The organism is Streptomyces sp. NPDC006458, assembly GCF_040612135.1.
Lineage (GTDB): Bacteria > Actinomycetota > Actinomycetes > Streptomycetales > Streptomycetaceae > Streptomyces.
The window spans coordinates 225,597-339,500 of record NZ_JBEXPR010000005.1 but is presented as its reverse complement, the minus strand read 5'-3'; the positions used below and the strand labels follow the sequence as shown (position 1 = coordinate 339,500).

The following is a 113,904-nucleotide window of genomic DNA, read 5'->3' as shown; positions in this document are numbered from 1 at the left end:
CCGAACCGGTGAAGGGGCTCAACGCTCCCGGGCCGGCGGTGATTTGGGGGCCGGACCCGGCGACGCCGACACGATCGGAGCAGCGGGCCTCAGGCGGTCTCGACCTCGGCGGCGAGCTTGGCGAGGACCGCTTCGTAGATGCGGCCGAGACCCTTGGGGGCGAAGGTCTTCTCGAAGAAGCCGCCGATGCCGCCGGCGCCGTTCCAGGTGGTGGTGACGACCACGCGGGACTTGCCCTCGCCGGCCGGGGTGACGCGCCAGACGGTGACCATGGAGGAGTTGCGGTCCTTCTCGACCAGCTCGCCGTCGGTGGGCTCGGTGACCTCCAGCAGGCAGTCGCGCACCCGCTTGCTGGTGGCCTGGAGCTTCCAGTGGACGAGGGTGCCCTCGCCGTCGCCGCCCTCGCGCACCTCGTACTCGCTGAAGTGCTCGGGCAGGAGCTTCGCGCGGCTGCCGCTGTAGTCGGCGATGGTGTCGAACACCTTCTCCGGGTCCGCCGCGACGACCCGTGCCGTAGTGGCCTCGACCTGCGCCATTGCTTCCTCCATGACCTGATTGCTCGGGGTTGGGGCAAGCCAACCACCCCGCCGCCCGGCCGCCCAAATCGAGGTCGCACGATCATGGGAACATGTGTTCTATTCTTGGGGTCAGTGCAGGGTCAGTGCTACCGAGGAGGCCTCATGCGCTGGGAGAACCTCACCGAGTCCGCCGAACACAGCCGGGCCGACGCCACCCTGTTCGGCGCCGACGCGGTGGTCAGCCGGACCTTCGACACGCCGGAGTTCCGCGGCATCACCTTCCACGAGATCCGGGCTCGATCGATCCTCAACCGGGTCCCGGGCGCCTCCCGCATGCCCTTCGAGTGGACCGTGAACCCGTACCGGGGTTGTTCGCACGCTTGCGTCTACTGCTTCGCCAGGAAGACGCACAGCTATCTCGACCTCGACACGGGCATCGGCTTCGACACCCAGATCGTGGTGAAGGTGAACGCGCCCGAACTGCTGCGCCGCCAGCTCGGCTCCCGGCGCTGGCAGGGCGAGCACGTGGCGATGGGCACCAACGTCGACTGCTACCAGCGCGCCGAGGGCCGCTACCGGCTGATGCCGGGCATCATCGCCGCGCTGCGCGACCACGCGAACCCGTTCTCCGTCCTGACCAAGGGCACCCTGATCCTGCGCGACCTCGATCTGCTGAAGCAGGCGGCCGAGGTCACCGACGTCGGCATCTCGGTCTCGGTCGGCTTCACCGACCACGAGCTGTGGCGCACGGTCGAGCCGGGCACCCCGCCGCCCGAGCGCCGGCTGGACGTGGTGCGCACCCTCACCGAGCACGGCATCGGCTGCGGGGTGCTGATGGCCCCGGTGATCCCGTTCCTCGGCGACCATCCGGCCCAACTGCGCTCCACCGTAAGGGCGATCGCCGCCTCCGGCGCCACCTCGGTGACCCCGCTGGTGCTGCATCTGCGCCCCGGCGCCCGCGAGTGGTTCATGAGCTGGCTCGGCCGGCACCACCCCCACCTGGTGCGCCGCTACGAGCGGCTGTACGCCGAGGGCGCCTACGCGCCCAAGTGGTACCAGCGCCGGATCACCGGCCAGGTGCACGAACTGGCCCGGGAGTACGGCATCGGACCCGCGCGCCCCGGCATGCCGCGCCGCACGCGTGAGCCCGAGCCGGTCCCCGGGCCGCAGCCGGGAGCGACCCAGCTCACGCTGATGTGAGAGGCAACCGAGCGCACCTGACGACCCAATCGGGTCAAGTACGTCCAGAACACGTTCTTCCGGGCATGGATTCCGGGACGATGCCGCGAGGACCGTGACCCCGCGGTCCGGCTCCGCTCCGCCCTGGAAGGACTCCATGAAGAAACGCGCAGCCGTGCTGTGCGGTGCCGCCGCCGTCCTGGCCGGGTCGTTCACCGCCGTGCCCGCCGAGGCCACCGGTCCGGGTGCCGCCGCCCCGGAACTCGCCTGGAAGAAGTGCGGCACCTCCGACTACCCGAGGCTCCAGTGCGCGTCCCTGGACGTGCCCCTGGACCACGCGAACCCGCAGGGGCGGCAGATCACGCTCGCGCTGACCCGCGTCCCGCACACCGCGCAGGAGTCCCAGGGACCCCTGCTGGTCAACCCCGGCGGCCCCGGCGGCAGCGGGCGCACCCTCGCCGGGTTCGTCGCGGCCTCGCTGCCCCGGTCGGTGGCCTCCCAGTACGACGTGATCGGCTTCGACCCGCGCGGCGTCGGCAAGAGCAAGCCCGCGCTGAACTGCCTGTCCGGCCACTTCAACGCCCCGCGCCCCGACTCGTTGCCCGCCGACACCGCGACCGAGGACGCCAACCTGGCCCGCGCCAAGGCCTTCGCCGACGCCTGCGCCGAGAAGCACGCGGACGTGCTGCCGTACATCAACACGACCGCCGTCGTGGAGGACATGGACCTCATCCGGCAGGCGCTGGGCGCGGAGCGGCTGAACTACTTCGGCTACTCGTACGGCACCTACCTCGGCGCGGTCTACGGCAAGCTCCACCCGGACCGGGTGCGCCGCTTCGTGCTGGACTCCGTCGTCGACCCCACCGGCGTCTGGTACGAGGCCAACCTCGCGCAGGACCTCGCCTTCAACGACCGCCACCGCGCGTTCCTGGCCTGGGTGGCCCGGCACGACAGCGCCTACGGGCTGGGCACCGACCCGGCCGAGGTCGAGTCGCGCTGGTACGCGATGCGCGCCGCGCTGGTGCGGGAGCCCGCGGGGGAGAAGGTGGGCCCGGCCGAGCTGGAGGACACCTTCATGCCCGGTGGCTACTACGACGGCTACTGGCCGTACCTCGCCGAGGCGTTCGCCGCGTACGTCAACGACAAGGACCCCGTCGCGCTGGTCGAGGCGTACGACACCTTCGCCGCGCTCGACGCGTCCGGCGAGAACGGCTACAGCGTCTACACCGCGGTGCAGTGCCGGGACGCCTCCTGGCCGCGCGGCTGGCCGGCCTGGCGCGCGGACAACTGGGCGGTGTACGACAAGGCGCCGTTCATGACCTGGAACAACGCCTGGTACAACGCGCCGTGCGCGTTCTGGCCGGTCCCGCCGATGCGGCCCGAGGACGTCGCCAACAGCGGGCTGCCGCCGGTGCTGCTGTTCCAGGCGACCGACGACGCCGCCACCCCGTACCGGGGCGGGGCCATGATGCACACCCTGCTGCGCGGCTCCAGCCTGGTGGTCGAGGACGGCGGCGGGAACCACGGCGTCACCCTGAGCGGCAACTCCTGCCTGGACAAGCACCTGGCCGCCTATCTCGCGGACGGCACGGTGCCGCGCGGCGACGCGGGCGGTGAGGCGGACGCGGTGTGCGCGGCCCAGCCCGAGCCCAAGCCGCTGGGCGCCAAGTCCGGCTCCTCGCGGGGCTCGACGCTGCACGGGCTGCTGGGCTTCCGCGGCTGACCCGTTATCCGGGGGCGGGTGACCTCCCACCTGTGATCCCATGGCCGCATGAGTGAGCCGATCACCAGGATCCCCGCCCCCGACGGCGTCGCCCCCGCCGCCGCGTACACGCATGTGGTGACGGGCACCGGGCGTTTCGTGGCCGTGTCCGGCCAGCTGCCGCTCGACGAGAACGGCACGCTGGTCGGCCCGGACGACCCCGAGGCCCAGGCGCGGCAGGTCTTCGAGAACATCCGGCGCTGCCTCGCCGCCGCCGGGGCCACCTTCGAGGACGTCGTCAAACTCACCTTCTTCGTCACGGACATGGCGTACCTGCCGGCGATCCGCGCGGCCCGCGCCGCGCACATCGCGGACGACCGGCTGCCGGCCGCCTCCGCGGTGCAGGTCGCCGCGCTGGTGGGCCCGGAGTACCTGATGGAGATCGAGGCCTACGCGGTGGTGGCCCGGTGACGCCGCGGGTGCGGGAGATGACGCTCGCCGACTGCGACCGGGTCGCCGAGATCCGCGTCGGCGGCTGGCGGTCCGCCTATCGCGGCCTCATGCCCCAGCCTTACCTGGACTCGCTCAGCGTCGCCGCGGACGCCGACCGCCACCGCGCCCGGTTCGTGGCCGCCGACAGCGTCGCGGTGAACCTGGTCGCCGAGCGGGAGCCGGGCGGCGAGATCGTCGGCTGGGCCTGTCACGGCCCGTACCGGGACGGCGAAGTGCGCACCACGGACGCCGAGTTGTACGCGATCTACGTGGCCCCGGAGCACTACGGCGACGGGGTCGGCCGCGCTCTGCTGGCGGAGTCCGTACGGCGCTGCACCGCCGCCGGCCACGCGCGGATGCTGCTGTGGGTGCTGAGGGAGAACATCCGCGCGCGGCGGTTCTACGAGCGGGCGGGGTTCGCGGCGGACGGCGCCGAGGAGCCCTTCGAGGCGGGCGGGGCGCTGGTGCCGGAGGTGCGGTACGCCAGGGACCTCATCTCTGCCGGGGGATCCGCGCCAGGGCGTGTACCGCGGCCTCCGCGAGGGTGGGATGGGCGAGGGCCTCGTTGAGGACGGTCCTGGCCCTCGGGTCGCCGAGTGTGCCGAGCCCCTCGACACAGGCGAGGGCCACGCGCCGGTAGGGGTCGTGCGGGCGCAGCCGCCGTTCGAGGGTGGCGATCAGCGCGGGCACCGCCTCCGGGGCCCGCAGCTCGACCAGCAGTCGCACCGGGTGCAGGGCGTAGGCGACGCGCAGTTCGTTGGTGGCCAGGGCGGCGGCCGCGCGGGCGGTGCGCGGGTCGCCGAGGCGGGCCAGGGCGTGGGCGGCGGAGGCGCAGCGCTGCGGGTCGCGGTGGTTGAGCAGCAGGACGAGGGACTCGAAGGCCCGCCGGTCGCCGGCCAGGCCCAGCCGGAACGCGGCCAGTTCACGGGCCCACAGGGGCTGTCCGGGGGCGGTGAGCACCTGCGCCAGCTCGGCCTCGTCGCTCGCCGCGAGGTGCTCGAAGGCGGGCGTGGCCCCCGACTCCTGCCGTAAGCGCTCCGTGAGCGATCGCGACTCTTCGTCCATGAGGTGGAGCGTAGGGGGGATCGGCGAGCAGGGGGACGTACATCACAAAGTCCGGGGGCTGGCGTGCTCGTTACCCGCCGGTTAAGCTCAGACGAGCGAGTTACCCACTCGCTTCAACGCTCGTGGCGGTTTGGTGACGCAGCCGCCATGAGAGCAGTCGGTTCGGTGCTTCAGGCACCGCAGTGCGACCCGGCCAAGGGACAGGGCCGGTCGGATTCCGCCGTACGGCGGGCGTGTGCGCGCCCCTCGAAGCGGCGCCGGGCGTGTGCGCTCGCAGCCCGGTCCTCACACCCGCATCTCTCACGCACCCGGTGCGCCCTTCGGCGCACCGGGTCGCGCTCCCAGTCGTCACCCTCAATTCTGGAGTCCCGCGATGGCCACTCCCCTGTCCGACACCCCTCTGTCCCCGTTCAAGACCATTGCCGTGGTCGGCCTCGGCACGATGGGCACCGGCATCGCCGAGGTGCTCACCCGGGCCGGCCGCGAGGTCATCGGCATCGACATCAACGAGGCGCAGGCCGCGAGGTGCGTCGCCGCCCTGGACGCCGCCACCGCCCGTGCCGTGGCGCGTGAGCGCCTCACGGAGCAGGAGCGCGCGGACGTCCTCGCCCGGCTGCGCACCTTCACGGACCTCGGCGCCGCGGCCGAGGCCGACCTGGTCATCGAGGTGGCCCCGGAGTCCTACGAGATCAAGCAGCAGATCTTCCGTGAGCTGGACCGGATCGTGCGCCCGGGGACGATCCTCGCGACCGGCACCAACGCGCTGTCGGTGACCCGGCTGGCCGCGGAGTCCGAGCACCCCGAGCGGGTGCTGGGCCTGCACTTCTTCAACCCGGCGCAGCAGATGCGGCTGGTGGAGATCGTCTCCTCGGTGCTCACCGCCCCGCAGGCGGTCGCCGCGGTCACCGACCTGGCGATCGAGCTGGGCAAGGAGCCCGTGGCGGTCGGCGACCGGCCCGGTTTCGTCGCCGACGGCCTGCTGTTCGGCTACCTGAACCAGGCGGCCGCGATGTACGAGTCGAAGTACGCCTCCCGCGAGGACATCGACGCTGCGATGCGGCTGGGCTGCGGTCTGCCCATGGGCCCGCTGGCCCTGCTCGACCTGATCGGCATCGACTGCGCGAGCCGGGTCCTGGAGGCCATGTACGCCGAGTCGCACGACCGGCTGCACGCCCCGGCGCCGATCCTGAAGCAGCTCAGCGAGGCCGGGCTGACGGGCCGTAAGGCGGGCCGCGGCTTCTACACCTACGAGGCTCCGGGCAGCGCCACCGTGGTGCGCGACCCGCTCACCCCGCTGGAGGGCGGCGCGCTCTCCGGCGGCCGGACGGTCTCCTCGGTCGGTGTCGCGGGCTCGGGCACCATGGCGTCCGGCATCGCGGAGGTGTTCGCCAAGGCGGGCTTCGACGTGGTCCTGGCGGCCCGCAGCGCGGAGAAGGCCGAGGCGGCCAAGGCCCGGATCGGCAAGTCGCTGAACCGCTCGGTCGACAAGGGCCGGATGACGGCCGAGGCGGCCGCCGAGACCCTGGGGCGGATCACCCCGGCCGGCTCCTACGACGCGTTCGCCGAGGTCGATCTGGCCGTCGAGGCGGTCGCGGAGGACCTGGAGATCAAGCAGCAGCTGTTCGCGACGCTGGACAAGGTCTGCAAGCCGGGCGCGATCCTGGCCACCACCACGTCCTCGCTGCCCGTCGTGGCCTGCGCCCGCGCCACCACGCGCCCGCAGGACGTGATCGGCATGCACTTCTTCAACCCGGCGCCGGCCATGAAGCTGGTCGAGGTGGTCCGCACGGTGCTGACCGCCGACGACGTCCACGCGACGGTCCGCGAGGTCTGCGCGAAGATCCGCAAGCACGCGGTGGACTGCGGCGACCGGGCGGGATTCATCGTGAACGCGCTGCTGTTCCCGTACCTGAACAACGCCATCAAGATGGTCCAGGACCACTATGCGACGCTGGACGACATCGACGCCGCGATGAAGCTGGGCGGCGGCTACCCGATGGGCCCGTTCGAGCTGCTGGACGTCGTCGGACTCGATGTCTCCCTGGCCATCGAGCAGGTGCTGCACCGCGAGTTCCGCGACCCCGGCCTCGCCCCCGCGCCGCTCCTGGAACACCTGGTGGCAGCGGGCTGCCTCGGCCGTAAGACGGGCCGGGGTTTCCGCGAATATGCCCGGCGCTGACCGGGTCGGCGACTGGTTCCGGACCGGGGAGGACTGGGGCGGGCTGCTCGAACCGGCTGGCGCCGGGCGGCCCGCCCGCGGACCCGCTCCCCCGCCCCCCGAGGGTGGGGGAACCCCCGTGCGTGCGCACCGAGCTGCGCACATGCAGTACGTTCGGGGCATGTCCCAGCCCGCCAAGTCCTCACGTACTCCTGCCACACCCGACGCGCCGGAAAGTGCCGCGGGGTCCCGCGCGGCGGCCCAGCGGCTCAAGATGCGTCGTGAACTGGCGGCCGCGGCGATGGAGCTGTTCGCGACCAAGGGGTACGAGGCGACCACCGTCGACGAGATCGCGGCCGCGGCCGGGGTCGCGCGCCGCACCTTCTTCCGCCATTTCCGGTCCAAGGAAGAGGCGATCTTCCCGGACCACGACGACACCCTGATCCGCGCCGAGGCGGTGCTCAACGCCGCCCCCGCCCATGAGCACCCCCTCGACACCGTGTGCCGGGGCATCAAGGAAGTCATGCGGATGTACGCGGCCCGGCCGGAGATCTCGGTCGCCCGCTACAAGCTCACGCGCGAGGTGCCCACCCTGCGCGAGGCGGAGATCGCGTCGGTGGCCCGCTACGAGCGCCTCTTCACCCGCTATCTGCTCGGCCACTTCGACGAGCACGCGCACGACGACGACGCCAACGACGACCCGCTGCTGGCCGAGGTCGCCGCCTCCGCCGTGGTCACCGCCCACAACCACGTGCTGCGCCGCTGGCTCAGGGCCGGCGGCCAGGGGGACGTGGAGGCGCAGCTCGACCACGCCTTCGCCATCGTGCGCAAGACGTTCGGCAACGGCATCGGCGCGGGCCGTACGAGCGCCGACGCGGCCCGTTCCGGGCCGGCGGCCACGGTCTCCGGGACGGGCGAGGTACTGGTGACGGTGGCGCGCACGGACGCCCCGCTGGACGAGGTCATGCGAGCCATCGAAGAGGCACTGAAGGAGCGCTGAGTCACCTCGTCCCTGTGATGACGGCCACCCCTCGGGGTGGCCGTTTTGGCACGTCAGGGGCCCTTTTCCACCGAGTCTCCAGCGATATTCGATCGATCATCGCTCATTTGTTACGTAAAGATTTCACCTGAGCCCAATTCCTGGCACTCAGTGCCTTGCCAGGTGACACGGTGTGCCATACGTTGATGTTGTCCGGGTGGTCGGCGCGCAGTGGTCCTTCGCGCGTCGGCTGTCCCCGCAACCTCTGGTTCGCCGCCCGGACGCCTGCGTCACAGGCAACCTCCCGCGCCACAAAGCGCTGCCGTTTCAGCACCACTCGCCGAACCGACGGCACCCGGAAACCACCCTCAGCATCGCCGTAGCCCTCAAGCGCCCCTCCCTCAGGGCGCTCCCACAGCACCCCTCCCTCAGGGTGCGCATCGCCGGAGGCAACACCGTGACCACGAAGGACATCCTGGACGCGATCCAGTCGCCGGACGCGACGTCCGCCGACATCGCCGCTCTGCCGCTGCCCGAGTCGTACCGCGCGATCACCGTGCACAAGGACGAGACCGAGATGTTCGCGGGGCTCGCGACCCGCGACAAGGACCCGCGCAAGTCGATCCACCTCGACGAGGTCGCCCTGCCCGAGCTGGGCCCGGGCGAGGCCCTGGTGGCCGTGATGGCCTCCTCGGTCAACTACAACTCGGTGTGGACCTCGATCTTCGAGCCGCTGTCGACCTTCGGCTTCCTGGAGCGCTACGGCAGGCTCTCCGAGCTCACCAAGCGGCACGACCTGCCGTACCACATCATCGGCTCCGACCTCGCGGGCGTCGTCCTGCGCACCGGCCCCGGCGTCAACGCCTGGAAGCCCGGTGACGAGGTGGTCGCGCACTGTCTGTCCGTCGAGCTGGAGTCCTCCGACGGCCACAACGACACCATGCTCGACCCCGAGCAGCGCATCTGGGGCTTCGAGACCAACTTCGGCGGCCTCGCCGAGATCGCCCTGGTCAAGTCCAACCAGCTGATGCCCAAGCCGGGCCACCTCAGCTGGGAGGAGGCCGCCGCGCCGGGCCTGGTGAACTCCACCGCCTACCGCCAACTGGTCTCCCGCAACGGCGCCGGCATGAAGCAGGGCGACAACGTCCTGATCTGGGGCGCGAGCGGCGGTCTCGGCAGCTACGCCACCCAGTTCGCGCTGGCCGGTGGCGCCAACCCGATCTGTGTCGTCTCCAGCGACCAGAAGGCGGACATCTGCCGCTCGATGGGCGCCGAGGCGATCATCGACCGCAACGCCGAGGGCTACAAGTTCTGGAAGGACGAGACCACCCAGGACCCGAAGGAGTGGAAGCGCTTCGGCAAGCGCATCCGTGAGCTCACCGGCGGCGAGGACATCGACATCGTCTTCGAGCACCCGGGCCGCGAGACCTTCGGCGCCTCGGTCTTCGTCACCCGCAAGGGCGGCACCATCACCACCTGCGCCTCGACCTCGGGCTACATGCACGAGTACGACAACCGCTACCTGTGGATGTCGCTGAAGCGGATCATCGGCTCGCACTTCGCGAACTACCGCGAGGCCTGGGAGGCCAACCGCCTCATCGCCAAGGGCAAGATCCACCCGACCCTGTCGAAGGTCTACTCCCTGGAGGAGACCGGCCAGGCCGCCTACGACGTGCACCGCAACCTCCACCAGGGCAAGGTCGGCGTGCTCTGCCTGGCCCCCGAGGAGGGCCTGGGCGTGCGCGACGAGGAGATGCGCGCCAAGCACATCGACGCCATCAACCGCTTCCGCAACATCTGAGACACCCGGGGTCATAGATGACTGAGCGTCAGAACGCCGAAGGGTGGCGGCGGAAGGACCGGCCGTGGCTCATGCGCACGTACGCCGGACACTCCACGGCCGAGGCGTCCAACGAGCTGTACCGGCGCAACCTCGCCAAGGGCCAGACGGGACTGTCGGTCGCCTTCGACCTGCCGACCCAGACCGGCTACGACTCCGATCACATCCTCGCCCGCGGCGAGGTCGGCCGGGTCGGGGTTCCGGTCGCGCACCTCGGTGACATGCGCCGGGTGTTCCAGGACATCCCCCTGGAGCAGATGAACACCTCGATGACGATCAACGCCACCGCCATGTGGCTGCTGGCGCTCTACCAGGTCGTCGCCGAGGAGCAGGGCGCGGACATCACCAGGCTCCAGGGCACGACCCAGAACGACATCGTGAAGGAGTACCTCTCCCGCGGGACGCACGTCTTCCCGCCGGGGCCCTCGCTCCGCCTCACGACGGACATGATCGCGTACACGGTCTCCCACATCCCGAAGTGGAACCCGATCAACATCTGCAGCTACCACCTGCAGGAGGCGGGCGCCACGCCGGTCCAGGAGATCGCGTACGCGATGTCCACCGCGATCGCGGTGCTCGACGCCGTGCGCGACTCGGGGCAGGTTCCCGCCGAGAAGTTCGGGGACGTCGTGGCCCGCATCTCCTTCTTCGTGAACGCGGGAGTCCGCTTCGTCGAGGAGATGTGCAAGATGCGGGCGTTCGGACGGATCTGGGACGAGATCACGCGCGAGCGGTACGGCATCGAGAACCCCAAGCAGCGCCGGTTCCGCTACGGCGTCCAGGTCAACTCCCTTGGCCTGACCGAGGCGCAGCCGGAGAACAACGTCCAGCGGATCGTCCTGGAGATGCTGGCCGTGACGCTGTCGAAGGACGCACGCGCGCGTGCCGTCCAGCTCCCGGCCTGGAACGAGGCCCTCGGCCTGCCGCGGCCCTGGGACCAGCAGTGGAGCCTGCGCATCCAGCAGGTCCTGGCCCACGAGAGCGACCTGCTGGAGTACGAGGACATCTTCGCGGGCTCGACGGTGATCGAGACCAAGGTCGCCCAGCTCGTCGAGGACTCCCTCGCGGAGATCGACCGGATCCAGGAGATGGGCGGCGCCATGGCCGCCGTCGAGTCCGGCTACCTCAAGTCGCAGCTGGTCTCCTCGCACGCCGAGCGCCGGGCGCGCATCGAGTCCGGCCAGGAGAAGATCGTCGGCGTCAACATCTTCGAGACGACCGAGACGAACCCGCTCACCTCCGACCTGGACACGGCGATCCAGACCGTCGACCCGGCGGTCGAGGCGAAGGTCATCGCCTCCCTCCAGCACTGGCGGGACACGCGCTACCAGCCGCCCTTCAACCACCCTCGCCCCTGCAAGGCGCTGGAGCGCCTGAAGGAGGCCGCGAAGGGCACCGCCAACCTCATGGAGGCCACCCTGGAGTGCGCCCGCGCCGGTGTCACCACCGGCGAGTGGGCCGGGGCCCTGCGCGAGGTGTTCGGCGAGTTCCGCGCCCCGACGGGCGTCTCCTCCGCGCCGGTCGCCGTGCCGGCCGAGGCGGGCTCCGCGCTCAGCGAGGTCCGCCGCAAGGTGGAGGACACGGCCCGCGAGCTGGGCTCGGGCAAGCTGCGCTTCCTGGTCGGCAAGCCGGGCCTGGACGGGCACTCCAACGGCGCCGAGCAGATCGCCGTCCGTGCGCGCGACGCCGGCTTCGAGGTGGTCTACCAGGGCATCCGGCTCACCCCGGAGCAGATCGTGGACGCGGCCCTCGCCGAGGACGTGCACGCGGTCGGCCTGTCGATCCTGTCCGGCTCGCACGCCCAGCTGGTGCCGGACGTCCTGGAGCGGCTGCGTGTGGCCGGTGCCACAGATATCCCGGTGATCGCCGGTGGCATCATCCCGAATGGTGACGCCGAACAGCTGCGGGCCGCCGGAGTGGCCGCGGTGTTCACCCCGAAGGACTTCGACATCACCGGAATCATCGGCCGCATCGTCGACGAGATCCGGAAAGCGAACAAGCTCGACCCCCTGGAGGTCCCCGCATGACGACCGCCCACCCCGCCCCCGCAACGAGCGGCTCCGCCGCGCAGCCCTTCAACCGCCTTCGCCCCCGGCGCTCCTGCCTGGCCGTGCCGGGCTCGAACCCGCGCTTCCTGGAGAAGGCCCAGGGCCTGCCCGCCGACCAGGTCTTCCTCGACCTGGAGGACGCGTGCGCGCCGCTCGCCAAGCCCGAGGCGCGGCACACCATCGTCAAGTTCCTCAACGAGGGCGACTGGACGGGCAAGACCCGCGTCGTGCGCGTCAACGACTGGACGACCGAGTGGACGTACCGGGACGTCGTGACCGTCGTCGAGGGCGCCGGGCAGAACCTCGACTGCATCATGCTGCCGAAGGTGCAGACCGCCGAGCAGGTCGTCGCGCTGGACCTGCTGCTGACGCAGATCGAGAAGACGATGGGCTTCGAGGTCGGCAAGATCGGCATCGAGGCGCAGATCGAGAACGCGCAGGGCCTGAACAACGTCAACGCCATCGCGCAGGCCTCCCCGCGCGTGGAGACGATCATCTTCGGCCCGGCCGACTTCATGGCGTCGATCAACATGAAGTCGCTGGTCGTGGGCGAGCAGCCGCCCGGCTACCCGGCGGACGCCTACCACTACATCCTGATGAAGATCCTGATGGCCGCCCGCGCCAACAACCTCCAGGCGATCGATGGCCCCTACCTGCAGATCCGCAACATCGACGGCTACCGCGCGGTCGCGCAGCGCGCCGCCGCGCTCGGCTTCGACGGCAAGTGGGTGCTGCACCCGGGCCAGGTCGAGGCGTCCAACGAGATCTTCTCGCCGTCGCAGGAGGACTACGACCACGCCGAGCTGATCCTGGACACGTACGACTACTACACGTCCGAGGCGGGCGGCAAGAAGGGCTCCGCGATGCTCGGCGACGAGATGATCGACGAGGCCAGCCGCAAGATGGCCCTGGTCATCTCCGGCAAGGGCCGGGCCGCCGGTATGCGACGCACCAGCAAGTTCGAGATCCCGGAGGCGTGACGATGCAGTTCGGACGCACCTACGAGGAGTTCGAGGTCGGCGCGACGTACAAGCACTGGCCGGGCAAGACGGTCACGGAGTACGACGACCACCTGTTCTGTCTCCTCACCATGAACCACCACCCGCTCCACATGGACTCGAACTATGCGGAGAAGACGACGGACTTCAGCAAGAACGTCGTCGTGGGGAACTACATCTACTCCCTGCTGCTCGGCATGAGCGTGCCGGACATCTCCGGCAAGGCCATCGCCAACCTGGAGATCGAGTCGCTCAAGCACGTCGCGCCGACCTTCCACGGCGACACGATCTACGGCCAGACGACCGTGCTCGACAAGTGGCCGTCGAAGTCGAAGAACGACCGCGGCATCGTCTACGTCGAGACCAAGGGCTACAAGCAGGACGGCACCCTGGTGTGCCTCTTCCGCCGCAAGGTGATGGTGCCCACCGAGACGTACATCAAGGAGCGCGGCGGCGAGCAGCCCGGCCGCCCGGAGCTGACCGCGCCCGCGGAAGAGAACACGGAGAAGTAAGCCATGGCCCGTCTCGCCCAGACCGCCGGTCTGACCGACGTCCAGCAGGAGATCCTCGCCACGGTCCGCGACTTCGTGGACAAGGAGATCATCCCGGTCGCCACCGGGCTGGAGCACCGCGACGAGTACCCGCAGCAGATCGTGGACGGCCTGAAGGAACTCGGCCTTTTCGGTCTGATGATCCCGGAGGAGTACGGGGGTCTGGGCGAGTCGCTGCTCACCTACGCGCTGTGCGTGGAGGAGATCGCCCGCGGCTGGATGTCGGTGTCCGGCATCATCAACACGCACTTCATCGTGGCGTACATGCTCAAGCAGCACGGCACGCAGGAGCAGAAGGACCACTTCCTGCCGCGCATGGCGGCCGGCGACATCCGTGGCGCCTTCTCGATGTCGGAGCCGGGTCTGGGCTCCGACGTGTCGGCCATCACGTCCAAGGCGGTCAGGGACGGCGACGAGTACGTTCTCAACGGCCAGAAGATGTGGCTGACGAACGGCGGCACGTCGTCCCTGGTGGCCGTACTCGTCCGGAGTGACGAAGGACTCACCCCCGAAGAGGCGGCGGCCAAGCCCCACAGGTCGATGACGACCTTCCTCGTGGAGAAGGAGCCCGGCTTCGGAGAGGTCCGCCCCGGCCTCACCATCCCGGGCAAGATCGACAAGATGGGCTACAAGGGTGTCGACACCACCGAGCTGATCATGGATGGCCTGCGGATTCCGGCCGATCGCGTGCTCGGCGGGGTCACCGGGCGAGGTTTTTACCAAATGATGGACGGGGTCGAGGTCGGCCGCGTCAATGTCGCCGCGCGTGGCTGCGGTGTCGCTCACCGCGCCTTCGAGCTCGGCGTCCAGTACGCCCAGCAGCGTCACACTTTCGGCAAGCCGATCGCCCAGCACCAGGCGATCCAGTTCAAGCTGGCCGAGATGGCTACCAAGGTCGAGGCCGCGCATGCCATGATGGTGAACGCGGCACGCAAAAAGGACTCCGGGGAGCGAAACGACCTCGAAGCAGGGATGGCGAAGTACCTCGCCTCCGAGTACTGCAAGGAGGTCGTCGAGGACGCCTTCCGGATCCACGGCGGCTACGGCTTCTCCAAGGAGTACGAGATCGAGCGCCTCTACCGCGAGGCTCCGATGCTGCTGATCGGTGAAGGTACCGCCGAGATCCAGAAAATGATCATCGGACGCAGGCTGCTCGAAGAGTATCGATACCAGGGCTGATTGCCCGGGAACGGGGTGTTTTCTTCGAGAAGAAGATCACAACCCGTAGGCACTCCTCGGCCGCCGACTCGGCTTCCTGGCTTACCCAGTTGCGGCTCTTAACCGCTACGATCGCCGGAAAGCCGCCGTCCCCCCTCAAGCGCGGCATCATCCGCTACGAAGGTCATCCATGCCCCACAGCCAAACCTCTGCACCACGCGACAGCCGGGCCGGCGTACGCCTCGCGCGCGGAGCATCGCCGTGGCTTCTCCCGACCGTCGCCACCGCAGCACTCAGCCTGGCCAGGGCCCGCCGCTCCGGCGTCGCCAAGGCCGTCGCCGTACCCGCCACCGCTCTCGCGGCGGGCATGCTGTGGTTCTTCCGCGACCCCGAGCGCGAGATCGCGAAGGGCCGGGTCATCTCCCCCGCCGACGGTGTGGTGCAGAGCATCATGCCGTGGAAGGACGGACGGACCCGGGTCGCGATCTTCATGAGCCCGCTCAACGTCCACGTCAACCGCGCCCCCCTCGCGGGCACGGTGACGTCGGTCGAGCACGTCCCGGGCGGCTTCGTTCCCGCTTTCAACAAGGAGAGCGAGAACAACGAGCGGGTCGTCTGGCACTTCGACACCGAGCTCGGCGACATCGAGATGATCCAGATCGCCGGCGCGGTGGCCCGCCGCATCGTCCCCTACGTGCCGCAGGGCACCAAGGTCGAGCAGGGCGACCGCATCGGTCTGATCCGCTTCGGCTCGCGCGTCGACATCTACCTCCCGGAGGGCGTCGAGATCGCGGTCGAGGTCGGTCAGAAGACCGTGGCTGGGGTGACTCGCATTGACCGTGATTGACCCGGAGACCCAGACCGAGTGGGTGCCGGAGGCCGATGAGACGGACGAGGAGGAGATGCCGCTCTCGCTGCGCCTGTCGATAGCGGACACCCTCACCCTCGGCAACGCCACGTGCGGCTTCATGGCGGTGTACTTCACCACCACCGGCATCCTGATCCCGCACCTCACCGGCAGCCAGGAGTCCGGCATGGCCCGCCACAGCGCGGCCACGGCGGTCATCCTGATGCTCTGTGCGGCGGTCTTCGACCTCTTCGACGGCCTGGTGGCGCGCAAGCTGCGCTCCTCGCCGATGGGCGCCGAGCTGGACAACCTCTCGGACCTGATCAGCTTCGGCCTCGCGCCGGCGTACTTCGTCCTGGTCTACGGCATGGTCGCGGACGACGCCCACCAGCGCGTGGCGGCGGTGGGCGCGATCGTGGTCCTGCTCGCGGTGGTCCTGCGCCTGGCCCGGTTCTCCTGTGTGACGCCGCGGAACGGCATGTTCCAGGGCATGCCCTCCCCCTTCGGCGCGCTGACGGTGGTCTCGATCGTCCTGCTGGAGCTGCCCTTCGTGGCGACCCTGCTGGCGATCATCGGCACCGCCTGGCTGATGGTCAGCCGGGTCGAGTACCCCAAGCCGCGGGGCCGCCTCGCGGTGGCGATGCTCTCCTGGATCGTCCTCAGCATGGGCCTGCTCACCGCCTGGGCCTTCGACGCCCCGAGCGGCGAGGTCCTCCTGCAGACCGGCTGCGCCCTGCAGCTGGTCACGGGCGCGGTGATCCCCCTGTTCGCCACCGCCCGCCGGGTGAACAACTTCCGCGACAACCGCCGCGAGGCGCGGGCGGCACAGCTGCCGTAACGCCTCAACACGAAGGGGCCCGAGCTCGAAACGAGCTCGGGCTCTTTCGTCGTACAGCACCTTCCCAGCGCCCCGCCGCCGGAGTGGGCGGGCAAAGCCCCATTAATCCGGCAAAGGGCCCGGGTTCGAAGGGGCGGAGGCTCCTGGAGCCCTTGGCGGCGCCGAAAGGCGAAGCCCCCTGTGGGGTCCAAGGGGCACAGCGCCTCGCGGGGTCCAAGGGGCGGAGCCCCTGGCGGGATCGAAGGGGCGGAGCCCCCACGGGGCGAAGGGGCAGAGCCCCTGGCGGCGTCCAAGTAGCGGCGGCCCCCCACGGGACCGAAGGGCACAGCCCCCAAGGGGCACAGCCCCCCACAGGGCCCGAAGGGGCGGAGCCCCTCGCGCGTCTAAGGGGCGCAGCCCCCCACTATGCCGAAGGGGCAGACCCCCTGGCGGGGTCCAAGGGGCGGCGGCCCCCCACGGGGCCGAAGGGCACAGGCCCCACGAGGCAGCCCAAGGGGCACAGCCCCTCACAGGGCCGAACGGGCGGAGCCCCTCGCGGGATCGAAGGGGCGGAGCCCCCCCCCACTATGCCCCTGGCCGGGCCGAAGGGGGGCAGAGCCCCTAACGGGGTCCAAGGGGCGCAGCCCCTCGCGGGGTCCAAGGGGCGGAGCCCCTGGGGGATGGGACGGGTAGGGGCGGCGGGGGCGAGAAAACCCGGCCTCAGGTGAGGAAGTCCCGGGCGACGGACTCGGCCACCCGCTCCAGAATCGGCCCCGCATCCGCGATGCACCTGGCCACGTCGGGCTCGACCTCCGTGAGCGGGTAGGCCCGGCGGATCCCGGCGCGGCCCAGCGCCTCCGGGGGCAGCGCGAGCCGCCCGCACACCGCGACGACCTCCTTGTCGGCGGCCCGCGCGGCGGCCGCGACCCCCGCGGGGGCCTTGCCGTGCAGGGTCTGCTCGTCCAGCGAGCCCTCACCCGTGATCACCAGCGACGCCCGCTCCAGCGCCGGGGCGAAGCCCAGCACGTCCAGCATGACCTCGATACCGGGGCGGAACCCGGCCCCGACCAGCAGGGCTCCGTAGCCGACGCCCCCCGCCGCACCGGCGCCCGGCGACGCCGCGAACTCGGCGGCACGCGCCCCGACAGCGTCCTCCAGCACCTTCGCGAAGTGGCCCAGCGCCTCGTCCAGCGCCCGCACGTCCTCCGGCGAGGCACCCTTCTGCGGCCCGTACACCGCGGGCGCCCCCTTGGGCCCGGTCAGCGGATTGTCGACATCGCTGGCCAGCACCAGCTCCACCTCGGAGAGCCGGGGGTCGAGCCCCGACAGATCGGCCGAGGCCAGCGCGGCGAGCCCGCCGCCGCCCGGCGGCACCGGCTCCCCGGACGCGTCCAGGAACCGCGCGCCCAGCGCGGCCAGCATCCCGGCCCCGCCGTCCGTGGTCGCACTTCCGCCGACGCCGAACACGATCGTGCCGGCCCCCGCGTCCAGCGCGGCCCGCAGCAGTTCCCCGGAGCCGTACGTGGACGCCGTGAGGGGCGCGAAGACACCCTCCGGCAGCCGCTGGAGCCCGCTCGCCTCGGCCATCTCCACCACGGCCGTGCCCGCGCGCAGCGCGAACGCGGCGGTCACCTGCTCGCCGAGCGGTCCCGAGACCCGTACCTCACGCCGTTCGAACCCGGCCGCGACCGCCGCGTCGACGGTCCCGTCACCGCCGTCGGCCACCGGCAGCGCCTCGACCTCGATCTCCGGCACGACCCGGCGCAGTCCCGCGATCACCCGCTCGGCGACCTGCACCGCCGTCAGCGACCCCTTGAACTTGTCCGCGGCAACGAGCACCCTGTGGGTGCCTTCCAGCGCAGCGTCAGCCACCTTGCAATCCCCTTGCTCTTCGAGCCTTGCGCATGTCAAGGCAGTCGCGCCGCTGCGACCATAACGTCAGCACACCACGCCCGTCATGCCCCCGCCCACAGCGTGGAACCCGCGCCACCGGTCCCGGAACGGGGTAGACCTTCCTCCATGACCTCTGTGGGCACCGACCCGACCACGCTCGCCGACCGCGTGCACGGCGGCTGGCTGGGCCGGATCGCGGGCAACATGCTCGGCAAGCCGGTCGAGCAGGGCGAGGTGTGGACGCCCGCCCGTATCGACCGCTATCTGCGCAACGCCGGCGCGCTTCCGCTCACCGACTACCTCCCCGAGCCCGCGACCGCCGCCGACGAGGCCGCGCTGCGCCCCGAGTGGCGCCAGTGCGTACGCGGCCGCGTCCACGGCAGCTGCCGCGACGACGACATCGACTACGCCGTCCTCGGGCTGCACCTGCTGGAGCGGCACGGCTTCGGGTTCAGCACCGAGCAGGTCGGGGACCTGTGGCTCATGTGCCTGCCGTATCTGCAGACCTTCACGGCGGAGCGCGTGGCGTACCGCAATCTCGCGAACGGGCTGCGGCCGCCGCTGACGGCGACGTACGACAACCCCTACCAGGACTGGATCGGTGCCCTGATCCGCGCCGACATCCACGGCTGGACCTGCCCCGGCAAGCCGCGCCGGGCCGCCGCGCTGGCCCGCCGGGACGCGGTGCTGTCGCACACCGGCAACGGCGTCTACGGCGCGATGTGGGCGGCCGCGCTGATCGCGGCGGCGTTCACCGCGGGGACCGTCAGGAAGGCGCTGGAGGAGGCCCTCGCGGTGATCCCCGGCGGCAGCCGGCTGGCCAGGACCGTGCGCCGGGTGACCTCGCTGCACGAGAGCGGTCTGAGCTGGGAGGAGACGCTGGCCACGGTCACCGAGGAGACCGCGGGCCTGGGCTGGATCCACGTCGTGCCGAACGCGGCGGTGATCACCGCCGGCCTGCTCTACGGCGACGGCGACTTCACCCGGACGATCGCGCTGACCGTCCGCGGCGGCCTGGACACCGACTCCAACGGCGCCACGGCCGGCTCGGTGGCCGGCGTGCTGACGGGCGCCCGGGGCATCCCGGCGCACTGGACGGACCCGCTGGAGGACACCGTCCGCACGGCGGTGTTCGGCTTCGACGGCGTACGCATCAGTGAGCTGGCGGAACGCACCCTGCGCCTGGCCGGGTCCGGCGACTGAGAGCCGGCCGCGGACGGCCGTCGCCGCGCCCCCGTGCGCCCCCGCGAGAAGGTTCGCGCTCGGTACTCTGCCCGGGTGACCACTGCTGACTTCGCCGCGTACATCGCGAGCCTGCCCCGTGTCCTCGTCGGCGCCGCCGCCCTGTTCCGGGACGCCGAGGGGCGCGTCCTGCTCGTCGAGCCGAACTACCGAGAGGGCTGGGGCCTGCCGGGCGGCACCGTCGAGTCGGACGACGGGGAGAGCCCGCGCCAGGGCGCGCGACGGGAGACGGCCGAGGAGATCGGTCTGGACCGCGAGATCGGACGGCTGCTCGCGGTGGACTGGTCCTCCGGCCCCGGCCGGCCGCCGCTGGTGGCGTACCTCTACGACGGCGGGGTCCTCGGCGAGGACGACCTCAAGGCGATCCGGCTCCAGGAGGACGAGCTGCTGTCCTGGCGGATGGTGGCCCGCGCGGACCTTCCCGAGCTGCTGCTGGGCAACCTCGGCCGACGGGTCCTCGCCGCGCTGGACGTGATCGAGTCCGGCGCGGGCACGGTCGAGCTGGAGAACGGCCTCCCGGTCGGCTGACCCGGCGCGGGCGTCAGCCCTCGACCTCACGGGGCGGGGCGTTGCGGTCGTGCAGCGCCTCGTCCTGCTCCAGGACCCTGGCCTCGGTGCGGTGCCCGCGCTGGATGTAGTCCCGCACCACGAGCTCGACGGCGTCCTGAGGGTTGCCGACGCCGGAGAGCACCATGGCTTCCACGACGATCTCGGCGTCCAGGGAAATGCTGACCTTGGCCATGCCCCGGACGCTAGCAGCCGCCGCCCCCGCGCGGCAGGGATATCCCCTCGCCGCCCCGGGACAGCCCGCCTACCCTCGGATCCATGACCAAGCCCCTCGTGGCGATCCTGAGCGGCGCCGGAATCAGCACCGACTCCGGGATCCCCGACTACCGCGGCCCCAACGGGCTGTGGCGCAAGGATCCCGAGGCCGAGAAGCTCGTGACGTACGAGTACTACATGAGCGACCCGGACATCCGGCGGCGCTCCTGGCAGCTGCGCCGCCGCAACCGCGCGCTCCAGGCCGAGCCGAACGCCGCGCACCGGGCGGTCGCGGAGCTGGAGCGGTCCGGGGTGCCGGTGCGAGTGATCACGCAGAACGTGGACGGCCTGCACCAGCTGGCCGGGATGCCCGCCCGCAAGGTCCTCGAACTCCACGGCACCGCAAGGCAGTTCGTCTGTACGCAGTGCGGGGTGCGCGGGCCGATGGAGGACGCCCTCGCCCGCGTCGAGGCCGGCGAGGCCGACCCGGCCTGTCTGGCCTGCGGCGGCATCCTGAAGTCCGCCACCGTCATGTTCGGTGAGCGCCTCGACCCCGAGGTCCTCGGTGAGGCCCTCGCCGTCACCAAGGCCTGCCACGTCTTCATCGCCGTCGGCACCAGCCTCCAGGTCCAGCCCGCCGCCGCCCTGGCCGGCCTCGCCGGCGATCACGGCGCCCGCCTGATCATCGTCAACGCGGAGCCCACGCCGTACGACGAGATCGCCGACGAGGTCGTACGGGAACCGATCGGCACGGCGCTGCCGCACCTGCTGAGCACGCTCGGCACGGGCGGTGACCAGGTCTCCTGACCCGAGGCCTCTCGGGCCGGCCGGCTAGGCGCGGATTCCGTCGCAGGCGATGGACAGGCGGCGGGGGCCGCGCAGTACGGCGTTCTGGCGGTAGGGGGGCGGGTCCTCCACGAGGCGGGGGTTCTCCAGTCTGCGGGCCAGTTCCGACAGGGCGAGCTGGGTCTCCAGACGGGCGAGGGGGGCGCCGAAGCAGCTGTGGATGCCGCTGCCCATGCCGAGGTGCTGGATGTCCGGGCGGTCCGGGTCGAAACGGTCGGGGTCCGCGAAGCGCTGGGGGTCGCGGTTGCCCGAGGCCAGGACCAGCCAGAGGGCCGAGCCCTTGGGGATGGTGACGCCGCGGACCTCGATGTCGGCGAGTGTGGTGCGCTGCGGCACCAGTTGCACCGGCGGCTCGAAGCGCAGCAGTTCCTCGACGAGGGGCACGGCCAGGCGCGGCTCGGTGCGCAGCCGCTGGAGGACGTCGGGGTGGCGCAGCAGGGTCAGCATGCCGTTGGTGATGAGGTTGACCGTGGTCTCGTGCCCCGCGATCAGCAGCAGCGCCGCGGTGCTGAGCAGCTCCATCGTGGTCATCGGGCCGTCCTCGCCCTTGGCCGTGGCCAGTTGGGAGAGCATGTCCTCGCCCGGGTTCCTGCGGCGCTCCTCGATCAGGCCCGCCAGGTACATGCCCAGCTCCATCCGGGCGTCGTGCGCGCCCTTGCCCCGCTCGGCGGGATCGGCGTCCGGGTCGGGGTCCAGGCTCGCGGCGAGGGTGTCCGCCCAGACGTGGAAGCGCGCCTCGTCCTCGCGCGGCACCCCGAGCAGCCGGCAGATCACCGTCACCGGGAACGGGTACGAGAACTGCTCGACCAGGTCGATCCGGCCCGGGTCGCCGATGCCGTCGATCAGTGCGGTGACGATCTCCTGGAGCTCCGGGCGCATCCCGTCCACTCGGCGGGGCGAGTGCGGCGGGCCGAAGGGCCGGTTCGTCATCCGGCGCAGCCGGTCGTGCTCCGGCGGGTCGAGCTTGAGGAAGCCCGGCGGCAGCGCGCCCTCCTCCTGGGAGGCCTCGGGCAGCGGGTCGCCCGTGTGCGAGGCCAGGTTGCGGGCGTCGGAGCTGATCCGGGGATCGTGCAGCAGGCTGCGGATCTCGTAGTACGTGCTGACCACGTACGGCCCGTCCTCCTCGTGGTGGACCGGCGACTTCCGCAGCTCCTCATAGATCGGGTACGGGTCGGCCCGGTTGGCGTAGTCCAGGATCTGGTGCAGCAGGGTTCGCGTCATGGCAGGTCCTTGTGGCCGTGCGGGTCAGTGCGCGGGGGTGAACGTCATCCGGCGGTCGGCCGGCGCGTATCCGCTGAGGGACACGGTGGGGCCGTGGGTGGGGATCGAGGGGTCGGGGAAGTCCGCGTCGAGCGGCCGCTGTCCCTCCGGACGCCGGTCGACCGTGGCGAACGGCGGCGGGAACGGCGCGGTGGACTCGATCAGCTCCTGGTAGAACGGCAGCCACCGGGCCTGGTCGAAGGCGACGGCGCCGATGACACGCCCCTGATAGCCGTAGACGCCGATGAACCGGCGGTCCGCGAGCGAGCCCTGCGCGATGAGGATCTCCGTCGCCAGCGACGGCACTCCGACCGACTTGATGTTGATCCCGAACTGTGAGGACCAGAAGGCCGGCACCTCCATGTGCGGCACGCGTTCGGGGCTCTCGCTGAGCATGTTGTGCGCCGCGATCCCGGCCTGGGTGACGGCGTTGCCCCAGTGCTCCAGGGACAGGAACTGGTAGCCGAACAGGGGGTGCGGGCAGCGGGCGACGTCGCCCGCCGCGTAGATGTCGTCGGTGACGATCCCGCGGATGTCGAAGGCACGGCAGCCCGCGTCGCAGGCGATGCCCCGGGGGCCGGCCCCGAGTCCGGACCCGGCGAGCCATTCGGTGTTGCGCAGGGCACCGAGCGAGACGATCACCACGTCGCTCTCCACGGTGGAGCCGTCGGACAGATGCGCGGCGCGCACCCGTCCCGCGGCGTCGCCCTCCAGGGCGGTCACCATGACCCCGCACCGCAGGTCCACCCCGTGTTCCCGGTGGAGCTCGGCGGCGACCGCGCCGACCACCCCGCCGAGCGCGCCGACCAGAGGCGCGGCGCCGCGCTCGGCGACGGTGACGGGCAGGCCCCGTTCACGGCAGGCGGAGGCGATCTCCGAACCGGTGAATCCGGCCCCGATGACGAGGACCCGTCGGGGTTCCGCGTCCAGCCGCCTGGCCAGCGCGGCGGCGTCGTCGCGGGTCCGCAGCACGAAGACCCCGTCCAGTTCCGCCTCGGCCTCCTGCGGCCACGGCCGCGCCCGGACCCCGGTGGCGATCAGCAGCCGGTCGTAGGGCACCTCGTCGCCGTCGGCCAGCCGCACGCGCCGGGCCGTCATGTCCAGGCCGCTGGCCGCGACCCCGAGCCGCCAGGTCGCGTCGACGGACCGGAGCCGCGGCAGTGCGGTGCGCTCGGCGTTCGCGCTGCCCAGCAGCACCTGCTTGGACAGCGGCGGGCGGTCGTACGGCTCGTACGGCTCGTCGCCGATCATGGTCAGTGAGCCCGCGAAGCCCTTGGCCCGCAGGGTCTCGGCGGCGCGCAGACCGGCCAGCGAGGCGCCGACGACGACGATGCGGCCCTCACGCCTGAGGTGTTCCAGGGATACGTCACCGGGCATCGGGCACCGCCTCGGCCGGTACGTCCACGGCGTCGACCAGGATCGCCTGGACGGGGCAGGCCGCGGCGGCCCGGGCGAGCTTGTCGCGCTGGGCCTCGTCGGCGTCCGGGTCGTACAGCAGCGCCTCGTCGCCGTGCATGACGAAGACGTCGGGGGCGAGGAACGCGCACTGCGCATACCCCTGACAGCGGTTCAGATCGACGGCAATCCTTACCACGGGATCGGTCCTCTCCAAGGGCCCGGTCATTCCTCCTGACCACTCTCGGTGGCCTCGCGGGACACGGCGACGAGGGGGAGACCGTTCGAGTGACGGCGGGGCCGGGTCAGGCCGGGGCGGCGGGGCGTGCCGACGCGGGACGCCGGCCCCACAGGATGTTCAGGCTGAGCACGAGCGCCCAGACCGGGAAGATCAGTTCGGACCAGGGCACGTTCGCTCCCATCACCAGCAGCGCCAGGCCCGACAGATAGCCGAGGACCACGAGCGGGCGAGGGAGCACGCCGAGTCTGCGGCCGATGGTCGAGGTCGTGATGATGAACACCGCCGCCATTCGCATGGCGTACGTGGTCAGCAGGGTGTAGGTCAGACGACGGCCGAAGTCGGAGCTCTGCGGGCTCTCCCCGAGCACGCTCCCGGCCGCCGCGGCGGCGGCGAACAGGGTGGCGACGAAGATCAGGCCGCTGCCCAGGAACACGGTGGAGACGAAGCGGTCCTCGCCCTCGCCGGCCTGCTCGCGCAGGGCGCCCATGAACCACAGGAACGCGATCCCGGCGAACGGCAGCAGCGCCAGCGCCGTCCGCACGGCGCTGCGCTGTCCGGAGTCGGTGGTGACGTCCCCGCCGTCGGCACCGCCGGGCAGGGCGACCCGGACCAGGACGATCACCGCCGCCATCAGCAGCGCGAACACCACCCCGGCCACTCCGGCGGCCCAGGCGGTCGCGAGGCGCTCGTGCTTGCGCACCATGGTCTCCCTGACGATGAGCTGCCGGGGCACGGAGCCGCGCCGCGCTGTCGCGCACGCGGAGGACCGTGGGCGGCCGGTGGACATCCCGGCGTCGGGCCGGGAAGGCGGAGGCGTCCCGGTCTCGGCCGGGGACGGGGGCTGTGGTCGATCCGGCTTCCGCCGAGGACGCGGGGGCTGTGGTTGATCCTTCCGGCTTCCGCCGAGGACGCGGGGGCTGTGGTCGGTCGTCCCGGGCTCGGCGCAGGACGCGGGGGCTGTGGTCGATCCGGCTTCCGCCAAGGACGCGAGGGCTGTGGTCGGTCGTCCCGGGCTCGGCCCAGGACGCGAGGGCTGTGGTCGATCGTCCCGGCTTCCGCCGAGGACGCGAGGGCTGTGGTCGGTCGTCCCGGGCTCGGCCCAGGACGCGGGGGCTGTTGTGGTCCCAGTCCTGGTCGGGGACACGGGGTCTGTGGTCGTCGGTACAGGAGACAGAGGGTCTGTTTCGAGCCGCCACCGGCCGAGGGTGCGGGGCCCGTGGTCCTCGGCTTCCGCCGAGGACACGGCGCTCGCGGCCGTTCCGGCGTGAGCCGAGACGGCGGGGCACTGGGCCGGTCGGCCTCGGCCAAGGACACGGGGGCCTGTTGCCGCCCCGGCCTCGCCACGAAGGCCGCGAAGGCCGCGAAGGCGAGCCGCGGCCTCGGCCTACGGGGCGGCGCGTTCGGGCCTTCCGGGCCTCGGCCAGGGTCACGGGACCCGCGGCCGCCCCGGCGTCAGCCGGGAAACGCACGTGCTTGCGGCGGTCCCGGTCTCAGCCAGTGCGGCGGGGCGACGAGCCCGAGCCGCCCCGGCCTCCGGCGCGCATGCGGCACCCGCGGCCGAGGCCCACTTCGGTACGGGCCGCGGCCCGTGCGGCCGTCCCGGCGTCAGCCGAGAATGCGGCGCTTCTGCTCCGCGAACTCCTCTTCGCTCAGCAGGCCCTGCGCCTTCAGCTCGCCCAGCTCCTTGATCTGGTCGAGCTTGCTCGACATGTCGTCCGGCTGGGCGGCCGGGGCCGCGGGCGTCGGTTCGGCGGCTTGCTGCTGGTAGTCCTGCTGCGCCCAGCGGCCGGCCTGGCGCCGCGAGACGCGGTTGGACACCGCCGTGGCGGTGCCGGCGACGACTGCGGTGCGCGCGACACCGCGAAGCAGTCCGGGCATGTCCCCTCATCTCCCACGGGTGTGCGTCGGTCAGGCGGCGGACGGGCCGGCCCCGGGCGGTGACGCCTCGGCGGCTTCCAGCGAGGCCAGCAGCGCCTGGACCGGGATACGGCCGCTGGCCACCAGCTGCGCACCGCCACGCCGCAGCGCGCGGGCCAGGGGCGCGGCCCACAGGTTCTCGTAGACCAGGAGCGCCGCGGAGTTGCCCGGGGCGAGCACGGCTCCCGCCTCGTCGAGGTCGTCCTGGCCCATGAGGCCGGAGGAGGCTCCCTCGAAGACGGACAGGTCCACCTCGCCGCCCAGGTCGGTCAGCTCCACGACGGCGACCGTGCCGTCCTCGTCCTTGCGGACGAAGAGGAGGTCGAGGACGCGGATGATGCCGCGATCGACCAGGTCGACAAGGAGCGGCAGCCCCTCGCCGGTCATGCGGTTGCCGGGGAACTCGACGACCAGGTAGTCGACGGGGCCCATCTCCTCCACGTCGTCACTCATGGCCACTCCTCACAGGCGGACGGCACGGGGGTGCCGCCATCGGCGCCCGGCCTCATTCCATCACCGTGGCGCGGGAGGCGCATTTTGTGCGGGGCGGGTCCTAGAACAGCCCGGCGCCCCGCTCGAAGTCCAGCAGCCGCCGCTTGCGGGCGAGGCCGCCGCCGTAGCCGGTGAGGCTGCCGTCGGCGCCCACGACCCGGTGGCAGGGGACGATGATGCTGAGCGGGTTCTTGCCGTTGGCGAGGCCGACCGCGCGGGAGGCGTTGGCGTTGCCGAGGGCGTCGGCGAGCTGGCCGTAGGTGCGGGTCTCGCCGTAGGGGATGCGTACCAGCTGCTCCCAGACGGTGCGCTGGAACGGGGTCCCGTGGAGGCGGACTTCGAGGGTGAACTCCTTCAACTCCCCTGCGAAGTACGCCTGGAGCTGTTCCTCGGCCTCCGCGAAGAGGGTGTCGTCGAAGGAGCCGAACGTCTCCTCGGCGGGGCGGTGGCGCTGGTCGGTCATGTAGAGGCCGCACAGGACACCGTCGTCGGCGACGAGGGTGAGCAGGCCGTAGGGGCTGTCGATGACGGAGTGCTGCTTCATGGTGAACGTCCTCAGACGGGCAGGAAGTTGATCGGGTGGCTGTCGGTCGCCCACAGGTACTGGACGGCGTAGGCCCGCCAGGGGCGCCAGGCCGCCGCGCCGGCGGTGAGGGCGGCCGGGGTGGAGGGCAGGCCCAGTTCCTGGGCGGCGCGGCGGATGCCGAGGTCGGTGGGCAGGAAGGCGTCCGGGTCGCCGAGGGCGCGCATGGCGATGACGTCGACGGTCCAGGGGCCGAAGCCGGGCAGTTCGAGGAGCCGGGCGCGGACCTCGGCCCAGTCGCTCTCCACGCCCAGGTGGAGCGAACCGTCGGCGAGCCGCCCGACCAGCGTGGTGAACGTGGTGCGGCGGGTGCGCGGCATCGCCAGAGTCCCGGGGTCGACCGAGGCCAGCGCCTGCGGTGTGGGGAACAGGTGGCTCAGGCCGCCCTCGGGGTCCTCGACCGGGTCGCCGTGGGCGGTGACCAGGCGGGCGGCGTGGGTGCGGGCGGCGGCCGTCGAGACCTGCTGGCCGAGGACCGCGCGGACGGCGAACTCGGCCTCGTCCACGGTGCGCGGCACCCGGCGGCCGGGCGCCTTGTCCACCAGAGGCCGGAGCACCGGGTCGGTGCGCAACTGGCCGTCCACGGCGGCCGGGTCGGCGTCCAGGTCGAGCATGCGGCGGCAGCGGCTGATGGCGACGGGCAGGTCGCGCAGGTCACTGAGGGCCAGCCGGCAGCCGATGTGGTCCGGCTTCGGGGTGAGCGCCACGATGCCGTGTCCGTACGGCAGGCGCAGGGTGCGGCGGTAGGCGCCGTCGCGCCACTCCTCGACGCCGGGTACGGCCGTGGCGGCGAGGTGGCCGAAGAGGTTGTCGGGGTTGAGCGGGGCGCGGAACGGCAGGCGCAGGGTGAGCGCGCCGTTCTGGGCGCTCGTGCGGGGCGCTCGGGCGCGCAGCAGGCTCGGGGTGAGGGCGTAGACCTCGCGGACGGTGTCGTTGAAGGTGCGGATCGAGGCGAACCCCGCGGCGAACGCGACCTCCGCCATGGGCAGTTCGGTGGTCTCGATCAGCAGGCGGGCGGTCTGGGCGCGCTGGGCGCGGGCCAGGGCCAGCGGGCCCGCGCCCAGCTCGGCCAGGAGCTGGCGTTCGATCTGCCGGGCGCTGTAGCCGAGCCGGGCGGCCAGGCCGGGCACGCCCTCGCGGTCGACCGTGCCGTCCGCGATGAGCCGCATGGCGCGGGCCACCAGGTCGGCCCGCCGGTTCCACTCCGGGGAGCCGGGGCTGGTGTCCGGGCGGCAGCGCTTGCAGGCCCGGAAGCCGGACTGCTGGCAGGCGGCCGCGCTCGGGTAGAACACCATGTTCTCCGCCTTGGGCGGTACCACCGGGCAGCTGGGCCGGCAGTAGATCCCGGTGGTGCGGACCGCGGTGTAGAACCATCCGTCGAACCGCGCGTCCTTGCCCTGGACCGCGCGCACGCAACTCTCCCGGTCGGTGTGCATCGCCTTCTGCATGCGTCCAGCATCCCGGACGCGTGCCTGCCGGGCTGGCGAGAATCCGACATCAACCTCGTCTGTGCTGGGCCCACCCGGATCGCCAGGCCGACTCACGCAGCAGCCGCAGCCCAGCCGTTCAGGCCGACCAGTCCCGTCGGTCCCTCGTGTCCGGCGACGCCGAGCGGCAGCCGCAGGCGGCCGGCCAGGTCCCACACCACGGGGACGGTGATGAAGGTGCCCGCGATCACCCGGTTCCGCGCCACCGGCGGGCGGGCCGCGCGGGAGAGCCGTACGACGGCGGCCACGGCGGTCAGCCCGTCGCGCACGAGCACCGCGGCCGCCGCCTCGGTGAGCGCGGGCGGTACCACGTCGCGGTGGTCCTGCGCGGAGATCGTTCCGGACGCCTGGAAGCCGACGACCCCGTCCGGCATCCGTCGAGCCTGCTGATCTCGGCTGCTCAGCCCGCGTGTTCCATACGGCTGACCAGCGCCCAGATGATGAACACGTCGATCGCCATCATGATCATGGACCAGATCGGCGCGTACGGCAGGAACAGGAACTGGGCGACCAGGCTGAGCGCGGCGAGGAAGACGCCCGCGGGCCGGGCCCAGACGGATTCCTTCAGCAGACCGGCGCCGGTGACGGCGACCAGTACGCCCAGGACGATGTGGATCCAGCCCCAGCCGGTGAGATCCAGCTCGTACACGTAGGAGCCGATCCGGCCGTACACGTCGTCGCCGGCGACGGCCGCGATGCCCTGGAGGACGGCGAGGACGCCGTTGCAGAGCAGCAGGACGCCCGCGAAGAGGACCCCGCCGGACACCCACGGGTCGGGCTGTCCGGGGCCTGCGGACCGCTGTCCGCGCTTCGGCGCGGTCCAGGCGGTGCCGATGTCGCCCTCCGGCTTGCCGCCGGGCTGTGCCGACTGCCCGCTCATGGTGCGAGCCCTTCCTTGGCACCGTCGGCCGGGCCGCCGGCCGGGCCCGGTCCGCCCTCGTCACCCGACGCGCCCGGACCGCCCCCGTCGCCCGCGGCTCCCGGGCCCGCGCCCTCCTCCTCGACCAGGAAGTCGACGACGGTGAGCGCGAACAGCAGCGCCAGCGCCAGGCCGACGATGACCCAGCCCGTCGGGTACGACCACAGGACGAAGGCGAGCACGGCGGCCCCGACGAGGATCCAGGTGATCCACGTACGGAAGCGGTGCACGAACGGGCCCACGGGGCCGGTGCGCATGCCCAGCCGGTCTGCGCTGGAGCGGGCCGCGCCGATCCCGGAGTGCCACATCTGGCGCAGTCCGGTCGCCCAGCGGCCCGGCCCGGACAGCCAGGCGGCGATCGCGACCACCACGCCCAGCGTCACCACCATCCGCACCCCGGCCCGCAGATAGCGGATCAGCGTGTCGTACACCGATCCGGCGGCCGGCTGGTTCACCCCGGAGGGCAGGGCGTCGAGGTACACGTCCCGGAAGACGGTAAGGACGATGCCGAGCACCAGCGCCGCGAAGGCGAAGCACAGGGCCGCGGCGACCAGGACCTTGCGGCGGTGGGCGGAGAGGTACACACCGGCCGCGACCAGCAGTACCGAGATGACGGGCAGCCAGAAGCCGAGCAGCTGGAGCAGCCGGAAGTACGTCTTGACCTTGCCGATGTCGTCGGACTTCACGACGGTGATGCTGGTGTGGATCTCGGGGATGTTCGCGGCGACCGTGAGGCCGGAGTCGACCAGCCGCTTCTTGACCTGCTCCACGACGGGTCCGAGGTCCACGGTGACCGTGTCGTCGGTCAGCTGGATGGTGCCCTCGCCGCTGCCGGTCAGCGCCTCGTCCACGGCACTGTGGATGCGGCGGTTGGCCTCGGTCCAGATCCGCTCGAAGGTGTCGGAGGCGACCACCGCCTCCGCCTTGTCGTGCACGAAGCTCTTGACCGCGCTCTCCAGCGAGTCGCCCACCTTGCCGAGGGCCTTGTCGACGAGCGGCCGGTCCGGCGGGGCCACGCCCGACAGCAGATCGGGCAGGTCCAGGTGCTGCATCACCGCGTCGGTGACCCGGTTCGCGACCGCGTTCTGCACGTCCTTGTCGGAGGCGAGCGGGGCGACGGTGTCCACGTAGCGGCTGGTGTCGCCGACGATGCTGGAGGTCCAGGCCGCGACCAGGCTCAGCGGGGCGAGGACACAGCCGAGGAAGATCAGCACCGCGGAGAAGAAGGCCCGCACACGGTGGTGCCTCGGGGGGAGCCGCTCGGCCTCCAGCGCCGCGATACGGGCGCGCAGATGCTCCAGCTCGCTGTCGCCGCGGCCCGACGGGGCCTCGCCGTCCGCCATGGGGGTTCCCTCCTGTGCGCCGGAATGATCCGACTCAAGAAGGACAACCCGCCGAAGGGGCGGCGGCGAGCGCTGCGGGGCCGTTCGGGTGAGCGGCCCCGCCCCGTCTCACATGTTGATCATGTGCCCCGCGAGGCCGTGGACGGCCTCCTTGACGGCCTCGCCCAGGGTCGGGTGGGCGTGCACGTTGCGGGCGACCTCGTGGACGGTGAGATCCCACTGCTGGGCCAGGGTCAGCTCCGGCAGCAGCTCGGTGACGTCGGGGCCGATGAGGTGGCCGCCGATCAGCTCGCCGTACTTCGCGTCGCTGATCAGCTTGACGAAGCCGACGGTGTCGCCGAGGCCGTGCGCCTTGCCGTTCGCGGTGAAGGGGAACTTGGCGACCTTGACGTCGTAGCCGAGCTCGCGGGCCTGGGCCTCGGTGTAGCCGAAGCTGGCGATCTGGGGCTGGCAGTAGGTGGCGCGCGGGATCATCGCGTAGTCGAGTTCCATCGTCTCGGCGTCCGCGAGGGTCTCGGCGGCGATCACGCCCATGGCCTCGGCGGTGTGCGCGAGCATCAGCTTGGCCGTCACGTCACCGATGGCGTAGATGTGCGGCACGGACGTACGGCAGCGGCCGTCGATGTCGATCGCGCCGCGCTCGGTCAGCCGTACGCCGGTCTTGTCCAGGCCGTAGCCCTCCACGTTCGGCGCGAAGCCGATCGCCTGGAGCACCTTGTCGGCCTCCAGCACCTGCTGTGCGCCGTCCTTGCCGGTCACGGTGACGCGCACCTTGGGGCCGGACTCGTCGATGGCGTCCACGCGGGTGGAGGTCAGCACGTCGATGCCCAGCTTGCGGTACTGCTTGGCCAGTTCGGCGGAGACCTCGGCGTCCTCCAGCGGGGCCATGCGGTCCAGGAACTCGACGACCGTGACCTTCACGCCGTAGTTGTGCAGCACGTAGGCGAACTCGATGCCGATCGCGCCCGCGCCCGCGACCACGATCGACTCCGGCAGGTCGTCGGCGAGGATCTGCTCCTCGTACGTCACCACGCGCGCGCTGCGCTTGGTGCCCGGCAGCAGCTTCGGGGTGGCACCGGTGGCGATGATGCAGTCCGTGAAGCCGATGGTGCGGGTGTCGCCGTCGTAGCCCGCCACCTGGAGGGTGTTCGCGTCGAGGAACGTGCCCCGGCCGTCGAACTCCGTGATCTTGTTCTTCTTCATCAGGTAGTGGACGCCCTTGACCCGGCCGTCGGCGACCTTGCGGCTGCGGCGGTATGCCTCGCCGTAGTCGAACGAGACCTGGCCGTCCACCTTGATGCCGAAGGTCTTCGCCTGGTGGGTGAAGATGTGCGCCAGCTCGGCGTTGCGCAGCAGGGCCTTGGTGGGGATGCAGCCGACGTTCAGACAGACGCCGCCCCAGTACTTCTCCTCCACGACGGCGACCGTCTTCCCGAGCTGGGCGGCGCGCACGGCGGCGACGTACCCGCCGGGGCCCGCTCCGAGTACGACGACGTCGAAGTGCTCGTCCTGCTCGTCCATGGTGGTCCTCTTCGGTGACGTGGGAGCGGGTGGACCGCTTGGTGCGCCTCAGATTGTTTCGCCGCTCGGCCCCCACCGCCACACCGCCTCACCAAAGGTGATCACCCTCTCACCACCGCCTCTCGCCTCTTTTCGCCGCCGCCGCCCGTCGCGTACGGGGTCCGGGCCGGCGCCCGTCAGTGGTTGGGGCCGGCCCGGCTGATGTCCGCCAGGGCGGAGTGCGGGTCGTCGGACGTGGCCAGGTCGCCGAGGGTCACCATCCCGACCGGGCAGCCGCCGTGCTCGACGACGGGCAGCCGGCGGACGGCGTGCAGTCGCATCAGCTCGGCCGCGCGGTCGGTCGTGTCGTCGGGCGACAGCGTCACCACGGGCGGCCGGGTGCACACCGTGCCGACGCTGGTGGCCTCCGGGTCACGGCCCGCGGCGACCACCCGGACCGTGATGTCCCGGTCCGTCAGCACGCCGAACAAATCGCAGTCGTAGGCCACCAGGACATCCCCGATGTCCTGCTCACTCATCAGCCGCGCGGCCCGCGCCACCGTGGTCATCGGCTCGACGGCGGCGGCACCGGGCGACATCACGTCACGTATCTGCCGGGACATGGGCACCTCCCGAGTGGAAGGGGATCGTCGACCCCTACCAGGCCATTGTCCCGCCGGGAGCCGGGCGGGGCAGGGCCGCGCGGCATTCCGTACAGTGGCGGCGGGCCGTGACGGGCGCGCCGGAGTGGGACACCTCCGGGGAGCGGTCCGGCCGTCGTGGGCCCGAGCAGTGCGCGCGGGCGAGTCACGTCGAGCAACTGGAGCACTTGGTGACCAGCGCGTCTTCTCCGGCCGTCCCCCCTCTCCTGGCGGACGTCGTCCGCTCCGCCGGCCGGCTCCGCGCGGCGGCCGCCGGGCTCGACGGGGAACGGCTGCGTGGCCCGTCCGCGCTGCCGGGCTGGACACGGGCGCACGTCCTCGCGCATGTGGCCCGCGCCGCGGACGCGTACGTCCGCCTGCTGGACGCGGCGGCGACGGGCGGAGGTGCCGGAAGGGCGGACGCCACCGCTCTGGCGGAGGCGGTGGAGAAGGCGGCCGCGCTCCCGGCCGGGGAGCTGCGGGCCGATCTGGGTGGGAGCCTGGACCGGTTCGCCGTCAGGGCCCGGACGCTGTCCGAAGCCGCCTGGGACGTCCTGGTCACCGCGCTCGCGGGCTGGCGGCACCCGGCCTGGTTCACCCTGCGCCGCTGTCTGCGGGAGCTGGAGACGCACCACGTCGATCTCGACGTCGGTTACGCCACGTCCGACTGGCCCGTCTCCTACGTCGACTGGGCCCTCGACGACACCCTCGGCGCCCTGACCGCCTACGGCTTCGGCCTCTCGACCGTCGCGGCGGTCGATCTGGGCCGCACCTGGACGGTCTCACCCGAGGGCCCGCTCCTCACCGCTCCGGGACACGTCCTGCTGGGCTGGCTGAGCGGCCGTACCCCGGCGAGGGACCTGACCCCGGCACCGCTGCCGGAGCCACCGAGGTGGCCGCTGCCGCCCGTGCCTGGCTGGTGACGGTGCCGGTTTCCTGGGGCTGCGGCTCGGGTGCCGCCCTGTCACACTCCTGTCACCGGCGGCAACTCTCCGTTGACGTACGGGCCGCACACTGCCGAGACTCGGCGCATGCGCAGAGTGGAGCTGTCCCAGGCTGTCGAGAGCGTGCGCGAGCAGTTGTCCGCGCTCAACCGTGACGTGGCCGGGAAGGATCTCGTCTTCGACGTGGGACCGGTGGAGCTTGAGTTCACCGTGGAGGTGTCCTTCGCGGGTGAGACGGGCACCGCGGTGAAGCTGTGGGTGGTGGAGGCCGGGGCCAAGGGGAGTGTGTCGGACAGCTTCACCCAGACCGTGCGAGTCACGCTGGAGCCGAGGGTGCGGTCGACCGGGCGACGTCCCGAGGTCGCGGACCCGCAGGGGGACTTGCTGCCCAGACCGGCCCAGCCCTGAGTCGGGCACCGGGGCCGGTCAGCGGGCCGTCCCCGGATCGGTGCCGACCGGGCCCGCTGTTCGTTCTCGCAGCGCCGCCAGTTGCGCCCGCACGCCGTCCAGAACCGCCCCGTAACGCGCGGGGTCCGTCACGGCGAGCGGGCCGATGACGGTGACGGCCAGCGCCGCGCAGCGCTCCGCGTCGCCGTACCTCGTCCGCTTCTCCAGCTCGAACGACACGTCGCTCAACGCCACACCGAGAGCGGCCTTTTCGTCCCCCTCCTGCGGAATCCCATAAGCCCGGCCCAGCCGGACGAGAGCCGTGGCCCAGGCCGTACGACGGCGCCAGTCGCCACTCGGCAGTACGTCCCGCAGATAGAACTCGGCGATCAGGGGCCCGACCATCCTGCGATACGACTCAGGGGCGTCGTCGAGGAGGGGCAGCAGCTCGGTCAGGGCGTCCAGGGACGCGGCCGTGCGATCCGGGTCCTCAGGGAGCCGCAGCCGGGCCAGGGTCAACACCCCGTGCACAAAGGCGGCATCCTCGTGGCGACCGAGCGCCACGGCACGGCCCTCGGCGAGCAGACGGGCCGTGATCATGGCTCCCGCCCATGCGTTGGCGTCATCCTCCTCGTTGCTCAGGTCCATCACCAAGGTCACGAGTTCGCGCGCCATCGGACTGTCGAAGTCAGACGACCGGGACAGCGCGTCGAAGGCCGCCACCGCCCGCTCGTGGAAGCCCGAACGCCCCGGCACCGCTTGGCCGTCCGTCGCGAGCCGCATCAGCATCCGTACGATCGGGACGAGTTCCCCGGCGGCTGTCCCGCGACCGCTGTTCCCGGTCAGCACCTCGAGTGCGGCGCCGATCCGCTCGTGCCTCACGGTCTCCCTGTCCGCGGAGGGGTCGAAGTGCGCCCTGGCGCAGGCGGCCAGGATCGTCTGGGGCACGAAGGCCGCGAAGAGACGCAGGCCGTCACGCGGATCCTGCCGGGCGTAGTCGGCCGTGGCGCGGAAGAGCGCCTCGCCTTCGGCTGCGAGCTCCTCGATCCCGGACAGTGGATCGGCGGAGACCTGCTCGGGGTCGCCACGCCGCAGCGCCAGCGCCCAGACCAGTTCCGCGGAGGACTCACCGGGGCGCAGCCTCGCGCGGGCGAGGCTCTCCGCTGCGGCGCAGTGCTCCCTCGCCGCCACGACCTCGTGGAGCTGCAACCGCAGATGTGCGAGCGTCAGCAGCAGACTCAGCCGCCGGCCCCGCCGCTCCTCCTCCGCCTCGTCGTCGGTGTCCGCGAGCCGACGGAGCACACGCAGCGCGAGGTCGCGTCCCGCCGCCGCTTCCTCGGGCTCGGGCCCGCAGCGCAGCAGGCACTCAAGGGCACCGACCGCCAGATCCGGTCGTACGAGCCGCTGTTCCTCGGTGTCCCAGGCCAGGTTCGCGCCCTCCAGGAAGAAGGCGACGGCCTGCCGTGGGCTTCGGGTGCGCAGGTGCTCGCCGAGGGTGACCAGGGTGAGCGCGAGCCCGGCCCGGAGCCGGTCGGCCTCCACCGGCTCGGGCCGGCCGGCCGGCGCCGTACGCGGTGTGCCGATCAGTTCGCGCAGCACCTCGGCCGTCTCGGGTGCCAGCGCGGCCGCGCGCTGCAACGGGCCGGTCCGAATGCGCAGTGCCAGCAGTCTGACCAGTGTCTCGCCCAACTCCGCCAGCACGTCGGCGCGGCCGCGGAAGCGGACGGTCTCGCTCTCGGCGCGTAACAGGCACCCCGGTGACACCGCGGCCGGTGCGTCGTGGCGGTCCAGCAGCGGGGCGAACTCCACAGATTCGGCGGGCGGAGGCTGCCCGAGGTGCATGGCGAGGACACCGCGGAAGTCCTCGTCGCGGAGCAGTTCCGCGAGGGGTACGACCTCCAGGGCGTCGGAGTCGTACTCCACCGGGTCGTCCCGCACGATGCCGAGGAGCAGGCCGCCCTGTTCGTCGAGCACCGGGCCACCCGAGAGCCCCTGCCAGGGCGACCGACCGTCCGGCACGCCGCGACGCGGGATCGCGTCCGTGATCGTCATGCGGTGTCGGCCGGCGATGCGCTGGGTGCCGGGGTTGATGGTTCCGCCGAGTTCGACGACGTCCCGCAAGTCGCGTGCCACGCCGGCCGGGAAACCCCAGGCGGCACAGCGATGATGTCCGGTGGCACCGGTGAAACGTCCTGGTCTCGGTGGTACGCAGGCCTGGGCGGGCTCGGTGCTCAGTTCGATGAGGGCGGCGTCCACCCGGCTGTCCTGGCGCTGCCAGACCACTCTGCCGTCGAAGACGCGGTCACCGCCGAGGAAGCGCACCTGTGCCGCGGTGCCGCCCCTGGGTCCGCACACATGCCCCGAGCCGAGCACGAGGCGCGGGGCCAGCCGCACCCCGGATCCGTATCCGACCGCCTTGATCTCGGCGAGCTGACGCGGGTCCAACGGCATGGCCCGAGTGCATCACACGCGCGGCTGCCCGCACCAGCCCCTGTCGGTTCGCCGACTCTCAACCGGTCTGCGCCGCGAAGGCGTTGTACGCGTCCTCGTCGAAGAGCACGAAGCGCACCTCCTCCACGGCGGTGTCCGTCGCGCGGACCGTTTCCACCGCGATGCGGGCCGCGTCGTCCATCGGCCAGCCGTAGACGCCGGCCGAGACGGCGGGGAAGGCGACGGTGCGGGCGCCGAGTTCGTCGGCGACGCGGAGTGATTCGCGGTAACAGGACGCCAGGAGGGCCGAGCGGTCCTCCTGCCGGCTGAACACGGGGCCGACGGTGTGGATGACCCAGCGGGCGTCCAGGTCGCCCGCGGTCGTCGACACGGCCTGGCCGGTGGCGAGGCCCTTGCCGTAGTGGCCCGCGCGCAGGCGGCGGCAGTCCTCCAGGATGGCGGGGCCGCCGCGGCGGTGGATGGCGCCGTCGACGCCTCCGCCGCCGAGGAGGGAGGAGTTGGCGGCGTTGACGATCGCGTCGGCCCTCTGGTGGGTGATGTCGCCCTGGACGAGCTCGATGGTGGTCATGGTGACCTCCTCTTCCCCCTTCTTCCTCGCGTCGGCTTCCGTCAGGTCTGTCGGAGCCGTCTCCATACCGCCTTGGCCGCGTTGTGCCCGGACATGCCGTGTACGCCGGGGCCCGGCGGGGTGGCGGAGGAGCAGATGAAGACGGCCGGGTGCGGGGTGTTGTACGGCGACAGGGAGAGGCGGGGGCGCAGCAGCGTCTGGAGGCCGGTGAACGCGCCGGTGGCGATGTCGCCGCCGACGTAGTTGGCGTTGCGGGCGGCGAGTTCGGGCGGGCCGGCGACGGCACGGGCGAGGACGCGGTCGCGGAAGCCCGGGGCGAAGCGCTCCAGTTGACGCTCGATGGCGTCGGTGAGGTCGCCCGTCCAGCCGTTGGGGACATGGGCGTAGGCCCAGAAGACGTGCTTGCCGGCCGGGGCGCGGGTCGGGTCGACGACGCCGGGCTGCACGGTGATCAGGAACGGCACCTCGGGTGCGCGGCCCTCGCGGGAGGCCGCGTGCAGGGCGGTGCCGATCTCGGTGGCGCTCGCGCCGACCTGGACGGTGGTGGCGGCCCGGGCCTCTGGCGCGGTCCACGGCACCGGGCCGTCCAGGGCGTAGTCGATCTTGAAGACGGCGGCGCCGTAGCGGTAGCGGTCGTAGCGGTCGCCGAGGCCCGCGATACGGGCGAGGGCGGTGGGCGAGGTGTCGAAGACGTAGGCGCGCGCGGGCGGCAGGTCGTCGAGCCGCTTGACCTCGTAGTCCGTGTGGATCGTGCCGCCGTGGGCCCGCAGCAGGGAGGCCAGCGCGTCGGAGATCGACTGCGAGCCGCCCTCGGCGACGGGCCAGCCACGGGCGTGCGCGGCGAGCGCGAAGACCAGGCCGATCGCGCCGGTCGCGAAGCCGTTCAGCGGGGCGATGACATGGGCGACCAGCCCCGCGATCAGGGCCTTGGCGCGCTCGTCCTGGAAGCGGCGGGTCAGCCAGGTGGAGGGTGGCAGGCCCAGCAGTCCGAAGCGGGCGAGGGTGACCGGGTCGCGGGGCAGCGCGGTCAGCGGCAGGGACATGAAATCGCGGACCAGGGTGTCCCAGCGCGGCAGGAACGGCTGGACCAGCCGGCGATAGGCACCCGCGTCACGTGGCCCGAACGAGGCGGCCGTCTCCGCGACGGACCGGGCCAGGACCGCGGCGCTGCCGTCGGGGAAGGGGTGCGCCATGGGCAGGTCGGCGTGCAGCCAGCGCAGGCCGTGCTCCTCCAGCGGGAGGGCGCGGAACGCCGGTGAGCTGATGCCGAGCGGGTGTGCGGCCGAGCACGGGTCGTGACGGAAGCCGGGCAGGGTCAGTTCCTCGGTGCGGGCGCCCCCGCCGACGGTGTCGCGTGCCTCGAACAGGGCCACGGAGAATCCGCGGCGGGCCAGCTCGACGGCGGCCGTGAGCCCGTTCGGCCCCGCACCCACCACGACGGCATCGAACATGGACGGCACTTTCGGACCCCTTCGTCAGCCGACGGCCTCTGAGGATCAGGATATGCCGCCCGACCGACAACGCCCGTGCCCAAGGCCTGTCGTACATGCCCTGTTGATCGCGACGGCCTCGCGGAACCGGATGTTCCGCTCCCCCGAGCGGTCCCGGCCCGGTCCTCGACGACCGACGGCCGATCCGGTCGCCGAGGGCCGACGGCCGGCCCGCCCGTTGACACCCGACACCCGATCCGGCCGCCGACGGCCGACAACCAGCCCGCCCGTTCACACCCGACGCCCCTTTCCGGCCGCCGACGGCCGGCCCTCCTCGACACCCGACACCCGGTCGGGCGCCTCACGCGCGAGTCCGGGTCCCCTCGTCAGGCCGTGCCCGACAGCAGGCCCCGCACGGTGCGGGCCGTCGCGGCGTCCCGGGCGGCCGTGAAGGGCAGGCTGTTGCCGCCGGTGATGCGGAACGGCTCGTCGGTCAGCGTGAGGTGGGCGCCGCCCGCCTCCTCGACCAGCAGCAGCCCCGCCGCGTGATCCCAAGCCAGTTCCCAGCTGAAGGCCGTGGCGTCCGACTCGCCCCGCGCGACGGCGAGATACTCCAGGCCGGCCGAACCGCACGCGCGCGGGGCGGTGCCGTCGGCCCACAGCCCGAGCAGGGCGCGCTTCTGCTCGTCCGTCGTGTAGTCCGGGTGCGAGGTGGCTATGCGCAGGGGGCTGCCCGCGGCGGGCGCTCCGGCGAACAGCCGCTCGCCGTCCAGGTAGGCGCCCTGGCCCCGTACGGCGGTGGCGAGTTGGTCGCGGGCGGGCGCGTACGTCCACGAGGCGTACACGACGCCGTGCCGGGCGAGGGCGATCAGGGTGCAGAAGCCGTCCTGGCCGTGCACGAACTGCCGTGTGCCGTCGACCGGGTCGACGATCCAGACGGGCGCGTCGCCGCGTATCGCCTCGTACGTCGTGGGGTCGGCGTGCACCGCCTCCTCGCCGACCACGACGGAGCCGGGCAGCAGGCGGGTGAGGACTTCGGTGAGATGGCGCTCGGCCTCGCGGTCGGCGTCCGTCACCAGGTCGTGCGGGCCGCTCTTCTGGTCGATCTCATGGGCGCCGAGCTGCCGGAAGCGGGGCATGATCTCGGCCGCGGCGGCCTTGCGGACCGCCTCCTCCACGTCGGCCGAGCGGCGCGCGAGAAACTCGTCGATGGTTTCCGTGTCTTCGATCATGTCTCCCATAAGAGCACGGACCACTGACAATCCCTGCCCGTTTCGTGAACTACCGGCAGAATTGGGATGAACACCGAGTGAGGCGGCTCACCCCTCGCTCCACGCCCGACCGCGCACGCCGCAGACCCGCTCAACGCCCGCCCGCCCGCGCACGCCGCAGACCCTGCTCAACACCCGACCGCGCCCGCCGCAGACCCGGCTCAACACCCCGACCGCGTACCCCTGTGTACCTCGCGGGTTCGCCGCTGCGGCTCGGGCGTGAGGACCCGGTCGGCCATGCCTGCTTCGCCGAGCGGGCGGTAGCGGGTGGCCCAGCGCTGGGCGGTGGCGGGCGAGACCTGGAAGCTTTCGGCGGCCCGGCGCAGCGGCCAGCCGTCCTCGACCACGCAACGGGCCAGACGCAGCCGTCCGGTCTCGGTCAGGGGTGCGTCACGGGTGGGACACGAGGGTCGTCGCGGCCAGGCCGGGGATGGTGCCGGAGGGTCGTGCGACGCCGTGGATCGCGTGTCGGGCGCCGCCGGTGTTTACGCGAACATAGCCCCGACGGACCCGCACTCAACCGGTGCGTCGCCTCTCGGCGGACGCACGGAATCGCCCGACCTCGGCAAACGACACACAACGCCGTCGTGAGTGCGAGTACCGGCCGCAGCGCTGCCAGCCCCCGCAGGGCCGAAAGGGCCGGCCGACCCCGCGCGAAGCCTGATTCGACGTCTTCCGCCGGCTGACCCGACACAACACCCGGCGTCGCCACTCCAGCCTCGGACAGCGGTGTCCGATCGCCTTCGAGAACACCCACCAACGGGCATCAAGCAGCCTGGCCCCAGCCGCACAGACGTGTTCGACATCGGGGGTCAAGGCCCATCCCGAAGGCGCCCCGGAGAGTGGGACGCGCGGTGAACACGGGCGGCCTCCCCCGCGATGCGGGGGCGGAACGCGTGATCATAAGCGCGCGCCGTTGACCGGCGGCGGGAGCCGAGTCGGTCCGCTCCCGCACCCGAGGGGACATAACCGGACACTCTACCCGCCGGTAACTCGCCCCCGTCACCGGCCGCGCACGGAGCGAGTTGGCACTTCCGCACCACTGCCAGTCGTGTGACACTGGCGTCCCCCGTCCGCAGTGCGGACTCCTTCCGCACCGTCCCCCACGAAAAGTGCGCCGTGCGTTCTCTTCCTCTGCCGCTCGCCCTCACCGCACGTCTGACCCCTGTCGCGGTTCTCGCCTGCGCCGGCTGGGTCCTCACGTCCGGCCCCGAGACCTCGTCGGCCGCCAAGAACACGCCCGGTCAGCAGACGGGCACACAGTCGGAGTCGGCGTCGACGGCGTCGGCCGCGCCCCGGACGTACGCCGCCTCGCCCGCGCCCTGCACGAGCCTGGCCAAGAAGACGATCACCTCGCTGGTGCCCGGCGCGAAGACTGCGGGCAAGGAGATACCGTCCACCGACTCCAAGGTGCGCCGCACCTGTTCGTGGAACGCGCTCGACGGCTACGACTACCGCTGGCTCGACGTGTCCTTCGAGGTGATGGACTCGGACGCGGAGGCGGAGAAGTCGTACCAGGGGCGCGTGGAGAAGGCGAAGGGCGGCGGTGAGGTCCCCGGTCTCGGTGACGCGGGCTACTCCGTCGTGAACCTCACCACCGAGGACGACCAGAAGAGCCGCGAGGGCACGGTGCTGGCCCGTTCGCACAACGCGCTGGTGATCGTCACGTACACCGGCAGCGACTTCGAGTCGAAGGACGCGCCCAGCACGGACGAGATCAACAAGGGCGCCATCAAGGCGGCCAAGGAGGCGGCGGCCGCGCTGGAGAACGGCAGGTCCTGAACCGTTCTCCAGCGAACTCACCTCAGACGGCGGTGTGTTGCCGTCCCGTCGTCAGCATCAGCAGCAGGTACAGCGCCATCGACGTGCCGAGTCCGACGGCCCAGCCGTAGTCGGCGAGCGGCTCCAGCGCGGGGATGGGCCGGCCGTCGATCAGCGGTTTGAAGGTGGCGCCGCCGATCGCCAGGACGCCGCCGGTCAGGAAGGCGGCGACGGCCCGCCAGTTCCAGCCGCCCTCGTACCAGTAGCGGCCGCCCTCGCGGTACAGGTCGACGAGGTCGAGGCGGGAGCGGCGCAGGATCCAGTAGTCGGCGATGAGGATGCCCGCGACCGTGCCGAGCAGTCCGCCGACCAGGCCGAGCCAGGTGAAGATGTAGCCCTGCGGGTCGGAGTACAGCTTCCACGGGAAGATCAGTACGCCGATGACGCAGGTGGCGAGCGCCCCGGCCCGGAAACTGATCTTCCTGGGCGCGATGTTGGAGAAGTCGAAGGCCGGGGAGACCAGGTTGGCGGCCACGTTGACGGACAGCGTCGCGACCAGCACGGTCACCAGGGCGAACAGCAGGCCCACCGTGTTGTCGGTCCGCGCCGCCAACTGCACCGGGTTCCAGATGGGTTCGCCGTAGACGGCCTGCGAGCCGGAGGTGACGAGCACCGAGAGGAACGCGAACAACGTCATCGTCGTGGGCAGACCCAGTGCCTGCCCCCAGGTCTGCGCCTTCTGGCTCCTGCCGTAGCGGGTGAAGTCCGGGATGTTCAGCGACAGCGTGGACCAGAAGCCGATCATGCCCATCAGGGCGGGCCAGAACAGCTTCCAGAAGTCGCCGCCCCAGCCGAGCTTGGAGGGCTGGTCGAACAGCGGGCCGAGTCCGCCGGCCTTGCTGCTCATCCACCACAGCATCACGAGCGCGCCGACCAGCACGAAGGGCGCCGCCCAGTTCTCGAACCGGCGGATGGTCTCCATGCCCCGGTAGATGATCGCGACCTGGATCGCCCAGAAGATGGCGAAGGACAGCCACATCGTCCAGGCGTAGCCGCCGACCTTCGCGGCGTCCGTCCAGCCCGCACCGATCAGCTTCCCGGCCAGGAAGTAGATCGCCTCGCCGCCGATCCAGGTCTGGATGCCGAACCAGCCGCACGCCACCAACGCCCTTACGACAGCGGGCAGGTTGGCGCCGCGGATACCGAAGGACGCCCGCGCGAACACCGGGAAGGGGATGCCGTACTTGGGGCCCGCGTGCCCGGTGAGCAGCATCGGGACCAGCACGATCACATTGGCGAGGGCGATGGTGAACACCGCCTGCTTCCAGTCCATGCCGACGGCGATCAGACCGGAGGCGAGCGTCCAGGAGGCGGTGTTGTGGGCCATGCCGACCCACAGCGCGGAGAAGTTGTACGTCGTCCAGGTGCGCCGCGCCACGGGGACCGGGAGCAGGTCCTCGTTGGCGAAGCGGCCGCCCGGCGGCGGGGAGTCGGGGGCGATCTCCACGCGCCCGTCGGCGAGGGTGACTTGGGTGGTCGGCGGTATGGCCGTGGGAGCGGTGTCGGTCATGGGCAGGCCAATCGAACGAGGTGGGACGGGAAAGGCCGTGCGGGTGGCGCCGAGGGGGGTGCGCGGGGGCGCGCGCCGGGGACCGCGGACGTCTGGCGGACCCGGGAGCGCGGATGCGCCCTGACCCCCTCCCCGGGACGGCGGGGAGGGGGAGTTCGGGGGGAGGGGGACGGATCAGCCGTTGAGGGCCGGGATCACCTGGGAGCCGTACGCGTCGATCACGGCCTCCTGCGCGTCGTGCATGTCGTAGACGGCGAACTGGTCGACACCCAGCTCGCGCAGCGCGTTCAGCTTCTCGATGTGCTTCTCGACGGGCCCGATGACGCAGAACCGGTCGACGATCTCGTCGGGCACGAACTGGGTGTCGGGGTTGTCGCTGCGCCCGTGGTGCGAGTAGTCGTAGCCCTCACGGGCCTTGATGTACTCGGTGAGTTCGTCGGGGACCTGCGCCGAGTGCTCGCCGTACTTGGCGACCAGGTCGGCGACGTGGTTGCCGACCATGCCACCGAACCAGCGGCACTGCTCACGCGCGTGGGCGAGCGCCTCGGGCGAGTCGTCGGCGGTGACGTAGGCGGGCGCGGCGACGCAGACGGTGACCGAGGCCGGGTCGCGTCCGGCGTCCGCGGCGGCCTGCCTCACCGCCTTGACCATGTACTCGGTGAGGTAGAGGTCGGAGAGCTGGAGGATGAACCCGTCGGCCTCCTCGCCGGTCATCTTCAGCGCCTTGGGGCCGTACGCGGCCATCCACACGGGCAGTTCGGCACCCGGCTTGATCCAGGGGAAACGGACGACCGTGCCGCCGAGGTCGGCCTCCTCGCCGCTGCCGAGCGCGCGGATGACCTTCATGGCGGCGCTGATGCGGGCGAGGGTGTTGGGCTTGCGGCCGGCCACCCGCATGGCGGAGTCGCCGCGGCCGATGCCGCACACGGTGCGGTTGCCGAACATGTCGTTGAGGGTGGCGAAGGTGGAGGCGGTGACCTCCCAGGTGCGGGTGCCGGGGTTGGTCACCATCGGTCCGACCTTCAGCCGGGTCGTGTTCGCGAGGATCTGGCTGTAGATCACGAACGGCTCCTGCCAGAGCACGGCGGAGTCGAAGGTCCAGCCGTACGAGAAGCCGTTGCGCTCGGCGCGCTTCATCAGGCTGACGACCCGCGAGGCCGGTGGGTCGGTCTGCAGAACGAGTCCGAAGTCCATCTGCGCCACTCCTAGTTGAGGTACTGACAGGTGGAGCGGGGGATGTAGGCGCCGTGCCCGGCACGGCCCGTGTACTCCCGCTCGGTGATGACGGGCACTCCGCGCGAGAGCACGGTGTCGACCCGGCCGCCGACCCGCCTGCCCTCGTACGCCGAGTAGTCGACGTTCATGTGGTGCGTCTCGGCGGAGAGCACCTGCTCGGCGTGCGGGTCGTAGATGACGACATCGGCGTCGGCGCCCGGCGCGATGGTGCCCTTCTTCGGGTACATGCCGAACATCCGGGCCGGGGTCGCACAGGCGATCTCGATCCAGCGGCGGCGCGAGATGTGCCCGTCGAGCACGGCCTGGTGGAGCAGGTCCATGCGGTTCTCCACGCCCGGCAGACCGTTGGGGATCTTGGAGAAGTCGCCCCGGCCGAGTTCCTTCTGGCCGACGAAGCAGAACGGGCAGTGGTCGGTGGAGACGACCTGGAGGTCGTTGGTGCGCAGGCCCCGCCAGAGCACGGACTGGTGCTCCCTGGGCCGCAGCGGGGTCGAGCACACGTACTTCGCGCCCTCGAAGTCCGGCTCGGCGAGGTTGTCGGTGGACAGGAACAGATACTGCGGGCAGGTCTCGCCGAAGACGTTGAGGCCTTCGTCGCGTGCCTTCGCCAACTCCGCGACCGCCTCCATCGCGGAGACGTGCACGACGTACAGGGGGGCGCCCGCGACCTGGGCGAGTCTGATCGCCCGGTGGGTGGCCTCGGCCTCCAGCAGGGCCTTGCGGACCTCGCCGTGATAGCGCGGGTCGGTCTCGCCGCGGGCCAGGGCCTGTTCGACGAGGACGTCGATGGCGATGCCGTTCTCCGCGTGCATCATGATCAGTCCGCCGTTCTCGGCGGAGCGCTGCATGGCGCGCAGGATCTGGCCGTCGTCACTGTAGAAGACGCCCGGGTAGGCCATGAACTGCTTGAAGGAGGTGACGCCTTCCTCGACGAGGAGGTCCATCTCCTTGAGCGTCTCCTGGTTCACATCGGAGACGATCATGTGGAAGCCGTAGTCGATCGCGCAGTGGCCCTCCGCCTTGGCGTGCCAGGAGTCCAGGCCCTCGCGCAGGATGTGGCCGACGCTCTGCACGGCGAAGTCGACGATCGTGGTCGTGCCGCCGTGTGCTGCCGCGCGCGTGCCGGTCTCGAAGGTGTCGGAGGCGAAGGTGCCGCCGAAGGGCAGCTCCATGTGGGTGTGGACGTCGACGCCGCCGGGGATGACGTACTTTCCCGTGGCGTCGAACGTCGTGTCCGCGGTGAAGGATTCCGCGGCGGGGGTGCCGGTGGCCGCGAGGGCGGCGATGCGGCCGTCCTCGATCAGGACGTCGGCGTGGAGTTCGTCGGCGGCCGTGATGACTAGGCCGCCCCGGATCACTGTACGGCTCATTGGTCGCTCCTCACGGATTGCGTCTGCCGGTTGTCTGTGGCTGGTCGCGCAGTTCCCCGCGCCCCCTCAGGGCGCTGTCAGCGGGCCGTACGCCCCCGGCGCCCGGTCCCGGTAGAACTGCCAGCGGTCCCTGACCTCTCGCAGCTTGCTCATGTCCAGTTCCCTGACGACCAGTTCGGGTTCCTTGTCGCTGGCGACCTCGCCGACGAACTGGGCCTCCGGGTCCACGAAGTACGACGTGCCGTAGAAGTCGTTGTCGCCGTACTCCTCCACGCCGACCCGGTTGATCGCGCCGACGAAGTACTCGTTGGCCACGGCCGCGGCGGGCTGTTCCAGCTGCCAGAGGTAGCCGGACAGGCCGCGTGAGGTGGCAGAGGGGTTGAAGACGAGCTCGGCGCCCGCGAGGCCCAGGGCCCGCCAGCCCTCCGGGAAGTGGCGGTCGTAGCAGATGTAGACGCCGACCTTGCCGACGGCGGTGTCGAAGACCGGCCAGCCGCTGTTGCCGGGGCGGAAGTAGAACTTCTCCCAGAAACCGCGCACCTGCGGGATGTGCGTCTTGCGGTACTTGCCGAGGTAGGAGCCGTCCGCGTCGATCACGGCGGCGGTGTTGTAGAGGACGCCCGGCTGCTCCTCCTCGTACATGGGCAGCACCAGGACGAGGCCCAGCTCCTTCGCGAGGGCCTGGAAGCGCCGCACGATCGGGCCCTCGGGGATCTGCTCGGCGTACTCGTAGAACGCCGGGTCCTGCACCTGGCAGAAGTACGGTCCGTAGAACAGCTCCTGGAAACACAGGACCTGGGCGCCCTGGGCGGCGGCGTCGCGGGCCGCCTGCTCGTGCACCCGGATCATCGACTCCTTGTCGCCGGTCCAGGCCGTCTGGAAGACGGCGGCGCGGATCACTCGGCTCATCGGGACCTCCGGTAGCTCGGTGTCCGGTGAGCCTAGAAAGTCCGGGCGCCCGCTTTGAGTTGCACCGTGTCACGTCTGCGGGGGTGCGGCGTGGCACCGTGTCACCCTTGACCGACCCCATGTTTCCTCACCGTTCTCCCAGGTCGTCGCATGTTTCACCCCTGTTGCGCGTCATGCGCGAGGAGCGCGATGTGTACCGAGGCCGCCTGCTCGAAGTCGTCGAGGTCGACGCCGAGCCGGGCCTGTATCGCCTCCAGACGGCGGTAGAGGGCGGGCCGGGAGACGTGATGGAGCTGCGCGGTGAGGGACTTGTTGCGGCCGGTGGCCAGATAGGTGCGCAGCACGGCGAGCAGGTCGTCCTCCGCCGCCCGCAGCAGCCCGGCCAACTCCCTTTCGGCGAAGGACTGCACGTGCGGGTCGTCGCGCAGCAGCCGGATCAGGCCGCGCAGATGGACGTCCTTCAGGCGGACGACCGGCGGCGGTTCGAGGGCGCTGGAGGAGTCGGCGACCGCGTCCGCGACGTGCCGGGCCTCACGCAGTCCCGCGGGGACGTCGTCCCAGTCGGGGCGGGGCGCGGCGGCGGCCACGACGGCTGCCGGGCCCTCCTGCCGCAGCCGGGCCGCGAAGTGCCCGGTGAGCGTCTCGGCGTCCTGGTCTCGGGCGAGGCTCAGCAGAACGGCCGTGGTGCCGTCGGCGAGTTCGGCGGCCAGCCCGGGCAGCCCGATCAGCCGCAGCACCCGGTCCAGCCGTTCGGGCCGTGGCCCGCGCACCACGAGCGGCACGAACGTGCGGAGGTTGACCGGCAGTCCGGCGGCCCGTGCCCGCGGCAGCAGCTGCCGTGCCGGTACGACGCCGGAGACCAGGTCGGTGAGCAGGCTCTGCGCGGACTGCTCCTCCCAGGAGGCGGCGGTGCCGCCGAGCATGCGGTGCAGGACGAGGGCCTCGGCGGCGCGGTCGGCGAGGAGGCGTCCGGCGGCGGTGTCCCCGCGGAAGCCGCACAGCACGATGCGGCCCCAGCGCTCGCCTCGTCCGCCCAGTTCGGCGCGGATCCAGCCGTCGCCCTCGCGGCCGCCGGCCTGCCGGGCGATGCGCTCCCAGTCGCGAAGGACGTCGTCGACGGCCGGCCGCTCGCCGCCGGTGGCCAGCACGCGGTGGGCGAGGTTGGTGACGACGACGGGGCAGCCGCTGTGCTGGGCGACCTCGTCCAGCAGCCGTTGCAGGGGGGCGCCGGCCGTGATGAGGCCGGTGAGCGCGGTGCGGACGGACTCGGAGAGGCTGACCGCGGCGAACTTCCGCCGTACCAGCCGGGACTGGACCTCCTCGGTCAGCTCCGCGAAGGGAAAGGGCCGGTGCAGGACGACCAGGGGCAGTCCGCAGCGTTCGGCGGCCCGGCGCATCACGTCCGGCGGGGTGGGGAAGGCGCGGCCGAGTCCGAGGACCACGGCCGCGGCCTCCGCGCGGTGCAGGGAGCGGATGTACTCGGCCTGCTTGTGCTCGTCACCGGCGAGCAGCACTCCGGTGGTGAGGACCATCTCGCCACCGGACAGCATCACCCCGACGTCGGCGGCCTCGGCGACATGCACCCAGCGCACCGGCCGGTCGAGATGACCGGCCCCGGCCACCACCTCGGGCTCCCCGGCGAGCACCCTTTCCAGGCCGAGCACCTGACGGACCGACAGGGCCGGTTCCAGGGTCTCCAGGGCGGTGGTCATGGCGGCGCTCCCTCAACTCACATGGTGCTACTGGATGCTTCTCAGAGCGCGTTCGAGGATCGCGGCGCCCTCCTCGGCCTCCGCGACGGTCAGGGAGAGCGGCGGGGCGATGCGCAGGGCGCTGGTGTTGTGGCCGCCGCCCTTGCCGAGGAGCAGTCCGCCCTCGCGGGCCGCCTCCAGGACGGCGGACGCGGCCTGCGGGTCGGCCTCGTCGGTGCCGGGGCGGGTCAGCTCGATGCCGATCATCAGGCCGCGCCCGCGGACCTCCCGTACGGCCGGGACCTGGGCGCCGACGGCCCGCAGCCGCTCGATGAGCAGTCCGCCGACCCGGCGGGCGTTGCCCTGGAGGTCGTGCTCCAGCAGGTAGTTGAGGTTGGCGAGGCCGGCCGCCATGGTGATCTGGGTGCCGCCGAAAGTGGAGATGCTGTTGGCGTCCAGGCAGTTCATGATCTCGGAGCGGGCGATGACGCCGCCGATGGACATGCCGTTGCCGATGCCCTTGGCGAAGGTGACGATGTCCGGCGGCCCGGCCTGGCCGTGCGCCTGCCAGCCCCAGAAGTGTTCGCCGGTGCGGCCCCAGCCGGTCTGCACCTCGTCGGCGATCCACAGAATGCCGCGCTGGGCCAGGATCTCCCGGAACGCGGCGTAGAGGCCGTCGGGCGGTGAGGTGAACCCCCCGACGCCCTGGATCGGCTCGGCGATCAGCGCGGCGGGCGCCCGGGTGTGGCCGAGCAGGTCCTGGAGGTCCTCGACGCAGGCGGCGATGAAGTCCGGGTCGCTCAGCGCCGCGTAGGGGCCGCGGCCGCGCACACCGCCGTGGACGTAGAGCGTCTGCAGCGGGGACAGCGAGGTCGGGGACCAGCCGCGGTTGCCGGTGATGCCGACGGCGCTGAAGGAGCGGCCGTGGTAGCTGTTGCGCATCGCCAGGACGGTGTTGCTGCGCCGGAACGTCGTGGCGAGCAGCAGGGCGGTGTCGTTGGCCTCGGTGCCCGAGGTGGTGAAGAACACCCGCGGGTCCGGGATGCCGCTCAGCTTGGCGATGCGCTCGGCGAGTTCGACCATCGGCCGGTTGAGGTAGAGCGTGGAGGAGTGGATGATCCGCCCGGCCTGCTCTCCGACCGCCTTGGTGATCTCGGGCAGGGCGTGGGCGGTCATGGTGGTGAGGATGCCGCCGAAGAAGTCCAGGTAGCGGTTGCCGTCGGCGTCCCAGACGTGCCGGCCCTCGCCGTGGGTGATCTCCAGCGGGTCCTCGTAGTAGAGCGCGAGCCAGTCCGGGAGCACGGTGCGGTGTCGGCCCAGGAGGTCGTTGGTCACGGCTGTACCAGTCCTTCGTAGGCGTCGGGGCGGCGGTCTCGGTAGAAGGCCCACTGCTGCCGGACCTCTTCGATGGTGTCGAAGTCGAGGTCGCGGACGAGGAGTTCCTCCTTGGTGTCGCTGGCGGTCTCGCCGACGAGCTGCCCCCGCGGGTCGACGAAGTACGACGTGCCGTAGAAGTCGTTGTCGCCGTACTCCTCCTTGCCGACGCGGTTGATCGCGGCGACGAAGTACTCGTTGGCGACGGCGGCCGCGGGCTGCTCCAGGCGCCACAGGTAGGAGGACAGGCCGCGGTGGGTGGCGGACGGGTTGTAGACCAACTGTGCGCCGTTCAAGCCCAGTTGCCGCCAGCCCTCCGGGAAGTGGCGGTCGTAGCAGATGTAGACGCCGACCTTGCCGACGGCGGTGTCGAAGACGGGCCAGCCGAGGTTGCCGGGCTTGAAGTAGTACTTCTCCCAGAAGCCCTTCACCTGCGGGATGTGGTGCTTGCGGTACTTCCCGAGGTAGGTGCCGTCGGCGTCGATCACGGCCGCGGTGTTGTAGTAGAAGCCCGACTGCTCGACCTCGAACACCGGCACGACGACGACCATCCCGGTCTCGCGGGCCAGCTCCCGCATCCGGCGCACGGTGGGGCCGTCCGGGACCGGCTCGGCCCACCGGTAGTGCTCGGGTTCCTGGACCTGGCAGAAGTAAGGGCTGTTGAAGACCTCCTGGAAGCCGATGATCTTGGCTCCCCGGCGAGCCGCCTCGCGGGCGTGCTCCTCGTGTTTCGCCACCATGGACTCGGTGTCGCCGGTCCAGGTGGCCTGGACCAGAGCGGCACGGACGACGTTCGCCATGAGCTGCTCCTTCGACGGGACGTCAGCGCCTCTACGCCCGTAGAACAGGGACGTAGAGGGATGAACGTATGCCTACCCGAGAACCTTGCCAAGACCATTGTCGCCAACCCGCGGGGTCCGGGGCGATTGCCACTCCCGTGGGTGAGCCGGGGGGCGGGGCGGCGGATGAAGCCGCGCGCGACGCCCGCCCCCGGTCAGACCGCGAAGCCCGTGACCCGCAAGGCGTGCAGCAGGTCCCAGTACCGCTCGTCGGACACGCCCTGGGCGGCCTCCAGCAGCAACGGCACCAGGGCCTGGGGATCGACGGAGGCACTGCGGGCGGCCTCCTCGGGGGTGCGCACCCGGACGTAGGCGTCGAGCAGCGCGCGCACCTCGCGGCGCCGCCCCTCGGCCGCCATGGCCACGACCGCCTGCACGACCTCGTGTGCCGGCCGTACGACACCCTGCCGCAGGATCTGATGCCCGTCGCTGTCCCGGCCCGCCACGACCAGGGCGTCCGAGGCGGCGACCAGCAGCTCGGGCGGCAGCGAGGCGGCCTCCCAGAGCAGCGACGCCCAGTCCGCGCCGAGCCCGGCCCGCTCCAGCTCGGCGGCGATCAGGGGGAAGCGGACGGCGGGCCAGTAGGCCGCCTCCACGAGCAGGGCGTGCGCCTCCCCGCTGCGCCCCTCGCCGCGCAGACGCAGCAGCGCGCGGACGGCCTCGACGACGGCGGTCAGGTCCTCGGCGTCGGCGGGCCGCTCCGTGATCCGCTCAGGCTCCTCGGCGGCCCCGGCGAACCGCGCCCCGCGCGGCGTACGGCCGCCCCCGCTCGGCGCGGCGGACAGGTCCGGCATCGCCGCGTCCGGTACGGGGAGGGGCGCCGCCTCCTCCTCGTCGGCCATCCCGGCGAAGCGGGCACTGCCCCGGCGGCGTTTGCGCTGCTTGGGGTTGGGGGCGTCGGGGGCGGGGTCAGGGACGTGGGGCGAGGGCTCGGTGGCGGGCTCTGCGGGGGTCGCGTGAAGTTCGCCGTAGGGCGAGGGCGACGGCTCGGCTGCGGGGTCCGGGTACGGATGCCCGTAGGCGCCGCCGGGGTCGCCGGCGGGGGTCGGGCGAGGGTCACCGTAGGGGTGCCGCGTTGAAGCGGCGGAGGGGTCCTGGTGGGGGTGCCCGGCGGGTCCCCGCTCGCCCCGGGCCGCCCGTGCCGCCGCCGGGTCGGGGCGCCACCGTGCCACGGCCGCTGGGGCTGCGGACCCGCCGCCCGCCGGAGCGGGCAGCGCCGCGGGCGCGCCGACGCCCCTCGGGCCGGGCCCCGCCGCTCCCCTGCCGGGCAGGGCGCGGCCGTTGACGCCCGCCTGGGGCGGCACCCTGTCGCCGGGCCGCACGACCCGCCCCTCGGGCCCCGCGAAGCGGTCCAGGTCCCCCATCCTGCGGCGCAGCTCCACGCACCGGGCGCTCGCGCGGTCGTGGTCGTCGCGGGCCCAGGCGAGGTCGATGCGCAGGGCCTCGGCCTCGGCGGCGGATACGGCCGAGGCCAGAGCGGCGGTGAGGCCGGTCAGGCGTTCGGCGGCGTACTTCTGCTCGCGGAGCATCACGTCCAGCCGGTCACCGAGGGCCTCACGGCCACCGGGGCGCAGGTCGTGGGCCGTGAGCGCGGCCGTGTGCAGAGGGCGGGCCCGGTCCAGTTCCTCGGCCGCGGCGTCGGGGCCGTACTCCGCGGTGTAGTCCTGGAGCAGGGCCTCCAGGACGTCCCAGGGCGGAAGCTCGCGCCCGTCGAGGCAGGCTTGCATGCCATCGGGGTCGCGCTGCCAGAAGACCGCGCACCAGCCGCCGCTTTCGTCCAGGCGGGCCAGCAGGCCGTCCAGGTAGTTTGCGAACTCCCTTATCTGAGTGGGGAGTTGATCTACTGACATCGCACGACCCCCGCAAGACCGGAGCATTCCGTTTCGTTAGCGAACACCAGCCGTGTTACCACCCGGCTACGGGGAGTTTTCCGGCATGGCGCGGACGCCGCCGTTCGCGCTCCGACCTGCTGTGACCTCAGACAGGCAAAAGTTCACAATGCGCGACGAGCTCGTCCATCGACAGGCCGAGCGTCCGCGCCAGCGCGGCCACGGTGAAGAAGGCCGGGGTCGGGGCCCGGCCGGTCTCGATCTTGCGGAGCGTCTCGGCGGAGAGGCCGGCGTCCGCGGCGACCGCGGCCATGCTGCGGCCGCCACGGGCCTCGCGCAGCAGCCGACCGAGCCGCTCGCCACGTTCACGCTCTTCGGGAGTCAGCGGGGTGCGCACCATGACGCCAGTCTACTACCGATCCCCATTCTTATACCGGTATAGTAATTGGCATGGTGGAACTGAAGACGGAAGCGTCGATCGAAGCGATGTACGAGGCGGGACAGGTCGTCGGCCGTGCTCTCACGGCCGTGCGTGAGGCCGCCGACGTGGGCGTCTCCCTGCTGGAACTGGACGAGGTGGCCCGCGGCGTACTGCGCGAGGCGGGCGCGTCCTCCCCCTTCCTCGGCTACCGCCCCTCCTTCGCGCCCACCCCTTTCCCCGCGGTGATCTGCGCCTCGGTGAACGACGCGATCGTGCACGGCATCCCGACCGCCTACCGTCTGCGCGACGGCGACCTCGTCTCCATCGACTGCGGCGCCGAACTGAACGGCTGGGTCGGCGACTCGGCCCTCAGCTTCACCGTGGGCCGGCCCCGTCCGGCGGACCTGCGTCTGATCGAGACCGCCGAGCGCGCCCTCGCGGCCGGTATCGACGCCGCGGTCCCCGGCAACCGCATCGGCGACATCGCCCACGCCATCGGCTCCGTCTGCCGCGCCGCCGGATACGGCGTTCCGGACGGCTTCGGCGGACACGGCATCGGCCGCCGTATGCACGAGGACCCGGCGGTCCCGAACGAGGGCCGCCCCGGCCGCGGCCTGCGGCTGCGGGCCGGCATGGTCCTCGCCATCGAGCCGATGCTGGTCGCGGGCGGCCGCGACGACTACCACGCGGCGGGTGACGGCTGGACCCTGAAGACCAACGACGGCTCCCGCGCGGCCCACGCCGAACACACGGTGGCGATCACGGCCGACGGGCCACGCGTCCTGACGGCCCGGCCGGACGGAGCGGCGGCGCGGGGCCCGGCCCTTCGGACGGGCGAGGGCTCGACGTCCGGCTGAGCGGCAGGGAGCCCACCGGCCCCGGGGTTGTGGACCCGTCCAGAACCCCGGGCCTTGACCTTGAGTACCGGCACCGGTCCACCACCCCCGGCCCCGGCCGCCCGCACCGGTCCACAACCCCCGGCCCCATGCGGCCCGCACCGGTCCGGAACCCCGGGCCCGGCCTCGTGCCCGGCGGGCCCCTCGGCCCCGGCCGCGTACACCCGGCGGGACACCGCGTCCCGCGGCGAACGCTCCCCCCGCCGGGGGCCCTCTGGAGGTGCCCCCGGCCCCTGTTCGTGCGAAGGTGTTCTACGAACGCGGCCAGGTGTAACCGGCTTCCGGCCGGGTTACCCGACTCCGGCATGTCGATCAGCGAGGGCGGCCCTGCCCGCGCAGGGAAGCCGGATGGGAACGCCATGACCAGCGGTTTCAGCGGTCCGGAAGGCTACGACGCCTTCGGAGAGTTCCTCGCCCGCTTCTTCGGCGGACCCCGACCCGGTCCCCGGCAGATCAACATCGGCCAGCTGCTCAACCAGCCGGCCAGGGAACTGGTGCGCGGTGCCGCCCAGTACGCCGCCGAGCACGGCAGCCGCGACCTGGACACCCAGCACCTGCTGCGCGCCGCGCTGGCCACCGAGCCCACCCGGACCCTGATCAGCCGGTCCGGCACGGACCCCGACTCCCTCGCGACGGAGATCGACGAGCGGTCCGGCCCGGTCGTGCACCAGCCGGCCGAGGCCCCGCCGCCCACCTCGCTGTCGCTCACCCCGGCCGCCAAGCGCGCCCTGCTCGACGCGCACGAGCTGGCCCGCTCGCGCGGCGCCGGGCACATCGGCCCGGAACATGTGCTCAGCGCTCTCGCCGCGAACCCCGACTCCGCCGCCGGGCACATACTCAACCAGGCGCACTTCAACCCCGGCGGCGCACCGCCCGAGGCCCCTGAGCTGGCACCGCCGCGGGCCGAGCGGCGGCCGGGCACCTCGACGCCGACGCTCGACAAGTACGGCCGGGACCTGACCGACCAGGCGCGCCAGGGCCGGATCGACCCGGTGATCGGCCGGGACACGGAGATCGAGCAGACCGTCGAGGTGCTGTCGCGGCGGGGGAAGAACAACCCCGTGCTGATCGGCGACGCGGGCGTCGGCAAGACCGCCATCGTGGAGGGCCTGGCGCAGCGGATCGTGGACGGGGACGTGCCGGACATCCTGGTCGGCCGCCGGGTGGTGGCCCTCGACCTGACCGGCGTGGTGGCCGGCACCCGCTACCGGGGCGACTTCGAGGAGCGCCTGAACTCCATCGTCGAGGAGATCAGCACCCACTCCGGCGAACTCATCGTCTTCATCGACGAGCTGCACACGGTGGTGGGCGCGGGCGGTGGCGGCGAGGGCGGCTCGATGGACGCGGGCAACATCCTCAAGCCCGCGCTGGCCCGCGGCGAACTGCATGTCGTCGGCGCGACCACGCTGGAGGAGTTCCGCCGGATCGAGAAGGACGCGGCCCTGGCCCGCCGCTTCCAGCCGATCCTGGTGCCCGAGCCGACCCCGGAGGACGCGCTGGAGATCCTGCGCGGCCTGCGCGACCGCTACGAGGCCCATCACCAGGTCCGCTACACCGACGAGGCGCTGGACGCGGCGGTAGAGCTGTCCGACCGCTATCTCACCGACCGCCGGCTGCCCGACAAGGCGATCGACCTGATCGACCAGGCGGGCGCCCGGGTCCGGCTGCGCGCCCGCACCAAGGGCACGGACGTACGCGCGATGGAACGCGAGGCCGAGCAGCTGACCCGGGACAAGGACCAGGCTGTCGCCGGCGAGAGTTACGAGGAGGCGATGCGGCTGCGCGACCGGATCGCCGAACTGAAGCGGCGGATCGCCGAGGCGGCCGGGGACGGCACGGTCGAGGAGGGTCAGCATCTGGAGGTCACCGCGGAGGCCATCGCCGAGGTGGTGTCCCGCCAGACGGGCATTCCGGTCAGCAGGCTGACCGAGGAGGAGAAGGACCGGCTGCTCGGGCTGGAGGAGCATCTGCGCCAGCGGGTGATCGGCCAGGAGGAGGCCGTCCGGGTCGTCGCCGACGCGGTGCTGCGCTCGCGGGCGGGCCTGGGGAGCCCGGACCGGCCGATCGGCAGTTTCCTCTTCCTCGGCCCGACCGGCGTGGGCAAGACGGAGCTGGCCCGGGCGCTGGCGGAGGCGCTGTTCGGCAGCGAGGACCGCATGGTGCGGCTGGACATGAGCGAGTACCAGGAGCGGCACACCGTCTCCCGGCTGGTGGGCGCCCCGCCCGGATACGTCGGCCACGAGGAGGCCGGGCAGCTCACCGAGGTCGTCCGCCGCCACCCGTATTCGCTGCTGCTCCTGGACGAGGTGGAGAAGGCGCACCCGGACGTGTTCAACATCCTGCTCCAGGTGCTGGACGACGGCCGGCTCACCGACTCCCAGGGCCGCACGGTCGACTTCACCAACACTGTGATCGTGATGACCAGCAACCTCGGCTCGGAGGCCGTCACCCGGGGCGGCGGCGGGATCGGCTTCGGGCCGGGGCACGGCGAGGGCGACGAGGAGGCACGCCGCGACCGCGTCCTGCGCCCGCTGCGCGACCACTTCCGGCCGGAGTTCCTGAACCGCATCGACGAGATCGTCGTCTTCCGCCGGCTCACCCCCGAGCAGTTGCACCGGATCACCAACCTGCTGCTGGAGCGGACCCGGCGTCTGGTGCACGCGCAGGGCATCGCGGTCGAGTTCACCGGCGCCGCGATCGACTGGCTGTCCGACCACGGCTTCCAGCCGGAGTACGGCGCCCGCCCGCTGCGTCGCACCATCCAGCGCGAGGTCGACAACCGGATGTCCCGGCTGCTGCTGGACGGCAAGGTCGCCGAGGGCGACCGGGTGACGGTGGACGTGACGGACGGACGTCTGGACTTCCGTACGGAGAGCGGGGTTCAGGACACCTCGGGCGACGCGTAGCACCACCCGAGGTGGATCCGAGCGGGCCGGGCACCGCAATGCCGGGCGCGCGCCCCACGCCTGGCCGGCCTCAGGGCTCCGGCCGGCTCCAGGACCGGGCTTCAGGGCGTCGGGCCGGCTCCAGGACGTCGGGCTTCAGGGCGTCGGGTGGACGACCATCGCCGATCCGCCGCCCCTGCGCACCTTCTCCGCCGCCGCGAGCCACTTCCCGCCCGGCAGCCGCTGCACCGCGGTCGCGGCGCCGATCTCCGGGTTGAGCCGGAAACCGTGCCCGATGGCCTCCAGCTGTGCCCGCAACGGGCTGTCGTAGAGCCCGGGTTCGAGTTCGGTGGTGGTCTGGTTGCGCTGGCTGGCGCGGGGCGCGGCGATGGCGTCGACGAGCGGCAGGCCGCGGTCGAGGAAGCCGGTCAGGGTCTGGAGCACGGTGGTGATGATGGTCGCGCCGCCGGGCGAACCGAGCGCCACGACAGGGCGGTCGTGCGCGTCGAGCACGATGGTCGGGGAGATGGAGGAGCGCGGCCGCTTGCCCGGTCCGGGCAGGTTCGGGTCGTGCACGGCCGGGTTGGCGGGCGCGAAGGAGAAGTCGGTCAGCTCGTTGTTGAGCAGGAAACCGCGGCCGGGGACGGTGATGCCGCTGCCGCCGGTCTGCTCGATGGTGAGGGTGTAGGCGACGACGTTGCCCCACTTGTCGGCGACGGTGAGGTGGGTGGTGTTCTCCCCCTCGTACGTCGTCGGGGCCGCGGTGCCCGTCGCGGCGCAGTCGGCCGGGTCGCGCGGGTCGCCGGGGGCGAGCGGGCTGGTGAGGACGGCGTCGTCCGCGATCAGGCAGGCGCGGGAGTCGGCGTAGCGCTGCGAGAGCAGTTCCTTCGCCGGTACGTCCTCGAAGGCGGGGTCGCCCACCCAGCGCCCGCGGTCGGCGAAGGCGATGCGGCCGGCCTCGATGAAGCGGTGGAGATACCGGGCCTCGCTCGCCGTCGAGAGGTCGGTGTTCTCCAGGATGTTGAGGGCCTCGCCGACGGTGGTGCCGCCGGAGGACGAGGGCGCGATGGAGTAGACGCCGAGGCCGCGGTACGAAGTCCGGGTCGGGGCCTGGAGTTTGGCGCGGTAGGTCCCGAGGTCGTCGGCGGTCAGTCTGCCGGGCCGGGCGTTCCAGCCCGAGGCCGGGTCGACGGGCGGGTGGTTGACCGTGTCGAGGACGTCCCGGCCCAGGCCGCCGCGGTAGAGGGTGGCGACGCCCTTGCTGCCGAGTTCGGCGTAGGTGCGGGCCAGGTCGGGGTTCTTGAAGGTGGAGCCGACGACGGGGAGTCGCCCCCCGGGCAGGAACAGCTCGACGGTGTCGGGGAAGGCGCGGAAGCGGGTCTCGTTGGCGGCGGTCTGCGCGCGGAAGGTGGCGTCCACCGTGAAGCCGTCGCGGGCCAGGCGCTCGGCGGGCTTCAGCAGGGGGGCCAGTGGTCTGCTGCCCCAGCGCTCCAGTGCGGTCCGCCAGGTGGCCGGGGTGCCGGGGACGCCGACGCCGAGGCCGCTGCTGACGGCTTCGGCGAAGGGGATGGGTCTGCCGTTCTCCAGGAAGAGGTCGGCTCCGGCGCTCAGCGGCGCGGTCTCCCGGCCGTCGACGGTGTGTACGGTCCGGGAGGCGGCGTCGTAGTAGACGAGGTAGCCGCCTCCGCCGATGCCCGCGGAGTAGGGCTCGGTGACGCCGAGGGCGGCCGCGGTGGCGACGGCCGCGTCGACGGCGTTGCCGCCCTTGCGCAGCACCTCGATGCCCGCGGCGGAGGCGTCCGCGTCGACACTGGCGACGGCGCCGCCGTATCCGGAGGCGACGGGGACCTTCTCGACGGGCGTGGGCGGTGCGGCGGGTGGCGCCGCGGCCCCCACCGTCACCACGGCGGCCGAGACCGCCAGAATCGTCATCTTCCGTGCGGCAGGGACAGGGTGACGCATGCGCACCTCCAGTCGGGACCGTTCGAGCAGCCTAGTCTCATCATGGTCACGGCGGGCAAGTAGCATGCGCGCCCATGAATGACGACGTCCGCAACATTGTTCTAGGGGTCGTGGCGGCCGGTATCAGCGCCGCGCTGGGGTGGCTCGCCCGTACCTACCTGTGGCGGCGCAGGCTGCGCCGCAAGCAGCGGTTCCTCGGGCTGCCGGAGAACGCGGAAGCCGTGCTCGTCGTCAACCGCGACCCGGCGGCGGCCGAACCGGCCGTCCACCGCTTCGACGTGTTCGCCCTGTTGGAGCTGTCCGCACTGATCAAGGGCTGCGGGGCGAACGCGCAGCTCGTCACCCAGGACACGGCACAGCCCGGTTTCGGCGAGCGCACCGAGTTCTGCGTCGGCGGGCCCGCTTCCAATCGGCGGATGACCGCGCACATGTCGGCCATGCTGCCGGGGATACGGATCAATGTGGACGCGGAACCGGGGCCGGACCGCAGCGCATTCCAGGTCGGCTCCGAGCGCTACCGGCTGGAGCCGGGCCGTACCGAGTACGTGCTGCTGGCGAGATTGACGGACAGTCAGAACCCGGAGGCGCGGCCGGTGTTCCTCTTCTGCGGCCAGCGGGCGATCACCAATCAGGCGGCGACCCGCTATCTCGCCCGCAACCATGAGCGGTTGACCCGCAAGTACGGGGTGGGGTCCTTCGTGCTGCTGCTGAAGGTGATCAACTCGCAGGCGTACGGGGCCGATGTGGTGGAGCTGGTGGCGGACGTGACGCGCGCGGCGCAGGCGCCGCTGCCGGCCCAGGCCTCGCGCACCTCGCACCGGGCCTCGTGACGCCTTCGGCCGGATCGGGCCGTGCGCCGGACTTCTTGACGCCTCAGGCCGGATCGGAGTGTGCCGACCATCATCGTTACTCGTACGTAACTTACCGATGGGTTACCTCCGGTAAGGAGTCGCGGTTACCGTCGGGTCACTTTGCCACTGACGCGCGTCGAGTGAGGAGTGTCCCGTGCGATCCCACCGCAAGGCACTGCGCGCCACCGCCGTGGGCGCAGTCTCCGCGACCCTGATCGCGGGCAGCGCCCTCGGCCTCGCCCCTGCCGCCCAGGCGGCCCCGGACAGCGTCCGGTTCGTCGACATCGCCGGGCAGGGCGGGACGGTGCTCAAGGCGAACGTCGTCACGCCCCGGGGCGCCGACGGCGGCCGCCGCCACCCGCTCGTCGTGCTGCCCACGAGCTGGGGCCTGCCCCAGGTCGAGTACCTCGCCCCGGCCCAGAAGCTCGCCGACTCCGGCTATGTCGTCGTCACCTACAACGTGCGCGGCTTCTGGCAGTCGGGCGGCTCGATAGAGGTCGCCGGGCCGCCGGACGTGGCCGACGCCTCCCGGGTCATCGACTGGGCGCTCGCCCACACCCCCGCCGACCCCGGTCACATCGGCATGGCCGGCGTCTCCTACGGCGCCGGGATCAGCCTGCTGACGGCCGCGCACGACCCGCGCGTCAAGGCGGTCGCCGCGCTCAGCGGCTGGGCCGACCTGATCGACTCCATCTACGGCGGCCGCACCCAGCACGTCCAGGCGGCCAGGCTGCTGGACGTCGCCGGCGCCCTCACCGGCCGCCTGAGCCCCGAGGCCAGAGGGGTCTTCGACGACTTCTACGCCTCCGACCTCCAGCACGAGTCCGACCTGATCGCCTGGGGCAAGGTGCGCTCCCCCAAGACCTACGTCGACCGCCTCAACACCAACGGCACCGCCGTGATGCTCGCCAACGCCTGGGGCGACACCGTCTTCCCGCCCGGCCAGTACGCGGACTTCTACGAGAAGCTGACCGGGCCGAAGCGGCTCCAGCTGCGTCCCGGCGACCACGGCACGGCCGAGATCACCGGCCTGTTCGGGCTGCCCAACGACGTGTGGACCGACACCGGCCGCTGGTTCGACCATCACCTCAAGGGCGCCGACAACGGCGTCGACCGTGAGCAGCCGGTGCGGCTCAAGTCCCGTACGGGCGGCGGCTACGAGGGCTATCCGGACTGGAAGTCGGTCGCCGCCACGGACCGCAAGATCGCCCTCTCCGGCACGAAGACGATCCACACGAACATCGACTCGGGCGCGAGCGGCGGCATCGTCCTGCTGTCCAGCTTCCTCGACCAGGTGGCGAAGCTCCCGCCGATGGCGTCGATCCCGCTCATCCCCCGTCTGTGGGCCGCCGTCTGGCAGTCGGAGAAGTACCCGACGGCCCAGCACATCCGCGGCACCGCCCGGCTGCACACCACCGTGACCGCGACCGAGGAGAGCGGAACCCTCGTCGCGTACCTGTACGACGTGGGCCCGCTCGGCCTCGGCAAGCTGGTCGGCCACGCACCGTACACCTTCCACGGGCGCACCCCCGGGGAGCCGTTCGGTCTCGACCTGGAGGTGTTCTCCACGGCCTATGACGTCCCGGCAGGGCATCGGCTGGCCCTGGTCGTCGACACGGTCGACCCGCTCTACATCGAGCACAACCCGACCGGCGCGCAGCTGACCTTCTCCTCGCCGGCGAACGACCCGTCCTATGTGACGGTCCCGCTGCGCGAGCAGTGATCTCCGGCTGCCGCCGGGCGGGTCTGGCTCTCCGCGGCTGCTGCCCCCTACGGTCGAGGGGCCGTGGGGGGATCCCCACCCGGCAGCAGCGTCCCTGGTCCGGCGGCGACGACCGCGACCGCCTTCACCGGAGGGACGAAGGTCAAATCGTAGTCGAGGCCCCGCGCGGCGCGTCGTCCGGTGGGGGTCACCCCGGCTCCGGCGGCACGCACAGCTGTGCTGGGGAGCACGGCCCGCACCGGCCGGTCAGTGGTGGAGGATCTTCGACAGGAAGTCCTTGGCCCGCTCGCTGTGCGGGTCGCCGAAGAAGTCGTCGGGGCTGCGGTCCTCCACGATGCGGCCATCCGCCATGAACACCACGCGGTTGGCGGCGGAACGGGCGAAGCCCATCTCGTGCGTGACCACGACCATCGTCATACCGTCACGGGCCAGTTGCTGCATGACTTCCAGAACCTCATTGATCATCTCCGGGTCGAGCGCGGAGGTGGGCTCGTCGAACAGCAGGGCCTTGGGATCCATGGCGAGGGCGCGGGCGATGGCCACGCGCTGCTGCTGGCCGCCCGAGAGCTGGGCGGGGTACTTGTCGGCCTGGTCGGCGACACCGACCCGGTCGAGCAGTTCGCGCGAACGCTTGTCGGCGTCCTCCTTCTTGCGCTTTCTGACCTTGGTCTGACCGAGCGACACGTTCTGCAGGACCGTCTTGTGCGCGAACAGGTTGAAGGACTGGAAGACCATGCCGACGTCGGCCCGCAGGGCCGCGAGCGCCTTGCCCTCCGCGGGCAGCGGCTCGCCGTCGAGCCTGATGGTGCCGGACTGGATCGGCTCCAGCCGGTTGATCGCCCTGCACAGCGTGGACTTGCCCGACCCGGAGGGGCCGATGACCACGACCACCTCCCCCTTGCCGACCGTGAGGTCGATGTCCTGAAGGACATGCAGATCCCCGAAGTACTTGTTCACTTCACGCAGCTCGATCAATGGATCGACGGCCATTCCCAGCCCCACTCACTCATCGCCGTGTCGTGGCTGCCGCAAACTATCCATCCGGAAAGGGGGTTGACCAACGACACGCACTTTTCGGGCATTAGCCGTATTACCGGCTCAGGCTTCTGCGACCTCCCCATAGAGCTGGGACAGTTCGGGCACCCCACTGGCCGCCCATTCGTGTCCTGCCGTCACGACGTCGAACTCCCGTCCGGAGGCCAGCCGTACGACCGGCTGTCCGCTCGGCCACAGATCCCATGCCGCGCCGGGCACGGTCCGCACGATCACCGTGCCCAGATACAGACCCGCGTCGTTGCCGAGCCAGGACAGCGTCTCCTCGTCGTCGCGCCAGCGGGGCAGCAACTGGTCCAGCTCCTCCAACGAGGCAGCCGTGTCATCGAGTCGCACCCCCGCCCGCTCCGCGTGGGAGCGCAACAGCTCGCACTCGGACAGCAGCGCGCCGATCCCCTCGGGGTCCGGTGCGGCGCCGTCGGCCGTGTGCACCGCGACACCGCGTGCCGGGCCGCGCTTCTTCCGCAGGTGGCCGAGGAACGGGATGTTCATACGTCCAGACTGACATTCGCACCGGCGTGCGCACCACAGGCGCGCGGCACAGTCCTTCCGGGTGATTTTCCGAGGCCCGTGCCGTCGGGAATTGACGAGGTCGTACCGTCTTCCTAGCTTCAACCTGCGCCGCTCCAGTGCACAGCGGCCGATTCGTCCCACCAGTGACCTGGAGGATCGGTTGGTACACCGGGGACGCCGGATCATCGTTGCCGCCGTGTTCGTCATGCTCGCGTCGGCGGTCTCGCCCAACGCGCCGAGCGCGACGGCGACCGTGGCACCACTGCCGAAGCCGCTGCAGCGGCTGTTCGACAACACCGCCGTCAGCGACGACGCCCGGCCCGCCGCGGCCGACTTCGACGGCGCGGGCGGTTCGCTGTCCGCCCAGGACCTCGCCGCCGCGGGCTGGACGCCGGGCCGCGCCCTGACGGTGCAGGGCGCCCGGCTGACCTGGTCACGCGGCGCGCCCGGCCGGCCGGACAACGTACGGGCCGCCGGACAGTCGGTGCGCGTCACCGGTCACGGCGACGCGCTCGCCTTCCTCGTCGCGGGCACAGGCGCCGACACCAGCGGCACCGGCACCGTCGAGTACGCCGACGGCACCACCGGCCTCTACCGCCTCACCGCCCCCGACTGGCGCACCGGCCCCCTGCCCACCAAGGCAGTCGCGCTGCCGCACGTCAACACACCCGGCGGTCAACTCGCCGAGAAGTCACGGCTGTATGTCGTGACGGTACCGCTCGACGGCATCCGTGAGGTCACCGCGGTGCGTCTGCCGCAGGCCCGCGATCTGCATGTTCTCGCTCTGTCGGTGCGCCCCGCGACGACCGGCTGGACCGGTACCTGGGCAGTGGCCACCTCGGGGCACCCGGCCGTGGGGCCGTGGACCGACCGCACGCTGCGGCTGGTGGTGCACACCTCGGCGGGCGGCCCACGGGTGCGGCTGCGCTTCGACAACACCTTCGCGTCGGGCCCGGTGGCCATCGGCGCCGCGTCCGTGGCCGTGCAGGAGCAGGGCGCGAACGCCCTCACCACGCCGCTCCCGCTCAGTTTCGACGGTTCGGCGGGCGTCTCGCTGGCGGCGGGCGCCCAGGTCTACAGCGACCCGCTCGGCTTCGAGGTGCCCGAGGACACGAATCTGCTCGTCAGCTTCCGGCTGACAGGCACGGTGAGCGCCCTGCCCGTGCACACCCTCGCGGTGCAGCGGTCGTACGTCAGCGAGCCCGGCGACCACACGGCCGACGTGTCCGGCGCCGCGTACACCACGACGATCACCAACTGGCCGCTGCTGACCGGCGTCGACGTCACCGGCGGGCCGGGCTCCGTGGTGACGCTCGGCGACTCGATCACCGACGGCGGACGCTCCACCACCGACACCAACCGGCGCTGGCCCGACGTGCTCTCCGACCGGCTCGGCACGCAGATCGTCCTCCCCCGCTACGGGGTGCTCAACCAGGGAGTCTCGGGCAACCGCGTCACCCAGGACCGCTACCCCGGCGACGGCACCGAGACGGCCACCTGGGGGGTCAGCGCCCTCAACCGGCTCGACCGGGACGTGTTCGCCCAGACCTCGGTGCGCACCCTCTTCGTCTTCGAGGGCATCAACGACCTGATCTCCGGCATCGGCGCCGACCAGGTCGCCACGGCCCTGAGCGAGATCGCCGACCGCGCCCACGAGCACGGACTGCGGGTGCTCGCGGCGACGCTCCTGCCCTGCGCGGGCAACGCCTACTGCACACCGGCCGTCCAGGCGGAGCGGACCGAGCTGAACACCTGGATCCGCCGCGCCGGGGCGAGCGGCGTGTTCGACGGCGTGAGCGACTTCGACGCCGCGCTCCGCGACCCCGCCGACCCGTCCCGGATGCTGCCCGCCTACGACAGCGGGGACCATCTGCACCCCGGCGACGCGGGCATGGCCGCGCTCGGAACCTCGGTGGACCTGGGGAAGCTGTGACGCCCGCGCCCGCGGGTCCGGGGTCCGGGGTCCGGGGTCCTCCAGGCTCGCGGGCGTGAGGCTCCATCGGCCGGCGGGCCACCGCGCGCCCCGCCCGGGGTCCTACTGGACGTCCAGGTCCACGACCACCGGCGCGTGGTCCGAGGCGCCCTTGCCCTTGCGCTCCTCACGGTCCACATAGGCGTCGGTGACGGCCTTGGCGAACGGCTCGTTGCCGTAGACCAGGTCGATCCGCATGCCGCGGTTCTTGGGGAAGCAGAGCTGGCGGTAGTCCCAGTAGGTGTACGAGCGGTCGTACTTCAGGGGGCGCGGGACCACGTCGTTCAGCCCGGCCTCCCGCAGCGAGGCCAGCGCGGCCCGCTCGGCGGGGGTGACATGGGTCGCGCCCTCGAAGACCGCCACGTCGAAGACGTCGTCGTCGGTCGGCGCGACGTTGTAGTCGCCGAGGATCGCGAAGGGACGGCTGCCGGTCGCGTCCCCGGCGACGGCCGCTCTGAGGGCCTCGAACCACTGGAGCTTGTACGCGTAGTGCGGGTGGTCCACCTCGCGGCCGTTCGGCACGTAGACCGACCAGACGCGGACCGGGCCGCAGGTCGCGGAGACCGCACGGGGCTCGACCACGCCGTCGTAGCCGGGGTCGCCGGGCAGGCCCTTGACCACGTCCTCCAGACCCACACGGGAGAGCACCGCCACCCCGTTCCACCGGCCGGTGGCGTGGACCGCCGACTCGTAGCCCAGCTCGCGCAGCTGGTCCGACGGGAACAGGTCCTCGGAGACCTTGGCCTCCTGGAGGCACAGCACGTCGGTGCCACTGCTCTCCAGCCAGGCCAGCAGCCTCGGCAGGCGGGCGGTGATCGAGTTCACGTTCCAGGTCGCGATGCGCATGCCTCACAACCTACCCGGAGGGTCTGACAACGCCCGTCCCCGACGGTCACACCTCGGCGGAGTGGCCCGGGGTCAGCCGCAGGTGCTCCGCGCCGCCGAGGGCGCCGATCTGGCGGTCGTAGATGGGCCGCGCCAGGTCGGTGAGCAGGGCGTCGTGGATGTCGTAGGCACGCTGCGGACGCACCTCGCGGACGTAGTCGATCACCTCGGAGATCTTGTTCCAGGGCGCCATCACCGGGAGCATCAGCGTCCGCACGGACCGTTCGGGGACGGTGAGGGCGTCGCCCGGGTGGAAGACCCGGCCGCCGTCGATCAGATAGCCGACGTTGGTGATGCGCGGGATGTCCGGGTGGATCACCGCGTGCAGTTCGCCGTGCACCTCGACCTCGAAGCCGGCGGCGGTGAACGTGTCGCCGTGCCCGACGGTGTGCACCCGGCCCGGGAACGCCGCCGAGAGCTGGTCCGCGACGGACTTCAGGGTCCAGACGGCGGCGGCCGGGTTCGCCTCGAGGGCGGCGCGCAGGCGGCCCTCGTCGAAGTGGTCGGGGTGCTCGTGGGTGACCAGGATCGCGTCCGCGCCGAGCGCGGCGTCCCGCTCGGTGAACATGCCCGGGTCCAGGACGAGGGTGCGGCCGTCCTTCTCCAGGCGGACACAGGCGTGCGACATCTTGGTGAGCTTCATGACCACCATCCTGCCGCGCGGGTCCGGACCGCGCCCACCGCCCTCGTGCCCGCCCGGGAGCCTCAGTCCTGGAGGGTGGTCTCCTCCCGGATGACCTGCTGCGCGACCCGGAACGCGCTGCCCGCCGCGGGCATCCCGCAGTACACGGCCGCCTGCATCAGCACTTCCTTGATCTCGGCCGGGGTGAGGCCGTTGCGAAGGGCGGCGCGGGTGTGCACGGCGAGCTCGTCCAGGTGCCCGCCCGCGACCAGCGCGGTGAGCGTGACGCAGCTGCGGGCCCGGCGGTCCAGGCCGGGCCGGTCCCAGATCTCGCCCCAGGTGTACCGGGTGAGGAGGTCCTGGAAGTCGGCCGCGAAGTCGTCGGCCTGGGCCAGGGTCGCGTCCACGTGCGCGTCGCCGAGCACCTCGCGGCGCACCTTGAGCCCGGTCTCGTAGGCGTCGGCCCGGCCGCCCGCCTCGGGCCGGGCCGGGGGCGGGGCGAGCTCGGCGATCGGCGCGGACTGCGCCGGCACCAGGAACGGCTGGGCCGGGGCGAGCGGCATCGGGAACTGGCCGGTGCCGGAGTCCTGGGCGGGCTGCCAGGCCGTGGAGAAGTGCCGCAGCAGCAGGTCGGTGACGGCAGCGGGCTGCTCCACCGGCACCAGATGCGAGGCGCCCGGTACGACGGCCAGCCGGGCGTCCGGGATCCCGGCGACCAGGGTGCGTGCCTCGGCGGGACCGGTGACCTGGTCCTCGGAACCGACCAGGACCAGCGTCGGCACGCCGACCCGGGTCAGCTCGGGGCGTACGTCGAAGGCGGCGAGCGCCTCGCAGGCCGCGATGTAGCAGCCGGGGTCGGTGGTGCGGACCATCTGCACCGCCCAGTCGGTGATGGCGGGCTGCGCGGCGGCGAATCCGGCGGTGAACCAGCGCTCGGGCGAGGTGCGTGCGATCGGGTCGAGCCCGTTCGTGCGGACGATCACCCCGCGCTGGCGGAACTCGTCGGCCGTGCCGAACCGCGGCGAGGCCGCGATCAGCGCCAGCGAGGCGAGGCGCTCGGGGTGACGCAGTGCCAGCTCGATGCCGACGGCACCGCTCAGCGCGCAGCCCGCGAAGCCGAACCGCTGTACGCCGAGCCCGTCGAGCGTGGCCAGCAGCCGTGCGGTCAGGTCCGCGACCGAGCCCGCGGGGTACGCGGGCGCTCCGCCGTGGCCCGGGAGGTCGAACCGGAAGACGCGCCATTGCTGGGCCAGTTCCGGAACCTGGCGGTCCCACATGTGCCAGGTCGTCCCCAGTGACGGTCCGAGGATCAGAACGGGGGCGTCTTCCGGCCCTTCGAGGCGGTACTGCAGGGTGTTCGGTGGTGTCTCGCTCACTCGTCAGACTCTCTCATGTGTCGCGGGGCCACGGCTCGCCGGTCCGAACCCCGGTCGGTCACCGCCCGGCCCGTGACGGCGCCACGGGCCGCCTCGGGTGACGGCGCCGCGGGCCGGGTCAGGCGACGGTGGGGCGGGAGCGGGTCAGGGCCAGACCGGCGAGGCCGCTCCGGCCGGCCCCACGATCATGGCGGCGAAGGCGCCGCCCGTACCGGAGCCGTCGCCAAGGTCGCCGTCCGCGACGGCCGGGGCCACGCCGCCGTGCACCACACCGGGCGGCGCCACCGCCAGGCCCGCGACGCCGGAGCCGGGTCAGAGGCCGGACGGGGTGCCGAGGCCGGTGAGGGCGCCCACCGGGTCGTGGTCGGGGGTGCCGCGCGGCCACCAGTCGTCGGCGCCGGGCTCCGACTCGTAGGCGTACCACAGGCCGTCGCGGCCCAGGCGGAGCTGGACGTGGCCGCCGGGGTGGGTCAGGCGGTTGCGGGTGGGGCGGAAGGCGGGCAGGTCGGCGGCGAGGAGCAGGGGGCGCGCACGGTCGAAGCGGCCCGCCGGCGGGTCCCAGGCCTCCTCCAGCGCGGCGAGCCCGTCCGGTCCGCCCTGCCGCCACGCGGCGACCGCGCGCGCCAGTTCGGCGGGTGTACGTCCGGCCGCGGAGGCGAGCGACGCGTACAGCGTCCGGCTGCCCGCGGTCAGGCCCGAGCCCGGCCGGGCCGCGGCCAGGCGCACCGCGTCCTGCCACAGGGTCAGTTCGGCGATCGGGTCGTGCCCGGTGGCGAGCAGCGCGTGCGCCCGCGCGGCGGCGTCGGTGGCCAGCTGGTCCAGGGCGAGCGGGTCCGGGCCGCCGGGGGCCGCCGGGTAGGCGGGGGGCTGCTCGGGGTGTGCGGGGACGGGCAACGGGTCGGGCAGCGGCGGCCGTTCGCGTCGCGCGAGCACCTCGCTCGCGCGGACCGCGGGCAGCGCGTCCGGTTGCCGCTCGCGCGCGGCGCGGGCCGCGCGGGCCGCGTTGCGCCGTGACAGGGCGTCCAGCAGCGCCCGTTCGCCCCGGCCGCGCAGCAGGAGCAGCACGAACGGGTCGGCGTCCAGCAGCCGTGCGGTCTGGTAGCACAGGGCGGCCGCGTGCTTGCAGGGGTGGCCGCGGTCCGGGCAACTGCACTGCGGCGCCAGGTCTCCCGGGCCGGGCAGCAACGGGGTGCCGCCCTCCGCGAGGGCCGGGGGCAGCTCCTTGTCGAGCAGCGCGGCGATGTGCGCGGGCCGCTCGGCCGCCGTGTCCAGGAACCGCTCCCAGTCGGCGTCGTCGAGCGTGCGCAGGCGGACCTGGACCCGGTAGGGGCGGGGGCGGCTGCCCTGCACGTACGCCAGCACCAGCCCGGGGGTGACCGTGATCGCGTCGACGTGGCCCTGCTCGGCGTAACCGCGGCCGCGTGCGAGCCGCTTGGCGTCCAGCGCGCCTTCCTCCAGCGCCCTGACCCAGGCGTTGCCCCACCAGGTCGTGGCGAAGGCGGGCGTGCTGGTGGTGGGGGCGAGGGCGGGAAAGGTGCGGCGCAGGTCGCTGTCGCGGTGGGGGGTGGCCATGGAGTGGGGGGCCGGGAGTGCCGAGGGCGCGGGAGCGGGTCGGGGAGTGGCGGCGGTCGTGCCGGCGGGGGTCGGCGGGGGTGAGGCGGTTGTGCCCGTGGCGGGGGGCTTCGGGCGCGCCGCAGTCGCTTCGGAGAGGCGGGTCTTCGGAGGTGAGGCGGGCGCGCCGGCGGAGGGCCGGGGCTGCGGGACGGGGTCGGTGCCGGGGCTCGGCGCGGGCGTGGGGAACGCCGGGCCGGTGCCGTCCCGCTCGGTGGGCTGGGCGGCCTGCTCGGCGTCGCGCTCGGCGGCCTGCTCGGTGCGCTGAGCCGCCCTGGCGGCCCTCAGTGCCGCGCGGGCCGCGTCGCCGGGGCGCGGCCGGCCGGCCGGGCGCGGGCGGGCCGGCGGCTGCTCGGCGTCCGGGTCCGGCGTGGCCCGCTTCAGCGCGGCGCGCAGTGCGCGGCGGGCCTCGTCGGCGGGGCGTTCGTCCGTCATGACGCCCTCCGCAGGGACACCAGGTCGGACAGCTCCCGGTCGGAGAGTTCGGTGAGGGCCGACTCTCCGGAGCCGAGGATCGCGTCGGCGAGGGCCCGCTTGGCGGCGAGCATCTCGGCGATGCGGTCCTCCACGGTGCCCTCGGTGATGAGGCGGTGGACCTGCACCGGCTGGGTCTGGCCGATGCGGTAGGCACGGTCGGTGGCCTGCTCCTCGACGGCCGGGTTCCACCAGCGGTCGAAGTGGACGACATGGCCCGCGCGGGTGAGGTTCAGTCCGGTGCCCGCGGCCTTCAGGGAGAGGACGAGCACCGGAGTGGCGCCGCTCTGGAAGCGGTCGACCATGCGCTCCCGCTCCGCCACCGGTGTGCCGCCGTGCAGCAGGTCCACGGGGATCGCGCGGGCCTTGAGGTGCGCGGTGATGAGACGGGCCATGCCGACGTACTGCGTGAAGACGAGGGCCGAGCCGTCCTCGGACAGCAGGGTGTCCAACAGCTCGTCCAGAAGGGCGAGTTTGCCGGAGCGGGCGGCGAGCCGGTCGGTGCCCGCCGAGGCGTGCTCCTCCTTGAGGTAGAGCGCGGGGTGGTCGCAGATCTGCTTGAGCGCGCCGAGGAGCTTGAGGACCAGTCCGCGCCGGGCGATGCCCTCGGCGGTCTCGATGGCGAGCATCGACTCGCGGACCACCGCCTCGTAGAGCGCGGCCTGTTCGCGGGTGAGCGGGACCGGGTGGTCGGTCTCGGTCTTGGGCGGCAGCTCGGGCACGATCCCGGGGTCGGACTTCTTGCGGCGCAGGAGGAACGGCCGCACGAGCCGGGCCAGGCGGGTCACCGCCTCCGCGTCCTCGCCGTTCTCCACCGCGCGCGCGTGCCGGGCGCGGAAGGACTTCAGGGGGCCGAGCAGGCCCGGGGTGGTCCAGTCGAGCAGGGCCCACAGCTCGGAGAGGTTGTTCTCCACGGGGGTGCCCGTGAGGGCCACGCGCGCGGGTGTCGGGATGGTGCGCAGTGCCTTGGCGGTGGCGGAGTAGGGGTTCTTCACGTGCTGTGCCTCGTCGGCGACGACCATGCCCCATTTCCGCTCGGCCAGGGTCGCGGCGGCGGAGCGCATGGTGCCGTAGGTGGTGAGGACGAAGCCGCCGTCGAGGTCCGTCAGGCTGCGCTCGGGGCCGTGGAAGCGGCGGACCGGCACGCCGGGCGCGAAGCGGGTGATCTCCCGCTGCCAGTTGCCGAGCAGCGAGGCCGGGCAGACCACCAGGGTCGGTTCGGTGCGGGCGCGTCGCAGGTGCAGGGCGATGACGGTGACGGTCTTGCCGAGGCCCATGTCGTCGGCGAGGCAGCCGCCGAGGCCGAGAGAGGTCATGAGGTCGAGCCAGGCCAGGCCGCGGAGTTGGTAGTCGCGGAGGGTGGCGGCGAGTCCGGCGGGCGGCCGGGCCGGGCGCACCCCGGCCGTCAGGCGGTCGCGCAGGGTGGCGAGCGCGCCGACCGGCACCGCCTCGACCGTCTCCCCGTCGATCTCCGTGCTGCCGGTGAGCGCGGCCGAGAGCGCGTCGACCGGGTCGAGCAGGCCCAGTTCGCGCCTGCGGGCCTTGCGGACCAGCGCGGGGTCGACGAGCACCCATTGGTCGCGCAGCCGGACGACCGGGCGGTGGGCCTCGGCCAGGGTGTCCATCTCGGCGTCGGTGAGGGGGTCGCCGCCGAGTGCCAACTGCCAGCGGAAGCTGAGCAGTTCCTCGCTCTCGAAGAAGCCGGTGCCGTCGGTCGCGGAGCCGGGCGCGGGGCGTACCACCGCGGCGGCGGTGAGGTCGCGGGCGAGGTCGCGGGGCCAGTGGACGGCGACACCCGCCGCCGCGAGCCGGGGGGCGGCGACGCCGAGCAGGTCGGCCAGTTCCTCCTCGGACAGGGCCAGGACGTCCGGCACGTCCTGTTCGGCGAGCCGCTCCAGGGGCGGCCAGACGCGGGCGGCGCGGCGGACGGCGAGCGCGGCGTCCACGCGCGCGCGGGGGCCGAACGCCGCGTCGGACTCCCCCGCCCACAGCGCGGCGGCGTCGGCGACCAGGGTGGGGTCGGCCAGGCTGTGCACCTGGACGAGCGCCGCCCCCGCGCGCCGCGGGCCGTGACCGGCACCGCCGCCCGCGGGGTCCTCCCCGTCCGCGTCGAACACCTCGTACGCCGACAGGTCCAGGCGAAGCGAGACGCGCACGCCCGCGTCCATGCCCGCGGCGACCTCCGCGGCCCAGTCCTGGGCGTCGGGCAGGCGCTGGGGACGGTGGTCGGCGAAGGGCCTGCCGACGGCGTGCGGGGCGGCCGGGGTGCGGGGCAGGGTGTCGGCGACGGCGTCGAGGAAGGCGCGCACGAGCGCCTCCGGCTCGGGCAGCCGGACCGGGCCGGGTCCGGGCAGCGGGACGGCGTGTCCCTCGTGGGGCAGGGCGGCGGCCACCGCGCGCAGATGCGCGATGTCGTCCGGGTCGAGGGGTCCGGCCCGCCAGGCGTCGTGCCCGGACGGGGTGAGGCCGGGCAGCAGCCGTCCCCGCGCGGCGATCCGCAGCGCGTGCAGCGCGGCCGCGCCCCAGCAGGCGGTTGCCGGGTGGGCGGCGGGGTCGCGCCGGGCCCGGACCAGGACGGGCAGGGCCTCGGTGAGGGACAGGGTGAGCGCGGTGGTCCGCGCGCGGCGTACGCCCTTGCCGTGCGGGCGGACCACGGTCAGTTCCATGGGGTCGGCGCCGGGCGCCGCCTCGCCCTCGGGGTCCCAGAACGCCACCCGGCTCTCGCGCGGCAGCGGCGCGGGCAGGAACACGGCCGCGAGACGCACGGGGACGAAGGGCTCGGCGGGTGCCTGCGCGGCTGTCGCCGTCGTCATGGCGCTCATCGGTCCTGCCACCTCCCCTCCGCACGTCGGATCGGACGTCTTCGACTCTACGGGCGGGGTCTGACAACGGGCCCCGGGGAACGGCCGGGGCCGCTCTGTCACGGGACCGTGCGGGAGACGACGTACACGAACGGGTTGTTCGGCTCGGACATGTTCACGACCACGTCCTGGGTGGGCGCGGGCTTGTCCTGCTCGTGGACGAGGCCGTACCAGGGGCCCGGCCCCCTGAAGTCCCAGCCGGTGACCTTCTGGTCGCGGGCGCCGATGGTGATGTCGTCGCGCTTGAGGGCGGTGCGGTCGCTGCCCATGTTCCGCAGGAACTCGTCCAGGTTCACGTTCGGCGTCTGGAACTGGACGTAGAGACGGCTGGTCCGCCAGTTGTTCGTCTCGTAGTAGGCGACCTTGCCGGACGGGTGCGGGACGGGCACCTGGTAGAGGCGGCGCTGGACCTTGGACGGCCAGTCCTCGGTCAGGCCGCGCGCCGAGTAGCGCTCCTCCTTGTCCTTGCCGCTGTCGCGGCTCTGCTCGGCGGAGATCGCCAGATAGCCGGCCGGGACGCCGATGAGCAGCACGATGATGATCAGGGTGAGCGCCCGGCGGCGGTTGCGGTGCCTGCGGTCCTCGGCGTCGCGGGACTGCACGTCGGGCGGACCGGACTGGTGGGGCAGGGACCCGGTCACAGCGAGTCCTCCGCACGACGGGGCGCGGCCAGGCGTTCGTAGCGCTCGGAGCGCTCCACGCGGCGGCGCTTGGCACGCCGGAAGCGGCGGGCGACCAGACGGGCCAGGTCGGCGGCGCCCACCATGCCGGCCTCGGGGCCGAGCTGGGCGCGGACGATACGGGCCTCGGGACGGTAGCCGCGGCCGGTCAGATGGCGCTTGAAGGCGTCGCGCGCGGGGCCGATCAGCAGGTCGTCGGCGGCCGAGACGCCGCCGCCGATCACGAAGCAGGACGGGTCGAGGGCGGCGGCGAGATTGGCGATGCCGACGCCGAGCCACTGGCCGATGTCCTGGAGCAGTTCGATGCACATGGCGTCGCCCTCGCGGGCGAGCTCGGTGATCATCGGGCCGGTGATGTCGCCGACCTGTCCCTTGACGTGCTCGACGATCCCGTAAGCCACCGGGGAGTCGGCGGCGGCCAGTTCCCTGGCCTCGCGCACCAGGGCGTTGCCGGAGCTGTACTGCTCCCAGCAGCCGCGGTTGCCGCACGGGCAGCGGTGACCGCCGGGCACGACCTGCATATGGCCGAACTCGCCCGCGACGCCGTACTTGCCGCGCTTGACCTGGCCGTCCTCCAGGATCGCGCCGCCGATGCCGGTGCCGAGGGTGATCATCACCAGGTGGTCCTCGCCGCGCCCGGCGCCGAAGCGCCACTCCGCCCACGCGGCCGTGTTGGCGTCGTTGTCGACGAGGACCGGCACCGAGAGGCGGCCGGACAGCCGGTCCCTGAGCGGCTCGTTGCGCCAGGACAGGTGGGGGGCGAACAGGACGCGGTTGCGGTCGGCGTCGACCCAGCCCGCGGCACCGATGCCGACCGCGTGCACGTCGTGCCGGTCGGACAGGTCCAGAACCAGTTCGACGATGGTGTCCTCGACGACCTTGGGGCTCTTGGACTTGTCCGGCGTCTCCGCGCGGACCTTCTCCAGGATGGTGCCGTCGGCGTCGACCACACCCGCCATCACCTTGGTGCCGCCGATGTCGATGCCGACAGTGGGCACCCGCGGCGCGGTCAGGTGTGACCGGCGCTCACGGGTGCCGACGGTTCTGAGGACCGGGGCCCGGCGGGAGCCGATGGGTGCGGTCAGGTCGCGGTAGGTGCTCATCAGGGCCGATTCTGCCGTACGGTGACGCGCGGTGTGGTTCGGCACAACAACCGGGTGGCTCGTGCGGTACGCCGTCAGCGGGCGGCCGGTGGCCGGTCGCCCGGTTCCCCGCGCCCCTCACCTCGCTGCAGTTCATGGCGTAGATCGTCCAGCTCCGTGCCGCCCGCCATCTGCTGTGTCAGGTCGTCGAGGGTGATCTCCTCGCGCTTGTGGTTCCCTACCATCGTGCCTCTTTTCAGCAGCACGAAGCGGTCTCCCACCAGATACGCGTGGTGAGGGTTGTGGGTGATCAAAACAACACCCATACCGACCCAGACGTTCGCGGTCAGCTGGTAGCTGAACATCGACGAGATCAGCGCCGAGGACGTGGCGAGGAGGCCCGCGGACAGGTCGAACTCGCCGCCGATCATCAGCAGCGCGACCGGGACCGCCGTGATCCCGATCGTCGAGGACGCGTACAGCACGGTGCTCAGGCTGGAGGCCTGCAGGAAGCTGTCGGCGACGAGCGAGAAGAAGACGAAGACGGCGACCGCGCCGACCACCGAGCCCAGCTCGGGGCGGCCCAGCAGCTTGCGCGGCGCGGAGGTGTGCAGCAGGCGTTCGTCGGTGGTCGCGCTCATCGGGTGCCCCGCTCGGTGTACTCCTCCAGCGCGCCCGCCTGGTCCTTGGTGACGATCTGCGGGCCGGTCAGCACCGGCTTGCCTTGGCGGCCGCCTCCTCGGCGCCGCTCTGACACGAGGATCGCGGACCCGGCGACCGGAGCGCGCGAGTCGGTCCGATTGTCCGGACATTGCGACGAACGCGGCAGGCTGGAGGAGAGAGCCGGACGGCGGGAGAAGGTCGGCCCCGGGGGCCGTACGGGCGCGTTCCGGGGCGTTCGGGAACGGTCGCGCGGTCGCCGGACGGGCGGCGTGTTGCGGGGCGCCGGAAGCGGCCTCAGGAGCGTACGAGGAGCTGGAACTCGAAGGAGTAGCGGTCGGCGCGGTAGGTGTGGCTGCCGTGCTCGACCGCGCGGCCGGTGTCGTCGAAGGTCGTGCGCACCATGGTGAGCAGCGGCGCACCCGCGCTCTCGCCGAGCCGGTCGGCCTCGTCGGCGGTGGCGGCGCGGGCGCCGATGGACTGCCGGGCGCTGTGCAGGGTGATCCCGGCGCCGCGCAGGAGCCGGTACAGGCCGGTGGCCTCCAGCTGGGCGGTGTCCAGGTCGAGCAGTCCGGGCGGCAGGTGGTTGCAGAGGTAGGCCATCGGCTCGGCGTGCGCGAGCCGCAGCCGCTCGACCCGGTGGACATCGCTGCCCTCGGGGACACCGAGCGCCGCGGCGATCTCGGCGGAGGCCGGCACCACCGTGTTGAGCAGTACCTTCGTCCCCGGGCGCTGACCGGCCGCCTCCAGGTCGTCATAGAGGCTGCTGAGCTCCAGCGGGCGCCTGACCTTGCTGTGCACGACCTGGGTTCCGACGCCGCGGCGGCGCACCAGCAGGCCCTTGTCGACCAGGGACTGGATGGCCTGCCGGACGGTGGGGCGGGACAGTCCGAGGCGGGCGGCGAGGTCGATCTCGTTGCCCAGCAGGCTGCCGGGGGTGAGCGTTCCGTTCTCGATGGCCGCCTCAAGCTGCTGGGACAGCTGGAAGTACAACGGGACCGGCGAACTCCGGTCGACACTCAGCCCGAGCCGCGCGGTCGGATCCACATCAGGTTTCGGCACGGCCCGAGCGTAGCTCCGTGACGGGATGACGGGAAGTTGTGTAGTCAGATTGTCCGGACATACACGTTGACAGATGCCCGATGGGCCCTCACCTTGATTCCATGCGCATCGGGGTCATCGGTACGGGCCGCATCGGCACCTTTCATGCCAACACGCTGAGCCGTCATCGGGATGTCGGATCCCTGATCGTCACGGACGTGGATCCCGTGCGGGCGCAGGAGGTGGCGCACCGGCTGGGCGAGACCGCGGCGCCGGGTGTGGACGAGATCTTCAAGTGGGGCGTGGACGCCGTGGTGATCACGACGGCGACCTCCGCGCACGCCGAGCTGATCGGCCGGGCCGCCCGCTCGGGGCTGCCGGTGTTCTGCGAGAAGCCCATCGCGCTGGACCTGCCCGGCACGTTGCAGGCCATCGCCGAGGTGGAGACGGCCGGGACCGTGCTGCACATGGGGTTCCAGCGCCGCTTCGACACCGGCTACACGGGCGCGCGCGACGCGATCCGCTCCGGGCGCCTCGGCAGGCTGCACACCGTTCGGGCCATCACCTCCGACCAGGCCCCGCCCCCGGCCGCGTATCTGCCGCTGTCGGGCGGGCTGTACCGGGACACCCTGATCCACGACTTCGACGTGCTGCGGTGGGTGACCGGCCACGAGGTGGTCGACGTGTACGCCGCCGGGTCCGACGCCGGTCCGGCCATGTTCCGGGACGCCGGTGACGTGGACACGGCCGCGGCCGTGCTCACCCTCGACGACGGCACCCTCGCGACCGCTACCGCGACCCGGCTGAACGGCGCCGGCTACGACGTGCGCATGGAACTGGCCGGTGAGCTCGACCAGATCACCGTGGGCCTCGACGACCGCACGCCGATCGCGTCCACCGAGCCGACCGGGCCGCCGGCCGCCTCCAAGCCCTGGACCGGTTTCCTGGAACGCTTCGGGCCCGCCTACGAGGCCGAACTCGCCGCGTTCATCGAGGTCGTGCGCGGCGAGCGGGCCAACCCCTGCGACGGGCGCGAGGCACTGCAGGCCCTGCGGATCGCGGAGGCCTGCGACCTGTCCCGGCGCGAGCGCCGGTCCGTACGGCTGGCCGAGATCCCCGGCGGGCGCGACACGGGGGCCTGAAGCCTCAGGATCCGCCCGCCGACAGGACCGTGCCCTGCGCGACAGGCCGGCACCGCCCGAGGTCATCGACTTCCGTCGGTCCTCACAGTCGACCAATCTACGCAGGTGAACGCCCCGATGCCGCCCCGCGCGGGCGACCGGCTACCTAAGTCGCGCGATCGTCATCCTTCGGTGTGCCGCCCCGCCGCGGCCGGCGACTTCCGTCGCCGCCGCCCGGTCCGGCGGCCGATGTGCGGGGCAGGGCCGCGGCGCGAGAGTCGTGGGCGTGAGACCTGTGCTGGAAGTGCTCGGATTCCTCGCCCTGGCGCAGGGCGGCCTCGGTCTGCTGCACGAGTGGGTCCACTGGGACGTGGGCCTGGTGCAGCGGCTCGGCTTCCTCGACGGCTACGAGATCTACGCGAGCGTCGCGCTCGTCGTGCTGGGGATCGCGTTGTTCGCCAGGGCCGGGAGCCGGGAAGAGAACTGACGCCTGCGGGCTGGGCGAGGCGGCCGCCGGCGGCTCGAAGACCGGTGCTCCGGCCGTGGCGACGGCCGCCGACGGCCCGGCAAGTCGGCGGCAAGTCGCGGAACAGTGCCGGCCAAGACCGGTGGCCGAACCTTGGCGCATGGAGCGCCAATATCAGGACACCACCATCAGTGAAGTGGCCGGAGCCGGCACCGAAGACGCGGTGCGAGGCCTCTACGCGGCGATCGAGGAATCTGCTCGGACGCTGGAAGTTCCGTGCGAGCCCGACAAGGTTCTGCCCCTGCTGAACGCGTACAGCGACGGTCTCGCGGAGGCCGTGGTCGCGTTCCGGGTGGCGACCGGCGAACGCCGTGCGGGGGACCTCGACACCCGGTTCACGGTGCCGCGCGAGGTCGATCCGTACGAGCTGGCCGTCGAGAAGGGCCTGCTTCCCCAGACGGACCACCCCGTCGGCGAACTGCTCGGGGACATCCGGGCCCACTGCCCCGTCGACAGCTACGGCATCGACTTCGGGACCGTCGGGGGACTGAAGAAGATCTGGGTGGTCCTGCCCCGGACCGACCTGCAGAGCGTGGCGAAGCTCGCCGAGATCCCCTCCATGCCGCGCGGGCTGGGCGCGAGCATCGACTTCTTCCAGCGCCACGGCCTCGGTGACACGGCCGGACTGCTCGGTATCGACTACCGCAACAAGACGGTCAACATCTACTTCGGCGAGCAGCCCGCCGAGTGCTTCGAGCCGGAGGCCATCCGCTCGATGCTGGCCGAGGCGGGCCAGGCCGCCCCGACCGACCGCATGATCGCGCTGGGCCGCAAGGCGTTCGGCATCTACGTGACGGTCAGCTGGGACGCCCCGAAGCTGAAGCGCATCTGCTTCGCGGTGGCGACCGCGAACCCGCTGGAGCTCGGTGTGCCGATCGAACCGCGCATCGAGCGGTTCGTGGAGCACGTCCGTGCCTCGCAGACCGACCGGAAGTTCGTCTACGCCGTCGCCTCCCAGCCCGACGGCGAGTACTACAAGCTCCAGTCCTACTACCGCTGGGCCGACGAGGTCATGGACATCATGCAGCTGTCCGACGCGGCCATCGAGGACCCGGTGTAGCGACGCCGCTCTCAACAGCCCTCAGAAATACCGCTCTCTGGAAATCCGCTGCTCTCTGGAAGGACAGAAATGGGAGCCATCGAAGTCCCGGTACTGATCGTGGGCGGGGGCGGGTGCGGCTTGTCCGCCTCGGTGTTCCTTTCCGACCACGGCGTCGGGCACCTGCTGGTGGAACGGCGCGCGGACACGTCGAAGCTGCCGAAGGCCCACTACGTCAACCAGCGCACGATGGAGATATTCCGTCAGCACGGCCTTGAGGAGGCGGTGGCCGAACAGGCCGCCTCCCCCGAGCAGTTCGGCAAGGTGCGCTGGCAGACCACGCTGACCGGCGGGCAGCCGCTGGACGCGCGGCTGATCCACGAGATGGACGGCTTCGGCGGCGGCGCGCTGCGCGAGACGTACGAGGCGGCCGGTCCGGTCATGCCGGCGAAGCTGCCGCAGCTGCGGCTGGAGCCGATCCTGCGCAAGCACGCCGAGGAGCGCAACCCCGGGCGGGTGCTGTTCGGGCACGAGCTGACCGCGCTGACGGACCAGGGCGACAAGGTCGTCGGCGAGATCCGTGACACCGGGACCGGTGAGATCACCACGGTCGAGGCGCGGTATGTGATCGGCGCGGACGGCGGCCGTACGGTCGGTGACGCGGTCGGCGCCCAACTCCAGGGCCTGCCCGCGCTGTTCGACGCCACGACGGTCTACTTCTCGGCCGACCTGTCGCAGGTGTGGAACGGTGGTTCGCTGATCACCTGGTTCCTCAACCCCTACCGCCAGGACCTCTCCAGCGCCCTGATCGAGATGGGCCCGACCTGGGGCGAGCACTGCGAGGAGTGGGGCATCCACCTCTCCCTGGCGGGAGTGGACCGCGAGGACGAGCAGGCCGTGGCGGCCCGCATCCGTGAGGTGCTCGGCCTGCCCGAGCTGGAGTTGACGCTGCATCAGGTGACCAGCTGGACGGTGGAGGCGGTGCTCGCCGAGCACTACCGCTACGGCCGCGTGCTGCTGGCCGGTGACGCCGCGCACCGCCAGCCGCCCGCCGTCGGCCTCGGCCTGAACACCGGCATCCAGGACGCGCACAACCTCGCCTGGAAGCTCGCCGCCGTGGTCAAGGGCAGCGCGCCCGACAGCCTGCTCGACACCTACGAGGTGGAGCGCCGTCCGGTCGGCCAGTTCAACCTGGGCTGGGCGATGTCCGCCGCGTCGAACCACACGGTCGTCATCGACGCCGCCGTCGGTCTCGGCCAGCATGTGCCGCCGGAGCGCCGTGTGCCGGTGTTCTTCGGGTACTTCGCGCCGACCCCGACGGGCGTGGCCCAGCGGGCGCGGGCCGCGGAGATCTTCGCCACCCACCGCGGCGAGTGCCAGGCCCACGACGTGGAGATCGGCTTCGCCTACGAGGCCGGTGCCGTCGTCGCGGACGGCAGCAACCCGCCGGCCCGTGCGCCGCTGGGCGACGTCTACCAGGCCACCACGCGCCCGGGTCACCGGCTGCCGCACGCCTGGCTGGAGCGCGCCGGGCAGCGAGTGTCCACCCTGGACCTGGCCGGCACCGAGACCGGCTTCGTGCTGATCACCGGCACGGACGGCTCGGCGTGGACCGAGGCGGCCGCGCAGGTGGCGGAGAAGTTCTCCGTCCCGATCGTCACGGCCCGCATCGGTGACGGCGCCGAGTACACAGACGTCGACGGCCGCTGGGCCGATGTCCGCGAGATCGCCGACGGCGGTGCCGTCCTGGTCCGCCCCGACAACCACGTGGCCTTCCGCAGCACGGGCGGCACCGAGGACCCGGCCGCGGCCCTGGCCGACGCCATCTCCCAGGTGCTGGACCGCTCCGCCGCGTGACCCACCGGAGCGCGCGACGCGCCCCGTTCCCGGGGCCGTTCGCGCGCTCCCCCATCCGGCCCGCAAGTTTCCTCGACGAAAGAGTCAGCACATGATCAACCGCAGATCGTTCCTCGTCGGTGCTGGAGGGACCGCGCTGGCCGCGACTGCGCTGTCCGGCTTCACCACCGCCCGCGCCTCCGGGGTCAAGTGGGACCAGCTGAGCCGCTACCTCAAGGGCCGTCTGGTCCTGCCGTCGGACGACGACTACCAGAGGGCCAAGCAGCTCTACCAGGTCCAGTTCGACACGACCTCCCCGCGCGGTGTCGTCTACGCCGCCTGTGCCTCCGACGTGGCGCTGGCCCTGCGCTTCGCCCAGGACAACGCGCTGCCCGTCGCCGCGCGCAGCGGCGGCCACAGCGCGGGCGGGTTCTCCACCACGCCGGGCCTGGTCATCGACGTGTCGCGGCTCAACGGCATCAGCGTGGGCAGCGAGTCCACGCGGATCGGGGCCGGCGCACAGCTCGTCGACGTCACCAACACCCTCGCGCCGCAGGGCCTGACGATATCCGGCGGCTACTGCCCGACCGTGGCGGTCGGCGGCTTCCTCCAGGGCGGCGGCTTCGGCCTGTTTACCCGCAGCATCGGCATGGCCTCGGACAAGGTGAAGTCCGCCCGGGTGGTCCTCGCCAACGGCCGCTGTGTGACGGCCTCTCCGCAGGAGCACAGCGACCTGTTCTGGGCGCTGCGCGGCGGTGGCGGCGGCAACTTCGGCATCGTGACGTCCTACGAGGTCGAGCCGACCCCGCTCACCAACCTCGCGGTCACCGCCCTCACCTGGCGTTACGACCAGTCGCTGGACATGCTGGACGGCTGGGCGAAGTGGCTGGCCGACGCCCCGTGGACGATCGGCAGCGGTCTGAACGTCACGCTGGAGGACGCCGCGCCCGGCAAGGTCCCGGTCGCGACCGTCTTCCTGGCCTCCGTGGACCTCGGCCCCGGCTTCGCTCCCGAGGTCGACCGGCTGGTCTCCCTGGTCGGCCAGGCGCCGCTGTACAAGCAGGCGTTCACCGCCCCGTACCAGTCGGTGATGATGAACCTCTACCGGTGTGCCGACCTCACGGTCTCCGAGTGCCACCGCGGCGACACCACCGAGGGCGGCAAGGTGCCCCGGCCGGCGTTCGGTGCCTGGCGCAGCCGTCTGTTCAGCGACGCGATGCCGCGCGACGGGTGGGCGCAGGCGCTCTCCGTGCTGGAGTCGGACCGGATCGCCGGACAGGCACGTCAGCTCCAGGTGTCCGCGCTCGGCGGGCAGGTCAACACCGTGTCGCGCACGTCCACCGCGTATGTGCACCGCGACACGCTGTTCTCCGCCAGCTTCCTGACGGCGAACGTCGATTCGCCGGTCGCCGACGAGGCCAAGGCCGCCGCGCTGCGCTTCGTCGACAACGGCTTCGCCGCGCTCGACCCGCACTCCAACGGCGAGACGTACCAGAACTTCATCGACCCGCGTCTGCCGGACTGGAAGCGGTCCTACTACGCGGAGAACTACCCGCGACTGGCCCGGACCAAGGGCAAGTACGACCCGAACAACGTGTTCAAGTTCGCGCAGAGCATTCGCTGATCCGGACAACCCGGCGCCGGGTCGGGTGATTCGGCGCCGGTCCGGCCGATTCGGCGCTTCCCGTCCGCAGCCGCCGTGGCGTGTCGTCCGAGCACGCTCCGGCGGCGGCCGCGCATGCGCTTACCGCCGTAGTCCCCCATCGACATCCGCTCCGGGGCCGCCGTGTGTCCGGTGCCGGCTCGGGGTGTCCCCATTCTCTGAGGAGCCAGGAATGAAACCGCACTTGACCCGTTCGGCCCCGATACCGTGGCCGGTCGACGTCGACCGGAATCACGTTCGCCAGGCCACCTCACGGCTGCTCGCCCATGTCAGCGACCAGGTCGAGTCCGACGGCGCGATCCGCGGGCTGTGCGACAGCCGTGTTCTGGAGTCGGCCCTCGCGCTGTCACTGATGACGCGCGTCGGTGCGGTCTCCCCCGAGCGGGACCGCCTGCTCGGTTACCTCCAGGTGCAGCAGCACGCTCCGCAGCGGCTCGAGCGCGTGCTCGCCACGCTCGCCGTCCAGCGGGCCACCGGGAAGGCGGCCGCGGGGGACGCCGAGCTGGTCGGCAAGCTGACCGAGGGTGTGCTGGGCGCCGCGCCGGGCTTCATCTCGACGCGCCGCCGCAAGATGGTCTCCGCGGTGCTGTCGGTGCTCGGGTGTCCGCTGCCCGCCGATGTCGCGCCGACGGCCGACGAGCAGTCGCCCACCGACCCCCTGCACTCCTGGGCCGCGGTCCAGCAGGCCGCGGTGGCCCTGATCCTCGCGACCGCCGCGGGCGTCAGCAACCGGGTCACCGACGACGCGCTGCGCACGCTGGTCGCCACCGACCCGGGGAACACGGTGTGGGAGGGCTATGTGCTGATGCACCTGCTCACCCTGCACGCCCTCGCCGGTGTCCCCGGACAGGAGGCGACGGTTCGCCAGGGCGTGCGGACGGTGCTCCAGCACCAGCGCGCGGACGGCGGCTTCCCGTTCGTCGCGGAGATGCACAACTGGTGCACCGCGACCGGCGGTATCGCCATGGCCGCGGCCGGCGCGCCCTTCGGTCTGCAGCGCCAGATGGCGGGGATGCTCGTCACCCACCAGGGCGGCGCCTCGCACGCCGCGCTCTCCCGCGGTGCCACGCTGACCGGCGGCTGGTCCATGTCCCCCGCCGTCGCGCAGAACGACGTCGACGACACCGCCTGCGCCCTGGAGTTCCTCCAGGCGGTCGACCCGGTCGCCTACGGCAGCGGGATCAGGCGCGGAGTGGACGCGCTGCTGGCCGTGCAGGGCAAGGACGGCGGCTTCCCGACATATGTCGCGGGCGCCTCCTCGGAGCCGTGCATGACCGCCGCGGCGATCTGCGCCCTGGCGCCGCACGCCGCCACCGCCGCGGACCGCGCCCTGGCGCTGGGCTTCCTCGCCGACAGCCAGCTGGCGGACGGCGGCTGGGAGCCGGGCTGGAGCAGCAGCCGTCTGCACACCCTGTTCCGGGCCCGCCTCGCGGCGGCCACCGCCGGACCGGAGGACCGTCGTTCGGCGGCCATGGCCGAGCGGATCGAGCGTACGGTGCGCGAGACGCAGAACGACGACGGCGGCTGGGGCATGCAGCCCGGCGACCCCAGCGACGACATCAGCACCGCCTACGGTGTGATCACGCTGACCTGTGGGACCGACGAGCAGCCCGTGGGACGCGGGTTGGCCTGGCTGCTCGAACACCAGAGCGCGGACGGCGGGTTCGGCGGACCGCCCGACATGGTGGGCCCCCGGCCGTTCCCGTACAAGTTCCCGGTTCTGACGGACATTCCGGTGCTCCTGGCGTTCGGCCATGTCCGTTCGCGGGTCTCCGGCGTCCCTGCCGTCCTCGAAGTGGCGCGCTGACGCGTCCCTCTCCGTGGGGACTTCGAGGAGATCTTGACCGGATCTCAAGGGGGATGCTGTCACACTCCGGGTGTCCGGACCGTTTTCCGGCCGGAACGCATCCGCGACGGGAAGGGCCGAACCATGCACCGTTCCGCGCCGGTTCCGCGGACAGCATCCCCCCGACGGTCCACCGACCCCGAACGGCGGGCCGGCGGCCGGCTCACGGCCGGGACGACCCGGCACGCCGGTCCCCCGCCGCCGCTCCCCCACTCCGCGACGGACTCGTCGTCGCCGGAGAACTCTTCCGTGTCGACTGATAACTGAGGTATCCACGTGTTGCGAAAACTGACGTCCTTGCCCAGTGGGAGGGTGGCGAAATGGGTCGTCCTCGCCTTCTGGGTCGTCCTGTTGGTGCCCGCCGTGATGCTGGCGGGCAAGCTCGGCGACGTCGAGGAGAACGACAGCTCGGCGTGGCTGCCCAGCAATGCCGAGTCGACGAAGGTGGTTGAGCGCGTCGAGAAGTTCGGCCTCGCCGATACGGTGCCCGCGATCGTCGTCTACGACCGGGCCGACGGTGTCACCGACGCCGACATGGCGAAGGCAACGGCCGACGCCAAGGCCTTCCAGAACATCCAGAACGTCGTGGGAGACCCCCAGGGGCCGGTCAAGTCCCAGGACGGCAAGGCCGTCCAGACCGTCGTCCAGGTCCAGAAGGACAAGTCGGGCTGGGACGGGCTCGGCAAGGTCGTCGACGCGATGACCGACGTCGGCGAGAAGAACACCGACGGACTCGGCTTCCATGTCACCGGACCGGCCGGCCAGGCGTCGGACTCGATCAAGGCGTTCAGCGGAGGCGGCAGCCTGACCACGATCACCGCGCTCGTGGTGGTCGTGATCCTGCTGCTCACCTATCGCAGCCCCTGGCTGCCCCTGGTGTCGCTGGTGACCGTGGGCGGTGCCCTGATCACCTCGGAAGCCGTCATCTATCTGCTGGCGAAGCACGCCGACCTGGTCGTCAACGCGCAGACCAGTTTCACCCTGACCGTGCTGGTGTTCGGCGCGGCCACCGACTACGCGTTGCTGCTCATCTCCCGGTACCGCGAGGAGCTGCGGCGGCACGAGGACCGGCACGAGGCGATGGCGGAGGCTCTGCACCGCTCCAGCCCCGCGATCATCGCCAGCGCCGCGACCGTCGCCATCAGCCTGATGCTGCTGATGCTGGCCACCCTCAACTCCACCCAGGGACTGGGCCCGGCCTGCGCGGTCGGCGTCCTGGTCGGTCTGCTCGCCATGGTCACCCTGATGCCGGCCCTGCTGGTCATCTGCGGCCGCTGGGTCTTCTGGCCGGTCAAGCCGGCCTACGGCTCCAAGGCTTCGGCCAAGGAGGGCATCTGGACCAAGGTCGGCACGGCCGTCTCCGGAAAGCCGCGGCTGGTGTGGATCGGCACCGCGCTCGCGCTCGGTGTCATGTGCCTGGGCATGTTCAACCTGAAGGCCGACGGGCTCGCCAACAAGGACCAGTTCACCAACAAGCCGCAGACGGCCGTCGGTGAGGAGATCCAGGCCGAGCACTTCCCGGCCGGCTCCGGCGACCCCATCTACGTCGTCACCAAGGCCGCCTCCGCGCAGCAGGTCAGCACCGCGCTGGCCGACGTACGGGGCATCGCCGGGGTCTCGCCGCCGATCGTCGAGGGCGAGGACGCCATCCTGCTCGGTGAGCTGGAGGACAACCCCAGCAGCGACGCCGCCATGCGCACCGTGGAGCAGGCCCGGGACACGGTCCACCGGATCGACGGCGCGGACGCCCAGGTCGGCGGCAACGCGGCGGTCATCCGGGACACCCAGGAGGCGGCCGCCCGCGACTCCCGGGTGATCATCCCCATCGTCCTGGTGGTGGTGTTCCTCATCCTGGCGGCACTGCTGCGGGCCGTCGTCGCGCCGCTGCTGCTCATGGGCACTGTGGTGCTGTCCTTCGGCGCGGCCCTCGGTGTGAGCAGCCTGGTCTTCGAGCACGTCTTCGGCTTCGCGGGCGAGGAGGCGTCCTTCCCGCTGCTGTCCTTCGTGTTCCTGGTGGCCCTGGGTATCGACTACAACATCTTCCTGGTCACCCGGGTGCGTGAGATCGCCCCGCTGCAGGGCACGAGGCCGGCCGCGCTGAAGGGTCTGTCCGCCACCGGAAGCGTGATCACCTCGGCGGGTCTGGTGCTGGCCGGCACCTTCGCGGCGATGGCCTCGCTGCCGCTGGTGTTCGCGGCCGAACTCGGCTTCGCCGTGGCGTTCGGCGTGCTGCTGGACACGCTCGTGGTCCGCTCGGTGCTGGTCACCGCGCTGACCCTGGACGTGGGCCGGTGGATGTGGTGGCCCAGCAACCTGTTCAGGCAGCAGGAGCCCAGCGGGCCGGTGGCGGTCGAGCCGGAGCGCGAGACCGCGCGGGCCTGACCGTCGTCAGGCGACCGTCCGCCCGTTCACGGGCGGTGACAGCCCCTCCGAGGGCGGTGACGGCCCCCCGCGGGGCCGTGACCGCCCTCGCGGCGTTGTACGGCGCCACTGGGGGCGTTGTGAGGCGCCCTCGCGGCGTTGCGAGACGCCCGCGCGGCGTTGCGAGACGCCCTCCCGGCGCTGCGAGACGCCCTCCCGGCGCTGCGAGACGCCCTCCCGGCGCTGCGAGACGCCCTCCCGGCGCTGCGAGACGCCCTGGGGCCCCGGCGCCGCCGAGAGCCCCAGGGGCGGGTCCCTGAGCGTCCTGGGACGCGTCTCTCGACGACCGCGACCCGCCGGTCGGCCGGCACCCGCTCCGACGCTGCCCCGCCGGAGGGCGCCGCTTTGGGCCGAGCCGCCTTGCCAGGAGCCCCGTGAGCGCCCTTGGAGCCCTCGGAGCGCCGGAAGGGCACCTCGCCGCCGGGGCCGCTCACACAGCCCCGGCGGCACCCCGTCGGTCAGTCCAGGGCAGGAGCCTGGCGCAGGATCTCGCTCTCCAGCCGACGCAGGGCCGGGCTCGGGTCGATGCCCAGTTCCTCCGCCATGCGCTGCTGATGCGCCCTCAGGACCGCGAGCGCGTCAGCCTGCCGTCCCGACCGGTACAGCGCCAGGCCGAACAGTTCGCAGCCGTACTCGCGCAACGGATGGGCCTGGGTGAAGGCCGCCAGTTCGGACACGGCCACCTCGTACGCCCCCACGGCGATGAGGCTGGCGCAACGGCCCTCCATCACCGACAGCCGCAGCTCGTCCAGCCGCACCACCTCCGGCGCCACAAGAGCGGCCGCGGTGACCTCGGCGTAGGCCTGGCCCCGCCACAGTGCCAGCCCCGTCTCGAACTCGCGCAGCGCCCGCTCCGGGTCACGCCGGTCCAGGGCCTTCCAGCCGGCTGTGGCGTGCGCGCCGAAGCTCTGGACGTCGACCTCGACGGCCCGGTTGTCCAGCAGATAGCCCTTGCCGCGGGTGCGCAGCACGGTCGCCGGCTGCCGGGGTGCCCGGTCCGGCTCCAGCGCCCTGCGCAGATTGGCCACGTAGGCGTGCAGGGAGGTCATGGCCGAGGGCGGTGGCGCCCCGTCCCACAGTTCCTCCAGCATCACATCGACCGACACGGTCTGTCCCACCTGGCTGACCAGCAGCACCAGCGCGGCCCGCTGCTTGGGGGCGCCCAGCTCCACCCGCCGGCCGGCCACATCCGCCTCCACCGGGCCGAGCACCCGCAGTTCCACCCCGGCCGTGGGTGTCTCCACGACCTTCAGGCGCGGTGCCTCGGCGGGCTGGCCCGGGCCCGGCAGGGTCCGGCGCACGGGTGCCGCGACGCTGCCGCCCTCCCAGTCACCGGCCGCCCGGACACCGGATTCCGGGACGGAGAATTCGAGGTCGAGTTCGAGCGCCTTCGCGAAATACATCTTCATCGTCGCATTCACCCGCCTCAGTTCGCGCACCTCGCGCTCCAGTTCGGCGATGCGCCGTGCGTCACCCGGCCTTTCTCCCGGCCGCCGCTCCAGAGATATTTGGGTCCCCCGCTGATTTGCCATCCGTGAACTCCTCTACATTTTCCAGACCTTGATACGGGCACCGCGGGCAAGCCGAGACCAGGCAGGTGGCAGGTGCGGTGCAGGACATTGGGAGCCGTACACGCGTGCGATCAGCGGAAATGTCTCCGACCCGGAAAAGGGCGAGAACTCCGCATTCGCAGGTGAGCCGGAAAGGTGAATTCGGCCGGCGCTTCGCCGCCGCATCCGGGAGGAACAGCATGAACGGCGTCCAACCGACGTCGGACCGAATCATGCAGCTCATCAACGGCTACTGGGCCACGGGAATTCTGGGCACAGCGGCCGAATACTCGGTGTTCACGCACCTGGCGGACGGCGCGGGCACGGCGGGCGAACTCGCCGTGCGCGCCGGGATCTCGCCGCGTGGTGCGCAGGCCATGCTCGACGGGCTGGTCAGCATCGGCCTGGTCGAGCCGCACGAGGGCCGCTACCGCAACACCGCCGAGGCGGCCGCCTATCTGGTGGAGGGTCCGCCCTCGTCGCTGACCGGCTTCGCGAAGCTCAAGATGGGCCACATGGCCGTGCTGGCGGGGCTGCCCGAGGCCGTCCGGGTCGGGGGCCCGGTGACGGAGCCGGCGGTCGAGGTGGCCGACAACCCGCACTGGGCGGGGCTGGTCCAGGCGCTCGCGGCGCAGTCGGCCCCGGTGGCCGAGATCGCCGCGGACACGCTGAAGCTGGCGGAGGCCGGCGGGATCTCGATCCTGGACATCGGCGGCGGCTCGGGCGTCTACTCCGCGATCTGGCTCGATCGGAACCCCGACGCGCGTTCGACTCAGCTCGACTGGGCACCGATCAACGCCATCGCCGGGCGGCTGCTCACGGAACGGGGTGTGGCGGACCGCGTCACGTTCGCCGAGGGCGACCTGCACTCCGCCGACTTCGGCGAGTCGGCCCATGACATCGTGACCCTCGCCAACATCGCCCACCAGGAGGGCCCGGACGACAACGTGGCGATCTTCGCCAGGATCCGGAACGCGCTGAAGCCCGGTGGCACGCTGGTGATTTCGGAGTACGTCGTCGACGACGACCGCGGCGGGCCGCCCTTCCCGCTCACCTTCGCCGCCGAGATGCTGCTCAAGAGCCGCCACGGCAACAGCTGGAGCCGGGCCGACTACCACGAGTGGCTGGTCAAGGCCGGGTTCGAGGAGGTCATGTTCCAGCGCATTCCGTCCCCGAGCACGCTGATCTTCGCGCGCTGAGCCGTACGGCCGAGGATGGGAACAGGTGGAGGGGGTGCCGACCGGACTCTGTCGGCCCCTCTTCTCTTCGTCCGAGGCCGAGTGGCCGGAACCCGACGACGCGTGGAACGCTGTGCCGGATGAGTAGTGGGCGCAGTCCTTGGTTGCAAGTATATTCTTAGCCTCTTCGCCGATACTTCGTCAAGTCTCTTGTCTGGAGCGGCTGTTCAGTAGGAAGCGGGCCGCCACGACAGTGCGGCGGCCCGCTCGGGCAGGTACCTGGGGGTGCTGGATCAGCCCCCGGGGCCGCCCAGCCGGTCGAGAGTGGCGGCAACGTCACCGGGGTGGTAGTAGGCCCGCCCTGCATGCGTGTAGCGACGCCAGCCGTACTGGTGGGCGTAGCGGTAGACGGAGCCCTTGGCGACGCTCAGCAGGCCGGCGATGTCATCGGCCGTCAGACCGGCCGGCGCGGATTCCCGTTTCATGTTCCCTCTCCTTGGTCCGCATCTGACGGGCGAGCGTGTTCCACCAGGTGACCGGCCATGAATGACCGGGCGTCGTGGTGCACACGATCCTGGGCGGGTGGCGATCACCGCGATGACGGATGAGTGCCGTCAGGTCGCCGTCGCAGTCGCTGTGGGGACAGTGGCCGATCCGCACGCGGCGGCCGGTGTCCGGGTACGCGATCCTGCGGGCGGTCCCCACGAGGGTGCGGACCTCGTCCACCAGTTCTCCGGCGGCCGGATGCCCGGCCAGCCAGTCGAGGTGGCGGTTGAGGAAGCGCGCGAGCTCCGCGATGTCCCGCACCGGGCCCGCGAGGTGCCGCTCCTCGGCCACCAGTGCGGACCAGGACGAGAGGACCGAGCGGATCGCGAAGCGGATCTCGGCCGCGGCGGGGCTCATCGCGTCCGTGGCGAGGTTCCTCCGGGGGGTCCGCCGGATCACGCGCGGACCCGTCGATCCGGAATTCCCGGCACAATCTCCGTACAGAGCCGGAAGATTCAGCAGGGCGTTCCGCAGCTCGTCGCGACAGTCCCTGCACAAGAACTCTCCACGGTCGACGGCGTCCGACTTCTCCTTCGTGCTTTCGCTGTGTGAATTCCTGCACGACACAGCGCTGCATGCCCGATGACGTGACACAGTTTCTCCCCTTGGCGTGCGACCACGCGCCCCCCGCGTGTAGAACCCCCGACGAGCCCGTTCGCGGAAGGATTCGTCGCGCCCGTGACACCCGTCAAGGCATATCTTCCGGCGATAGCGATGCGGTCATTCCGCTTCACCCTCACCGCCGACTCCGGTTTGCTGGTGCGATCGTGGCCGGACGAGGCGGGCCGGGTTGATCGTCAAGGCCGCCTCGCGCGGCCGGCCGTGCGACCAACAGATCGGAACATTTGGTTCCGCCGGTGTTCCACCCCTTCTGAGCTGCCGTTGCCGTCGGATCGACGGCCGGTGAGGCAACTGGACCACTGGCCGGTGCCGCCTCGCCACCGACGCCAGGCGCAGGTCACGGCGGCCCTCGCCGGAAAATCCGCCGCCCGTTCCGCTGGGAGCGAATGCAGTCCGGCGGCGCCACCGGGGCGAGATCAATACCACGCTTTGACTCGATCGAGGGTGTAGGCGCATTCAAGCGCCTGTCCACCGCATCTATCGGCCCGCCACACATACCGGCGGCTGTCCTGATCGCCGCCAAGTCAATACCAATTCGATGATCAGTCCGGGGCAAGTGATTTGGCCGATACTGGTTGCCTCAGCTCGGCACGTCCCCGCGGAACAGCCGGCCCCCGATGGGGAATTCTCCGGAAGAATCGCTCCGATTTCCTGGCGACCGCAGCAACCGATGTGCGAGGTCATTTCAGGCCGAGCCTGTGTCCCTGAACCGAAGACCGCCGAGGCACTGATCGAACCTGAGAGGGAAAAATGTCGTCTGTCCCACGCCGAGTCCTGCTCGCCGAGCCGCACCGCCATCGCGCCAGGGTGCACAGGGCCGTCGACACCGTGGAGCGCGCGTCCGCGTCCCACGGCGCGCCGGTGTACGTACCCAAGGAGATCGTGCACGACGAGCAGGCGCTGATCCTCGTGGTCGGTCCCGCCGACCCGAGCGAGTCGGCCCGCCTGGTCGAGGCCGCGCGGGCCTCAGGAGCCGTCGTGCGGCTGCTGCCGCGCGCGGAGCAGCTGGACGCCGAGTGGCTGACCGGGATGCGGTCGGTACGGCTGAGCGCCGCCGCCGACGCGCCCGAGGCTCTGCTCGAAGACGTCGTCGAGCGGCTCGGGGCCCTCGGGTTCACCGACGTCGATCGGGACGTGCCCGAGACCGAGACCACCACCCCGGGGAGTGTTGTGCTCAAGCTGCGGCAGGTAGCCGACGCGTCGGCGCGGGTCGATTTCGACGCCGGCGACCCGTGCGACCGGCTGCTCGCCCGGACCCGGGCGTGCATCGAGGAACTGCTGAGCGCGGAGTGCGCACGCTGGGGAGAGGTCGACGCGCGGGCCGCGGCGCCGGTCGAGGCCATCGCGGAACTGGTCGCCGCGGGCGGCAAGCTGCTGCGCCCGACCTTCTGCATCAGCGGCTTCCTGGCGGCGGGCGGCAATCCGGCCGAGGAGGACACGGTCGTCGCCGCGTCCGCGGGGCTGGAACTGCTCCAGGTCTTCGCCCTCATCCACGACGACATCATGGACAACTCCCCCGCCCGGCGCGGGGCTCCGACCGTGCACGTCAAGCACGCCGACCTGCACGCCCGCAACGGCTGGGTCGGTGAGCACCGCCGCTACGGCGACGGCGTCGCCATCCTGACCGGCGACCTGGCGCTCGGCTACGCCAACCAGCTCACCCGGAACCTGCGCGGCCCCGCCATGGAGGTCTGGTCGGAGCTGGTCACCGAGATCATCATCGGCCAGCAGCTGGACATCCGCCTGGCCGCCGAGCTGTCGCCGGACCCGGCCCTCGCCCGGTGGGTCGCGGTCTGCAAGTCCGGCCGCTACACCATCCACCGGCCGCTCGCCCTCGGCGCGGCCATCGCGGGACGTCCCGAACTCCAGGCGCCGTTCGAGGAGTACGGCGTCACGGCCGGCGAGGCGTTCCAGCTGCGCGACGACCTGCTGGACGCCTTCGGCGACTCGGCGGCGACCGGAAAGCCGGTCGGTCTCGACATCAGCGAGCACAAGATGACCCTGCTGCTCGCCCTGGGGGCGGCCAGGGACGAGCGGGTGGCCCGCCTGGTCAAGGAAGGCCGTGACGGCGACTGGGACCCCGCCGCCCTGTGCGAGGCGCTGCTCGCCTCCGGCGTACGCCAGGACGTGGAGGACCACATCGACCGGCTCGTGGCGATGGCGCGCACCGCCCTCGACGGGGCCCCGCTGGAGGGCGACTGGCGGCAGCGCCTGAGCAAGCTGGCGGAGCAGGTGGCGTACCGCGACCGCTGAGGTGGCGTACCGCGACCGCTGAGGTGGCGTCCGCGTCGGTCTCGTGAAAGGACATGCTCCGGCCCCGCCGCCTGGTGGGACGTGCGGGCCGCGGGGCCGGGGTGGTGACCGTGGGGCAGGTGCCGGAGGTCCGGGGGAACGCGTCCCGGGCCTTCGGCGCTCGTGCGCCGTTCCTCTGGGGACCGAGACGGGCCCGGCCCGATCGCTCAGCAGTAGTAGTCGATCAGGTCGAACGTCGCGTAGTGGTCCGAGGTGTAGTAGTCCTCCTGGGAGACCTGGCCGGTGACGATGCGCCGGGCTCCGCGGGTGGAGACGCCCGGGGTCTTCACCGTGTACTCGTGGTAGTAGCCGGTGGTGCGCCAGGGCAGGACGTCCTCGCGGTTGTAGAAGACGGCACCGTCCCGGGAGTACGGGAAGGGGCCGCCCTGGTCGATCAGCCGCAGGGTGTCGTACGCCTGGGAGGGCAGGTCGCCGTAACAGATGTCGCCGACCGCAGCGACGGCGGCACCGGCCGGGCCGGCGGAGACGGTTGTGCCCAGGAGGGCGGCGGACAGGAGTGCTGCGACGGCTCCGATGCGGGTGATCCGTGGGGGGAATCTCACGACCCATGATGACGCGCGTAGACAGAGGCGTGTCAATGAACAGGAGGAGGGAATCGCCCGTCACGTCCCATGAGTTTTCGGGGAGTTAACCTGCGGACCTGCGCCCCCACGCCGTTCCCGTGAGCACGAGCGCCCCGCCCAGCAGCCCCAGCACGCCGAGCCGCTCTCCGCCCAGCGCGATCCCGGCCGCGGCCGCCCACAGCGGCTCGGTGCCCAGCAGCAGGCTGACCCGCGAGGGGGAGGTGCGGCGGACGGCCCACATCTGCACGAAGAAGGCGAACAGCGTGCACAGGACGGCCAGGAACAGCAGCCCGGCCCACTCCCGCGGCCCGAAGTCCGTCGCGGTGCCCCACGGCGTCGCGTCGGATCCGGTGGACAGCAACGCGAACACCACCACGGCGGTGCCCAGTTGGACGGTGGTCAGCTCCAACGCCCCGGCGCCCCGTACCGACTTCAGCCGGGCCATCACCAGGACGTGCACGGTCCGGGCGAGGGCGGCGAGCAGCATCAGCACATCGCCCGCCGCGGGCCGGGTGAAGCCGCCGCCCTGGGTGAGCAGCACGACGCCGAGCACCGACAGGGCGGCCGCGCCGAGGAAGGCCCGGGGCGGGCGCTCGCGGGTGACGGCCGCCTCGGCGAGCGGGGTGAAGATCATGGTGAGGCTGATGATGAGGCCTGCGTTGGTCGCCGAGGTGTGCACCACCCCGTACGTCTCCAGCAGGAAGATGCCGCTCAGGATGAGCCCGAGCAGCCCGGCGCCCCGCCACTGGGCGGGCTCCAGCGCGCGCAGCGCCCGCCAGGAGGCGAGCACGAGCACCGGCAGGACGAGGGCGAAGCGCAGCACCAGAACGGCGAGGACCGTGCGGGCGGTGGTGACGTCCTTGGCGGCGAGATAGCTCGCGCCCCAGACGACCGCGACCAGCAGCAGGGGCAGGTCGATGAGCCAGGCGCGGCGGGGTGCGAGAGCGGAGGGTACGGCGATCGTCGACACGGCGGATGCGGCTCCCGGTCTCCAGCGGGCAAGCGGGCGTGGAGACGGCGGCGGCTCGCACGGGAACGGTCACCGTACCCGCACGGATGATCTCTCGACCAGCCCCTTTCCGATGGGCGAGGGCCTGCCGGGGCTTCCGGCGGATCCTGCCTTCCCGAGATCCGGCGTCCGCGGATCGGGCACCCACGGATCGGGCCTTGCCGGGATCGGGCACCGCGGATCAGGCACCCGCGGATCGGGCCTTTGCGGATCAGGCCTCCGGGGGCAGGTCGAAGCTGCCGAACTCGGGCGGGCCGGCCAGGTCGTACGTCTGGAGGGAGACGCCCGCCGGGGTGACGCGGCCGCCGGTGTGCCGGAAGGCGGTCGGGACGGCGCCCTCGCGGAACAGGCGGAAGCCGTCGCCGAGGACCACGGGGAAGGTCAGCAGGTGCAGGGTGTCGACGAGCCCGAGGTCGAGCAGGCTGCCGAGCAGGGCGCCGCTGCCGTGGATCTGGACCTCGCCGTCGGTGCGCTCCTTCAGGTCGGCGATCTCCTTGGCGAGGTCGCCGCGGATCACGGTGGTGCCGGCCCAGTCCGGGGTGTCGAGGGTGGTGGAGACGACGTACTTCGGCAGGGCGTTCAGCTTGGTGGCGACCGGGTCGGCCGGGTCGGAGATCCGGGGCCAGTAGGAGGCGAAGATGTCGTACGTACGGCGGCCGAGGAGGAACGCGCCGGGCCGGGCGAAGACCTCGGTGACGAACGCGCCGAAGTCCTCGTCGCCGTAGGGGACGACCCAGCCGCCCTGTCCGAAGCCGCCGGTGGTGTCCTCCTGGGGGGCGCCGGGACCCTGGTAGACGCCGTCGAGGGTGACGAAGATGGTGGAGACGAGCTTGCCCATGGCGGGTGCCTTCTTCCGGGGTGCGGGGTCTGTTCTCATCAGGTCAGACCCCGCCGGGCCCCGCAACTCATCGCTTCAGCCCTGATGGGTCGAGAAAAGTCCTCCGGTCGGGCCCTGCTTGTCGCCGCCCTGGGCCTTGCGCAGGGCGTTGGCCAGGCCCTCGATGGTGAGGGACTGCAGGATGACGCGGCCGCTGCCCTCCAGGGTGGCCAGGGACAGGCCCTCGCCGCCGAACACGGCGTTCATCATGCCCTGGCGGCTGAAGCCGCCGACACGCTGGACGCCGTACTGGATGCCCTCCTCGAAGGCGACCACGCAGCCGGTGTCGACCTCGACGCGGCCGCCGAAGTCGGCCGGGTTCAGGTCGATGAAGTTGCCCGCGCCCGCGATGATCACCGTGCCCCGGCCGGTGAACTTCTCCAGGACGAAGCCCTCGCCGCCCTTCGTGCCGGTGCGGCCGCCCTGGAAGGCGATGCCGAAGTCGACGGTCGACTCGGCGGCGACGAAGGCGTCCTTCTCGGCGAACCACGCGCGCGTGCCGTCCAGCTCCAGGGCCCGCATCTCGCCGGGGAGCACCCCGGCGAAGGCGACCGTGCCCTCGCCGCTCTGCGCGGTGAAGTACTGGAAGGCCAGCGACTCGCCCGCCAGCACGCGCTGGCCGACCTGCATGGCGGTGCCCATCGCCTGCCGGAGCAGGCCGCTGCCTCTGCCTCCGGAGGCATCCGAGCCGCTCGGGCCGCTCTGCTGCCCGCCCCCGCCGGACGGGCCGCTCAGCCGGGTCTCCATCGTCACGTTCGTCGTCTTGAACAGGAACTTCCCCGCCTCGCAGTACACGGTCTGCCCCGGGGCGAGGTTCACGACCGCCATCTGCATGGCGTTGCCGACGATTTCTTGCTGAAGAGTCACACAAGGGGAACGGCCCGCCGGATCCCCGAGTTCCGGCCCAGGCACCCGCTCCCCCGTGGTCGACGTCCGCTCGCCTCCGGCGTCCAGGGGCGCGCACCGCTGAGACGGTCGTATGACGACGACGAACGACATGGCCCTGAACAGCGGCGACGCACCTCTGAACGGGCCTCTGAACGGGCCTCTGAACGGCCCTTTGAACGGCAAGGTGGCCCTGGTCACCGGAGGCGGTCGCGGGATCGGCGCGGCGACAGCGCTGCGGCTGGCGCGGGCGGGGGCCGATGTGGCGCTGACGTATGTGAAGGGCAGGGAGGCGGCCGAGGAGGTCGTCCGGGCGGTTCAGGCGCTGGGGCGCCGGGCGGCGGCCCTGCGCGCGGACGCCGGGGACGCGGCGCAGGCGGCCGGAGCGGTACATGGGGCGGCCGAGGCGCTGGGCCGGCTCGACGTGCTGGTGAACAACGCGGGCGTCGGGGTGCTGGGGCCGCTCGCCGAGCTGGGCCTCCAGGAGGTCGACCGCCTGCTCGCGGTGAATGTGCGCGGTGTGTTCCTGGCCTCGCGGGCGGCGGCGGAACGCATGGCGGACGGCGGGCGGATCATCATCGGCACGTGTATGACCCAGCGCGTGCCCGGTCCCGGCGGGACGCTCTACGCCACCGGCAAGGCCGCGCTGACCGGCCTGGCGAAGGCGCTCGCCCGTGAGCTCGGCCCGCGCTGGATCACCGCCGATGTCGTCCACCCCGGCCCCACCGACACCGATCTGAATCCGGCGGACGGCCCGTACGCGGCCGGCCAGACCGCCCTGACCGCCCTCGGCCGCTTCGGCACCGCCGACGAGGTCGCGGCGATGGTCACCTACCTCGCGGGTCCGGACGCGGCGTACGTCACGGGCGCGGAGTTCTCGGTCGACGGCACGCACGCGGCGTGACGTACGGAGGGGCGCACCGGTGCCGTCCAAGCCCGACCCGCCTCACGCTCCCGCGCACCACCGGCACCCTCCGGAACCGATACCCGGGGCGGTGCCGGCCGCCGAGTCGGCGCGCGGCGGGCATGCGACTTGGCAGACCAGTGCTGTCCCAAGCCGGTACGCCCTACGGCCTCGCGCACCACCGGCACCGTCCGCGACCGATACCCGGCGCGATGCCGGCCGGCCGAGTCGGCACGCGGCGTGACATGCGCAGGGCGCACCAGTGCCGTCCAAGCCCGACCCGCCCCACGCCCCCACGCCCCCGCGCACCACCGGCACCCTCCGGAACCGATGCCCGCCACGGGGACGGCCGCCGAGTCGGCGCGCGGCGTGACCTGCGACAGGGCGCGCCGGGGTCAGCCGCCGAGCTCCTGGTGGCGGGCCGCCAGGGCGGTGGTGCCCTGTTCGGTCAGGGAGCCGTACAGGCGCAGACGCGAGATGCCGCCGTCGGGGTAGATGTCCACGCGCGCGTGGCTGGCGACGGCCGGTTCGGGCAGTACGAAGCGGTGGTTGGTGTCGGGCTGGAGGCGGGTGCGCGGGAGGATCTCCGTCCACGGCCCGGCCCCGTTCTCGTCGGCGTCCCGCACCGACACCGAGGCCCAGCCCGCGCTGTTGCCCTTCAGACAGGCCGTGTCGATCTCGATCGCGCGGATCTGCGACTGGGCCGCGAGGCGGTAGCGGATCCAGTCGTTGCCCTGGTCGCGGCGGCGGCGGGTCTCCCAGCCGTCGTCCATCTTGCGGGAGCGGCCGGGCTGGATGGTGTTGGTGGCGGGCGAGTAGAAGAGGTCGGAGGCGTCCTCGACCCGGCCGCCGTTCTCCAGCGCGACCACGTCGAAGGTGCCGAGGACCGCCAGCCACGCCGGGTCGGGCACGACCTCGCCGTGGACCCGCAGGCGGGCTATGCCGCCGTCGGGGTGCTGGTTGACGCGCAGGTGCGTGAAGCGCTGTTCCGCGGACACGGCGAAGCCGTTCGCCGCGTGGCCGCCGACCGGGGTGCGCGGGACGAGGGTCGTCCACTTCACGCCGTCGCCCAGCAGTTCCTCCGGAGAGGGCGAGCCCGGTACGCAGGCGCCCTCGACCGACACCGCCTGCGGGTAGTTGCCGCGGAAGTGGGCCGTGTCGACCACGATGCCCCGGATCACCCCGGGCGCGCCGAGTCGGACCAGCGCCCAGTCGTGGTCGTCGGCCGTGGGCCACGGGTGCCCGGCCGAGGCGCCTCGCCGGCGCCGCGTCTCCCAGCCGTCCATGATCTTGCCCTTGTGGCCGAAGTGCTCGGGGTCGAACTCGGCGCGTCCGGGCACGAGCAGGTTCTCGCGCTGGGCGAAGAACTCGTCGTTGGCGGCGACGACCCCGGCCCCGAGCTGCCGGTCGGCGAGGTTGGCGTACTGGGTGAAGGGGAAGTCGGCGGTGCGGTAGTCCGCGTACGGGTCTCCGCCTTCGTAGGGGTTCGCGTCGCCGGTGAAGCTGGGTGTCGCCGTCACGGTGATCAGGTCTGCCTTTCGAAGCTCGATGGGTGGGATTCAGTCGGTCCGGGTGAGCAGGCGTCCCTTCGGCTCGGTGAACTCGCCGTCGGCGACGATGCGTTCGCCGCGCAGCCAGGTGGACTTCACGACTCCGTACAGGGTCTTGCCGGCGTACGCGGTGACGCGGTTGCGGTGCTGGAGGGCGGCGGGGTCGACGGTGAAGGTCTCGTCGGGGGCGAGGACGGCGAAGTCGGCGTCGCGGCCGGCCTCGATGGCGCCCTTGCGTGCCAGGCCCGCGAGGCGGGCCGTGCGCGTGGACATCCAGCGGACGACGTCCTCCAGGCCGTGTCCCCGCCCGCGGGCCTCGGTCCACACGGCGGCCAGGCTGAGCTGGAGGCCGGAGATGCCGCCCCAGGCGGTGGCGAAGTCGTCGGTCTTCAGGTCGGCGGTGGACGGGGAGTGGTCGGTGACCACGCAGTCGATGGTGCCGTCGGCGAGGGCCTGCCAGAGCAGGTCCTGGTTGGCGGCCTCCCGGATGGGCGGGCAGCACTTGAACTCGCTGGCGCCGTCCGGGACTTCCTCGGCGGTCAGGGTGAGGTAGTGCGGGCAGGTCTCGACGGTGATGCGTACGCCCTCGGCCTTGGCCTCGGCTATCAGCGGCAGCGCGTCGCTGGAGGACAGGTGCAGGACGTGCACGCGCGCTCGCAGCCGCTTCGCCTGCGCGATGAGCTGGGCGATGGCGGTGTCCTCGGCGTCGCGCGGGCGGCTGGCGAGGAAGTCGGCGTACCTGGGGCCGCCGTGCTGCGGGGCGGCGGCCAGGTGGTGCGGGTCCTCGGCGTGCACGATGAGCAGGCCGTCGAAGGAGGCGATCTCGGCCAGGGACCGGGCGAGCCGGTCCTGGTCCAGGTGCGGGAACTCGTCCACGCCGGACGGCGACAGGAACGCCTTGAAGCCGAAGACGCCGGACTCGTGCAGCGGGCGCAGGTCCGCGACGTTGTCGGGCAGGGCGCCGCCCCAGAAGCCGACGTCGATGTGCGCCTTGTCGGCGGCGACCTCCTGCTTCACCTTCAGATGGGCGACCGTGGTGGTCGGCGGGAGGGAGTTGAGCGGCATGTCGACGAGGGTGGTGATGCCGCCGGCCGCCGCCGCGCGTGTGGCGGTCCAGAAGCCCTCCCACTCGGTGCGCCCGGGGTCGTTGACGTGCACATGGGTGTCGACCAGGCCGGGCAGCAGGACGTCGTCGCCGAGGTCCTCCAGCCGGGCACCGGCCGGCACGGGGGCGTCGTACGGCAGTACGGCGGTGATGGTGCCGTCGGCGACCGCCACCGACGCGGCGCGCGTCCCCTCGGGCGTGATGACGCGCGTCGAGCGCAGCACCAGTTCAGCGTCGGACACCCGGACCCCTCTCTGCCGCGTTTACTTCCGCGTAACGAAATTCAACACTCTGTTGAATCTGCACAGGAGTCTTCACTCCCGCCGGAGCGCCGTCAAGAGCGGACCCCTCCACAGTGCACCCGTCGCGCACTCTCTGGGTATTTCCACAAAACGGAAATAAGATTCCGGTGAGCAGAATGTAGCTACGCACAACAGGGGAGTCAACCGGCCGCCGGGTAGGCTTCAGCCCTCTCGCCAGTCCCGAAAGGAACGCGCCGTGCCGACGTCCAGGGCCAGCACCAACGACTCCAAGTCCGCCACGGGTGGGGTCCAGTCCCTCGAGCGCGCCTTCGACCTCCTGGAGCGGATGGCCGACGCCGGCGGCGAGGTGGGCCTGAGCGAGCTGTCGGCCAGCAGCGGACTGCCGCTGCCCACCATCCACCGCCTCATGCGGACCCTGGTGGCCTGCGGCTACGTCCGCCAGCAGCCCAACCGCCGCTACGCCCTGGGCCCCCGGCTGATCCGCCTCGGCGAGTCGGCCTCCCGGCTGCTCGGCACCTGGGCCCGGCCCTATCTCGCCCAGCTGGTCGAGGAGACCGGGGAGACCGCGAACATGGCCCTGCTGGACGGCGACGAGATCGTCTATGTCGCCCAGGTGCCCTCGAAGCACTCCATGCGCATGTTCACCGAGGTGGGCCGCCGGGTGCTGCCGCACTCCACGGGCGTCGGCAAGGCCCTGCTCGCCGGCACCCCGGACGACGAGGTGCGCGCGCTGCTCGCCCGCACCGGCATGCCGGCCGCCACGGAGAAGACCATCACCACGCCCGAGGGCTTCCTCGCCGCCCTGGCGGACGTACGCCGGCTCGGGTACGCCGTCGACGACAACGAGCAGGAGATCGGCGTGCGCTGCCTCGCCGTCTCGGTGCCCGACGCCCCCACCGCCGCCGCCATCTCCATCTCGGGTCCGGCGGGCCGCGTGACCGAGGACGCGACGGACAGGATCGTGCCGGTCCTGCGGCAGGTGGCGGCGGAGCTGTCCGAGGCGCTGGCGAGCTCGGGTCCGACGGCGTGATCCGCGGCGGGCCCCTACGCTGAGGAGAGGGGGACCCCCAATCCAGAGCGAGGTGGTCTGCATGCTGCCGGAGAGCAAGTTCTGGTCCTCGGGCCAGTGGCAGGTCAAGGACGGGAACACCGAGGAGTTCGTCCAGGGCTGGCACGAGTTCCTCACCTGGACCCGTAGCGAGTACAAGGCATGCCTCGGGGCGCGGCTGATCCAGCAACTGAGGCAGCAGGACTCCTTCGTGTCCTTCGCCTCCTGGGAGAACGTGGAGGCGATGGCGGCCTGGCAGGCCTCGCCCCAGTTCAAGGAGCGGTACGACGCGCTGTGCGCGCTGTGCGAGAACGTGCACAGCGGAGCCTACGAACTGGCCGTCGAGGTCTGATCCTTCCCTCGGGCACCCAGGGGCGCGGTGGCCGCCCGAACCGCCCGGCGGCCGCTCAGCGGCGCGGCGGCAGGGCGAATCGTTCCACCGCGTCCCGCACGTCCGCGAGTCCCCGGGACAGCGCGCTCACCGACCCGATCGCCCCGGCGATCAGCAGCAACGACCGGCGCAGACGCGGGATGTCGGGAGCGCCCTCGATCGTCATCGCGGCGAGCGCGGCGAGTTCGTCCTCGGCGACGGCACGGTCCGGGAACTCGGCCGGGAGGGCGGCGAGTTCGCGGCGCAGCCGGGACACCACGGTCCGCAGACCCGCCACTCTGGGGTCCTCGTCGCCGCCCGTCACCGGTCTCTGCCCCAAGCTCCGCAACACAGTTCCTCCCCCGGCCCGCCAGGGCCTGCCGTCGCCTTCCCGCCCACCCCGCGACGCCCGGCCCTCACCGCCCGGCGGCTCGCGGGTCAGTAAACGCCACCCGCTGCTCATGCGCCACCACTGAGCGCGAAATTCCGCCTGCGGGGGCCGCACGGTTGACGCGCTGTCAGGTATGCAGGAGCCATGACCGAACAGATCGAAGACCCGGTCGCGGGACTGGTGCTCGCCGCGGGCGGCGGGCGGCGGCTCGGCGGGCGGCCCAAGGCCCTGCTGGTGCACCGTGGCCGCCCTCTGGTGGAACACGCCGTCGCGGCGCTGCGCGCGGCCGGCTGCACGCGGGTGCACGTGGTGCTCGGGGCACGCGCCGACGCCGTGCGCGAGCGTGCGGAGCTGGCCGGCTGCGTGCTCGTGGACAACCCGGAGTGGGAGGAGGGCATGGGCTCCTCACTGCGCGCCGGACTCGCCTCCCTCGGCCGGACGAACGCGCGGGCGGCGCTCGTGTCGCTCGTCGACCAGCCGGGCGTCGGCGCGGCCGCGATGAGCCGCGTACGGGCCGCCTGGGACGACGAGGACTCCCTCGCCGCGGCCTCCTACCACGGGGTGCGCGGCCATCCCGTGCTGTTCGGGTCGGCCCACTGGGCGGGTGTCGCGGCAAGCGCCACGGGCGACCGAGGGGCGCGGGACTACCTGCGGGAACACGCGGCTCGGGTCAGGCTGGTGGAGTGCGGCGACGTGGCCGAGGCCCATGACATCGACACCGAGGCGGACCTGGGACACCTTGAGTGAACGGGGTGGCACCGTGCGCCACCTTCCCTCGTCCCGGAGAATCTCGACATCAACAAACCATTGAAGTTCCACAATGAGGAAACTACTATCCACTGATCAGAAGCACCCGACCGCACAGCCGGTGCGAATCCTCCCCGTTCGTACGTCCAGGCACCCGGTGCCACCGCTGAAGGAAGTGACAGCTCATGTCCGCACCAGCGCCGTCTCCGCTGGCCATCGTCGATGCCGAGCCCCTGCCCCGGCAGGAGGAGGTCCTCACCGATGCGGCGCTCGCCTTCGTGGCCGAGCTGCACCGGCGGTTCACGCCCCGGCGTGACGAGCTCCTCACCCGCCGGGCGGAGCGCCGCGCCGAGATCGCCCGCACCTCCACCCTCGACTTCCTCCCCGAGACCGCCGCCGTCCGCGCGGACGACTCCTGGAAGGTGGCCCCCTCCCCCGCCGCGCTGAACGACCGCCGCGTCGAGATCACCGGCCCCACCGACCGCAAGATGACGATCAACGCCCTCAACTCGGGCGCGCGGGTGTGGCTCGCGGACTTCGAGGACGCCTCCGCGCCCACCTGGGAGAACGTCGTCACCGGCCAGCTCAACCTGATCGACGCCTACACCCGCGCCATCGACTTCACGGATGAGCGCAGCGGCAAGTCGTACGCACTGAAGGCCCCCGACGAGCTCGCCACCGTCGTCATGCGCCCGCGCGGCTGGCACCTGGACGAACGGCACCTGAAGGTCGACGGACGGCCCGTGCCCGGCGCGTTCGCCGACTTCGGCCTGTACTTCTTCCACAACGCCCAGCGGCTGCTGGACCTCGGCAAGGGCCCGTACTTCTATCTGCCGAAGACCGAGTCCTACCTGGAGGCCCGCCTCTGGAACGACGTCTTCGTCTTCGCCCAGGACCACGTCGGCATCCCCCAGGGCACCGTCCGCGCCACCGTCCTGATCGAAACGATCACGGCAGCGTACGAGATGGAGGAGATCCTCTACGAACTGCGCGACCACGCCTCGGGGTTGAACGCGGGCCGCTGGGACTACCTGTTCTCCATCGTGAAGAACTTCCGGGACGGCGGACCGAAGTTCGTCCTGCCGGACCGCAACGCGGTCACGATGACGGCCCCGTTCATGCGCGCGTACACCGAACTCCTCGTGCGCACCTGCCACAAGCGCGGCGCGCACGCGATCGGCGGCATGGCGGCGTTCATCCCGTCCCGCCGGGACGCCGAGGTCAACAAGATCGCCTTCGAGAAGGTCCGCGCCGACAAGGACCGTGAGGCGGGCGACGGCTTCGACGGCTCCTGGGTCGCCCACCCCGACCTGGTGCCGATCGCCATGGAGTCCTTCGACAAGGTCCTCGGCGACCGCCCGAACCAGAAGGACCGGCTGCGCGAGGAGGTCCGTGTCGAGGCCGCCGACCTGATCGCCGTCGACTCGCTCAAGGCCCGGCCGACGTACAACGGGCTCGTCAACGCCGTCCAGGTCGGCATCCGTTACATCGAGGCCTGGCTGCGCGGACTCGGCGCGGTCGCCATCTTCGACCTGATGGAGGACGCGGCCACCGCCGAGATCTCCCGCTCGCAGATCTGGCAGTGGATCAACGCCGGCGTCGAGTTCGAGAACGGCGAGCGGGCCACCCCGGAGCTGGCCCGCAAGGTCGCCGCCGAGGAGCTGGACGCCCTGCGCGAGGAGCTCGGCGAGGAGGCCTTCGCGGCCGGCCACTGGCAGCAGGCGCACGATCTGCTCCTGGAGGTCGCCCTCGACGAGGACTACGCGGACTTCCTCACCCTGCCCGCCTACGAGCAGCTCAGGGGCTGACCTCGGGCCCCGCCGCGCTGTCCGAGTGGCCCAGGGACTTCCCCGGGGCCACTCGGTCGCGTACGGCCCGCTTGACCTCCGTGGGTTCCGGGAAGCCCTGCTCGCGGCGGTCCCAGACCACCTCGTCGTCCACCCGCACCACGAACACCCCGCCCTTGCCGGGCTTGAGGGACAGTTCGTCCAGCTCGGTCTCGAACGTGGTGAGCAGTTCCTGCGCCAGCCAGGCCGCGCGCGGCAGCCACCGGCACTGGGTGCAGTACTCGATCTGGACCCGTCCGCTCATCCCAGGTGCACCGACCAATCCTGTTCCGCGGCCGGCTTGCCGTGCAGGTCGGGGACCCGCTTCAGCCAGTCGGGCCGGCCCTGTTGTGTCCGCGCCGCACGCCGGGCGTTCTCGGCGGCGAGCTCCTCCCCGCTGGGGAAGTCTGTGGGCAGCCAGCGCTCCGACGCCAGCACGCGCGCGTGGAGGTGGGCCACATACGCCTCGCGCGCCGCGCCGGGCGTCGCGAAGCCGGTGTCGTCGAGCCAGGCGTCCGGCACCTCGGCGACGATCCCGCGCAGCAGCTCCTCGGTCACCTTCGACGCGAGCTCGGCGTCGGCGGCCCGCACGTCGGGGCCGTAGTGGCCGAGGGCGTGGTGGCGGAAGTCGTAGGCCCTGCCCGGGTCCGCGCTGTCCCAGCGGTGGTGGAAGACGAGAGCGGCCCCGTGGTCGATGAGCCACAGCCGGGGCGGCACGGTGCCCAGCGTCGGCCAGATCATCAGGTTGGAACTGTGGACCGTACGGTCGACGTTGACGGTCAGGGCGTCCAGCCACACGATCCGGCCCGCCTCCAGCGGGTCCACCCGGAAGGTCCTGGCGACCTCGGGGGTGAAGTCCCGGGCGCCCGGGAGAAGGTCCATGCCGAGGTTGACGCCCGCGCTCGCCCCGTGCAGCTCGCGCACCTCCTGGTGCGGCTCGTGCGCGGCGACGGACGGGTCGAAGTGGACCAGCACCAGCTCGGGGAAGCGCAGGCCCAGCGCCCGCGCCAGCTCGCCGACGATCACCTCGGCGACCAGCGCCTTGTGGCCCTGCGCGGAGCCGGTGAACTTCACGACATAGGTGCCGAGGTCGTCGGCCTCGACCACGCCGGGGACGGAGCCCCCGGACCGGAGGGGTTCGACGTAGCGGGTGGCGGTGACCTCTCTCAGCATCTTTCCGGGCCACCTGCCTCTTCGTTCTCCGGTACGAAGTGAGCATAGTAACCGCGGGTGACTCCCGGCGAGGCGTGCCCGCCTCACTGTGCCGCACGCGGACGGCGGACCGCCGACGCCGCGGGCCGCCCGCCCTCCGGGGCGGCACATGGGTGATCTCTCCCGCGTTCCGGCACCGACGACCCGGCGGGCGCCGCGGCTCCCTGTTTGATGGGGTCACGCGCGATCGAATCGAGGAAACGTGGCCGGCGACACCACGGACACCCACCCGCCCGAGACGCTGAAGGCCGACGCGATCGGCTTTCTCGACGCGATGGTCATCGGGCTCAACTCCACCTCCCCCGCGTACTCGCTGGCCGCCGCCATCGGACCGGTCGTGGCGCTCGTGGGTGTGTACGCCCCCGGCGTGATGGTGGCGTCGTTCGTCCCGATGCTGTTGATCGCCTCGGCGTTCTACTACCTGAACAAGGTCGACCAGGACTGCGGCACGACCTTCTCGTGGGTGACGCGTGCGATGGGCCCCTGGGCGGGGTGGCTCGGCGGGTGGGCCATCGCGATGACCGGTGTCCTGGTGGTCGGGTCCCTGGCGGACGTCGCGGTGACCTTCGCCCTGCTCGCCTTCGGCCTGGACAGCTGGGCCGAGAACGAGTTCGTGCGCCAGTCGCTCACGGTGCTGGTCATCCTCGTGATGACGGCCCTGTGCGTCATCGGCACCGAGCTGTCGGCGAAGGTCCAGAACGTCCTCATCCTCGCGCAGGTCGCCTGCCTGCTCGCCTTCGCCGTGGTGGCGTTGTACCGGGTCTACGCGGACACCGGCACGCTCGGCTCCATCGACCCCTCGTTCTCCTGGCTCAACCCCTTCGGGGCCGGCGGCGCCCCGCTGACCGCGTCCCTGCTGCTGGGCGTGTTCATCTACTGGGGCTGGGAGTCGGCGGTCAACCTCACCGAGGAGGTCGAGGACTCCGCCACCGCTCCCGGCAAGGCGGCCATCTGGTCGACGGTCATCCTGCTGGTGACGTACGTGTCGGTCGCCATCGCGGTCGTGGCCTACGCCGGGACGGCGTACCTGTCCGAGAACGCCGCGGAGGAGGAGTTCGTCTTCGCCCTGCTGGCCGGCGAGTCGATGGGGAGCTGGGACTGGGTCGTCCTGCTCGCGGTCTCGACCTCCGCGCTGGCATCGACGCAGACGACGATCATCCCCGCCTCCCGTACGGCGCTGTCCATGGCGCGCCGTCGCGCGCTGCCGGCGCACTACGCGCACATCAGCCCACGGTTCCGCACCCCCGACGTGAGCACCTGGTGGGTCGCCGGCATCGCCATCGCCTGGTACCTCGTCGTCCGCCAGATCAGCGAGAACGCCCTGTTCGACTCGCTCACCGCGCTGTCCCTGCTGATCGCCTTCTACTACGCCCTCACCGGCATCGCGTGCGCGGTCTACTACCGCCGCCATCTGACCGAGAACCTGCACCAGTTCGTCCTCATCGGCCTCGGCCCGCTGGTCGGCGCGGGACTGCTCATCTGGCTGCTGGTGGAGTCGATCGGCGACATGGCCGATCCCGCGAACTCCTACAGCGGCGTCTCGTGGTTCGGGCTCGGACCCCCGCTGGTCATCGGGATCGGCATCACCGCGGTGGGCGTGGTCCTCATGGTCGTGCAGCGTCTGGTGTCGCCCGCCTACTGGTCGGAGCGCCCCCAGGTGGCCGACCCCGAACTCGTCCACGGTGACAAGGAGTCCTGAAGATGTCGGTCGTCCTCGGCTACGACGAGTCCCCGGGCGCGGTCCGCGCGCTGCGTGTCGCCATCGAGGTGTCGGCCGCGTTCGGTGAGCCGCTCGTACTGGTCTACGGCGCGGCGGCACCGGGCGCCGTGGGCGAGGAGGCCGCCGCTCATCGCGAGGCCCTCCACGAGGCGGGACGCGCCGCGCTGGATCACGCCGTCCAGGTGGCCGACGAGAGCGGCGTACGGACCACCGTCGAACTCATCGACCAGAAACCGGCGGAGGCGCTGATCAACGCCGCGCAGCGGCACGCGGCACGGTTCATCGTGGTCGGCAGCTGGGGCGAGAGTCCCCTTCGAGGAGCCCTCCTGGGGTCGACACCCCACAAACTGCTGCATCTGTCCCCCGTCCCGGTCCTGTGCGTGCCCACCGAGGCGTGACGGCACGTCCAGCGCGTGCCCACCGAGGCGTGACGGCACATCCTGCGCGTGCCCACCGAGGCGTGACGGCACGTCCTGTGCGTGCCCACCGAGGGACGACGGCACCGGCCACGGACCTGTTTCGGCCACGATAGGCTCAGCCGACCCACGCGTCGCGCGTCGACCTCTGCCACCTCTGCCTGCCGCGAGGGCTGGTCACACCGACGGTCCCGGCCACGGCCGGGGGATGGCGCGTGGCCGGAATTGAACAGGGGCCGACCCGCTTCCGTACGAGTACGGACGGGGCGGGTGCCACCCGACGAGCGCGAGGAGGGGCGATGGCCGACCGCGGCATGCTCCGCGCGGCGCGGGTGGCGGTGTTCAGCCTCGTGGTGGTCCTGCTCGCGGCCACCGGGCACGGCCTGGCCGCCGGGCACCGGCCGCCTCTCGCCCTGGTCGCGGGCGGCGGCGCGGCCGTCGCCGTCATCGCGGGGCGGCTCGCCGGACGTGAGCGCTCCCTGGCGGAGATCAGTGGCGCGGTGGTGGCAGCGCGGGCCGACCCGGCAAGGCCGCCGTGCCCCGGTGGGCCGCGCGCCCGCGCGCGGCACCTGGCGGCGGGTGCCCTGGCCCGCCCTGGCCGTCATCGTCCCGCTGACCGTCGCCGCGGCTGGGCGCTTCCCCTGCTGGGCTGGTCCCTGCTGGGCTGGTCCCTGCTGGCCTTCCTGGTCCTGGACGGTGTGCTGGGACTCCTCCAGCGGCGCCGCGCCGGCCGTCCGGCCGCGCGGGCCTGACGCGGGGCCGGGTCCGCGCGATCCCCTCGCGCGGACCCGGTACGGGATCGGCGGTGGCCCCCGCGGCCCTGGACCGGTTCGCCACGGCCTGACACCCGCGGACGGCGCCCCCTCACCCCCCGGCCAGCGGGTTCGGCAGCGGCCGGTAGCGCGCGTCGGCCCCGTCGGCACCGGTCCAGCGCAGCAGCAGGTTGGTCTTGCCGGGCAGGGTGGGCGAGGCGAGCAGCGCGGCGACCTCCGGCAGGTCGTGCCGGGCCAGTTCACGGCGTGCGGCGGGCCACGGGTCGAGGCCGGGGGCGCGCTCGGCGAGACAGGCGGCGACCTCCATCAGATGGTTGACGACCAGGCAGTACACCAGGCGCTCCCAGCCCGCCGCCCGGTCCACGTCGGACAGCAGTTTCACGCCCTCGGCGTCCCGGAACAGGGCCTGCGCCGGCATACCGTCGGCGTCCACCGCGACGAGCGTGTTCTGCAGGTGCGCCTCGACGACGACCCCGTGGTCCGCGAAGGCCGCCAGGGCCGGGGGCACGACGGCCCTCAGATATGCCTCCCACCAGGCCGCCGGGTCCGCCGCGCGGTCCAGCGGGCTGCCCTCGAAGCCCTCCACCAGCCCGGCGCACAGCACCGGGGTCGTGCCGGGCAGCAGGTGTCCGGCGAAGCCCTCGCGCACCAGCACGGCCAGTTCCTCGAAGGCGAACCGGGCGGTGCGGTAGCCGACGTCACCGAGCCAGGCGGCGCCTTCGGGGGCCGCCGTGAAGGCGTGGGCGGCGGCCGTGTCGGTGCGGCGCAGCCTGAGCAGGTCGTGGCGCCACAGGCGGCGGATGTCGTTGGTGATGCGCACGTCCAGGCTGAACTTGAGGAACAGGTCCCGCTCGGGCGTGTACAGCGTGCGGATCGCCGCCGTCGGCCACAGCGGGAAGTCGGTCGTGCCGAGCCTGAGCAGGCGCCCGTCGGCGAGGGCCGGGGCCAGCTCCCGGCCCACCAGGTCCAGTTGCCAGGGGTGCGCGGGCAGCAGCCGGTAGCCGGGCGGTGCCTCGCCGAGGGCGTCCAGCGCCGAGGTGTCGCCCTCCTCGGCGACCTCGTCCTCGCGCAGCCCCAGCAGCACCACGGGGAAGCGGGCGTACGCCTCCGGCGCGTAGGGCAGCCAGGCGGTCGCGGGTCCGCCGCCGCGCGCCTTCGGGGCCGGGTGGTACGGGTGGCCGGTGACCAGGGACTGCTCGGAGCGCAGATAGAGGTCGTCGGGCGGGGTGGCACGCGCGCGTGCGGCGAGGATCGCGGCGACCGCGTCCCGTCCGGCGGCGATCTCGGCGGGCAGCTCGTGGTTGGACCGGCCGGTGTGCGCGGTCAACTCCTCGGCGACGAGCTTCACCAGCTCGGCGTGGTCCAGGCAACGCCAGCCGCCGTCCGTGCGCACCTGCGCCTCGGCGGGCCGCCGGGTGCCGCGCACCCGCAGCAGCCGGCCGCCGGGCAGCCGGTGTACTAACCACCCGGCGCCGTGCTCCAGCGGCTGCGCCACCTCCCGCAGCAGGCAGTTGAGCAGTGGCGCGGCCGCGCAGGCGTCGGCGCGCGCGGCGATGCCGTCGCCGTGGACGATCGCGACGCCGTGCGCGAGTCCGTCGTGGTGGGCGATTCCGTCCGGCGCGGTGACGTCGTCCGGCGTGGTGAGGCCGTCGGCGGGTACGGCGTCGTCACCGGCGGGCGGGGGCAGGAAGTCCACGCGATCCACTCGTTCTCTGCGGTCCGTTCGGGCGGGAACGATCAGTATCGCCGTCGTCACGCCTCGCCGTGACCGTCGTACGCTCTCCGTTCCCGTACCCGAGGAGCCCGACCGTGTACCGACCCCTCACCGCCGAGCCCGCGACGGCCGCCGAACTGGCCGCCGTCCGGCCAGACCTGCTGCCCCGGTTCACGGCCGGGCTGCCGGGTGCGCGGGCCGCGGTGCTGACCCGGCTGTGGCGCGGGCTCGCGCACGACCCGTTGCCGTGGGTGGAGCGCCGCGAGCCGGCCCCGGACGGCCTGACTCTGCGGCTGCGCGACGGCCGGCTGCTGAGCGGCCCGGTGCCCGACCCGTACGCCACCGACGCGTATGTCACCGTCGTACGACTGGACGGTCGGGCGTACGACGATCCGGCCCGGCTCATGACCGCGCTGGAGGTGCCGCACGGTGCGGGTCTGGCGGCGGAGCTCGACCACAGCGCGGTGTCGTTGGCCCTGTCCCGGGCGAACCGGGTCGAGGACGGGCCGCGGTGGCCGGTGAGCGGCTGGGAATGGGAGCGGCGGGTCGTGGACGGGCATCCGTACCACCCCAACTGCCGTTCCCGGCCCGGGTTCTCGGTGGCGGATCAGCTCGCGTACGCGCCGGAGCACGGCCCGGTGGTGCGGCTCGGGCTGGCGCCGGTCGGCGCGGAGCGGTGTCTGGTGTCGGGCGACTGGCCCGCGGAACTGCGGGACGGCGGACGGGTGTTGATCCCGGTGCACCCCTGGCAGGCGGAGCATGTGCTGAAGCAGACGCCGGGGCACGGTCCCGAGGCGCGGCCGCTGATGTCGCTGCGCACGCTGGAGATCCCCGGCGGACCGCACGTGAAGACCGCGCTCAGCGCCCGGCTGACGTCCTCGGTGCGGGACATCTCGGTGGGCTCGATCGCCGCGTCGGCGGCGCTGTCGGCGTTCGGCGAGAGTCTCGCGGCACGCTCGGACGGCTTGCTGCACATCACCCGGACGCTGGGCGCGGCCACTGCCGACTCGCCCGAACTGGCGGCGATGCTGCGGGAGTCGCCGTCGGTGTACGCGGCCGGTGACGAACGGGTGGTGCCGGTGGCCGCGCTGGCGACGACCGGACTGCCGGGCGACCCGGCCTGGTCGGCGGAGTTCGCGCGGCTGGCGCTCACGGTGGGGCTGCGGATGCTGGAGCTGGGCGTGGCCCTGGAGGCGCACGGGCAGAACCTGCTGGTCGTGCTGTCCGCGTCGAAGGCTCCGGTGCGGCTGGTGTACCGCGACCTGGCCGACATCCGGGTGAGCCCGGCGCGTCTGGCCCGGCACGGTGTCCCGCTGCCCGAGGGGATGCCCGCGCGGATCCTCACCGACGATGTGACGGCCCTGCGCCGCAAGTTGTTCGGCTCGCTGGTCGCGGGCGCGCTGGCGGGCACGGCGGGTTCGGGGCGGGCGCTGGGCGCGGCCCTCGGCGAGGCGGTGCGGGATCTGCCGCGCACGCCGGATCTGGACGCGCTGATGGGTGAACCGTTGCCCACGAAGGCGCTGACGCTGATGCGGTTGTCGCCCCGAACGCCGGGCGATCAGTGGACGAACCTACCCAATCCGCTGGGGTGACGGGCACTGGGGCCTGACTGCCGGGCGTCGCGCGGCGGGCGGGAATCGTCGAGAAGGGTCCCTGGGGCCGGACCCCGCTTTGAAGTTCGCCACCCGGGATCAATAGGATCCGCCGATGATCACAAGAAAACGGCTGGCGACAGGAGTCTGCGTCCTGTTCGCCGCCCTGGCCGCCGGGATCGCCGTCCCGACCGGGGCCGTCGCCGACGAGACCACGGCCCTGGCGCCGAAGGTGAACCTGGTCCTCGACGTCAGCGGCTCGATGCGGGCACGGGACATCGACGGCCAGTCGCGGATGGCCGCGGCGAAGCAGGCCTTCAACGAGGTCCTCGACGCCACTCCGGAGGAGGTCCTGCTGGGCATCCGCACCCTCGGCGCCAACTACCCGGGCGACGACCAGAAGACGGGCTGCAAGGACACCGCACAGCTCTACCCGGTCGGCCCGCTGGACCGGACCGAGGCCAAGACGGCGGTGGCGACCCTGACGCCCACCGGCTGGACCCCGATCGGTCCGGCGCTGCTGAAGGCGGCCGACGACCTCGACGGCGGCTCCGGCTCCAAGCGCATCGTGCTGATCAGCGACGGCGAGGACACCTGCGCCCCGCTGGACCCGTGCGAGGTGGCCCGGGAGATCGCCGCGCGGGGCATCGGCCTGACCATCGACACGCTGGGCCTGGTGCCCAACGTCAAGATGCGCCAGCAGCTCAGCTGCATCGCCGAGGCGACCGGCGGCACCTACTCCTCCGTCGAGCACACCGACGAACTCACCGACCGGGTAAACCAGTTGGTGGACCGCGCGGCCGACCCGGTGGTCACGCCGGTGGCCACCGAGGGCGCCGAGGCGTGCGCGAAGGCGCCCGTGCTGAAGTCCGGCCTCTACACCGACCGGGCGGAGTTCGGGCAGCAGCGCTGGTACCGGGTGGACGTCGAGCCGGGCAAGGAGCTGCGCACCTCGGTGAGCGTGGCCGCCGACCGGGCCGTGTCCCCGTCGTACGGAGTGCTGTTGCGGGCGGTGACCGTGCACGGCAGGGAGATCGTGCGCGGCGAGGCGTCGGGCAACGGCCGTACGGACGTGATCTCGACGGGTCTGCGGTACCCGAAGGCGGAGAGCGACGAGGAGAACGCGCCGGCCGAGGGTGTCTGCATCCAGGTGACGCACTCCTTCTCCGGCGCGGCCGGGGTGCAGACCACGCCCGGTCTGCCGCTGGAGCTGACCCTGGACGTCGTCGACGGCCCCGGCGACTCCGACGACGTGGCCTCCTTCGGCCTCGGGCGCGGCTGGTGGCTGCTGGGCGCGCTGATCCTGGCCGGGTTCGTGGCCGGTCTGCTGTGGGGCTGGCTGTCGCGCTGGCGGGTCGCGGTCTGGAGGACCAACTGATGCGTTTCACGAGGATGTTCGGCACGGCACTGCTGATGCTGGGGCTGGCCGCCGCGCCCGCCGCGGCGGACTCCACACCGTCGGCGAGCCCGTCCGAGGACGGCGGGGCGCCCACCGAGGCGGGCACGTCCTTCCGCACGGCCGCCGAGATCGACCAGGGCCAGACGGCCACGGCGAACGGCTCCACGGGTGACTTCCTGTACTGGTCCTTCCCGGCGGACGGCGGGCAGCGGCCGGAGGTCCGGGCGACGGTGAAGCTGCCCGAGGCGCACACCGGCGAGACCTGGCAGGTGGACGTCTACGACGGACTGCGCCGCCGGCAGGCGTGCCAGTACGGCAGTCAGACGCGGACGGCCGCGCCGGGCGCGGGCACGGTCGAACTGGCCTGTGTGATGCGGACCGTGCGCGCCTGGTCCGAGCCGTGGGCGAACGACCCGCTGCCGGGCACGTACTACGTCCGGCTGAGCGCCGTGGGCCTGGGCACGGCCGACCGGGGTCTGCCGGTCGACGCCGAGGTGCGGGTGGACGCCAAGGAGATCGGCGGGGCGGCCGCGGTGGACGGCTCGCTCGGCGAGCCGCTGGTGCCGGGTGTCGCCGTGGAGTCCGCGAACTCCGCCGAGGAGGAGGAGGAGGATTCGGCCGCCGCGGTGCTGTCCGCCATCGAGCCGGAGGACGGCTGGTCCTCGGGCTGGTGGTCCGACCGCTGGGTGTGGACGGGCATCGGCGGTGTGCTGGCCGCGCTCGCGGGCATCGGCGGGTACCGGCTGACCCGAGGTTCGGGCCGACCGAGGCATGTCCCTCCGGGGGCCTGACCTTCACCGCGGAGTGAT

97 protein-coding genes and 3 pseudogenes are annotated in these 113,904 nt (G+C 72.2%); 44 read left to right on the top strand and 56 right to left on the bottom strand.

All coding sequences use genetic code 11. The features are described from left to right. Positions 1-89: 89 nt before the first annotated feature. Positions 90-536, bottom strand: coding sequence for an SRPBCC family protein (locus ABZZ79_RS09685; protein WP_356688258.1), 447 nt, complete (start codon positions 534-536; stop codon positions 90-92). 144 nt (positions 537-680) lie between these two features. Here ABZZ79_RS09685 and ABZZ79_RS09680 point away from each other — a divergent pair, with 144 nt between their 5' ends. From ABZZ79_RS09680 to ABZZ79_RS09665, 4 genes are all read left to right on the top strand, one after another. Beyond that, positions 681-1,718 carry an Rv2578c family radical SAM protein gene (locus ABZZ79_RS09680; protein WP_356688256.1) on the top strand — a complete coding sequence of 346 codons (1,038 nt, stop codon included), beginning with the start codon at positions 681-683 and terminating at the stop codon, positions 1,716-1,718. A gap of 136 nt (positions 1,719-1,854) precedes the next feature. Then, positions 1,855-3,420: an alpha/beta hydrolase gene (locus ABZZ79_RS09675; RefSeq protein WP_356688254.1), complete on the top strand. Its 1,566-nt coding sequence runs from the start codon at positions 1,855-1,857 to the stop codon at positions 3,418-3,420. A 48-nt stretch (positions 3,421-3,468) separates the two neighbouring features. Next, complete coding sequence (locus ABZZ79_RS09670; RefSeq protein WP_356688252.1) at positions 3,469-3,870, top strand: RidA family protein; 402 nt, start codon at positions 3,469-3,471, stop codon at positions 3,868-3,870. Between the two features lie 17 nt (positions 3,871-3,887). Continuing rightward, complete coding sequence (locus tag ABZZ79_RS09665; RefSeq protein ID WP_356688302.1) at positions 3,888-4,460, top strand: GNAT family N-acetyltransferase; 573 nt, start codon at positions 3,888-3,890, stop codon at positions 4,458-4,460. Here ABZZ79_RS09665 and ABZZ79_RS09660 read toward each other — a convergent pair. Continuing rightward, positions 4,384-4,956: an adenylosuccinate lyase gene (locus tag ABZZ79_RS09660; protein ID WP_356688250.1), complete on the bottom strand. Its 573-nt coding sequence runs from the start codon at positions 4,954-4,956 to the stop codon at positions 4,384-4,386. The genes ABZZ79_RS09665 and ABZZ79_RS09660 overlap by 77 nt on opposite strands. A 373-nt stretch (positions 4,957-5,329) precedes the next feature. On the opposite strand from ABZZ79_RS09660, the gene ABZZ79_RS09655 reads away from it, so the two are divergent. The 9 genes from ABZZ79_RS09655 (at position 5,330) to pssA (ending at position 16,373) form a co-directional block, all read left to right on the top strand. Next, entirely contained in the window at positions 5,330-7,135 is a 1,806-nt protein-coding gene (locus tag ABZZ79_RS09655; protein WP_356688248.1) for a 3-hydroxybutyryl-CoA dehydrogenase, read from the top strand. A 160-nt stretch (positions 7,136-7,295) separates the two neighbouring features. Further along, complete coding sequence (locus ABZZ79_RS09650; protein WP_356688246.1) at positions 7,296-8,114, top strand: TetR family transcriptional regulator; 819 nt, start codon at positions 7,296-7,298, stop codon at positions 8,112-8,114. 436 nt (positions 8,115-8,550) lie between these two features. Continuing rightward, positions 8,551-9,894, top strand: a complete 1,344-nt coding sequence (gene ccrA / locus ABZZ79_RS09645; RefSeq protein ID WP_356688244.1) for a crotonyl-CoA carboxylase/reductase — start codon at positions 8,551-8,553, stop codon at positions 9,892-9,894. 17 nt (positions 9,895-9,911) lie between these two features. Next, entirely contained in the window at positions 9,912-11,960 is a 2,049-nt protein-coding gene (locus tag ABZZ79_RS09640) for a protein meaA (protein ID WP_356688242.1), read from the top strand. Next, complete coding sequence (locus ABZZ79_RS09635; RefSeq protein WP_356688240.1) at positions 11,957-12,961, top strand: CoA ester lyase; 1,005 nt, start codon at positions 11,957-11,959, stop codon at positions 12,959-12,961. The genes ABZZ79_RS09640 and ABZZ79_RS09635 overlap by 4 nt, the downstream gene beginning before the upstream one ends. 2 nt (positions 12,962-12,963) lie before the next feature. Further along, positions 12,964-13,491 (top strand): MaoC family dehydratase, encoded by a 528-nt coding sequence (locus tag ABZZ79_RS09630; RefSeq protein ID WP_356688300.1) that lies wholly within the window; start codon positions 12,964-12,966, stop codon positions 13,489-13,491. Positions 13,492-13,494: 3 nt separating this feature from the next. Beyond that, positions 13,495-14,709 carry an acyl-CoA dehydrogenase family protein gene (locus tag ABZZ79_RS09625; RefSeq protein ID WP_356688238.1) on the top strand — a complete coding sequence of 405 codons (1,215 nt, stop codon included), beginning with the start codon at positions 13,495-13,497 and terminating at the stop codon, positions 14,707-14,709. Positions 14,710-14,878: 169 nt separating this feature from the next. Further along, a complete protein-coding gene (locus ABZZ79_RS09620) occupies positions 14,879-15,535 on the top strand; it encodes a phosphatidylserine decarboxylase (RefSeq protein ID WP_356688236.1) in 657 nt (218 codons plus the stop codon). Then, the gene (gene pssA / locus ABZZ79_RS09615) at positions 15,522-16,373 is read left to right on the top strand and encodes a CDP-diacylglycerol--serine O-phosphatidyltransferase (protein ID WP_356688234.1); all 852 of its coding nucleotides are present in this window, start codon (positions 15,522-15,524) and stop codon (positions 16,371-16,373) included. Before ABZZ79_RS09620 ends, pssA begins: the two co-directional genes overlap by 14 nt. A gap of 699 nt (positions 16,374-17,072) precedes the next feature. Here pssA and ABZZ79_RS09610 read toward each other — a convergent pair. Beyond that, positions 17,073-18,209 (bottom strand): glycerate kinase, encoded by a 1,137-nt coding sequence (locus tag ABZZ79_RS09610; RefSeq protein ID WP_356688298.1) that lies wholly within the window; start codon positions 18,207-18,209, stop codon positions 17,073-17,075. A gap of 162 nt (positions 18,210-18,371) precedes the next feature. Here ABZZ79_RS09610 and ABZZ79_RS09605 point away from each other — a divergent pair, with 162 nt between their 5' ends. Beyond that, complete coding sequence (locus ABZZ79_RS09605) at positions 18,372-19,448, top strand: ADP-ribosylglycohydrolase family protein (protein WP_356688232.1); 1,077 nt, start codon at positions 18,372-18,374, stop codon at positions 19,446-19,448. Positions 19,449-19,523: 75 nt separating this feature from the next. Then, positions 19,524-20,015 carry an NUDIX hydrolase gene (locus ABZZ79_RS09600; RefSeq protein ID WP_356688230.1) on the top strand — a complete coding sequence of 164 codons (492 nt, stop codon included), beginning with the start codon at positions 19,524-19,526 and terminating at the stop codon, positions 20,013-20,015. A 13-nt stretch (positions 20,016-20,028) separates the two neighbouring features. Here ABZZ79_RS09600 and ABZZ79_RS09595 read toward each other — a convergent pair whose 3' ends face one another. Further along, positions 20,029-20,229 carry a DUF2191 domain-containing protein gene (locus ABZZ79_RS09595; RefSeq protein WP_356688228.1) on the bottom strand — a complete coding sequence of 67 codons (201 nt, stop codon included), beginning with the start codon at positions 20,227-20,229 and terminating at the stop codon, positions 20,029-20,031. Between the two features lie 83 nt (positions 20,230-20,312). Between ABZZ79_RS09595 and ABZZ79_RS09590 the strand changes: the two genes are divergently transcribed. Then, the gene (locus tag ABZZ79_RS09590) at positions 20,313-21,056 is read left to right on the top strand and encodes a Sir2 family NAD-dependent protein deacetylase (protein ID WP_356688226.1); all 744 of its coding nucleotides are present in this window, start codon (positions 20,313-20,315) and stop codon (positions 21,054-21,056) included. A gap of 24 nt (positions 21,057-21,080) precedes the next feature. Here the strand turns inward: ABZZ79_RS09590 and ABZZ79_RS09585 are convergent, their stop codons facing one another. The 13 genes and pseudogenes from ABZZ79_RS09585 to ABZZ79_RS09525 form a co-directional block, all read right to left on the bottom strand. Further along, complete coding sequence (locus ABZZ79_RS09585) at positions 21,081-22,316, bottom strand: cytochrome P450 (protein WP_356688224.1); 1,236 nt, start codon at positions 22,314-22,316, stop codon at positions 21,081-21,083. A 24-nt stretch (positions 22,317-22,340) separates the two neighbouring features. Continuing rightward, complete coding sequence (locus tag ABZZ79_RS09580) at positions 22,341-23,732, bottom strand: FAD-dependent oxidoreductase (protein WP_356688222.1); 1,392 nt, start codon at positions 23,730-23,732, stop codon at positions 22,341-22,343. Beyond that, positions 23,722-23,979, bottom strand: coding sequence for a ferredoxin (locus ABZZ79_RS09575; RefSeq protein ID WP_356688220.1), 258 nt, complete (start codon positions 23,977-23,979; stop codon positions 23,722-23,724). The genes ABZZ79_RS09580 and ABZZ79_RS09575 overlap by 11 nt, the downstream gene beginning before the upstream one ends. 76 nt (positions 23,980-24,055) lie before the next feature. Next, entirely contained in the window at positions 24,056-24,694 is a 639-nt protein-coding gene (locus ABZZ79_RS09570) for a hypothetical protein (RefSeq protein ID WP_356688218.1), read from the bottom strand. 902 nt (positions 24,695-25,596) lie between these two features. Continuing rightward, positions 25,597-25,869: an SHOCT domain-containing protein gene (locus ABZZ79_RS09565; RefSeq protein ID WP_356688217.1), complete on the bottom strand. Its 273-nt coding sequence runs from the start codon at positions 25,867-25,869 to the stop codon at positions 25,597-25,599. 30 nt (positions 25,870-25,899) lie between these two features. Beyond that, positions 25,900-26,361 carry a DUF6325 family protein gene (locus ABZZ79_RS09560; protein WP_356688215.1) on the bottom strand — a complete coding sequence of 154 codons (462 nt, stop codon included), beginning with the start codon at positions 26,359-26,361 and terminating at the stop codon, positions 25,900-25,902. Positions 26,362-26,461: 100 nt separating this feature from the next. Beyond that, complete coding sequence (locus ABZZ79_RS09555; protein ID WP_356688213.1) at positions 26,462-26,944, bottom strand: methylated-DNA--[protein]-cysteine S-methyltransferase; 483 nt, start codon at positions 26,942-26,944, stop codon at positions 26,462-26,464. Between the two features lie 11 nt (positions 26,945-26,955). Then, positions 26,956-28,419: an AlkA N-terminal domain-containing protein gene (locus ABZZ79_RS09550; protein ID WP_356688296.1), complete on the bottom strand. Its 1,464-nt coding sequence runs from the start codon at positions 28,417-28,419 to the stop codon at positions 26,956-26,958. 61 nt (positions 28,420-28,480) lie between these two features. Further along, a pseudogene (locus ABZZ79_RS09545) lies at positions 28,481-28,760 on the bottom strand (heavy metal translocating P-type ATPase); the annotation flags it as partial. A 110-nt stretch (positions 28,761-28,870) separates the two neighbouring features. Further along, complete coding sequence (locus ABZZ79_RS09540; RefSeq protein ID WP_356688211.1) at positions 28,871-29,350, bottom strand: hypothetical protein; 480 nt, start codon at positions 29,348-29,350, stop codon at positions 28,871-28,873. Next, entirely contained in the window at positions 29,347-30,732 is a 1,386-nt protein-coding gene (locus tag ABZZ79_RS09535) for a hypothetical protein (protein ID WP_356688209.1), read from the bottom strand. The genes ABZZ79_RS09540 and ABZZ79_RS09535 overlap by 4 nt, the downstream gene beginning before the upstream one ends. A gap of 108 nt (positions 30,733-30,840) precedes the next feature. Continuing rightward, entirely contained in the window at positions 30,841-32,253 is a 1,413-nt protein-coding gene (lpdA, locus tag ABZZ79_RS09530; protein WP_356688207.1) for a dihydrolipoyl dehydrogenase, read from the bottom strand. Between the two features lie 176 nt (positions 32,254-32,429). After that, positions 32,430-32,855 (bottom strand): CBS domain-containing protein, encoded by a 426-nt coding sequence (locus tag ABZZ79_RS09525; protein ID WP_356688205.1) that lies wholly within the window; start codon positions 32,853-32,855, stop codon positions 32,430-32,432. Between the two features lie 107 nt (positions 32,856-32,962). Between ABZZ79_RS09525 and ABZZ79_RS09520 the strand changes: the two genes are divergently transcribed. Continuing rightward, positions 32,963-33,796 carry a maleylpyruvate isomerase family mycothiol-dependent enzyme gene (locus ABZZ79_RS09520; protein WP_356688203.1) on the top strand — a complete coding sequence of 278 codons (834 nt, stop codon included), beginning with the start codon at positions 32,963-32,965 and terminating at the stop codon, positions 33,794-33,796. A gap of 108 nt (positions 33,797-33,904) precedes the next feature. After that, a complete protein-coding gene (locus ABZZ79_RS09515) occupies positions 33,905-34,225 on the top strand; it encodes a trypco2 family protein (protein WP_356688201.1) in 321 nt (106 codons plus the stop codon). An 18-nt stretch (positions 34,226-34,243) separates the two neighbouring features. Here ABZZ79_RS09515 and ABZZ79_RS09510 read toward each other — a convergent pair whose 3' ends face one another. The 5 genes and pseudogenes from ABZZ79_RS09510 to ABZZ79_RS09490 all read right to left on the bottom strand — a co-directional run. Next, the gene (locus tag ABZZ79_RS09510) at positions 34,244-36,655 is read right to left on the bottom strand and encodes a serine protease (protein ID WP_356688199.1); all 2,412 of its coding nucleotides are present in this window, start codon (positions 36,653-36,655) and stop codon (positions 34,244-34,246) included. A 58-nt stretch (positions 36,656-36,713) separates the two neighbouring features. Then, entirely contained in the window at positions 36,714-37,223 is a 510-nt protein-coding gene (locus ABZZ79_RS09505) for an O-acetyl-ADP-ribose deacetylase (protein ID WP_356688197.1), read from the bottom strand. 41 nt (positions 37,224-37,264) lie between these two features. Then, the gene (locus tag ABZZ79_RS09500; protein WP_356688195.1) at positions 37,265-38,674 is read right to left on the bottom strand and encodes an NAD(P)/FAD-dependent oxidoreductase; all 1,410 of its coding nucleotides are present in this window, start codon (positions 38,672-38,674) and stop codon (positions 37,265-37,267) included. A 365-nt stretch (positions 38,675-39,039) separates the two neighbouring features. Further along, a complete protein-coding gene (locus tag ABZZ79_RS09495) occupies positions 39,040-39,885 on the bottom strand; it encodes an inositol monophosphatase family protein (RefSeq protein ID WP_356688193.1) in 846 nt (281 codons plus the stop codon). Positions 39,886-40,151: 266 nt separating this feature from the next. Further along, positions 40,152-40,307: pseudogene (locus ABZZ79_RS09490) on the bottom strand (leucine zipper domain-containing protein); the annotation flags it as partial. Positions 40,308-41,043: 736 nt separating this feature from the next. Here ABZZ79_RS09490 and ABZZ79_RS09485 point away from each other — a divergent pair. Beyond that, the gene (locus ABZZ79_RS09485; RefSeq protein WP_356688191.1) at positions 41,044-41,706 is read left to right on the top strand and encodes a hypothetical protein; all 663 of its coding nucleotides are present in this window, start codon (positions 41,044-41,046) and stop codon (positions 41,704-41,706) included. A gap of 22 nt (positions 41,707-41,728) precedes the next feature. Here ABZZ79_RS09485 and ABZZ79_RS09480 read toward each other — a convergent pair whose 3' ends face one another. The 9 genes from ABZZ79_RS09480 to ABZZ79_RS09440 all read right to left on the bottom strand — a co-directional run bounded on the left by ABZZ79_RS09480 (position 41,729) and on the right by ABZZ79_RS09440 (position 52,903). Further along, positions 41,729-43,255 carry an NCS1 family nucleobase:cation symporter-1 gene (locus tag ABZZ79_RS09480; RefSeq protein ID WP_356688189.1) on the bottom strand — a complete coding sequence of 509 codons (1,527 nt, stop codon included), beginning with the start codon at positions 43,253-43,255 and terminating at the stop codon, positions 41,729-41,731. 174 nt (positions 43,256-43,429) lie between these two features. Beyond that, the gene (locus ABZZ79_RS09475; protein ID WP_356688187.1) at positions 43,430-44,449 is read right to left on the bottom strand and encodes a TIGR03842 family LLM class F420-dependent oxidoreductase; all 1,020 of its coding nucleotides are present in this window, start codon (positions 44,447-44,449) and stop codon (positions 43,430-43,432) included. Positions 44,450-44,460: 11 nt separating this feature from the next. Continuing rightward, on the bottom strand, positions 44,461-45,861 hold the full coding sequence (gene hydA, locus ABZZ79_RS09470; RefSeq protein ID WP_356688185.1) for a dihydropyrimidinase: 1,401 nt from the start codon (positions 45,859-45,861) through the stop codon (positions 44,461-44,463). Positions 45,862-45,927: 66 nt separating this feature from the next. Then, the gene (locus ABZZ79_RS09465) at positions 45,928-46,770 is read right to left on the bottom strand and encodes a nitrilase-related carbon-nitrogen hydrolase (RefSeq protein ID WP_356688183.1); all 843 of its coding nucleotides are present in this window, start codon (positions 46,768-46,770) and stop codon (positions 45,928-45,930) included. Between the two features lie 155 nt (positions 46,771-46,925). Next, complete coding sequence (locus ABZZ79_RS09460) at positions 46,926-48,482, bottom strand: PucR family transcriptional regulator (protein WP_356688181.1); 1,557 nt, start codon at positions 48,480-48,482, stop codon at positions 46,926-46,928. Between the two features lie 27 nt (positions 48,483-48,509). Beyond that, the gene (locus tag ABZZ79_RS09455; protein WP_356688179.1) at positions 48,510-49,796 is read right to left on the bottom strand and encodes an aspartate aminotransferase family protein; all 1,287 of its coding nucleotides are present in this window, start codon (positions 49,794-49,796) and stop codon (positions 48,510-48,512) included. Next, entirely contained in the window at positions 49,793-50,635 is an 843-nt protein-coding gene (locus ABZZ79_RS09450) for a nitrilase-related carbon-nitrogen hydrolase (protein WP_356688177.1), read from the bottom strand. Before ABZZ79_RS09450 ends, ABZZ79_RS09455 begins: the two co-directional genes overlap by 4 nt. 194 nt (positions 50,636-50,829) lie before the next feature. Continuing rightward, positions 50,830-52,524 carry a hypothetical protein gene (locus ABZZ79_RS09445; protein WP_356688175.1) on the bottom strand — a complete coding sequence of 565 codons (1,695 nt, stop codon included), beginning with the start codon at positions 52,522-52,524 and terminating at the stop codon, positions 50,830-50,832. A gap of 127 nt (positions 52,525-52,651) precedes the next feature. Then, complete coding sequence (locus ABZZ79_RS09440; RefSeq protein ID WP_356688173.1) at positions 52,652-52,903, bottom strand: helix-turn-helix transcriptional regulator; 252 nt, start codon at positions 52,901-52,903, stop codon at positions 52,652-52,654. Between the two features lie 50 nt (positions 52,904-52,953). Here ABZZ79_RS09440 and map point away from each other — a divergent pair, with 50 nt between their 5' ends. After that, entirely contained in the window at positions 52,954-53,781 is an 828-nt protein-coding gene (map, locus tag ABZZ79_RS09435) for a type I methionyl aminopeptidase (protein ID WP_356688171.1), read from the top strand. A gap of 398 nt (positions 53,782-54,179) precedes the next feature. Continuing rightward, the gene (locus ABZZ79_RS09430; RefSeq protein ID WP_356688169.1) at positions 54,180-56,726 is read left to right on the top strand and encodes an ATP-dependent Clp protease ATP-binding subunit; all 2,547 of its coding nucleotides are present in this window, start codon (positions 54,180-54,182) and stop codon (positions 56,724-56,726) included. Between the two features lie 135 nt (positions 56,727-56,861). Here the strand turns inward: ABZZ79_RS09430 and ggt are convergent, their stop codons facing one another. Then, positions 56,862-58,667, bottom strand: coding sequence for a gamma-glutamyltransferase (gene ggt, locus ABZZ79_RS09425; protein ID WP_356688167.1), 1,806 nt, complete (start codon positions 58,665-58,667; stop codon positions 56,862-56,864). Positions 58,668-58,741: 74 nt separating this feature from the next. Between ggt and ABZZ79_RS09420 the strand changes: the two genes are divergently transcribed. Together ABZZ79_RS09420 and ABZZ79_RS09415 are read left to right on the top strand one after the other, a co-directional pair. Next, the gene (locus ABZZ79_RS09420; RefSeq protein WP_356688165.1) at positions 58,742-59,497 is read left to right on the top strand and encodes a hypothetical protein; all 756 of its coding nucleotides are present in this window, start codon (positions 58,742-58,744) and stop codon (positions 59,495-59,497) included. A 175-nt stretch (positions 59,498-59,672) separates the two neighbouring features. After that, positions 59,673-61,241: an alpha/beta fold hydrolase gene (locus ABZZ79_RS09415; RefSeq protein ID WP_356688163.1), complete on the top strand. Its 1,569-nt coding sequence runs from the start codon at positions 59,673-59,675 to the stop codon at positions 61,239-61,241. Positions 61,242-61,487: 246 nt separating this feature from the next. Here ABZZ79_RS09415 and ABZZ79_RS09410 read toward each other — a convergent pair whose 3' ends face one another. Then, on the bottom strand, positions 61,488-62,231 hold the full coding sequence (locus tag ABZZ79_RS09410; RefSeq protein WP_356688161.1) for an amino acid ABC transporter ATP-binding protein: 744 nt from the start codon (positions 62,229-62,231) through the stop codon (positions 61,488-61,490). Between the two features lie 108 nt (positions 62,232-62,339). Then, the gene (locus ABZZ79_RS09405; RefSeq protein WP_356688159.1) at positions 62,340-62,786 is read right to left on the bottom strand and encodes a DUF6278 family protein; all 447 of its coding nucleotides are present in this window, start codon (positions 62,784-62,786) and stop codon (positions 62,340-62,342) included. Between the two features lie 226 nt (positions 62,787-63,012). On the opposite strand from ABZZ79_RS09405, the gene ABZZ79_RS09400 reads away from it, so the two are divergent. Beyond that, positions 63,013-64,740 (top strand): SGNH/GDSL hydrolase family protein, encoded by a 1,728-nt coding sequence (locus tag ABZZ79_RS09400; RefSeq protein ID WP_356688294.1) that lies wholly within the window; start codon positions 63,013-63,015, stop codon positions 64,738-64,740. A gap of 102 nt (positions 64,741-64,842) precedes the next feature. On the opposite strand, the gene ABZZ79_RS09395 is transcribed toward ABZZ79_RS09400, so the two are convergent. From ABZZ79_RS09395 to ABZZ79_RS09355, 9 genes and pseudogenes are all read right to left on the bottom strand, one after another. After that, a complete protein-coding gene (locus ABZZ79_RS09395; RefSeq protein ID WP_356688157.1) occupies positions 64,843-65,625 on the bottom strand; it encodes an exodeoxyribonuclease III in 783 nt (260 codons plus the stop codon). A gap of 46 nt (positions 65,626-65,671) precedes the next feature. After that, a complete protein-coding gene (locus ABZZ79_RS09390) occupies positions 65,672-66,307 on the bottom strand; it encodes an MBL fold metallo-hydrolase (RefSeq protein WP_356688155.1) in 636 nt (211 codons plus the stop codon). A gap of 62 nt (positions 66,308-66,369) precedes the next feature. Beyond that, positions 66,370-67,662, bottom strand: a complete 1,293-nt coding sequence (locus tag ABZZ79_RS09385) for an alpha/beta fold hydrolase (RefSeq protein ID WP_356688153.1) — start codon at positions 67,660-67,662, stop codon at positions 66,370-66,372. Positions 67,663-67,974: 312 nt separating this feature from the next. Continuing rightward, positions 67,975-69,708 (bottom strand): SWIM zinc finger family protein, encoded by a 1,734-nt coding sequence (locus ABZZ79_RS09380; protein ID WP_356688151.1) that lies wholly within the window; start codon positions 69,706-69,708, stop codon positions 67,975-67,977. Beyond that, on the bottom strand, positions 69,705-72,569 hold the full coding sequence (locus ABZZ79_RS09375; RefSeq protein ID WP_356688149.1) for an SNF2-related protein: 2,865 nt from the start codon (positions 72,567-72,569) through the stop codon (positions 69,705-69,707). Before ABZZ79_RS09375 ends, ABZZ79_RS09380 begins: the two co-directional genes overlap by 4 nt. 98 nt (positions 72,570-72,667) lie before the next feature. Continuing rightward, positions 72,668-73,249, bottom strand: a complete 582-nt coding sequence (locus tag ABZZ79_RS09370; protein ID WP_356688147.1) for a sugar kinase — start codon at positions 73,247-73,249, stop codon at positions 72,668-72,670. Continuing rightward, positions 73,246-74,391, bottom strand: coding sequence for an ROK family glucokinase (locus ABZZ79_RS09365; protein WP_356688145.1), 1,146 nt, complete (start codon positions 74,389-74,391; stop codon positions 73,246-73,248). Before ABZZ79_RS09365 ends, ABZZ79_RS09370 begins: the two co-directional genes overlap by 4 nt. Positions 74,392-74,687: 296 nt before the next feature. Further along, positions 74,688-75,011: pseudogene (locus ABZZ79_RS09360) on the bottom strand (ABC transporter permease); the annotation flags it as partial. Positions 75,012-75,327: 316 nt separating this feature from the next. After that, positions 75,328-76,077: a GntR family transcriptional regulator gene (locus tag ABZZ79_RS09355; protein WP_356688292.1), complete on the bottom strand. Its 750-nt coding sequence runs from the start codon at positions 76,075-76,077 to the stop codon at positions 75,328-75,330. Between the two features lie 116 nt (positions 76,078-76,193). Between ABZZ79_RS09355 and ABZZ79_RS09350 the strand changes: the two genes are divergently transcribed. From ABZZ79_RS09350 to ABZZ79_RS09320, 7 genes are all read left to right on the top strand, one after another. Beyond that, a complete protein-coding gene (locus ABZZ79_RS09350; protein ID WP_356688143.1) occupies positions 76,194-77,213 on the top strand; it encodes a Gfo/Idh/MocA family oxidoreductase in 1,020 nt (339 codons plus the stop codon). 265 nt (positions 77,214-77,478) lie between these two features. Next, positions 77,479-77,679, top strand: coding sequence for a hypothetical protein (locus ABZZ79_RS09345; RefSeq protein ID WP_356688141.1), 201 nt, complete (start codon positions 77,479-77,481; stop codon positions 77,677-77,679). 139 nt (positions 77,680-77,818) lie between these two features. Next, complete coding sequence (locus ABZZ79_RS09340; RefSeq protein ID WP_356688139.1) at positions 77,819-78,778, top strand: aromatic prenyltransferase; 960 nt, start codon at positions 77,819-77,821, stop codon at positions 78,776-78,778. Positions 78,779-78,847: 69 nt separating this feature from the next. Beyond that, positions 78,848-80,614, top strand: coding sequence for an FAD-dependent monooxygenase (locus tag ABZZ79_RS09335; protein WP_356688137.1), 1,767 nt, complete (start codon positions 78,848-78,850; stop codon positions 80,612-80,614). Between the two features lie 91 nt (positions 80,615-80,705). Next, complete coding sequence (locus ABZZ79_RS09330; RefSeq protein WP_356688135.1) at positions 80,706-82,217, top strand: FAD-binding protein; 1,512 nt, start codon at positions 80,706-80,708, stop codon at positions 82,215-82,217. Positions 82,218-82,428: 211 nt separating this feature from the next. Next, positions 82,429-84,063 carry a prenyltransferase/squalene oxidase repeat-containing protein gene (locus tag ABZZ79_RS09325; RefSeq protein ID WP_356688134.1) on the top strand — a complete coding sequence of 545 codons (1,635 nt, stop codon included), beginning with the start codon at positions 82,429-82,431 and terminating at the stop codon, positions 84,061-84,063. Between the two features lie 315 nt (positions 84,064-84,378). Further along, entirely contained in the window at positions 84,379-86,484 is a 2,106-nt protein-coding gene (locus ABZZ79_RS09320) for an MMPL family transporter (RefSeq protein WP_356688132.1), read from the top strand. Positions 86,485-86,981: 497 nt separating this feature from the next. On the opposite strand, the gene ABZZ79_RS09315 is transcribed toward ABZZ79_RS09320, so the two are convergent. Further along, positions 86,982-88,055, bottom strand: coding sequence for an AfsR/SARP family transcriptional regulator (locus ABZZ79_RS09315; RefSeq protein WP_356688130.1), 1,074 nt, complete (start codon positions 88,053-88,055; stop codon positions 86,982-86,984). Between the two features lie 218 nt (positions 88,056-88,273). On the opposite strand from ABZZ79_RS09315, the gene ABZZ79_RS09310 reads away from it, so the two are divergent. Next, the gene (locus tag ABZZ79_RS09310) at positions 88,274-89,272 is read left to right on the top strand and encodes a class I SAM-dependent methyltransferase (protein WP_356688128.1); all 999 of its coding nucleotides are present in this window, start codon (positions 88,274-88,276) and stop codon (positions 89,270-89,272) included. Positions 89,273-89,544: 272 nt separating this feature from the next. On the opposite strand, the gene ABZZ79_RS09305 is transcribed toward ABZZ79_RS09310, so the two are convergent. After that, on the bottom strand, positions 89,545-89,736 hold the full coding sequence (locus tag ABZZ79_RS09305) for a hypothetical protein (protein ID WP_356688126.1): 192 nt from the start codon (positions 89,734-89,736) through the stop codon (positions 89,545-89,547). Continuing rightward, positions 89,696-90,196, bottom strand: a complete 501-nt coding sequence (locus tag ABZZ79_RS09300; RefSeq protein ID WP_356688124.1) for a hypothetical protein — start codon at positions 90,194-90,196, stop codon at positions 89,696-89,698. The genes ABZZ79_RS09305 and ABZZ79_RS09300 overlap by 41 nt, the downstream gene beginning before the upstream one ends. Before the next feature lie 972 nt (positions 90,197-91,168). On the opposite strand from ABZZ79_RS09300, the gene ABZZ79_RS09295 reads away from it, so the two are divergent. Next, on the top strand, positions 91,169-92,671 hold the full coding sequence (locus ABZZ79_RS09295; protein ID WP_356688122.1) for a polyprenyl synthetase family protein: 1,503 nt from the start codon (positions 91,169-91,171) through the stop codon (positions 92,669-92,671). Positions 92,672-92,877: 206 nt separating this feature from the next. Here ABZZ79_RS09295 and ABZZ79_RS09290 read toward each other — a convergent pair whose 3' ends face one another. The 4 genes from ABZZ79_RS09290 to ABZZ79_RS09275 all read right to left on the bottom strand — a co-directional run bounded on the left by ABZZ79_RS09290 (position 92,878) and on the right by ABZZ79_RS09275 (position 96,047). After that, positions 92,878-93,273: a ribonuclease domain-containing protein gene (locus ABZZ79_RS09290; protein ID WP_356688120.1), complete on the bottom strand. Its 396-nt coding sequence runs from the start codon at positions 93,271-93,273 to the stop codon at positions 92,878-92,880. A gap of 85 nt (positions 93,274-93,358) precedes the next feature. Continuing rightward, positions 93,359-94,264: a DMT family transporter gene (locus tag ABZZ79_RS09285; RefSeq protein ID WP_356688118.1), complete on the bottom strand. Its 906-nt coding sequence runs from the start codon at positions 94,262-94,264 to the stop codon at positions 93,359-93,361. A gap of 250 nt (positions 94,265-94,514) precedes the next feature. Next, positions 94,515-95,141, bottom strand: a complete 627-nt coding sequence (locus tag ABZZ79_RS09280) for a dihydrofolate reductase family protein (RefSeq protein ID WP_356688116.1) — start codon at positions 95,139-95,141, stop codon at positions 94,515-94,517. Between the two features lie 75 nt (positions 95,142-95,216). Continuing rightward, positions 95,217-96,047 (bottom strand): AIM24 family protein, encoded by an 831-nt coding sequence (locus ABZZ79_RS09275; RefSeq protein ID WP_356688114.1) that lies wholly within the window; start codon positions 96,045-96,047, stop codon positions 95,217-95,219. Positions 96,048-96,177: 130 nt separating this feature from the next. On the opposite strand from ABZZ79_RS09275, the gene ABZZ79_RS09270 reads away from it, so the two are divergent. Further along, on the top strand, positions 96,178-96,969 hold the full coding sequence (locus ABZZ79_RS09270) for an SDR family oxidoreductase (protein ID WP_356688290.1): 792 nt from the start codon (positions 96,178-96,180) through the stop codon (positions 96,967-96,969). 395 nt (positions 96,970-97,364) lie between these two features. On the opposite strand, the gene alc is transcribed toward ABZZ79_RS09270, so the two are convergent. Together alc and allB are read right to left on the bottom strand one after the other, a co-directional pair. Then, positions 97,365-98,489 carry an allantoicase gene (gene alc, locus ABZZ79_RS09265; protein WP_356688112.1) on the bottom strand — a complete coding sequence of 375 codons (1,125 nt, stop codon included), beginning with the start codon at positions 98,487-98,489 and terminating at the stop codon, positions 97,365-97,367. 39 nt (positions 98,490-98,528) lie between these two features. Beyond that, the gene (allB, locus tag ABZZ79_RS09260; protein WP_356688110.1) at positions 98,529-99,866 is read right to left on the bottom strand and encodes an allantoinase AllB; all 1,338 of its coding nucleotides are present in this window, start codon (positions 99,864-99,866) and stop codon (positions 98,529-98,531) included. A gap of 256 nt (positions 99,867-100,122) precedes the next feature. Here allB and ABZZ79_RS09255 point away from each other — a divergent pair, with 256 nt between their 5' ends. Continuing rightward, the gene (locus ABZZ79_RS09255) at positions 100,123-100,917 is read left to right on the top strand and encodes an IclR family transcriptional regulator (protein ID WP_356688108.1); all 795 of its coding nucleotides are present in this window, start codon (positions 100,123-100,125) and stop codon (positions 100,915-100,917) included. Between the two features lie 61 nt (positions 100,918-100,978). Then, complete coding sequence (locus ABZZ79_RS09250; RefSeq protein ID WP_356688106.1) at positions 100,979-101,287, top strand: antibiotic biosynthesis monooxygenase family protein; 309 nt, start codon at positions 100,979-100,981, stop codon at positions 101,285-101,287. A gap of 55 nt (positions 101,288-101,342) precedes the next feature. Here ABZZ79_RS09250 and ABZZ79_RS09245 read toward each other — a convergent pair whose 3' ends face one another. After that, positions 101,343-101,630: a DUF5955 family protein gene (locus tag ABZZ79_RS09245; RefSeq protein ID WP_356688288.1), complete on the bottom strand. Its 288-nt coding sequence runs from the start codon at positions 101,628-101,630 to the stop codon at positions 101,343-101,345. A 210-nt stretch (positions 101,631-101,840) separates the two neighbouring features. On the opposite strand from ABZZ79_RS09245, the gene ABZZ79_RS09240 reads away from it, so the two are divergent. Together ABZZ79_RS09240 and aceB are read left to right on the top strand one after the other, a co-directional pair. Continuing rightward, entirely contained in the window at positions 101,841-102,443 is a 603-nt protein-coding gene (locus tag ABZZ79_RS09240) for a nucleotidyltransferase family protein (RefSeq protein ID WP_356688104.1), read from the top strand. Between the two features lie 185 nt (positions 102,444-102,628). Continuing rightward, positions 102,629-104,251, top strand: a complete 1,623-nt coding sequence (aceB, locus tag ABZZ79_RS09235) for a malate synthase A (RefSeq protein ID WP_356688102.1) — start codon at positions 102,629-102,631, stop codon at positions 104,249-104,251. Here aceB and ABZZ79_RS09230 read toward each other — a convergent pair. Both ABZZ79_RS09230 and ABZZ79_RS09225 read right to left on the bottom strand, forming a co-directional pair. Then, a complete protein-coding gene (locus ABZZ79_RS09230) occupies positions 104,241-104,534 on the bottom strand; it encodes an Rdx family protein (RefSeq protein ID WP_356688100.1) in 294 nt (97 codons plus the stop codon). The two genes, aceB and ABZZ79_RS09230, sit on opposite strands and share 11 nt — an antisense overlap. Beyond that, entirely contained in the window at positions 104,531-105,442 is a 912-nt protein-coding gene (locus ABZZ79_RS09225) for a HipA family kinase (RefSeq protein WP_356688099.1), read from the bottom strand. Before ABZZ79_RS09225 ends, ABZZ79_RS09230 begins: the two co-directional genes overlap by 4 nt. A gap of 313 nt (positions 105,443-105,755) precedes the next feature. Here ABZZ79_RS09225 and ABZZ79_RS09220 point away from each other — a divergent pair, with 313 nt between their 5' ends. From ABZZ79_RS09220 to ABZZ79_RS09210, 3 genes are all read left to right on the top strand, one after another. Beyond that, positions 105,756-107,180, top strand: a complete 1,425-nt coding sequence (locus ABZZ79_RS09220; protein WP_356688286.1) for an APC family permease — start codon at positions 105,756-105,758, stop codon at positions 107,178-107,180. A 2-nt stretch (positions 107,181-107,182) separates the two neighbouring features. Next, a complete protein-coding gene (locus ABZZ79_RS09215) occupies positions 107,183-107,599 on the top strand; it encodes a universal stress protein (protein WP_356688097.1) in 417 nt (138 codons plus the stop codon). Between the two features lie 317 nt (positions 107,600-107,916). After that, positions 107,917-108,369: a hypothetical protein gene (locus ABZZ79_RS09210; protein ID WP_356688095.1), complete on the top strand. Its 453-nt coding sequence runs from the start codon at positions 107,917-107,919 to the stop codon at positions 108,367-108,369. A 112-nt stretch (positions 108,370-108,481) separates the two neighbouring features. Here the strand turns inward: ABZZ79_RS09210 and ABZZ79_RS09205 are convergent, their stop codons facing one another. After that, positions 108,482-110,095, bottom strand: coding sequence for an IucA/IucC family protein (locus ABZZ79_RS09205; RefSeq protein ID WP_356688093.1), 1,614 nt, complete (start codon positions 110,093-110,095; stop codon positions 108,482-108,484). 104 nt (positions 110,096-110,199) lie between these two features. Between ABZZ79_RS09205 and ABZZ79_RS09200 the strand changes: the two genes are divergently transcribed. The 3 genes from ABZZ79_RS09200 (at position 110,200) to ABZZ79_RS09190 (ending at position 113,886) form a co-directional block, all read left to right on the top strand. Then, positions 110,200-111,696 carry an IucA/IucC family siderophore biosynthesis protein gene (locus tag ABZZ79_RS09200; protein ID WP_356688091.1) on the top strand — a complete coding sequence of 499 codons (1,497 nt, stop codon included), beginning with the start codon at positions 110,200-110,202 and terminating at the stop codon, positions 111,694-111,696. Positions 111,697-111,811: 115 nt separating this feature from the next. Next, positions 111,812-113,074 carry a VWA domain-containing protein gene (locus ABZZ79_RS09195; RefSeq protein ID WP_356688089.1) on the top strand — a complete coding sequence of 421 codons (1,263 nt, stop codon included), beginning with the start codon at positions 111,812-111,814 and terminating at the stop codon, positions 113,072-113,074. Beyond that, positions 113,074-113,886 carry a hypothetical protein gene (locus ABZZ79_RS09190; protein WP_356688087.1) on the top strand — a complete coding sequence of 271 codons (813 nt, stop codon included), beginning with the start codon at positions 113,074-113,076 and terminating at the stop codon, positions 113,884-113,886. The genes ABZZ79_RS09195 and ABZZ79_RS09190 overlap by 1 nt, the downstream gene beginning before the upstream one ends. Positions 113,887-113,904 lie beyond the last annotated feature (18 nt).

Bases quoted from the DNA above. Each gene is read 5' to 3' on its own strand.
- ABZZ79_RS09685 (WP_356688258.1), bottom strand. From the start codon at position 536: ATGGCGCAGGTCGAGGCCACTACGGCACGGGTCGTCGCGGCGGACCCG.
- ABZZ79_RS09680 (WP_356688256.1), top strand. From the start codon at position 681: ATGCGCTGGGAGAACCTCACCGAGTCCGCCGAACACAGCCGGGCCGAC.
- ABZZ79_RS09675 (WP_356688254.1), top strand. From the start codon at position 1,855: ATGAAGAAACGCGCAGCCGTGCTGTGCGGTGCCGCCGCCGTCCTGGCC.
- ABZZ79_RS09670 (WP_356688252.1), top strand. From the start codon at position 3,469: ATGAGTGAGCCGATCACCAGGATCCCCGCCCCCGACGGCGTCGCCCCC.
- ABZZ79_RS09665 (WP_356688302.1), top strand. From the start codon at position 3,888: ATGACGCTCGCCGACTGCGACCGGGTCGCCGAGATCCGCGTCGGCGGC.
- ABZZ79_RS09660 (WP_356688250.1), bottom strand. From the start codon at position 4,956: ATGGACGAAGAGTCGCGATCGCTCACGGAGCGCTTACGGCAGGAGTCG.
- ABZZ79_RS09655 (WP_356688248.1), top strand. From the start codon at position 5,330: ATGGCCACTCCCCTGTCCGACACCCCTCTGTCCCCGTTCAAGACCATT.
- ABZZ79_RS09650 (WP_356688246.1), top strand. From the start codon at position 7,296: ATGTCCCAGCCCGCCAAGTCCTCACGTACTCCTGCCACACCCGACGCG.
- ABZZ79_RS09640 (WP_356688242.1), top strand. From the start codon at position 9,912: ATGACTGAGCGTCAGAACGCCGAAGGGTGGCGGCGGAAGGACCGGCCG.
- ABZZ79_RS09635 (WP_356688240.1), top strand. From the start codon at position 11,957: ATGACGACCGCCCACCCCGCCCCCGCAACGAGCGGCTCCGCCGCGCAG.
- ABZZ79_RS09630 (WP_356688300.1), top strand. From the start codon at position 12,964: ATGCAGTTCGGACGCACCTACGAGGAGTTCGAGGTCGGCGCGACGTAC.
- ABZZ79_RS09625 (WP_356688238.1), top strand. From the start codon at position 13,495: ATGGCCCGTCTCGCCCAGACCGCCGGTCTGACCGACGTCCAGCAGGAG.
- ABZZ79_RS09620 (WP_356688236.1), top strand. From the start codon at position 14,879: ATGCCCCACAGCCAAACCTCTGCACCACGCGACAGCCGGGCCGGCGTA.
- ABZZ79_RS09605 (WP_356688232.1), top strand. From the start codon at position 18,372: ATGACCTCTGTGGGCACCGACCCGACCACGCTCGCCGACCGCGTGCAC.
- ABZZ79_RS09595 (WP_356688228.1), bottom strand. From the start codon at position 20,229: ATGGCCAAGGTCAGCATTTCCCTGGACGCCGAGATCGTCGTGGAAGCC.
- ABZZ79_RS09590 (WP_356688226.1), top strand. From the start codon at position 20,313: ATGACCAAGCCCCTCGTGGCGATCCTGAGCGGCGCCGGAATCAGCACC.
- ABZZ79_RS09585 (WP_356688224.1), bottom strand. From the start codon at position 22,316: ATGACGCGAACCCTGCTGCACCAGATCCTGGACTACGCCAACCGGGCC.
- ABZZ79_RS09580 (WP_356688222.1), bottom strand. From the start codon at position 23,732: ATGCCCGGTGACGTATCCCTGGAACACCTCAGGCGTGAGGGCCGCATC.
- ABZZ79_RS09575 (WP_356688220.1), bottom strand. From the start codon at position 23,979: ATGACCGGGCCCTTGGAGAGGACCGATCCCGTGGTAAGGATTGCCGTC.
- ABZZ79_RS09570 (WP_356688218.1), bottom strand. From the start codon at position 24,694: ATGGTGCGCAAGCACGAGCGCCTCGCGACCGCCTGGGCCGCCGGAGTG.
- ABZZ79_RS09565 (WP_356688217.1), bottom strand. From the start codon at position 25,869: ATGCCCGGACTGCTTCGCGGTGTCGCGCGCACCGCAGTCGTCGCCGGC.
- ABZZ79_RS09560 (WP_356688215.1), bottom strand. From the start codon at position 26,361: ATGAGTGACGACGTGGAGGAGATGGGCCCCGTCGACTACCTGGTCGTC.
- ABZZ79_RS09555 (WP_356688213.1), bottom strand. From the start codon at position 26,944: ATGAAGCAGCACTCCGTCATCGACAGCCCCTACGGCCTGCTCACCCTC.
- ABZZ79_RS09550 (WP_356688296.1), bottom strand. From the start codon at position 28,419: ATGCACACCGACCGGGAGAGTTGCGTGCGCGCGGTCCAGGGCAAGGAC.
- ABZZ79_RS09540 (WP_356688211.1), bottom strand. From the start codon at position 29,350: ATGAGCGGGCAGTCGGCACAGCCCGGCGGCAAGCCGGAGGGCGACATC.
- ABZZ79_RS09535 (WP_356688209.1), bottom strand. From the start codon at position 30,732: ATGGCGGACGGCGAGGCCCCGTCGGGCCGCGGCGACAGCGAGCTGGAG.
- lpdA (WP_356688207.1), bottom strand. From the start codon at position 32,253: ATGGACGAGCAGGACGAGCACTTCGACGTCGTCGTACTCGGAGCGGGC.
- ABZZ79_RS09525 (WP_356688205.1), bottom strand. From the start codon at position 32,855: ATGTCCCGGCAGATACGTGACGTGATGTCGCCCGGTGCCGCCGCCGTC.
- ABZZ79_RS09515 (WP_356688201.1), top strand. From the start codon at position 33,905: ATGCGCAGAGTGGAGCTGTCCCAGGCTGTCGAGAGCGTGCGCGAGCAG.
- ABZZ79_RS09510 (WP_356688199.1), bottom strand. From the start codon at position 36,655: ATGCCGTTGGACCCGCGTCAGCTCGCCGAGATCAAGGCGGTCGGATAC.
- ABZZ79_RS09505 (WP_356688197.1), bottom strand. From the start codon at position 37,223: ATGACCACCATCGAGCTCGTCCAGGGCGACATCACCCACCAGAGGGCC.
- ABZZ79_RS09500 (WP_356688195.1), bottom strand. From the start codon at position 38,674: ATGTTCGATGCCGTCGTGGTGGGTGCGGGGCCGAACGGGCTCACGGCC.
- ABZZ79_RS09495 (WP_356688193.1), bottom strand. From the start codon at position 39,885: ATGATCGAAGACACGGAAACCATCGACGAGTTTCTCGCGCGCCGCTCG.
- ABZZ79_RS09480 (WP_356688189.1), bottom strand. From the start codon at position 43,255: ATGACCGACACCGCTCCCACGGCCATACCGCCGACCACCCAAGTCACC.
- ABZZ79_RS09475 (WP_356688187.1), bottom strand. From the start codon at position 44,449: ATGGACTTCGGACTCGTTCTGCAGACCGACCCACCGGCCTCGCGGGTC.
- hydA (WP_356688185.1), bottom strand. From the start codon at position 45,861: ATGAGCCGTACAGTGATCCGGGGCGGCCTAGTCATCACGGCCGCCGAC.
- ABZZ79_RS09465 (WP_356688183.1), bottom strand. From the start codon at position 46,770: ATGAGCCGAGTGATCCGCGCCGCCGTCTTCCAGACGGCCTGGACCGGC.
- ABZZ79_RS09460 (WP_356688181.1), bottom strand. From the start codon at position 48,482: ATGACCACCGCCCTGGAGACCCTGGAACCGGCCCTGTCGGTCCGTCAG.
- ABZZ79_RS09450 (WP_356688177.1), bottom strand. From the start codon at position 50,635: ATGGCGAACGTCGTCCGTGCCGCTCTGGTCCAGGCCACCTGGACCGGC.
- ABZZ79_RS09445 (WP_356688175.1), bottom strand. From the start codon at position 52,524: ATGTCAGTAGATCAACTCCCCACTCAGATAAGGGAGTTCGCAAACTAC.
- ABZZ79_RS09440 (WP_356688173.1), bottom strand. From the start codon at position 52,903: ATGGTGCGCACCCCGCTGACTCCCGAAGAGCGTGAACGTGGCGAGCGG.
- map (WP_356688171.1), top strand. From the start codon at position 52,954: ATGGTGGAACTGAAGACGGAAGCGTCGATCGAAGCGATGTACGAGGCG.
- ABZZ79_RS09430 (WP_356688169.1), top strand. From the start codon at position 54,180: ATGACCAGCGGTTTCAGCGGTCCGGAAGGCTACGACGCCTTCGGAGAG.
- ggt (WP_356688167.1), bottom strand. From the start codon at position 58,667: ATGCGTCACCCTGTCCCTGCCGCACGGAAGATGACGATTCTGGCGGTC.
- ABZZ79_RS09420 (WP_356688165.1), top strand. From the start codon at position 58,742: ATGAATGACGACGTCCGCAACATTGTTCTAGGGGTCGTGGCGGCCGGT.
- ABZZ79_RS09410 (WP_356688161.1), bottom strand. From the start codon at position 62,231: ATGGCCGTCGATCCATTGATCGAGCTGCGTGAAGTGAACAAGTACTTC.
- ABZZ79_RS09405 (WP_356688159.1), bottom strand. From the start codon at position 62,786: ATGAACATCCCGTTCCTCGGCCACCTGCGGAAGAAGCGCGGCCCGGCA.
- ABZZ79_RS09400 (WP_356688294.1), top strand. From the start codon at position 63,013: ATGCTCGCGTCGGCGGTCTCGCCCAACGCGCCGAGCGCGACGGCGACC.
- ABZZ79_RS09395 (WP_356688157.1), bottom strand. From the start codon at position 65,625: ATGCGCATCGCGACCTGGAACGTGAACTCGATCACCGCCCGCCTGCCG.
- ABZZ79_RS09390 (WP_356688155.1), bottom strand. From the start codon at position 66,307: ATGAAGCTCACCAAGATGTCGCACGCCTGTGTCCGCCTGGAGAAGGAC.
- ABZZ79_RS09380 (WP_356688151.1), bottom strand. From the start codon at position 69,708: ATGACGGACGAACGCCCCGCCGACGAGGCCCGCCGCGCACTGCGCGCC.
- ABZZ79_RS09375 (WP_356688149.1), bottom strand. From the start codon at position 72,569: ATGAGCGCCATGACGACGGCGACAGCCGCGCAGGCACCCGCCGAGCCC.
- ABZZ79_RS09365 (WP_356688145.1), bottom strand. From the start codon at position 74,391: ATGAGCACCTACCGCGACCTGACCGCACCCATCGGCTCCCGCCGGGCC.
- ABZZ79_RS09350 (WP_356688143.1), top strand. From the start codon at position 76,194: ATGCGCATCGGGGTCATCGGTACGGGCCGCATCGGCACCTTTCATGCC.
- ABZZ79_RS09340 (WP_356688139.1), top strand. From the start codon at position 77,819: ATGGAGCGCCAATATCAGGACACCACCATCAGTGAAGTGGCCGGAGCC.
- ABZZ79_RS09335 (WP_356688137.1), top strand. From the start codon at position 78,848: ATGGGAGCCATCGAAGTCCCGGTACTGATCGTGGGCGGGGGCGGGTGC.
- ABZZ79_RS09330 (WP_356688135.1), top strand. From the start codon at position 80,706: ATGATCAACCGCAGATCGTTCCTCGTCGGTGCTGGAGGGACCGCGCTG.
- ABZZ79_RS09325 (WP_356688134.1), top strand. From the start codon at position 82,429: ATGAAACCGCACTTGACCCGTTCGGCCCCGATACCGTGGCCGGTCGAC.
- ABZZ79_RS09315 (WP_356688130.1), bottom strand. From the start codon at position 88,055: ATGGCAAATCAGCGGGGGACCCAAATATCTCTGGAGCGGCGGCCGGGA.
- ABZZ79_RS09310 (WP_356688128.1), top strand. From the start codon at position 88,274: ATGAACGGCGTCCAACCGACGTCGGACCGAATCATGCAGCTCATCAAC.
- ABZZ79_RS09305 (WP_356688126.1), bottom strand. From the start codon at position 89,736: ATGAAACGGGAATCCGCGCCGGCCGGTCTGACGGCCGATGACATCGCC.
- ABZZ79_RS09295 (WP_356688122.1), top strand. From the start codon at position 91,169: ATGTCGTCTGTCCCACGCCGAGTCCTGCTCGCCGAGCCGCACCGCCAT.
- ABZZ79_RS09280 (WP_356688116.1), bottom strand. From the start codon at position 95,141: ATGGGCAAGCTCGTCTCCACCATCTTCGTCACCCTCGACGGCGTCTAC.
- ABZZ79_RS09270 (WP_356688290.1), top strand. From the start codon at position 96,178: ATGGCCCTGAACAGCGGCGACGCACCTCTGAACGGGCCTCTGAACGGG.
- ABZZ79_RS09250 (WP_356688106.1), top strand. From the start codon at position 100,979: ATGCTGCCGGAGAGCAAGTTCTGGTCCTCGGGCCAGTGGCAGGTCAAG.
- ABZZ79_RS09240 (WP_356688104.1), top strand. From the start codon at position 101,841: ATGACCGAACAGATCGAAGACCCGGTCGCGGGACTGGTGCTCGCCGCG.
- aceB (WP_356688102.1), top strand. From the start codon at position 102,629: ATGTCCGCACCAGCGCCGTCTCCGCTGGCCATCGTCGATGCCGAGCCC.
- ABZZ79_RS09230 (WP_356688100.1), bottom strand. From the start codon at position 104,534: ATGAGCGGACGGGTCCAGATCGAGTACTGCACCCAGTGCCGGTGGCTG.
- ABZZ79_RS09225 (WP_356688099.1), bottom strand. From the start codon at position 105,442: ATGCTGAGAGAGGTCACCGCCACCCGCTACGTCGAACCCCTCCGGTCC.
- ABZZ79_RS09220 (WP_356688286.1), top strand. From the start codon at position 105,756: ATGGTCATCGGGCTCAACTCCACCTCCCCCGCGTACTCGCTGGCCGCC.
- ABZZ79_RS09215 (WP_356688097.1), top strand. From the start codon at position 107,183: ATGTCGGTCGTCCTCGGCTACGACGAGTCCCCGGGCGCGGTCCGCGCG.
- ABZZ79_RS09210 (WP_356688095.1), top strand. From the start codon at position 107,917: ATGGCCGACCGCGGCATGCTCCGCGCGGCGCGGGTGGCGGTGTTCAGC.
- ABZZ79_RS09195 (WP_356688089.1), top strand. From the start codon at position 111,812: ATGATCACAAGAAAACGGCTGGCGACAGGAGTCTGCGTCCTGTTCGCC.
- ABZZ79_RS09190 (WP_356688087.1), top strand. From the start codon at position 113,074: ATGCGTTTCACGAGGATGTTCGGCACGGCACTGCTGATGCTGGGGCTG.